The following is a 115,343-nucleotide window of genomic DNA, read 5'->3' as shown; positions in this document are numbered from 1 at the left end:
GCTACTCGCACCCGGACAACGTGCTGCGCGCCTCCATCGTGGCCGACCCGCAGTTCGAGCGCAAGAACACCAAGGACAACACCCCGGCCGTGATCCACATGGAACTGGTGCCCGGCAACACCGTGGACGTGCAGATCGCGGCCAAGGGCGGCGGCTCCGAGAACAAGACCAAATTTGTCATGTTGAACCCTTCCGACAACCTGGTGGACTGGGTCCTCAAAACCGTGCCAACCATGGGTGCCGGCTGGTGCCCGCCGGGCATGCTGGGCATCGGTATCGGCGGCACCGCCGAGAAGGCCATGCTGATGGCCAAGGAAGTGCTGATGGAAGACATCGACATGTACGAGCTCTTGAAGCGCGGCCCGCAGAACAAGACCGAAGAACTGCGTATCGAGCTCTATGAGAAGGTCAACGCACTGGGCATCGGCGCACAGGGCCTGGGCGGCCTGACCACCGTGCTGGATGTGAAGATCATGATGCACCCGACCCATGCCGCCTCCAAGCCCGTGGCCATGATCCCCAACTGTGCCGCGACCCGCCACGGCCACTTCGTGCTGGATGGCTCCGGCCCGGCCTACATGGAACCGCCGTCGCTGTCGGACTGGCCTGAAGTGCACTGGGTAGCCGACACCGAGAAGTCCCAGCGGGTCAATCTGGACACCCTCACCAAGGAAGAAGTCGCCTCCTGGAAGCCGGGCCAGACCCTGCTGTTGAACGGCAAGATGCTGACCGGCCGCGATGCCGCCCACAAGCGCATCCAGGACATGCTGGCCAAGGGCGAGAAGCTGCCGGTGGACTTCACCAACCGCGTGATCTACTACGTCGGCCCGGTCGATCCGGTGCGCGACGAAGTGGTGGGTCCGGCTGGCCCGACCACCGCCACCCGCATGGACAAGTTCACCGACATGATGCTGGAGCAGACCGGCCTGATCTCCATGATCGGCAAGTCCGAGCGCGGCCCGGCTGCCATCGAGGCGATCAAGAAGCACAAGTCGGCCTACCTGATGGCCGTGGGTGGTTCGGCTTACCTGGTCTCCAAGGCGATCAAGTCGGCCAAGGTGCTGGGTTTTGCCGACCTGGGCATGGAAGCGATCTACGAGTTCGACGTCAAGGACATGCCGGTGACGGTGGCCGTGGACGCCAACGGCATCTCGGTGCACAACACCGGGCCGGCCGAATGGAAGGAAAAGATCGCCCAGAGCGTGTCGCTTTCCAAGATCCCCGTCACCACGGCCTGATCAAACTCAGGCAGGCCTCGCAGCAGGAGCGCGCGCAGCACCATGAATGAAGCCGTCAAGCAGGTCAGCGTGCCTTCTGCCGCAGGATCTGACAGCACCACCGCAATGCCGACCGCAGCTGATGCCGCGGTCGGCATTTTCGATTCCGGCATCGGCGGCCTGTCGGTGCTGCGTCACATCCACGCCGCCCTGCCGCGCGAACAATTGCTCTACTTTGCCGACTCCGGCTATGCGCCCTATGGCGACAAGACCGAAGCGCAAATCGTGGAGCGCTCCCTGGCCATCGCCTCCTTCCTGCTGGAGCAAGGCGTGAAGGCCCTGGTGGTGGCCTGCAATACCGCCACCGCCGCCGCCATCCAGGCCATCCGCGCGCACTGGCCGCAACTGATCGTGGTGGGCATCGAGCCCGGCCTCAAACCGGCTGCCCAGCAAACCCGCAGCGGCACCGTCGGCGTGCTGGCCACGCGCAGCACGCTGGCCAGCACGCGCTTTGCCTTGTTGCAGCAGCAGATGCAGGCGCAGTATCAGGTGCGTTACCTGCCCCAGGCCTGCGTGGGCCTGGTGGACCTGATCGAGAAAGGTGAACTGTTCTCGCCTGCGACGGTGCAACTGCTGGAGCGCTATCTGGCGCCCCTCCTGGAGCAGGGTGCCGATACGCTGGTACTGGGCTGCACCCACTACCCCTTCGTGCGCCCGGCCATCGAGAGCGTATGCAAACGCCTGATCGGTGAGGTCCCGGAGATCATCGATACCGGCCAGGCCGTCACCCGGCAACTGCAACGCCTGCTGCAGACCGAGGGCTTGCAGACCCGGGCCGCCACCGGGTCGCTGGCCGGCTTCACCACGGCTAGCGGCACGACGCTGGAACAGGCCTTCCGGGGGCTGCTCAAGCTCGATCCCCCGGTACGGGCCTTGCTGCCACAAGCCGGTGGGTGAAGCAGATCCTGGCTGGGTGAGGAAGGAATTTCAGGGGAATTGCCAATTTGCATGGAAATTGTGTTGCCATTCCCTTCAAGTGTTTGTATAATCTTTTGCTTACTTGATGACGGACGCGAGTCTGTCTGACAGTCGACGGTGGCTGTAGCTCAGTTGGTAGAGTCCAGGATTGTGATTCCTGTCGTCGTGGGTTCGAGTCCCATCAGCCACCCCACAGATTCAAGCAAAAAGCCCGGTCCTGGTGACCGGGCTTTTTGTTTTGGCGGGCCGCGCCGCCTTACCTCCTCTGCGCCCCTCCCCGACAAGGCCGGCACCAATGCGGTGCCGGGCACTTTCCTGCGTCAGTTGATCATCCCCGTCGAATACGCATACTTGATCAGCTCCGCATCCGTACTCAATCCCAGCTTGCGCATGGCATTGTTCTTGTGAGTGCTGATGGTGCTGGGCGTGCGCGAAAGGCGCACGCAGATTTCCCCCAAAGACTGCCCCTCCACGAACAGACGCACCACTTCCAGCTCGCTCTGGGTCAGCTCGCGCACCAGGCCGAAGCCCTCGCCCTGGGCCCAGCTCATCTCCAGCTCGCCGCGCAGCGAGACCGGGAAATACAGCTGCTTGCTGCTCTGGGTGGCCAGGCAGGCATTGATCAGCTCGTCGGTCTTCTCGCGCTTGTTGATGACGGCAAACACGCCCATGCGATACAGGCGCCGGATGACCGCACCATTGTTCATGGCGGTGTAGACGATCACCTTGGTCGACGGATGCTCGGTCTTGAGGCGCTTGACCAGCGCGAAGCCATCAGACTCGTCGCTGTCATCGGCCGGCATGGCGAAGTCGGTGATGACGATCTCGCAGGGCGAACGCTTGAGCGCGTTGATCAGGGCTTCGCCATTCTCGACTTCCAGGTCGATACGGATTTCCGGCAGGCGCGCCAGCTCACCCCGAAGCGCGCCCAACACGATGGGATGATCATCGGCTATGGCAACGTGCAGGACTTTCTTCAAATTCATGCTACCCCCAAATGGTTCAATTGACTGACAGGTGGCGACTCCGCGACATCATTGCCCGCGTTCATCCTCCCATATATCGCCTTTGTATTGCCTCGGCTGGCGCCCTCGATTTGTCTGCATCGATGTCGGCTCCCCATGTCGGGCGATGCCACTACGGCATCGCGAAAACTTCCATCGTTAGGAGATAGAGAAAATCTGAAGAAAATAGAAAGGAAAGTGCGTTATTCCCACAAAAAATCGAATTATTTCGAGGTGTCAATAGAAAATATTCGATCCCGAGCTTTTAGTGAAGATATCTAAAAAATATTTGTGGCCTGGCTCGATATCGTGTGAGGTCCCACGGAATTCTCATCGCTCCTCACCAGCACGCACCATCAAGCCCAGGTACGCCCAAGCTGCATCGCAGCGTCCTGGCTTTGTCCGGCTGACGCCTCAAGGGCTTGCACCGGGGCTCCTCCTGCATCACCAGTAATCCTCGGTCACGAACTGCCCGCCACCGGTACGCCGCAGCGGCGTCATGCCGCGTTCCCGCAGCAACTCGCGCACCTCGGTGACCATGTCCGGATTGCCGCAGGCCATCACGCGGCTGTGCTCGGGGCTCAGGGCCAGGCCGCTGGCCTGTTCCAGCCGGCCGTCCCGGAGCAGAGTCGTGATGCGCCCGCCCAGCCAGCCTGGGGCGACCGGCAGGTCGGCCTCGCGCGTGACGCAGCACAGCCGATGCAGGCGCGCCGGCCAGTCCTGCTCGCGGGCTTGCTGCTGCAAGCGGGCGAAGGTTTCGGCATAGGCCAGTTCCTCGCGCTGGCGTACACCGTGGACCACGATCAAATCCTCGAATCGCTGCCACACCTCGGGCTGCTGCAGGATCGAGACATATGGCCCCAGGCCGGTACCGGTGGCCAGCATCCACAACTGGCGACCATCGGCGAAACGATCGGCAGTCATGAAACCGTAACTGAGCTTTTCGACCCAGACGGCATCGCCCGGCTGAAGCTGGTTCAGGCGTGAAGTGAATTTTCCTTCCGGGACGATGATGGCGTAGTACTCCAGGTAATCATCCCCTTCGGCCGAGGTGATCGAATAGGCACGCGAGACCACCTCGCCATCGATCTCCAGGCCCAGGCGCGCAAACTGCCCGGCCGTGAAACCGTAGCCGGCCGGGCGCGTGGTGCGAAAGCTCAACAGCTTGTCGGTCCAGCGATGCACCCACAACAGGCGCTCGCAAGTCGCCTTTTCCGAATACGCATCAAAGCTCACACTACTGGTACTGCTCACAGGATTCTCCTTCGATGAACTGCCAGATTGCCCGTACGACAACCACTGCCGGGGCATTACAATAGCGGGATGAACAGGCGGGCAGGCCCTCCGGGGCTTGCACCGGCAATACCGCAAGCGGCGTGCATGGCACCGGGTCACAGGATGACATGCAGGGCGAGCCGAAAATGAAGCTTGCGCCGCCTGCACGGCCAGGAACTATCCGCACTGCGCACAGGTCAGGCCTGGGTGGCATGCCGCCAGCCCTCATCCTACCCGACTTGCCTTGCGGCGCGTCAGGCCGCCTCAACCGACAACCGATGATGCAGTGAATCAATGACTTGGACCCGCAGTCTGGCCATCGCCTTCCTCTGGTGCGCCGCCGATACCGCCCACGCCGCCTACAAGGTACAGATCGACGCCCCACGGCCGGTGCAGTCGCTGCTCAAGGATTTCCTGGACCTCTCGCGCTACCAGGACCGCGACGACATCAGCGATGAGCAGCTCAAGTTCATGATGGATACCGCCGCCGACCAGGTGCGTGAGCTGACCTCCACCGAGGGTTACTTCACGCCCGTCACCAAGGTCAGCCAGCAGGACGACGCCGGCGCGGAGGGCAAGAAGGCGGTACGCCGCATCACCATCAGCGTAGACCCCGGTCCGCGCACCGCCATCAGTGCGACCGACATCGGCGTCACCGGCGCGGCCGCGCGCGAGGACCAGGCCACCGTGGCGCGTATCCGCGCAGACTGGGCGCTGCCGGTCGGCCAGCCCTTCCGCCAGGAAGACTGGGACCGCGCCAAGAACGCCGGCCTGGAAAAACTGCAGCAGAAGAAGTACGCCGCTGCCCGCATCGCCAGCTCCGAGGCGCGTATCGATCCCGACGAGCACCAGGCCGAGCTGGCCGTGCGCTATGACAGCGGTCCGGCCTTCACGCTGGGGCCTGTGCAGATCACCGGCACCCGGCGCTATCCGGAAAGCATCATCCGCCACGTCAATCCGCTCATCGTGGGCGAATCCTATGACGTCAACCGCCTGCTGGCCCTGCAACGGCAGATCCAGAACACGCCGTATTTTTCCAATGCCATCGTGGCCATCGATGACGATCCCGCGCATCCCGACCAGACCCCGGTGAAGGTACAGGTCACCGAGTTCCCGACCCAGCGCATCCGTGCCGGCGTGGGCTACAGCACCGATACCGGCGCCCAGGTCGAGGGCCGCTACTCGCACTACAACGTGTTCAACAAGGCCTACGTCTTCGACAGTCAGTTGCGGCTGGAGCAGAAGCGCCAGTACGGCGTGCTGTCGCTGGCCATGCCGCCGGACGACAAGGCCTTCGTCAACAGCCTCAATACCTCCTACGACCGGACCAAGCTGGAAGGCATCGATCTGCGCAGCCAGCAGGTCGGGTTCAAGCGCGCGCGCAACAGCGAGAACTACGACACCACCTACTCGCTGACCTATTACCGCGACGAGCTGAGCCAGGAAGACGGCAGCACCCTGCCCGCCAACACCATCGTCACGCCCGGCAAGCACCGCGCGCTGGTGCCGGGCTTTGCCTGGTCGCGCCGCAACGTGGATGACCCGATCTTCCCGCGCAAGGGCAACCTGCTGACCCTGGAAGCCGGTTTCGCCCTCAAGGGCTTGCTGACCGACCAGAGCTTCTCGCGCCTGTATGGCCGCTTCAAGCAGTTCGTGCCGGTCGGCAAGCGCGACATCGTGGTGCTGCGCGCAGAACTGGGCGGGGTCTTCACGGCGGGCAGTGCCGGAGCGGTGCCGCCCTCGCTGCTGTTTCGCACCGGCGGCAACGATTCGGTGCGCGGCTACAGCTACCAGAGCATCGGCAACGAGCAGAACGGTACCGTCTATCCGACCAAGTACCTGGCCGTGGGCAGCTCGGAGTACCAGCGCTGGTTCAGCGAGAACTGGGGGGCGGCGGTCTTCTATGACGTGGGCGCAGCCGCCGACAACTGGAACAACAAGACCTTCTATCACGGGGTCGGTACCGGTGCGCGCTGGCGCAGCCCGGTCGGCACGCTCAACCTGGACCTGGCCTATGGCATCCAGAAGCACCAGATCCGGCCGCACGTTTCGCTGGGCATCGCGTTCTAGCGCCGGACCGGCAGCGCGCCCACCTCCCGATGAACTGAATTCGAATCACCACCCAGCATGAGCGAACCGCAACACGATCCGCAACAAGCCCCCGCCACACCGCCGCCGCGTCGTCGCGCCCGCAGCGGCCGTCGCATCGCCGCGTGGAGCAGCGGCAGCGTGGCCGCGCTGGTACTGGCCGTTGCCGCTGCCGCCCTGTTGGCCACCCATACCGAAAGCGGTGCGCGGCTGCTCTGGGACACCGCCGTCAAGGCCCTGGACGGCAAGCTTTCCGGCCAGCTGCTGGGCGGCACGGTCGCCGACGGCCTGCGCCTGCGCGACCTGCATTACCAGGATGAGAAGCGCATCCTCGACATCGACAGCGTCGACGCGCGCTGGCACCTGGCGCTGTTGCGCCGCAAGTTCAACCTTGATTACCTGCGCGTGGGCAACGTGCAGTTGAACCAGCAACCCTCGCCCACCGAACCGAGCACCCAGCCGGCCTCGCTGGAGATCCCGCTGGCGCTGGAGATCCACGAGATCAGCGTGGCCAGCCTCAAACTGATCCAGGGGACTTCCACCACCGAACTCGCCAAGCTCAAGCTGCATGGCAACTCCGACGGCGTGCAACATACGCTGGTGCTGGACAGCCTCAGCACCGCCTTCGGCGACGCCACTGCCTTGCTGCACCTGAACGGCAAGCCGCCGTTTGCCATCGGTGGCGGGCTGGAACTGGCCGGGGCCTACCAGTACGGCGAGAACAAGGAGCAATACCAGCTCAACGCGCAATTGTCGGGCTCGCTGCAGGAACTGGGCATCGCGCTCACCGCGGGCGGCGACAAGCTCAAGGGTAATGCCGACATCGTCGCCACGCCCTTTGCCAGTGTCCCGCTCAAGCGTGCCAGGGTGGACCTGCAGCACCTCAATCCGCAAGCCTTCAACGCCGCAGCGCCCGCCGCCGACCTGAACCTGCGCGCCGACCTGGCACCACCTGCCGGGTTGGCCGCCGACGCTCCCTTGCAGGTGGCGGGCCGTGTGGAGATCGACAATGCCCGCCCCGGCAGCCTGGACCAGCAACGCTTGCCGTTGCTCTCGGCCAGCGCCGACCTGAAGCTGGATCTGCAGCAACAAACCCTGTCGCGGCTGGAGATCCGCCTGCCGCAGCACGCACGCATCGAAGGCAGCGGGCAGTTTCGTCCCGGCAGCAGCGAGCCCGGCAAGGCTGAGCCCATGGCGGGACAGTTCAAGCTGCGCGTGAGCGACCTGGACCTGAACCAGCTGCATCACCAGGTGCGACCAACCCGGCTTTCCGGGCCGGTGGATGTCACGCTTGCGCCCGACGCCCAGCAACTCCTGCTGACCCTGCAGGACAGCACCCTGAAGCTGCATGTGGACAGCCTCATCGGCAAGGATCAAGTACAACTGCGCGACGCCTCGCTGAGCGCCGGCAAATCGCGCCTGGAGACCTCCGGTACCCTGCAGACCGCCAATGCAATGGATTACGCCTTCAAGGGCCGGCTGGTGGACTTCGATCCGAGCGCCGTGCTGCAGGCGGTGAGGCCGCCCCCGACCACCTCCGGCAAGGGCCGCAAGCGCGTTGCCGCGACCACCTCCAAGCCCATCCCGGCGCGCATCAACATGGACTTCGACGCCGCCGGTGCGCTCTCTCCGGAACTGAAGCTCAAGCTGGGTTTCCGCATCCACGACAGTACTTACGATGCCCTGCCCATGCGCGGCCAGGGCGACATCAACCTGGCCGGCATGCGCCTGATGCCCAGCCACGCCAATGTGCAGATCGCCGGTAATACGCTGGACCTGGACGGCAGCTTCGGTGCCGCCCGCGACAAGCTCAGGCTCAAGGTCGATGCGCCGCAGCTCGCGCGGCTGGGCTATGGACTGGCCGGCCTGTTGCGGGTGGATGGCATCCTCACCGGCACGCGCGAGCGCCCCAACCTGCTGGCCAGCCTGCAGGCCGAGCAGCTGGCCTTCGGTGCGCACAAGCTGCATCACCTGACCGGTCAGAGCGAATTGCACAGCAACCTGGCTGCCGGTGTGGCCTCGCCCGACAACCGCCTGTCCCTGAGCATCGAAGGCGACGGCTACAGCGGTCCGCACGCCGAACTGGCACGCCTGGCCCTCAAACTGGATGGCACCTATGCCAGCCACACCCTGTCCATGCAGGCCAGGGGCAAGCTGGCCGACCAGCCGCTGGACCTGAACCTGGCCGCGCACGGCAAGCTCACCGAAAAGACCCGTGGCAACTATGGCTGGGCCGGCAGCCTGGACCAGTTCAGCAACCAGGGCCTGCCGCGCATCGCCCTGACCAGCCCGCTCACACTGGACGCGTCGGCCGACGACATCGAGACCGGCAGCACCCGCATCGAGATCGACCACAGCGCGCTGGAACTGAAGCGCCTGTCCTACCACCAGGGCCGACTGGCTTCGGCGGGACAGGTGCGCGCGCTGGATGTGGGCCGGGTACTTGAACTGGTGCAGCAGTTCACCGGGACGCCGCCGCCCGTCAAGACCGACCTGGTGCTGGACAGCGACTGGGACTTCAGCCTGGCCGAGACTGCCAGCGGCTACCTGCAGATCGCGCGCAAGTCGGGCGATCTGCGGGTCACCACCAGCGTGGGCGAAGCGGCGCTGGGCCTGTCCGAACTGCAGCTGCGCGGCCAGTTCCAGGGCGAACGCATGAATGTCACCGGGCGCGTCAACGCCGCGCGCATCGGTACGCTGGAGCTGGGTGGCGAGGTCGGCCTGCGTCGTGTGGAGGCACTGCTGGCCCTTGCGCCCGAATCGCCGCTGAACCTCAAGGCCAGCCTCGATGTACCGGAACTCAAGCGCGTGGGCGACCTGATCGGGCCGCAAGTGAGCCTCAACGGCAAGCTGGCCGCCACCCTCAACGCCGGCGGCACGCTCGCCCAGCCGCGCCTGTCGGGCGCCATCAATGGCGACAACCTGGCCGTGACCGAATTCGACCAGGGTATCCAGTTGAAGGATGGCATCGTGCGTATCGTCATGGACAGCAACGTGATCGAGCTGCGCCAGATCGAGTTCCACGGCGGACGCGGCACCCTGCGCGCCGGTGGCAAGATCCAGCTGGGTGCGGATAATCCCGACCTCAACGCCACCCTCACCGCCGACCATCTGGAACTGTTCGCCAGCCCCGACCGCCAGCTGATGCTCTCCGGCGAAGGCAAGATCAGCAACGTCAACGAACAGTTGCGGGTCGATGGCAAGTTCACCGTCGACCGTGCCCTCTTCGACCTGCCCAAGAGCAGCGCGCCCAAGCTGGGCGATGACGTGGTCATCGTCAGCCGCAGCGGCAAGAACCGCGTCGGTGCAGCCGCCTCGTCACAACAGAAACTGGAAGCGGCCACCGAGAAACCGGCCAGCAAGTTCGCCCCCGTCATCAACCTGGCGCTCGATCTGGGCAACGACTTCCGCTTCCGTGGCAGCGGCGCCGACCTGCGTTTGCGGGGTGATATGAATGTTCGTAGCGAACCGCTCTCCCCGCTGCGCGCCACGGGCACCATCAACGTGGCCGAGGGCAGCTATGAAGCTTTTGGCACCAAACTCAATATCGAGCGCGGCATCATCAACTTCCAGGGCCCGATCGCCAATCCCAACATCAACATCCTGGCCATGCGCCGCAACCAGGATGTCGAAGCCGGGGTCTCGGTGACCGGCAACGTCAACCAGCCACGCGTGCAACTGGTGTCCGAACCCAATGTGCCGGATGACGAAAAACTGTCCTGGATGATGTTCGGTCACGGCACCGACAGTTCCAGCATCGGCCAGCGCACCGCCAGCAGCCAGGCCCTGGCGCTGGTGGGCAACATGGGCGGCAAGCGCATCGCCAAGGATATCGGGCTGGACCAGTTCAGCATCGGTTCCAGCGAATCGGGGCTGACCGATGACCAGGTGGTCAACCTGGGCAAGGCCATCACCCAGAAGATCACGCTGGGCTACGAGCAGAGCCTGCAGGGCGCGGCCAGCGTAGCCAAGGCTACCTGGCAGATCTCGCGACGCTGGTCGGTGGTGGCGCGGGCCGGCACCATCAATGGCCTGAACATCCTGTTCAGCCGCCGCTACGACTGAGGGGTACAGGCAACGGCGGCTCGCCCTTGCATCAGGGGAATCTGTTAATCTCGATACAAGTTCAGGACATCCCTGATAGACGCGCCCAACAGCCTGCACAACAATGCAGACAGGCAACAGGGCGCCGGGGGGTAAAGCCGTTTCCGGGGGAAAGCGACAACATGCCAGAACACAGAATCCAGCGCGCATCCAGAACAGCCAAGCTGTTCGTGGTCGTGGTCTGTCTCATCATCCTGCTGCTGGAGGCGTGGTCGGCCTGGCGTGCCTATGAGGTGGCCACCGACGAGGCCATCCGCAATGCCTCCAACATGGCACTGGCCATGACCCAGCATGCCGACCAGTCCTTCAAGGAAATCGACGTGGTCCTGCAAGGCATCCAGGAGCATATGGAATATGACGGTCCCGGCGTGGCCGGGCGCCAGCGTACCCATGATTTCATGGTGGCCTCGGTGGCGGCCGTACCGCAGTTGGCCAGTCTGATGGTGTATGACGAAACGGGCCTGGCCATCGGTACCTCGCAGGCCACTCTGGAACACCGCTACATCCAGGACGATTACTTCCTGCACCACCAGCGCCTGCGCACCGACCAGGCCTACATCGGCAAGCCCATGCGCAGCCGCACCAACGGCCAGTGGATCGTGACCATGAGCCGGCGCGTGAACCACACCGACGGCAGCTTTGCCGGGGTGGTGGTGGCCGATGTCGACCTCAGCCACTTCCAGCGCTACTACGAACAGTTCGCCATCGGCCGCGACGGCGCCATCCTGTTCGGCCTCAACGAAGGCACCGTGATCTATCGTCAGCCGTTGCTGAGCTATTCCATTGGCCTGGACATCTCCAAGTCCGTGCTAGTGACCCGATACCTCAGCCGGGCCGAAGAAGGCAGCTTCGAGATGCGCTCCCCGCGCGACGATATCGTGCGCCTGACCAGTTTCCAGCATTGCAGCCTGTATCCCCTGTTCGTCGCCGTGGCGCTGGCCAAGGACGACGTCCTGGAAGACTGGACACGGCGCGTGTGGATCCGCGGCATCGCGGTGCTGCTTCTGCTCATCGTCATCGGCTATGGCGGCAACCGCCTGGTGGCGCAGGTGGCCGGGCGCGAAAATGCCGAGCTCGAAGCCATCACCGCCCGGACCGAACTGGAAAGGCTCTATCGCACCCTGGAAGCGCAGTCGCAGAAGGACGGCCTGACCGACGTCTTCAACCGCCGCTACTTCGATGCGGCGCTCACCGCTGAACTGGCGCGACTGAACCGTTCCGGCGAGTCGCTCTCGCTGATCATGGTGGATGTGGACCACTTCAAGCGCTACAACGATACCTATGGTCATGCTGCTGGCGACATCTGTCTCAAGCAGGTGGCGGCAGCCCTCAACAGCGTGGCACGTCGCCAGGGCGACATCGTGGCACGCTATGGCGGCGAGGAATTTGCGCTGATCCTGCCCAACTGCAACGCTGCCAGCGCCCACGCCATTTCCAACCGGCTGGTACAGGCCGTGCGCGCCCTCGATATCCCGCATGAAGGCAGCTCGGTAGGACACGTCACCATCAGCGTAGGAGTCGCCAGCCTGGCCAGCGGCAAGGGTGCACAGGTCGATGCCCGCGAACTGATCGACACCGCCGACGCCGCCCTCTACCGCGCCAAGGAACAGGGTCGCGACCGTGCGATCCAGCACGACTATCCGCGCCTGGCGATGATCCCCGAACACCCTGGGCGGAGGTGAAGATGCGCTGCCTGATCCGCTACCAGCTGCGTGACGAAGCGACCCCGGCCCATCACGAATTCAGCAGCGAGGCGCCCGATGTCGAGCAGGTCATCCAGCACCTCACCGAATTCCTGCATCCGGAAGTGGTCTTCGAATTCCTGCCGATGCGGCCCGGCGGCAAGGACAGCATCACGCAACTGCGCGAGCGCATGGCGCACGCGCGCGATTATCTGGAACAGTATTGCGGCCTGCAGAGCCTGTCCTACATGCTCCTGCCGGAAGGGGCCAGCTCAGCCCAGGGGAAATGGACCAATGTGCTGCTGGGCAGTCAGAAGGAGACGGCTTACCCGCAGCACGACGACGACCGGCAAGGCAGCGCCTGAACATCCCGCCTGCTAGGGCCTGTTCACATTCAATCTGTGAGATGCGTTGCCCCCAGCAGCAGGCGCCGGTCTGCCACGCAGCGCACGATCTGGGCATCATGCGTCACCAGCAGCACGGCGCTACCCGCCTCCCTGGCCTGCTCCACCAGCAGTGCGATGACCTCCTGCTGGGTCAGCGGGTCCAGGCGCGAAGTCGGTTCATCCGCAAAGATCAGGGCCGGACGCATCAGTAGCACGCGCGCCAGCGCAATGCGCTGCAACTCCCCGCCCGAGACCTGGCGCGGCAGGCGCTCCAGCAGACTGGGACAGAGCCGCATGCGCGCCAGCAGATCCTCCAGAGGCTGCCAGTCCAGTCCATGCAGGCGCACCAGATCGCGCAACGACTGACGCAGCGTGACGGTGGGCGCAAAGGCCGCCGCCGGGTCCTGATAGATCTTCTGGAAGGCGGTGCGCGCCAGACCGGCCGCCCGCGTGACCTGTCCGGCATCGGGCCGCAGCAGGCCCAGCACGATATTGCCGAAAGTGGTCTTGCCAACGCCGCTGGGGCCGCTGACGGCGACGATTTCCCCGGCATGCAGACGTGCACTGATGCCGCTGAACAAAGGCTGCTCACCGAAGGACTTGGCCACCTCGCTGAGCTCGACGAGCACGGAGGAGGCCGGAGCCGATGCCGTGGACACGGTCGCCGCCGGTTGCGCCCAGCACGCCGGATCAGCCGCCAGCAGTCGACGCGTGTAGGCGTGCCCGGGCTGCGCCAGCAGTGCTTCAGCCTGGCCGCGCTCGACCATGCGCCCCTCCAGCATCACCGCCAGTTCGCCGCCCAGCGCGCGCGCCAGCCACACATCATGGGTGATGCACAGCAGACTCATGCCCTGCTGCTGCGCCCTCTGCAACAGCGTCAGCACCTCGCCGCGCCGGTCCGCATCCAGCCCCTTGGTCGGCTCATCGATGATCAACAGCGGCGCGCCCGCGGCGTGGGTGGCCAGGAACGCCACGCGCTGGGCCATCCCGCCCGAGATCATGAAGGGGTAATGATCGGCCGCCGCCTCCAGCCCCAGGCTGGCCAGGGCCTGCCCGGCCAGCGTACGGGCCTGGCGGCGCGCGCCGCGCAGGCTCTCGTGGCGGCTGTCGGCGGCGGGATGGCTGACCAGCTCATAGGTCTCGGCCACCTGATGCGCCACCGTCATGGTCGGGTCCAGCGCCAGCCAGGGCTCCTGCGGCAGCAGCGCCACGCGCCGCCCCCAGCCGCGCCGGCGTGACGCGGCATCGGCGGCCTCGGTGGTCGCTCCATCGATCTCGATCCGGCCGCTGGCATGCAGGCTGGCCGGCAGATTGCCCATGATGGCCTGGGCCAGCAGGGACTTGCCCGAACCGCTCTCGCCCAGCAGCGTCATCACCCCACCGCGCGCAATGGAGAAATCGATGCCCTGTACCAGCGCGCTCTGGCCGTGCCAGACCGACAGGTCCTGCACCCGCAATGCCGCATTCGAGGAAAGAATGTTCATTCCTGCTCCTTCTGTCCTGACGACAACAGCAAACCCAGCAAGGTGAGGAACAGCACCAGCACCGGCCCGCCCAGCAGCCAGGGTGCTTCGCGGTAATACGGCAGCAGTTCGATCATCATCACGCCCAGTTCCGCCGTGGGCGGCTGCAGCCCGACGCCGACGAAACCCAAGGCCGACATCGCCAGCACCGCGCCCGCCAGGCCGAAGCGCATCAGCGTCAACAACCGTGGCAGCAGCGCCGGCAGCAGATGGCGGCGCATGATGTAGACGGCCCCGAATCCCAGCAGGCGCGAGGCTTCCACCTGCGGACTGGCCAGCAGGATGCGGCTGGCGGCGCGCACCACGCGGAAATATTCCACCCACAAGGCCAGCGAGATGCCCACATACAAAGGCCAGAAGCCGCCCGGAGCAAAGGCCGCCAGCAGCAACACCAGCAACAGGCCCGGCAGGGCCAGCACGGCATCGGCCAGGGCGGAGAGCACACGCTCGGTCCAGCCGCCGCACCAGGCCGCCAGCAAGCCGATGAGTACCCCGGGGAGCGCCGCCGAGAGCACGCTCAGCAGCGCCAGCGCCAGGGACAGCCGCGCGCCATGCGCCAGTCTTGCCAGCATGTCGCGACCGAGCTGGTCGTAGCCCAGCGGATGGGCCAGGCTGGGCGCTTCAAGAAAGCGCGCCAATTGCTGGCGCGCCGGATCGGCATCGATGAGCAGCGGCCCCAGCCAGGCGAACAGGAAAATCAACAACAGCAGCAACAGGCCCGCGATCTGCGCGGGTCGCCAGCGCCGTGTGCCCGGCTGCAGCGGCCATTCGGAGGTAGACGGATTCATGGTCGGCGGCGCGGATCGATGAAGGCGCAGGCGGCATCGACCAGCGCATTGAAGAGAACGAACAACAGGCCCAGCACCAGCGCCGTGCCCTGGATCATCGGCACGTCCCGTCCGAAGATGGCATGCACCAAGGCGTGACCGATGCCGGGCCAGGCGAAGATGGTCTCCACCAGCACCACCCCTTCGACCAGCATCACCAGTTGCACTCCCAGATAGGCCGTGACCGGTGCGGCCACATTGCGCACGCCATGGCGCAGCAAGGCTTGCCCGGGCGTGAGTCCCTTGGTCAGCGCGAAGGCGAAGTAATCGGAGGCGCGCACCTGCACCATGGCATCGCGCGCCACCCGGCAGGACACTGCCGCCAGCCCCAGTGCCAGCGTCAGCGCCGGCAACACAATGCCACCGTGGTCGGTATGCCCCGCCGCCGGCAAGGCGCCCAGCTGCACCGAGAACAGCAGGACCAGCACCAGGCCCAACAGGAAGGAAGGCAAGGCCCGCAACAACACCGACACTGCCAGCGTGGCGCGATCGATCCAGCCACCCGGATGCAGTCCGGCCAGCACACCGAGGGGCGGGCCGATCAGCAGCGACAGCACCATCGCCAGAAAGGACAGGCGCAGCGTGGGGCCCAGCTGATGCGCGATTTCCACCAGCACCGGCAGCGCCGTCACCTGGGACACCCCCAGGTCCAGGTGCAGCAGACGACTCCACCATTGGCTCAAGGCCATGAACCAGGGTTGGTCCAGGCCCAGTTCGGCGCGCACGGCCAGGGCCGCCTCGGTGGTCACCATGTCGTAGCCGTAACGACCGGCGGCGATGCGATAGGCCATGTCGCCCGGCAGCAGGCGTGTCATGAAGAAACAGAGCGTGCCCACCAGCAAGGCCACCAGGGCGGCTTGCAGCAGGCGCTGGCTCAAGGCGCCGGCCAGTTGCCGGCGCGTGGCCGGTGGCAGCAGCAGAAGGCGGGTCAGGTCCATTGCAGGGAAGCGATGCGATAACTGCGTTCGAAGGGATCGATGCTGGCGCCGCGCAGGCGACGACTGACGGCACAGGTCTGGCGATACCACAGCACCGGGATCACCGGCAACTGCGCCTGCAAGACGGCCACGATGCGCTCGCGCTCGGCTCGCCCGGTGTTGGCGTCGCCGCTCGGGAGCGCCGCCAGCCGGGCCAGCAGGGCCGGGACTTCTCCGTCATGCCAGCCCATGGCGCCCCAGTCGCCCCCTTGCGGGCCGAAGTCCTGCAAGAGGCTGGCCACCGGGTCGGGCAGGTTGCCGTAGTTGCGCGCGGCCAGCGCCATCTGCAACTGGCCGCTGCGATGACCGGCCGGGATGTCGCTGGAATTGCCGATCTGTACGCGCACGGCGATGCCGATTTGGCGCATTTCTTCCTGCAGGGCGGTGGCGATGAGCGGCAGCTCGGGACGATCGACGAAGGTGATCAGGCTCAGTTGCAGCTTCTGGCCATCCTTCCAGCGGGCACCGTCGGTACCGAGGCGCCAGCCGGCTTCTTCCAGCAGGCGGCGCGCCTGCCGGAGATCGGTATGCAGCGGCGGCAGGCGGGCATCATGCCAGCGTGCCAGCGACGGCGGCAGCAGTTGCGTCGCACCGAGGTCGGCATCGCGCAGCAAGGCACGGGCGATGCCCTCGCGCTCGATGCCCAGGGAGATGGCGTGGCGCACCCGCACATCGGCCAGAAAAGGATGGCCGGCGTTGAGCTTGAGGATGGTGGTACGCGGCAGCATGGCCGACAGCAGCACGGCATGCGGACTATTCTGCAGCGCGCGGATGCTGGGCGGATCGAGCGAAAAGGCCAGATCGGCCTGGCCGCTCTGGACCAGCAGCGTACGCGTTTCCGCGCGTGAAACGCTGATGTAGCGCGCACGCCGTACCGCCCTGCCCGCCCCGCCCTCCACCCGCTCGACATCAAACTGCTGCGGCAGGCTGATCGACTTGATGCGGAACGGGCCGCTGCCGAGGATGGCCACTACCTTGCCCCGTGCATCGAAACTGGCCGGCGCCAGGATCTGCGTGGAGTAATGCGTGAGCAGATAAGGCAGCGGGCCGAAGGGCTGGCGCAGAGACACCACCAGATCACTTTGCTGCACAGTCATGGCCGTGATGCCTGCCAGTTGCAGTACACCTGGCAGGACAGCGGCGCGCTGCAGACAGGCCAGGATGCTGGCGGGCGTGACTTCGCTCCCATCGTGGTAGCGCCGTCCGCGGGCCAGCGCAAAGCGCCATTGCAGGCCATCGGCGCTGACCTGCCAGGCCGTCGCCAGCCCCGCCTGCAACTGCCCGGCATCGTCCACCTCCAGCAGGGTCTGCACGACTTCCATGCGGGCGAACATGTACCCGGCGCGGGAGGGATCGAGCCCGGTCAGTTCCCACGGCCCGACCACGGTCAGGACATCGCTGTCGCTCCCGGTGATGGCATGGGCGCTGGCCGCCTCATCGCCATGCGCCCATGCCTGCGGCCACGGGCTGGCGGCCAGCAGTGCCAGCAAGGCGCGCCGACGTGACATCTGAGAATAACGCTTCAAGCAAGGCCTCTTCAGAACTTCACGTTCAGCGCCAGCGTGGCGGTACGTTCCTCGCCCGGCATGATCCACACAGTGCTGTAGGAGCTGCTGTAGTAACGCTTGTTGAAGAGATTGTTCAGGTCCAGCGAGAGCTTCATCTTGGGGGTGAACTGCCAGTAGGCCAGAGCACGCGTCGTCACGTAAGCGGGCAGCTTGAAACTGCCGGCCTGGTCACCGGTACGGTTGCCCACATAGTTCAGGCCACCACCGATACCGTAGGGCCTGCCACTTGCAGACGCATCTTCAAACACTGCCAGTACACTTCCCGATACACGCGGCACGTTGATCAGCCACGAACCGACCGTCAGGGTGTTGTCCTTGCTGACGTAGGCGTCGGTATAGGCCAGGTTGCCGGTCAGCCGCCAGTGGTGGCCCAGGCGCGCATTGGCGTCCAGTTCCACGCCCTTGCTGCGCACTTCACCGGCCGCTATCGAGAAGGATGGATTGGCCGGATCGGTGGTCAGCACGTTTTGCTTGCTGATGTCGAACACGGCCAGGGTGGCGCCGCTGCGCTGGTCTTCGCTCTGGAACTTCAGGCCGACTTCGGCCGCACGCGAGGTTTCGGGGCTGAAGGCATTGCCGCTGGCATCGCTGCCGCTGTTGGGGCGGAAGGACTTGCTGGCGCTGACGTAGGCTGACCAAGCGGGCGTGACGAGGTAGGTCAGGCCCAGGCGTGGCGAATAGGCGCTCTTGTCCTGGCGGGTGGTGGTGCCGGTGCGCCAGTTGTTCAGAGTGGAACGGAAGCCATCGGCACGTATGCCGGCCAGGAGCTTCCAGCGCTCGCTCAGGCTGATCTGGTCCTGCAGATAGAGCGCGGTACTGATCTGGCGTTCGCTGGTATTGGTGTTGGGGGTGGGGGTGGGCTGCGCCTGGCCGTAGACCGGGTCGTAGATGTTGACGGCATAGGGGGCCGCAGCGCTCGGGTTCACGCGCAACATGCGCTGATCCAGCGTGAGCCAGTCCACTTCGGTCCCCACCAGGACCTCATGCTGCAGGCTGCCGGTGTGCAGCTTGCCGCCCAGTTCCGCCTGCAGCGCGGTATCGTGCCAGCTGTAGTCGCGGTAGCGGCGCTGGCGGCGCAGGGTGGTGTTGTCGGCCTGCAGGGCCGAGGCTTCGGTGGAATAGCCATCCAGCGTGCCATCCTTGTGGAACACACCGGTGCGCAGGTGCCAGTTGTCGTCGAGACGATGTTCCAGGGTCAGCAGGTGATTGGTGTTCTGCATCGTCATGTCGCCATCCCCAGGCTCGCCCAGGAAGCGCGAGACCGGCAGCACGCCCGGATTGCCGTTGACGGCGACGATGCCGCGATCCAGCGGCGCCTTCTGGCGCAGGTACTCGCCTTCATAGTTCAGCACGGTACGCTCACTGAGCACCCAGGTGAACGCCGGTGCCAGGAACTGGCGGTCGCTGCTGACGTTGTCGCGGAAGCTGTTTTTGTGCTCGACGGCTGCATTGAGCCGGTAGGCCACTTCGCTGTTGAGCGCCCCGGTGGAGTCCACCGCGCTGCGATAGCCGCCCCGGCTGTCCACCGACAGATCAAGGGAATGGGCCGCCTTGAACTGCGGCTTCTTGGTGACCACGTTGACGGTGCCGCCCGGTTCGCTGTTGCCATAGAGCGCCGCCGCCGGACCCTTGAGGAAATCGATGCTCTCCACGTTGGCGGTATCGCGCGGCGGCGCGTAGCCACGATTGGAGGCGAAACCATTCCAGAGGATGTTCATGCCGCCATTCTCGCTGCCGGAAAACCCGCGGATCGAATAGTTGTCCCACAGCCCGCCGAAGTTGTTCTGCTTGGCCACGCCACTCACGTAGAGCAATACGTCATCCAGGCGCGTGGCCCCGAGGTCGTCCATCAGCTGGCGCGAGACTACCTGCACCGACTGCGGCAATTCCTGCAGGGGCGTTTCGGTACGGGTGGCGCTGGAGGTGGTGCTCTGGCGATACTGCTGGCGCTGGCTGGTACCGGTGACGACCACCTGGCCCAGGCCGCTGTCGGTGCCGGTGATGGCGAGGGCGTCGGCGCTCCAGGCCGGTTGCTGGCCGTAGCCGATGGCGAGCGCGCCCAGCACGGCCGCCCGCAGTGCGGTCATTTTCATCTTTTCCCTTGTGATGTCGTTGTGCTGCGGCTGGGTGCGTGGACTGCCTGGCCGCGATGGAGAGACCGTCTTGCGCGGTCAGGGCGGGATTCTAATGCAACTTTGTTGCAATTATCAAGAGAAATGAATCGCATTTAGAACGCGAGTCCTGCACATGTGGGCAGGATGCACACTCTGCGCGCAGTGCGTGCGCAGTGTAGCGATGCAAACGAGCCTGCGGGTGCGGCATATTGCCGCACCCGCAGGAAGTCTTTACAAGCGAAGCAGGAACGTGCCCCCCGTTAAAGCCACCCCGCCTTGCGCAGCCGCCGCCACAGCAGCGTGCAGGCGGTGACGATGCCGCCCAGTACCAGCGGGAAGCTCCATTGCCAGGACAGTCCCGGCATGTGCGCGAAGTTCATGCCGTAGAGGCTGAAGATCATGGTCGGGATGGCCAGGATGGCACCCCAGCCGGCCAGGGTCTGGACGATCTCGTTCTGATGAATGGTGACCTGGGCCAGGTTGATCTGCACGGCCGACTCCACCATTTCGCGCAGGCGGTCGCCGGTATCGATGAAGCGCACCACGTGGTCGTAGATGTCGCGGAAATAAGCCTTGCCTTCCTTGGTGATGAGCCCTTCATGGAAGCGCAGCAATTGCGTACAGACGTCCAGCAGCGGCGTGGCGGCCGAGCGCAGGCGGATCAGCTGGCGCTTCAACTGGTACAGCTCCTGCAGGTAGGCCTTGCCGCTCAAGGCACCGGGATTGAAGAGCTGTTCCTCATACTGGCTGAACTTGGTTTCAAGGTCGTCCATGATGGGACGATAGTTGTCGACCACGAAGTCCATGATGGAATAGAGCACAAAGCTGGGGCCGCGCATGAGCCGCTCGGGCAGCATCTCGCAGTGCTCGCGCACCTTGGCATAGCTGCGCGAGGCGCCATGCCGCACCGTGACCACGAAGCGCGGACCGGTCAAAATGTGAGTCTCGCCGAAGAGCACTTCGCCGCCGGCCAGCTGGGCCGTGTGCAGCACCACGAAGAGGGTGTCGCCGTATTCCTCGATCTTGGGGCGCTGGTGCGCGGCGTAGGCGTCTTCCACGGCCAGCTCGTGCAGGCAGAATTCTTCCTTGATCTTGTTCATCAGTTCGACATTGGGCTCCAACAGGCCCAGCCAGACGAATGTGCCCTCCTCTTCCAGCACGTCGCTGATGTCGTCGAGGCTGATGTCGCGCAGCTTCTTGCCCTTCTTGTAGACCGTGCAATTGACGATCATGGCGGGATCGATCATGTCTCTTTCCTGTTCTTGTCAGATCAGCCGGTGCGCCAGCGCAGGCGCTGCTTGAAGACCTGGGCCATGATCACGCCGGCCAGCGTGATGAGCCCACCAATGGCGTGGTAGGCGTGCAATTGCTCGCCCAGCGCCAGCACTGCAATGATGACAGTGAAGACCGGCATCAGGTTCACGAAAATGGCACAGCGGCTGGCCCCCAGATACGCCACGCCGCGCATCCACAGGAACTGCGAGAGGATGGAAGCGGCAATCCCCGCATACAGCAGGATGGGCAGGTTATCGCGCGTGATCGGCGAATGATGGCCCAGCACGTAACCGGGAAAGAGCAGCACCACCGCCGTCAGCACCTGCATGTAGAGCAGTTGCCAGGTACGCAGCGGCAGCGCCCAGCGACGCAGCATGACACCGTAGAGGCCATAGGCGATGGTGGCCAGCAGCATGAGCAGGTCACCCGTGACCACGCCCTGGTCGAACAGCGCCAGCGGATGGCCGCGCCCGATCAGCACCGCCAGGCCGAAAAGCGAGAGGATGCCACCGGCCAGGGTGCCGATCGTCGGCGGCTCAGAGAGCAGCTTGATGCTCAGTACCAGCGTGAGCAGCGGCATGAGCGAGGCGATGATGCCCATGCTGGTGGCCGAGGCCGTGGCCGCGGCGAAATACGCCAGACTCTGGAACAACACCATGCCCAGCAGGGCCAGCACCAGGATCTTGCCCAGGTGAGGACGGATCTGCGCACGCGCCGCCCAGGTCGGGCGCGCCAGGAAGGGCGACATCAGCAGCGCCGCCAGCACCCAGCGGTAGAAGGAGATATCCTCCGGCGCAATCACCCCTGCCGACATCTTGCTGATGACGGTATTGCCGGCCCAGATCAGGACCGCGCCCAGCGGAAACCACAGGGACTTGTACGTCATGGGCTGCATGCTTCTCCTCGTTGTGCCGTGGCCGGACGTGGGTGCGTCAGGCCGGCTTGTTGTCCTGCTGGCCCGCCATCTCGGCACCGGCATTCGGCGGCAGCTGGCGCAGCATCAGCAGCGCCAGCGAGGCCACCGCGCCCACCACCAGGAAGGCCGGCCAGAAGTCCTGTGCCACCAGCGTGGCATGGCCCTGGATTTCATTGGACATCTGCAGTGCAAACCCGGCCAGCACCACGCCCATGCCGATGGACAATTGCTGCGCTACGCTGGCCATGCTGGTGGCCTGGCTCAGGCGGACCTTGTCGACATCGGCGTAGGAAATCGCATTGAGACTGGTGAACTGCAACGACCGGAAGCAACCACCGATGAGCAGGATGATCACCATCAGCAGGTAAGGTGTCTGCGGCGTGAAGGTGGCCATGGCCCACAGCCCCAGCACGCCCAGCGCGCCATTGACCAGCAATACGCGGCGAAACCCGTAGCGACGCAGGAAGCGCGCGGCGATGGTCTTCATGAACATCGCACCGGCGGCCGATGCACAGGTCAGCAGGCCCGAATGGAAAGGCGTATAGCCAAAGCCCAGTTGCAGCATCAGCGGCAGCAGGAAGGGAATGGCACCGATGCCCACGCGATAGAGCGAACCGCCGAACACACCGGCACGCAAGGTCGGAATCTTCAGCAATGCCAGATCGATCAGCGGTGCCGTGGTGCGGCGTGCATGCCACACATAGGCACACAGAAACAGAGCCCCCGCCACCACACAGGCCAGCGAGATATCCCCCGCGACCAGATGGCGGCCCGAGGTGGCCAGGCCCATCATCAGCAGCGAGCAGCCCAGCGCCGAGAGGATGAAACCCAGGATGTCCAGGCGGGCTACCTGCTCGGCCTTGAGGTCGGGAATGAAGCGCGTGGCCAGATAGAGTCCGAGAATGCTGATGGGAATGTTGATGAAGAAGATCCAGCGCCAGTGGAAGTACGTGGTGATGAAACCACCCAGCGGCGGCCCCAGCACCGGGCCGAACAAGGCCGGGATGGTGAGATAGGACAAGGCCTTGACCAGGTTCACCTTCTCCACGCTGCGCAGGATCACCAGGCGTCCGACCGGCACCATCATGGCCCCGCCGATGCCCTGCAGGAAGCGGGCGGCGACGAAGTGCGGCAGGGTCGAGGACACCCCGCACAGGACGGAGCCCAGCATGAAGACGCAGATGGCCGCGCGGAAGATGGTGAGCGAACCGAAGCGGTCGGCCATCCACCCGGAAATCGGAATGAAGACCGCCAGCGAGACCAGATAGGAGGTCAGCGCCAGCTTGAGTGAAATCGGATCGACGTGCATGTCCAGCGCCAGCGCCGGCAGCGAGGTCGAGATGACGGTGGAATCCATCTGTTCCATGAACAGCGCACAGGCGACGATCAAGGGAATGATGAAGGTGCGGGGAATGGCCATGAGCAAGAAAGAATGAAGGGGCAGCCGGGCCGCATGCAGCCACAATGACCGGCCTTGCAAGCCGCCCGGCAAGCCTTGCAGTATACCTTTTACGCTATCATGCTGCCGGCGGCCGCCCTGGCCCCTCCCCTCGCTGTCATCGCTGCCCACGCCTCATGAACGAATGTTTCGCCCTCCTCGACGACCACCAAGCCAGCCCGGCCGAACCGCGCTCGCGCCTCTACACCGGGCATGTGCGCACGCTGGCCTGCACCGATGCCGCGCACTTCCCGGCGATGCTGGACGAGATGCAGGCAGCGCTGGCCGAGGGACAGCACGCCGTGGCCTTGTGGCGCTATGAACTGGGCGCGGCGCTGCAGCGCCTGCCGCATCACCCGCTGTCCGGCCCCCTGGCGCGCGTGCTCTTGTTTGCCCACTGCGCGCCTCTGTCTGCTGCCGAAGTGGATGCGTGGCTGTCCACCCAAGTACGCTCCGACAGCGCCGGCATCACCCGTCTGCGCAGCAGCGTCGATGAGACCGCTTTCACTGCGGCCATCGATCGTATCCGCGATTACATCGCAGCCGGTGATACCTACCAGGTCAACTACACCTATCGCCTGCACTTCGAGGTGCTGGGCGACCCCATCACCCTGTACCGCCGCCTGCGTGCACGCCAGCCGGTGCCGTATGGTGCGCTGCTGCGCGATGAGAGCGGTGGCATGGTGCTCTCGTGTTCGCCGGAACTGTTCGTCGCCCATCAGCAGGGAACGCTGAAAGCCAAGCCCATGAAGGGTACCGCGCGGGCCGTACCGGTCGGAGAGGAAGGTGCGGACACGCTCAATGCGCAACGCGCCCTGGCCCTGTCCCACGATGAAAAGAACCGCGCAGAAAACCTGATGATCGTCGACCTGCTGCGCAACGACCTGGGCCGCGTGGCAGTCCCGGGCTCGGTGCAGGTACCGCATCTGTTCGACGTGCGTCGCTACGGCCAGGTGCTGCAGATGACCTCCACCATCCGCGCCCGCCTGCGCGCGGACGTCACCCTGGCCGATGCGATTGCTGCGCTCTACCCTTGCGGCTCGATCACCGGTGCGCCCAAGCGCCGCACCATGGAGATCATCGACGAGCTGGAAACCGAAGCGCGCGGACTCTATACCGGGGCCATCGGCTGGTTCGAGGCGCCGCGCGCGGGCGGGCATGCCATTGGGGATTTCTGCCTCTCGGTGCCGATCCGCACGCTGGAGCTGCAAGCCCCGCAGCAGGGCATGCGCAGCGGCGTGATGGGTGTGGGTGCAGGCATCGTCCACGACAGCGAGGCTGCCTCCGAATTTGCGGAATGCCAGCTGAAATCAGGTTTCCTCACGGAATTGACACAAAGCTTCACGCTCTTCGAAACCATCCATGCCACCCGCAGCGGTTGCCGCCATCTGGCGCTGCATCTGGAACGTCTGAAGCAATCTGCTTCACTGCTGGGCTATCCCTTCGATGCGACGGCCATCCGAGCACAACTCGATGCGCGCTGTGCTGAACTTTCCGACCAGACGGCCTATCGCCTGCGGCTGGCGCTGGATATCCACGGGGGCATCGCGATCCAGCATGCGGTGCTGACCCCGTTGAGTACGCCGGTCAAGGTCTTCCTGGCGGACACGGCCACCGACAGCCATGACCCCTTCCTGCGCCACAAGAGCAGCCAGCGCGCCCGCTACGACGCCGCCTGGCAAGAAGCCGAACGGCGCGGCGGCTTCGACCTGCTGTTCTTCAATGAACGCGATGAACTGACCGAGGGCGGCCGCAGCAATGTCTTCGTCAAGATCGGCGGCCGCTGGTGCACGCCGCCGCTGGCTTGCGGGGTCTTGCCGGGCGTCATGCGGCAGGTGCTGCTGGCCGATCCGCAATGGGATGCCGTGCAAGTCGTCATCACCCGCGCCGACCTGATGGCAGCGCAGGAGATCGTGGTCTGCAATGCCTTGCGCGGGGCGCTGCCGGCGGTACTGGTCACCGCCTGAGCACGCTCCATACGCAACTCGGATCAACGCAGCGCTGCGTTGTCCTTCAGGCCCCTGGCCTTGTCAGCCGTCTGCTGCTGCAGCGGGCCGAGGTCATCCAGGCTATGCCCGTCCCAGCCCCCGCCCAGCGCCTTGGCCAGCAGTACGCTGGCGGCCATGCGGCGGTTGAGGATACTGAGCGAAGTCAGCTCGGCCGACAGCGCAGTGGCCTGGGCCGTGATGACGTTGACGTAGCTCACCGTCCCCGCCTTGTACTGGTTGGTCACCAGCGTAACGGCCTGGCGCGCAGCCTGCAGGGCCTCGCCCTGCACGGCCGCTTCCTGCTCCAGGATGCGCAGCGCGGCGAGGTTGTCTTCCACTTCCTGGAACGCCGTCAGCACCGTCTGCTTGTAGGTGGCCACCGTCCCGTCATAGGTGGCGATGGCCTGATCGGTGGCCGCTGCGCGCGCACCACCATCGAAAATGGTCTGCGCCAGTTGCGGGCCCAGCGACCACACACGTCCCGGCAGCGTGAACCAGTCGGCGAAGGTGGAGCTCTGATAACCGCCCGAGGCCGACAGCGTCAGGCTGGGGAAGTAGGCGGCCTTGGCCACGCCGATCTTGGCATTGGCCGAGGCCACGCGGCGCTCGGCAGCGGCCACATCGGGACGACGCTCCAGCAGCATCGACGGCACCCCCTGCGGCACCGGCGGCGCCACCGCCGTGAGCGGCGCGCGCGGCAGCGAGAACTGGGCCGGCGTCTTGCCCACCAGCAGCGCGATGGCGTGCTCCACCTGCGCCCGTGTGACGCCATTGTCCAGCGCCGACGCCTGGGCCGATTTCAGTTGTGTCTGCGCCTGGATCACGTCGGACTTGGCCACCAGCCCGGCGGCATACTGGTTCTGCGTGACCTGCAGCGAGCGCTGGTAAGCCTGGACCGTGTCTTCCAGCAATTGCTGCTGGGCATCCAGCACGCGCAGTTGCAGATAGTTCTGCGCCAGCTGGGCCTGCGCCGACAGGCGCGCTGCGGCGAGATCGGCTGCACTGGCCTGGGCGCTGGCCTGGCTGGATTCGACGTCGCGCCGCACCTTGCCCCAGATGTCCGCTTCCCACGAGGCCGTCAGCGAGAAGGTATAGGCGTTGCGCACGCTGCCCGATGAACTCGACGAGGTGGACGTGCCGGAGGATGTGGCTGAGGACGAACCGGCAGAGCCGGAGCGCCCGCGCGAGGCACCGGCCGAGGCCGACAGCGTGGGCGCATAGGCCGAGCGCGAACTTTGCACCAGCGCCACGGCGCTGCGGAAATTGGCTTCGGCCAGGGCCAGGTTCTGGTTGGAGATGTCGACCTGATCGGCCAGCGCATTCAATTGCGGATCGCCAAACATTTCCCACCACTTGCCATCGGCCATCAGGTCACGCGGCTGGGCCGGCTTCCAGTGCTGGCCTTCCTTGAAGACGGCCGGGCCGGTGTCCATCTGCGGACGGACATAGTCAGGCCCCACCGAGCAGGCCGCCAGCGCAAGGCTGGCTGCCAGCACCGCCAGCAGCGGCTTGAGTTTGAACAGGTCTTGTTGCGTCATGCGTTTCTCCATGGCGGCAGCCTCAGGCCGCCGAGGTTTCTGTCTTGTTCTTGCGGCCGAAACGGCGGCGGCCCCAGGCGCTCAGGCGTTCCATGTACAGATACACCACCGGGGTCGTGTAGAGCGTGAGCAGCTGGCTCACCACCAGCCCGCCCACAATCGAGATGCCCAGCGGCTGGCGCAGTTCAGCGCCATCGCCGTGGCCGATGGCCAGCGGGATGGCGCCCAGGAGCGCGGCCATGGTGGTCATCATGATGGGGCGGAAGCGCAGCTTGCAGGCCTCGAAGATGGCGTCGCGCGGTGACAGGCCGCGATTGCGTTCGGCATCGATGGCGAAGTCCACCATCATGATGGCGTTCTTCTTGACGATGCCGATCAGGAGGATCACGCCGATCAGCGCGATGAGGCTGAAGTCGGTGCCGGTCACCATCAAGGCCAGCAGCGCCCCCACGCCCGCCGAGGGCAGCGTGGAAATGATGGTGATGGGATGGATCAGGCTTTCGTACAGAATGCCCAGCACGATATAGACCGCCAGCAAGGCCGTCAGGATCAGGATGGGCTGGCTGGAGGTGGAGGCCTGGAAGGCATTGGCCGTGCCCGCGAAAGTGCCCAGCACGCTGGTGGGTACGCCCAGTTGCGCCATGGCGCGGTCAATGGCGGCGGTGGCCTGCGACAGCGAGACCCCCTCGGCCAGGTTGAAGGACAAGGTCGAGGCCACGAACTGGCCCTCATGGCTGACCGACAGCGCCGTGGTGGTGGGCTCGAAGCGTGAGAACGCCGCCAGCGGAATCTGGCGCGAGGCCGCCGTCGAGATGGTCTGCGCCAGCCCGGTATTGGCGTTCAACTTGCCCGAGGCCGACAGCGCCGGCGGGGTCGACAGGCTGGAGGTGGTGGGCGAGAGATTGGAGGAACCGGCCAGGCTGACGTAGGTATCGCGCAGGATCTCCGGGCTCTGCCAGTATTGCGGTGCGGCTTCCATCACCACGTGGTACTGGTTCATGCCGCTGTAGATGGTGGAGATCTGACGCTGGCCGAACAAGTCGGACAAGGTCGAGTCGATCAGCTGCGGCGTGACCCCGGCACGCATGGCCGTCTCGCGGTCGATGGTCAGGGTGGTCTGCAGACCGTTGTCCTGCTGGTCGGTGCTGATGTCTTCGAGCTCCTTCAGGTTGGACAGCGCCAGGCGTATCTTGGGCTCCCAGATGCGCAAGAGGCCCACATCGTCGGACTTGAGCGAATATTCATACTGCGAATCACTCTGGCGCGCACCGATGCGGATGTCCTGTACCGGCACCAGAAACACCCGCGCACCGGCCACTTTGGCGGTCTTGATGCGCAGCCGCGCGACCACCTTGTCGGCACTGTCTTTTCGTTCAGAGAGGGGCTTGAGCGTGACATACATGAAGCCGCCATTGCGCCGCTGTCCACCGGTAAAGGCCACCACATCGGACACATCCGGATCGGCCTTGACGATATCGATGAACTCGTTGAGCTTGGTGCGCATGGCCTGGAAGGAGATGGCCTGGTCGCCACGGATGCCGCCGATCAGGCGCCCGGTATCCTGCTGCGGGAAGAAGCCCTTGGGGATGGCCTTGTAGAGGTAGACATTCAGGGCGATGGTGGCCAGGAGAATGAGCATCATCAGCGGTGCCGCACGGAGCGCCCAGGCCAGGGTGCGCTCGTAGGCCAGCAGCATGTCGGCGAAGATGGCCGCGCTCTGGTCGGCGATCTTCTGCAGCCAGGGATGACGGCGTTTGCGGCGGGCCTCATCGGCCTCCGGATCATGGCGCAGCAGTTGCGCACACATCATCGGCGTGGTGGTCAGCGACACCACCAGCGAGACCAGAATGGCCACCGACAAGGTGATGGCGAACTCGCGGAAGAGCCGCCCGACGATGCCCTCCATCATCAGAATGGGAATGAAGACGGCGATCAGCGAGATGCTCATCGACAGCACCGTGAAGCCCACTTCGCGCGCTCCCAGCAAGGCCGCCTTGTAAGGCTTCATGCCGGCCTCGATGTGGCGCGAGATGTTCTCCAGCACCACGATGGCATCATCGACCACGAAGCCGGTGGCAATGGTCAGCGCCATCAGCGAGAGATTGTCGAGGCTGAAACCGGCCAGGTACATGATGCCGAAGGTGCCGATCAGCGAGACCGGCACGGCCACCGCGGGGATCAACGTGGCCCGCGCATTGCGCAGGAACAGGAACACCACCATGATCACCAGCGCCACCGAGAGCATCAGGGTGAATTCGGTTTCCTTCAAGGAGGCGCGGATGGTGGGAGTGCGGTCCAGCACCACCTTCATGTCGATGGCGGCCGGAATCGATGCCTGCAACTGCGGCAGCAGCGCACGCACGCTATCGACCGTCTCGATGATGTTGGCGCCGGGCTGGCGGTTGATGATGATCAGCACCGAGGGCTTGCCGTTGGAAGAACCGGCATTGCGCACATCGGCCACCGAGTCGCGCACCTCGGCCACGTCCTGCACCCGAACCGGCGTGCCGTTGCGATATGCAACGATCAGCGGGGCATATTCGGCGGCGGTCTTGGCCTGGTCGTTGGCATAGATCTGCCAGTTGCGGCCATCGTCCTCCAGCAAGCCCTTGGGACGGTTGGCATTGGTGGCAGCCACGGCCGTGCGCACATCCGCGCTGCCGATACCGTACTTGTTCAGGGCCGTGGGGTTCAACTCGATGCGCACCGCCGGCTGCGAGCTGCCGCCCACGCTCACCTGCCCCACACCGCGTACCTGCGACAGTTTCTGCGCCACGATGCTGTCGGCGGCGTCGTACATCTGGCCCTGGGTCATGGTGTCCGACGTCATGGCCAGGATCAGGATGGGCGCATCGGCCGGGTTGACCTTGCGATAGGTCGGGTTGCTCGGCATGCCGGTAGGCAGCAGGTTGCGCGCGGCATTGAGCGCGGCCTGCACGTCACGGGCGGCACCGTCGATATCGCGGCTCAGGTCGAACTGCAAGGTGATGCGGGTGGAGTTCTGGGAGCTGGTCGAGGTCATCTCGGTCACACCCGCAATGGCGCCCATGGCGCGTTCCAGTGGCGTGGCCACGGTTGCAGCCATGGTCTCGGGGCTGGCCCCGGGCAGCGAGGCCGAAATCGAGATGGTCGGATAATCCACCTGCGGCAGCGGCGAGACCGGCAGCAGGCGGAAGGCCACCATGCCGGCCAGCGCAATGCCAATGGTCAACAGTGTGGTCGCGATGGGCCGCTTGATGAAGGGAAGCGAAATATTCATGCGCGCATCCGCTTACACCGCAGGCGGCAGGGTGGCCGGTTTGCCGTCATCGTCATCCTCGCCGCCATGGCCCGGTTCGCGCAGTCCGAAGCGCGCGCGCAGGCGGCGGCCCAGGCTGTCGAAGCCGAGATAGATCACCGGCGTGGTGAACAAGGTCAGCACCTGCGACACCAGCAGACCACCCACCATGGTGATGCCCAGCGGCTGGCGCAGCTCGGAACCGACCCCGGTCCCCAGCATCAGCGGCAGCGCCCCCAGGAGCGCTGCCATGGTGGTCATCAGGATGGGGCGGAAGCGCAGCAGGCAAGCCTGGTAGATCGCCTCGCGCGGACTCTTGCCTTCATGCCGTTCGGCTTCCAGGGCGAAGTCGATCATCATGATGGCGTTCTTCTTGACGATGCCGATCAGGAGAATGATGCCGATGATGCCGATGATGCCCAGGTCCGTGCCCGAGATCATCAGCGACAGCAAGGCACCCACGCCCGCCGAGGGCAAGGTGGAGAGGATGGTGATGGGATGGATGTAGCTCTCGTAGAGCACGCCCAGCACGATGTACATGGTGATGATGGCCGCCAGGATCAGCCACAGCGTGTTGGACAGCGAGGCCTGGAAGGCCAGCGCCGCGCCCTGGAAGTTGGTGACGGTGGAGTCGGGCATGCCGATCTCGTCTTCGGCCACCTTGATGGCCTTGACCGCCTCGCCCAGGGAAGCGCCCTTGGCCAGGTTGAAGGAGATGGTCGCCGCCGGGAACTGGCCGATGTGGTTCACCACCAGCGGGGCCGTGCGTTCGGTCACGGTGGCAATCGAGGACAGCGGCACCTGGCCGCCGGCGGAGGTGACCAGGAAGATGCTGTCCAGCGCTTCAGGCCCGCGCTGGAATTCCGGCTTGACCTCCATCACCACGCGATACAGGTTCGATTGCGTGTAGATGGTGGAAATCAAGCGCTGGCCGAAGGCGTTGTAAAGCGCATTGTCGATGGCGGCCGTGGTGATGCCCAGGCGCGAGGCGGCATTGCGGTCGATCTCGATATAGGCCTGCAAGCCCTGGTCCTGCAGGTTGCTGGCCACGTCGGCCAGTTGCGGCACCTGCTGCAGACGCGCGATCAGCTTGGGCACCCAGGTGCTCAGGGTGGTCGGGTCGGCGTCTTCCAGCGTGAACTGGTATTGCGTGCGCGAGACGCTGTCTTCGATGGTCAGATCCTGCACCGGCTGCATGTAAAGCGTCACGCCCGGCACCTCTTGGGTGAGCTTGGGTTGCAGGCGGCGGATCACGTCGGAGGCCGAGACATCACGCTCTTCATGCGGCTTCAGATTGATGAGCATGCGGCCGCTGTTGAGCGTAGCGTTGGTGCCGTCCACTCCGATGAAGGAGGACAGGCTTTCCACCGCCGGATCTTCCAGCACCACCTTGGCCAGCTGCTGCTGCTTCTCGCCCATGGCGCCGAAGGAGATCGATTGCGTGGCCTCCGAGATACCCTGGATGACACCGGTATCCTGCAGCGGGAAGAAACCCTTGGGCACGAACACGTAGAGCAGCACGGTCAGGCCCAGTGTGGCCACTGCCACCAGCAGGGTCAGCTTCTGGCGTTGCAACACCCATTCCAGCATCACGCCATAGCGCGCGATGATGCGGTCGAAGAAAGCCTGGCTCTTGTGATAGAACCAGCCCTGCTGTTGTTCCGGCTGGTGGCGCAAGAGGCGCGCGCACATCATCGGCGTGAGCGTGAGCGAGACCACGGCGGAGATGAGGATGGAGACCGCCAGCGTGACCGCGAATTCATGGAACAGTCGACCGACCACATCACCCATGAAGAGCAATGGAATCAGCACGGCGATGAGCGAGAAGGTCAGCGAGATGATGGTGAAGCCAATCTGCTCGGCGCCCTTGAGTGCGGCCTGCATGGGCTTCATGCCCTCTTCGATGTAACGCGAGATGTTCTCGATCATGACGATGGCGTCATCGACCACGAAGCCGGTGGCAATGGTCAGCGCCATGAGCGTGAGGTTGTTGATCGAAAAGCCCGCCAGGTACATCACCGCGAAGGTGCCCACCAGCGACAGCGGCACCGCCACGCTGGGGATGATGGTGGCGGGCACGTTGCGCAGGAAGACGAAGATCACCATCACCACCAGCGCCACCGAGAGCAGCAGCTCGAACTTCACGTCCGCCACCGAAGCGCGGATGGTGGTGGTGCGGTCGGTCAGGATGTGGACATCGATGGCGCCGGGCAGGCTGGCCTGCAACTGCGGCAGGATCTTCTTGATGCTGTCGACCACGGCGATCACGTTGGCACCGGGCTGGCGCTGGATGTTCACGATCACCGCCGGCTGCTGGTTGGCCCAGGCGCCCAGGCGGACGTTTTCTGCACCGTCGATCACATCGGCCACATCCGAGACGCGGATGGGCGCACCGTTCTTGTAGGCGATGATCAGGTTGCGGTATTCATCGGCCGAGCGCAGCTGGTCGTTGGCGTCAATGGTGGAGGCGCGCGTGGGACCGTCGAAACTGCCCTTGGCCTGGTTGACGTTGGCGTTGCCGATGGCCGTGCGCACGTCATCCAGGTTCAGGCCCAGCGCGGCCACGGCGCGCGGATTGATCTGCATGCGTACGGCCGGACGCTGGCCGCCCGACAGGCTCACCAGACCGACGCCGGACAATTGCGAAATCTTTTGCGCCAGACGGGTATCGATCAGGTCCTGCACCTTGGGTAGCGGAATGGTCCTGGAGGTGACCGCCAGCGTGATGATGGGCGTATCGGCCGGATTGACCTTGCTGTAGACCGGCGGCATCGGCAGATCCGAGGGCAGCAGGTTGCTGCCGGCATTGATGGCGGCCTGCACTTCCTGCTCGGCCACGTCCAGGCTGAGATCAAGATTGAATTGCAGCGTGATCACCGAGGCCCCGCCGGAGCTGGTGGAAGACATCTGCTTCAAGCCCGGCATCTGGCCGAACTGGCGTTCCAGCGGTGCGGTGACGGAGGAGGTCATCACATCCGGGCTGGCACCGGGGTAGAGCGTGACCACCTGGATGGTCGGGTAATCGACTTCGGGCAGGGCCGACAGCGGCAAGAGCCGGTAGGCGACGATGCCCACCAGCAGGATCGCCAGCATCAGCAAGGATGTGGCGACCGGCCGCAGGATGAACTGGCGCGAGGGATTCATGCGTGAGCCTTGTGCAGATTGGGCAAATCGGACTGAGGGTGCTTACTTGGCGCCGTTGGCGTTGCCTGCATTGTTGGCGCCGCCTTCGCGCTGGCGGCGCAGCTCCATCATCTTCTGGCGACGCTGGTCTTCGGGCAGCTTCTTGATTTCTTCGCCGAATTCACCGGCATCGATGCGCTTGTTGAGTTCGGCCCAGCGCTTCTGCCGCTCTTCCGGACTCAGGTTGGCCTCGCCGCCCTGGGCCGCTTGACCGCCCTGCCCCCGCTTGCCATGGCGACGTTCCGGATTCTCGGTGGTGAGCTTGTTGGCCGGATCATCGGCGCCGCCACGCGTGACAGCTTCCACCTTGGCGCCTTCGCGCAGGCGGTCGATGCCATCGATGACCACGGTTTCACCGGCGCTGATGCCATCGGTGATGACGGTCTGGTCATCCTGCACCGGGCCGGTCTTGACCGGGCGCACGGTGACGGTGTTGTCCTGCTTGACCACATACACGAACAAGCCCTTGGCCCCGCGCTGGATGGCGGCCGTGGGGATGACGGTGGCGCCCTTCTCGGTCTTGAGTTGCAGGCGGATGTTGACGAACTGGCTGGGGAAGAGCGCGTAATCGGTATTGGGGAACTGGGCCTTGAGCTTGACCGTGCCGGTGGTGGAGTCGACCACGTTATCGATGGTCAACAACACGCCATCGGCCAGTTTCTTCTTCTGCTCGCGGTCCCAGGCCTGGGCCGGCAGCTTGCGGCCGCTCTGCAGTTGCTGCAAGACCTGGGGGATATTGTCTTCGGGGATGCTGAAGATGGCCGTGATCGGCTGCAACTGGGTGATGATGACCAGCCCATTGGTATCGCTGGTAGTGACGTTGTTGCCCACGTCGGCCTGGCGCAGGCCGAGGCGGCCGCTGATCGGGGCGGTGACGCGGGTGAACGACAATTGCAGACGGGCGCTGGCGACACTGCCTTCATCGGCCTTGACCGTGCCCTCGTATTGCTTGACCAGCGCGGCCTGGGTATCGACCTGCTGGCTGGCAATCGAGTCCTGCGACAGCAGGGTCTGGTAGCGCTTGAGATCCAGCCGGGCCGAGGCGAGCAAGGCGCGATCGCGCGCCAGCTGCCCTTCGGCCTGGGTCAGCGCGGCCTGCAGCGCACGCGGATCGAGCTCGGCCAGCAGCTCACCGGCCTTGACCACCTGGCCTTCCTTGTAATGCAGCTTCATCAGTTGTCCATCCACGCGGGCCCGCACGGTGGCCGTGGCCGTCGGGGTCACCGAACCCAGACCGTTGAGGAACACATCCACGTTCTGCACCTGGGCCGTGGCCACGCCCACCGGCATGGTCTGGCTGCCAAAGGCGCCGGCACCGGGACGCCGCGCACCCGGCCCACCAGGGCCACCGGGACGTCCGCCCGGGCCACCCATGGCCGCCATCTGCTCCTGTTCGGTCTTCTTCTTGGACCACCATTTGGCGCCGCCACCTGCGGCCAGCACCGCTACCAGGACCCAGAACCACCAGCGGCGCAGAATGCTGCCACGGGAAGAGCTGTTGGAGGGAGACGGCTGCCGGGAATTGGGAGTATTTGTCATGTCAGGAAAACCTGTGAACCGATCAAGTCGGCGGGCTGGCACGCAGTGTACCCAGCTATTGCCGCCATTGCACGATGTGCCAACGAGAACAGCCTTGCGGGCAAACGCAAGGCTGTCGGGTGGAACTGCACGCTGCGCCGGTATCAGGCTTGCGCCGGCGCAGCGGCAGGTCATGCCTGCCCCGGTTTAGTTGGCCGGCGGGGCATCCGGAGCCGGCTTGCCGCCATGCGGGGGACCCTTGCGGTCGCCGTGGCGCATGTGTTCCATCTTTTCCCAACGATGGCGCTCCATCTTGGCGTGCTCGGCATCGAAGATCTTCTGCTGCTCCGGCGACAGAGTGGCGTAGAAGTCCTTGGTGGCGGCGATGCGCTGCTCGGCGAAGGCTTCACGCTTGCGCATCATGTCAAGCTGCTTGTCCAGACGTTCCGGGGTGCTCAGCTTGGCCCATTCTGCCTTGTCGGGACGGCCGGCCGGGTCGAACGGGGCCGGTTTGGTCTTGTCGAGGAAGAGCTTCCAGGCGGCTTCCTGGGAGGCGGTGATCTTGAGCTTGTCGTGCAGCTCGGCCTGGTGCTTGGCGCGCATCTGCTCGAACTTGGCGATCTGTTGCGGGCTTGGCGCATGACCTTGCGGGCCGCCCGGGGGCATCTGGGCAAAGGCCGACAGGGTGACGGCGCTGATGCTTACGGCGGCGACGCCGGCCAGGATACGGTTCTTGAATGTCAACATGGCTTGCTCCTTTCAGGGGGTGGTGCTCGTTATGCTTTTGAACAGCGACGTGCTGTCCTGGCATGGTTCCCATTAAACCGGCGGCGTGTATCAAGGATTTTTCCGCTGTGGCGTCATTTGTATCGTTTTGTATATACGCGGGCCGCGCAGGTATCGTTTTATTTCTGCCCTGCTCCTTGTAAAGACCCGATACAAATCCCCCCTGCAGGGACGGACAAGTTCGGCATAATGCGGTCCATGGATACAAATACTCACATCCTCGTCGTCGATGACGACCGCGACATCCGCACCCTGCTGGCCGAATATCTGGACAGCAATGGCCTGCGCACCCTGACCGCCACCAATGGCAGCGAAATGCGCCGGGTACTGGAAGAGTCGCGCGTGGACCTGATCGTGCTGGATCTGACCCTGCCCGGCGAAGACGGCCTGACCATCTGCCGCAACCTGCGCGCCACCTCCTCGGTACCGGTCATCATGCTGACCGCGCGCGGCGAGCCGCTGGACCGCATCCTGGGGCTGGAGATGGGCGCCGATGACTACCTGGCCAAGCCCTTCGAGCCGCGCGAACTGTTTGCCCGCATCCGCAGCGTGCTGCGCCGTACCCAGGCGCTGCCGCCCAACATGGCCCAGCCGGACGTTGCCACCATGCGCTTTGCCGGCTGGACCCTGGATCTCACCGCGCGTCACCTGGTGAGCCGGGAGGGTGTGGTGGTGGCCTTGTCGGGGGCGGAATTCCGGCTGCTGAAGGTGTTCCTCGACCATCCCAACCGCGTGCTCAACCGCGACCAGTTGCTGGAGCTCACGCAAGGCCGCGAATCCGATCCCTTCGACCGTTCGGTGGATATCCAGATCAGCCGCCTGCGCCAGAAGCTGGGCGATGATGCGCGTACCCCCACCATCATCAAGACCGTGCGCAACGAGGGCTACGTGCTGGCCACGACCGTGACGGCCGAAGGGACGGGCCGCCCGGGATGAAGAATTTCCTCGGCTCCATCGGCAACCGCATCTTCTTCCTGCTGCTGGGCGGTATCGTGGTGGCGGTCTTTGCCACCAACTGGCTGGCCGGCAACGAGCGCCGCAATATCTTGCGTGAGCTGCGCTTCCAGCATCTGGCCGACCGCGTCGAGCAGATCGTGCAGGCGGTGGACAACATCCCTCCCGCGCAGCGGCCCATCGTGCTGCAGGCGGCGACCAACTTCGGTTTCGAGGCGCGCATGGTGGACGACATGAACGACGCCATCGGCTCCAATGCCAGCAACAGCAGCAGTCCCCTGATTGAGATGCTGCAGGCGCGCCTGGGCGAGGACCGCAAGATCGCCGTGCAGCGTGAGAGCGAATGCCCGCCGCTGCATGCCGATGACGGGCGTGGACCGCGCCGCGATACCTGTCGCGTCATCTACATCAGCCTGCATGACCAGGCGCTCATGCGCCTGCGCCTGCACCAGCCGGGCGAGCCCCCGGCCCTGCGCGGGCGCGGCGGACCGGGCGGGCCGGCCGGTCTGTTCGGTCTGCAATATATCCTGCTGTTCCTGGTACTCATTGCCATGCTGGCGTGGCTGGTGGCGCGCATGGCCACCCGCCCTATCCGCCAGCTGGCGCAAGCCGCTTCGCGCCTGGGCCGCGACATCGACCACGCCCCGCTGGCCGAAACCGGTCCCACCGAAATCCGCCAGGCGGCCCATGCCTTCAACGCCATGCAGGGACGCATCCGTCGCCAGATCCAGCATCGCACCCACATGCTGGCGGCCATCACGCATGACCTGCAGACACCCCTGACGCGCATGCGGCTGCGACTGGAAAAGGTCAGCGATCCCGGCTTGCAGCAGAAGCTCATCGACGACCTGGGCGTCATGCACGGCATGGTGCGCGAAGGGCTGGACCTGGCGCGCAGCATGGATTCTTCCGAGAAGATCCAGGCTCTGGACATCGATTCCCTGCTCGACAGCGTCTGCGCCGACGCCGCCGATGCCGGCCAGGACGTCACCCTGCAAGGCAGCACCCGCGCCTTCGTGATGGCCCAGCCGGGCGCGCTGCGGCGCTGCCTGACCAACCTCATCGACAATGCCTGCAAGTACGGCAAGTCAGCCCGCGTCAGTATCGCGCTGGAACAGCAGAAGATCGCCATCCGCATCCGCGACCAGGGGCCGGGCATTCCGAAGGCCGAACTGGAGGCCGTGTTCGAACCTTTCTATCGCCTGGAGACCTCGCGCTCGCGCGATACCGGCGGTACCGGGCTGGGCCTGACCATCGCGCTCAACATCGCCGAGAACCATCACGGCCAGCTGCGCCTGCGCAACCTGCCGGAGGGCGGGCTGGAAGTCCTGCTGGAACTGCCGCCGATGACGCCTCCCAAAAATCGGTAAAAACCTTCACGCAGGCATAAAAAAACCGCCGCAAACCCGGATGGGATGCGGCGGTCTTCATATAGCGGGCAAATGTGCCTTAACCGAAGTAGTTCAGGCCCAGGGCGGCATTGACTTCGGCCATGGTCTGCGCGGCCACGGCGCTGGCGCGTTCGGTGCCGCGCTTCAGGATGGCCAGCACTTCGCCGCGATCCTTGGCGAACTCTTCGCGGCGGGTGCGGATGGGTTCCAGCATTTCCTGCAGGATGCCTTCCAGACGGCGCTTGACCACACTGTCTCCCAGGCCACCTCGGGTGTAGCGGGCCTTCAGTTCGGCCACGGCGTCGCGGTCGGGATCAAAGGCATCGAGGAAGGTGAAGACCACATTGCCCTCGACCTGGCCCGGATCGTCCACCCGAAGATGGTTGGGGTCGGTGTACATGCGATGCACGGCCTGCTTGATCTCGGCCGGCGTGGCCCCCAGGGGGATGGAATTGCCGAGCGACTTGCTCATCTTGGCCTTGCCGTCGATGCCGGGCAGGCGGCCGGTTTCGGAGAGCACTTCCTTGCACTCGACCAGCACTTCGCGGTCGACGGTGGCATTGAATTTGCGCACCAGTTCATTGGTCTGCTCGATCATGGGCAACTGGTCACTGCCCACAGGCACCAGCTGGCCCTTGAAGGCGGTGATGTCGGCGGCCTGGCTGACCGGATAGGTCAGAAAACCGGCCGGGATATCGCGCTCGAAGCCGCGCAGGCGGATTTCTTCCTTGATGGTCGGGTTGCGCTCCAGGCGCGAGACCGTCACCAGGTTCAGCAGCACCATCGACAGTTCATACAGCTCGCGCACCTGGGACTGGATGAAGATGGTCGACTTCTCGGGATCGATGCCTACGGCCAGGTAATCCAGCGCCACTTCCAGGACGTTGTCGGTGACCTTCTGGTGGCGGCCGACGTTATCGGTCATGGCCTGGGTATCGGCCAGCAGCAGGAACTGGCGCGAGGTTTCCTGCAGCGCCACGCGCGACTTGAGCGAGCCGATGTAGTGGCCCAGGTGCAGTGGCCCGGTGGGGCGATCGCCGGTGAGGACCACAGGCAAGGCGGAGGAGGTATTGCTCGGTGCGTTCGAAGACATGGTCATTCCTGATCGTTATCTGGAATGCCGCCGGTCCCGAAGCTGAAGAAACAATGCCGCCGGAACCGGCGGCATCATGGTCACATGGTCAATCTGTGTGAAAACGGGCCGCCTCGTTCAGGCGCGCCACCAATGCTGGGTTTTCGCAAGTTGATTTCGGAAAAGCATGGCGGCGAGTATAGCACCGGCAGCGCGCCATGTTGCGCTGCATAAGAAAAAACCGCCTCCGCAGAGACGGTTTTTGTGCGAGCGCTCAATAGGCGCCCGGCGGTGGACCGTAATACACCGGCGGCGGGCCGTAATACCCCGGAGGCGGCGGCGGTGCATAGTAGTAGCGTGGATGATAGGTGTAGACGGTGGTGGTCTGGACCGGCTGCTGGACCTGGTTACCCTTGCTGACCATGCACTGGGTGTAGGTCATGTCGTAGCGCTGCTGCATCGAGTAATTGCCACCTGCTGCCGCATTGCTGCCGGCGGCGCTGCCCACCAGCAAGCCGCCACCGGCGCCGATGGCGGCACCCGCTCCGGCGTTGCCCGAGGCGGCCCCGATCAGTGCGCCGGCCACGGCACCGACGGCGGTACCGACAGCGGCGCTGTTGGCGGCATTGTTCTGGGTCTGCGCGGCCTGCCCGCCGATGGCGTCCTGCGCGTATTGCTGGCATTGCTGCTGGTCGGCGCGGAACTGTTCGTAGGTCTTGTCCTTGCCGGGCATGGCCATGACCGAGGGGCCGGTGGGTACGCTCACGCAGCCGCCCAGCGCCAGCATGGCGCCCAGAGCGGAAACGGTAGCAGCGGTCTTGTAGAGGGGCTTCACGATGTTTCCTTTATCGGGGGGATCGACGACAGACGACGCAGGCGGCTTGACTCACTGCGGTGGCGCGCCACCCGGCACGCCCGGCGTGTTGGGCACCACCTTCATCCACGGACTGGGGCAGTTCTGGACGTAGGGATAATAAGACTTGGTATCTGAGCAGTAATACCAGTACTCCTGACGCTGCGGTTCCACATAGACCGGCGCCGGCACGCGCTCCACGTAGACCGGCGGCGGGTAATACACCGGCGGCGGATAGTAGACCGGGGGCGGCACCCACAGAGGGCCACCGATGACCACGCCACCATAGAAGCGTCCATGCGCATAGGCCGAGGCACTGGCGACCAGGCCGGCGGTTGCCAGCATGCCGCAGAGGCCAATTGCCGCTAGTTTCTTCATATTGTTGCCCTTGGGTGTGTCGCAGAATGTTTGAAATGCCTGGAATATTTGCCAGAGGGCATCACGGGCGCGTTCCCCACGCACTCGTGTGAGCCTGGAATCCTTTCCGGCTGCGGCTTGCAGACGCATCTGGCGCAGGAAAGCAATATACGCGCGGGGCGCGGTGAAATCTTGAGATGTTTCATTTCGTAACCCTAATCAACAGAGATATACACGGGGTTGAAAAGGCTTTGCAATCAGGGGCTTGTCGCGCGCCCGCGAAGCACGATCTCATGCGTGCCGCAAAAAACAAAACGGCCTTCTTCAAGGCCGTTGATGGTCGCAGTCTCCGGTAACGCAACACTTCCGGCGCCCCTGCAACCGGGGCGAGATCGCACTGCTCAACCCGGCCGCGTCATCTGCTCCGGCTTGATCCACTCGGCAAACTGCTCTTCTGTCACATAGCCCAGCGCCAGAGCCGCCTGTTTCAGGGTGGTGCCGTCGTGATGCGCCTCTTTGGCGATCTTGGCAGCCTTGTCGTAACCAATGTGCGGGGCCAGGGCCGTCACCAGCATGAGCGATTTTTCCATCAGCTCGCCGATGCGGCTGTGGTTGGCTTCGATGCCGCGCGCGCAGTGCTCCTCGAAGCTGGCCATGCCATCGCCCAGCAGACGAACGCTCTGCAGGAAGTTGTGAATGATCACCGGCTTGAAGACGTTCAGTTCGAAGTTGCCGCTGGCGCCGCCAATGTTGAGCGCGACATCATTGCCGAAGACCTGGGCGCACAGCATGGTCATGGCTTCGCACTGGGTCGGGTTGACCTTGCCCGGCATGATGGAACTGCCCGGCTCATTCTCGGGAATGGTGATTTCACCCAACCCGGAACGCGGGCCGGAAGCCAGCCAGCGCACGTCGTTGGCGATCTTCATCATGGCCGCCGCCAGGGTCTTGAGTCCGCCGTGCGCGGCCACCAGGGCATCGTGTCCGGCCAGGGCGGCAAACTTGTTGGGCGCCGTCTTGAAGGGGAAACCGAAATACTTGGCCAGCTCGGCCGCCACGCGCTCGCCGAATTCGGGATGGGCATTGAGCCCGGTACCGACGGCCGTGCCACCAGCGGCCAGCTCGGAGATCGCGTTGAGCGTGGCGATGATGGCCGACTCGGCATGATCCAGCTGCGCCACGTAGCCCGAGAACTCCTGGCCCAGCGTCAGCGGCGTGGCGTCCTGCAGGTGGGTGCGGCCGATCTTGACGATGTCGGCGAACTGCGCAGACTTGTCGGCCAGCGTGGCGCGCAGGGTGTGCAGCGACGGAATCAGGTGCGTGGCCACAGCCATGCAGGCCGCCACGTGCATGGCGGTCGGGAAGATGTCGTTGGAGGACTGGCCACGGTTGACGTCGTCATTCGGGTGGATCAGGCGGTCCTCGCCGCGCACGCCGCCCAGCAGTTCGGAGGCGCGGTTGGCCAGCACCTCGTTCATGTTCATGTTGCTCTGGGTGCCGGACCCGGTCTGCCAGACCGACAGCGGAAACTCCAGCGGATGCTTGCCGGCGATGACCTCATCGGCAGCCGCAATGATGGCCTCGGCCTTCTTGCCGTCCAGCTTGCCCAGGTCGCGGTTGACCGTGGCACAGGCGCGCTTGACGGCGGCCAGGGCCACGATCAGCTCGGCCGGCATACGCTCGGTGGAAATGTGGAAGTGGTGCAGCGAACGTTCGGTCTGCGCGCCCCACAGGCGATCGGCCGGGACTTCGATCAGGCCAAAGGTGTCGCGCTCCATGCGGTGGTTCATGATGCTGGTTCTCCGTGATGAGAGGGCCGCAAGCGGCCCGATGATCCCGTGAGACTCTGGCGCAATGACAAGGCTGAGTCACCGACGAGACTGACAATGTGACATCTAGTGTAACTGCTGGCGGGACCGCCCGCAGGAAGCGGCGGCATGAAGCTGGCGAGGGGTTGGCAATGCCGCAGCAAGACCGGCGCGGCAGCGGCAGCGAGGAATCAGCCGGCCTTGTTGTCCTTGGGCGGATCGGGCAGCACACAGGCCTCGACCACTTGCAGGTCGTTGTCCTTGGCGAAGTTGACCACGAAGTGATAGGCCAGTGGTTCCAGCTCGCGCAGGGCTTCGTTGACCACCACCGAGCGCACGCCATCGATGTGGGTAGGCAACACGTAGGGAGAATATTTCAGGTGTGCATTGCGACCGCCGCTGCCTTCAGGACGGAAGCACGACATCACGCCGCACAGGCGCTCCGCCCAGTCGCTGGGGCGGAACTGCCGGCCATCCGAGGTCTTGCCCAGGATGATGAATTCTTTGGCCGGTGCGTTTGCGGGTTTGATGGGATCAGCCATACATGCAGTTCTTCTAAAGCGCTTGCAACCGAATGCCCTTGTCCTGGTGGGACCGGAGCCCTGGAGCGCGCGGTGCCTCGGCGATGCTCTGCCTGGGTGCCTGCGCGGTACTGAGTATTATATCTTATAGAAGACTTGGCTTCTACCGGTCTCCCCGGCTCCTGCATGCCGCTCTGCGGTTGCCGGGGCATGCTGCTGCCAGGCAAGTGGCGATCTTGTGAAGTGAAGCCGGAAGTATACCGGGTTGGCGAGAAATGCGTTCCCAAAAACAAAGCGGGCCTGCGCCCGCTTTTTCATCCATCTTTCCGCCTAGCCCATCCACACCGCCACCGACAGCAGCAGCAACAGGAACATCCACAGCAGCAAGGCGCGCCAGACCAGGCCCACGGTGCTTTGCAGGGTGCGTGGCGAGGGTGTGTCGCCAGGCAGGCCGTCGGTTTCCTCGGGCATGGAATCGACCGTGGCAGCGTCAGCCGGCAGGATGATGCCGGCTGCTGCTTCCTTCTCGGTGCCGAAGCGCACGCCCATGGCACCGCCACCGGCGGCCAGGATGATGCCGGCGGCCTCATCGTCCCAGCGGCGGGCGAAGTTGCGCCAGGCATAGATGGCCTCCTCGAAGTTGCCCACCACGGCAAAGGCGGAGGCGGTCAGACGGGCCGGGATCCAGTCGATCCAGTAGAAGGCCTGGGCGGCAAAGCGACCGAAAGCTTCGAACTTCATGTGATCCGGCTCGTTCCAGGCGCGCGACAGATATTCGGCGACGCGGTACATCACCGCCAGCGCCGGACCCACCGGCATGAGGAACCAGAAGAATACCCCGAACACATGGCGATGCGTAGTGATGAGCGCACGCTCGGAGGCGATGCGCGAGATTTCGCTCACATCCATGCCCGTGGTGTCCTGCCTGGTCCATTCGGCCAGCAGGGTACGCGCGGTCATCTCGTCGCCACTGTTGAGCGCCAGCTGGATGGAAGTGAAGTAATGGCTGTAGTGGCGGAAACCCAGGGTCATGTAGACCACCAGCACGTTCCAGGCGAAGGCGGCCACCAGGCTCACATGCAGCAAGAGCCAGTAGACCAGTGCCACCGGCACCGTCAGGGCACCTACCATCACCACCCAGCCCAGACGCCCGTGATGGGCGTGGCCGGCGTTGAACCAGCCTTCAATCGTGGACGCGAAAGACTTGATCGACGCGTATACCGGATTGTCTGCGCGCAGTGGTTTGAGTTGTTCGATTAACAGCGCAAAGAGAATGGAAAGAAATGTCATCAAGCTGCCTTAGGGGTCTCTATAGCCCGTACGATAGCGCAGTGCAAGAGGGGAATCAAACAATTGATTCACCCAGCAGGATCAAGCGCGCAATGTCACGGATTTTTACTTACTTGAACACTAACAGAGACATAGCGTCGCAGAGGCGCGACATATTGCACTGTCAACTGCGCAGGAAGTGGAACAGGTTGCGCAGCATGCCGGCGGTGGCGCCCCAGATGAAGTAACCTTCATAGGGCATGGTATAGAAGCTGCGTCGACCGACCGGTGCCGGCAGCTCCACCGAACGACGCTGATGGTTCACGCCATCCATCAGGAAAGCCAGCGGAACTTCGAAAATCTCGGCCACTTCGCGCGGATCGCCGATGGTCTCGAACGGCGGCTGGATCAAGCCCGCCACGGGCGTGACGCGATAACCGGTGCCGGTGAAGTAATCGGGCAGCGAACCGATGACTTCGATGTGATGACGCGCCAGGCCGATTTCCTCTTCGGTCTCACGCAGGGCGGTGTCGATGGCCGAGCCGTCGTAGTCTTCGCGGCGACCACCGGGGAAGCTGATCTGTCCGGCATGGTCCTTCAGGTCAGCTGTGCGCTGAGTGAAGAGAACCGTCAAACCTTGCTCGCGCAGCACGATCGGGATCAGCACCGAGGCCAGCCGGAAACGTCCCTTGGACTCGGCCAGCCGGGCCATCTGGTCGCCGCTGTGCTCGGGCTCCCAGCGCGGCGGGTCGGCGAAGCGCTGGCGCAGCCAGTCGGCATTCAGGCGCGCGGCTTCCAGCGCACTTTCGCCGGCGACGGCATCCACCGGCAGATTGAGAGGATCGAAACTGGCCACGTTGTGCTCGCTTGATCGTTAGGTTGGCAGGACTTCCACTTCAACTTCCATTGGGCGTCGGAAACAAAAAAGGGGCGTCGTGAGACACCCCTTTTTCTGACGCATCAACAGGCGACCGATTACTCGGCAGCAGCAGCCTTTGCCGCACGGCTGGGCAGCTTTTCCTTGATACGTGCCGACTTGCCCGAACGTTCGCGCAGGTAGTACAGCTTGGCACGACGCACGTCACCACGACGCTTGACTTCGATCGAGGCGATCAGCGGCGAGTACAGCTGGAAGGTACGCTCCACGCCTTCGCCCGAAGAAATCTTGCGGACGATGAAGTTGGAGTTCAGGCCACGGTTACGGCGGGCGATGACCACGCCTTCGTAAGCCTGAGCGCGCTTGCGGGTACCTTCAACCACGTTCACGTTGACAATCACGGTGTCGCCGGGGGCGAAGTCGGGAATGTTCTTGGCGAGACGCGCGATCTCTTCTTGCTCGAGTTGCTGGATCAGATCCATTTTTTGCTCCTGTAACCATCTTGCCGGCGCCATTGCCACGAGGGCGGATTGTAAAGCCCGGTAGAGGATGGGGTTTCAAACACGGTGACATCGGCCACCGCACGGTGCAGGTCCGTTGCCGGGCCTGCGGTACTGCATTTGCTACAAACCTTCAAGGCTGCGCCAGACTGCCCAGAAACTTTTCATCGGCCTTGCTCAGCAAGCCCTGCTCGCGGGCCCGGACGATGAGGTCGGGACGCTTGGCCTGCGTGGCCTCCAGTGCCCGCTGCCGGCGCCATTTCTGGATCTCGGCATGGTGCCCACCCAGAAGGATGGAGGGCACCGGCTCGCCTTCATAGACTTCCGGACGCGTGTAATGGGGCGAATCCAGCAGTCCGTTGACGAAACTGTCTTCCACTGCCGAGGCACTGTCGTTGAGCGCACCCGGCAAGAGCCGGATCACTGCATCCATCAGCGCCATCGCCGGCAATTCACCGCCGGAGAGGACGAAGTCGCCGATGCTGATTTCCTCGTCCACGCACTTGTCGAGCAGGCGCTGGTCAATCGCTTCATAGCGTCCGCACAGCAACACTGCCCCGCTGTCCTGCGACAGCCGCACCACGCGCTCATGCGTCAGCGGTGCACCTTGCGGTGAAAGATAAATCACACGCGGCCGCGCCAGGCCCAGCGCTTGCTGTCGCTGCTGCGCCGCCTCGATGGCAGCCTGCAGCGGCTTGGCCAGCATCACCATGCCGGGACCGCCGCCATAGGGGCGGTCATCCACGGTGCGGTGATTGTCAGTGGTGAATTCACGTGGATTCCACAACTGCAAGCCCCAGCGCTGCTGCTCAAGCGCCCGGCGGGTAATGCCGGATTGCGTCAGCGCGGCGAACATCTCGGGAAACAGAGTGACGACATCAAACTGCATCACGCCTCCATTTCCTGGGTTCTTTTGAATCTTTTGAATCTGCCGACATCAGCGCCGGAAAAGAAAAAACTGACCTTGAAGGTCAGTAATCCTTGTCCCAGTCGACGATGATCTTCTTTTCGCTCTGCTGCACCGTCTTGACGAACTGGTCGACAAACGGGATCAGCAATTCGGGCAACGCCGCGGATTTCTCCTTGGCACCCTTTTTCGGCTTTGCGTCGGCAGCGGGTTGCGGTTGCAGCGCTGGCGCAGTTTCCTGCACCGGGGCCTTCACCACCAGGATGGGATGGGCGCCGTTGTCCATCATGTCGGACACCACGCCCAGGTGTTCACCCTGGAGATTTTCCACTGCCGAGCCGATCAGATCGACCCAGTAGAATTCATTGTCATCCAGCGCCGGGAAGTGCTTGCGGGAGATGGAGACCACCGTTCCCTTCATGGCTTCGGCCGCATTGCGGTCCGCTACCCCGGTCAGGCGCGCAACGACATCGCCGCTGTGCCCCTTGGACTGCATGACATCGACATCCTGCTTGGGCTGGCCGGATTTCTCCAGCCACCAGGTCTTGGCATTCAACAAGGCATCTGCCTCGGAAGAATAAGGACGCACGCGAATCCAGCCCTGGATTCCGTAGGCTCCGGTCACATGGCCGACGGTCACGAGATCGTCGGGTGCGGAGAACCCCGCCTGGGCTGGATGAGTCATGAGTACACCAGACCTGTTCTTCATCCGGGCGCCAGCAGAACCGGCGCGGAATCAGACAGGAAAACCTGTATTAAGCAGCAGCCTTGGAACCGGCTTCAGCGACCAGGCGAGCAACGGTCGGCGACAGTTGTGCGCCAACGCCTTGCCAGTGAGCCAGACGGTCAGCAGCGATACGTACGGTTTCTTCCTTGCCGGAAGCGACCGGGTTGTAGAAGCCGATGCGTTCGATGAAACGGCCATCGCGACGATTGCGCGAGTCGGTTGCAACGATGTTGTAGAAGGGGCGCTTCTTGGCGCCGCCACGAGCTAAACGAATAACGACCATAATGGTTCCAGTAAGAATACGGACACGGAAAAGCCGCAGATTATAACGGACTTCCGCCCACCCGGGCAAGTTGCTTGGGGCTTTTGTGCCAGAGACCAACGCACAAAAGCCCTGAAACTCCCCAAAACACGGCAAAAGTGATGCCAAAAGACATCACTTTTGCCCCCATCCGGGCAGGACAGCGGGGTTGCCGACTGTCCTGCCGGAAATGCCTGCCCGCCACGGGCTGGGCTATACTGCTCCGACCCATGACGACAAAATGACCGCCGGCTTCACTTGCGTCGGCGTACAACAGAATAAAGAGACAAGCAGCATGCCCCCATCGCCCCGCCACAAGAACAAGACCCTGACGACCTTCCTGGCCACTGTCTTCGGCAGCATCGGTCTGCATCGCTTTTACCTCTACGGAGGCCGCGACCGCTTCGGCTGGCTGCATGTACTGACCATTCCCTTGTCACTGGCCCTGATGGCGGCTCGGCCGGACGCCCCCAAGCTCTTCACGGGACTGCCCTTCGTGCTCTCGGCCCTGACCGCCTGCCTGGAAGCGCTGGTCATCGGCCTCACCCCTGACGAAAAATGGGATGCACGCCACAACGCCGCCAGCGGCCAGTCCTCGGACTCGCACTGGATCCTGGCGCTGATCCTGGTCCTGACCGTAGGGCTGGGTGCCCTGGGCGTGATCGCCCTGCTGGCGCGCAGCTTCGATTTGCTCTTTACGGGCGGCGCCTTCGGCTGACCACTGCCCTGCCCCAATGAACAAGCCCGGCATGCCGCCAATGCAGCATGCCGGGCTTTGCTTGCAGACGCGGATCAGAACTGGTCTTCGGCCAGCGCCATCACCGCAGCACCGCCATCGACGATGGCCGTGCGATAGGCCAGCGCCTGCGGCAGGATCTGCTCGGCATAGAAACGCGCAGTCGCCAGTTTGGCTTCGTAGAACTTGCCGTCGCCCTCGCCGGACTTGAGCTTGCCCGCCGCAATGGCCGCTGCACGCGCCATCTGCCAGCCGCCCAGCACCACGCCAGCCATCTTCAGGTACGGGACACTACCCGCGAAGACAGCCTTGATATCGCTCTTGACATTGGCCACCACATACTCGACCACCTGCTCCAGCGCATCGGCGGCGTCGGCCAGGCGCGCCGCGATGGGCTGCAGTTGCGCATCGCCCTGCAGCTCGGACACGGTCTGGCGCACCTGGGCGATGATGCCCTTGGCAACAGCGCCGCCGTCGCGCACGGTCTTGCGGCCCACCAGGTCATTGGCCTGGATGGCGGTCGTGCCTTCGTAGATCGGCAGGATGCGCGCATCGCGATAATGCTGGGCCGCGCCGGTTTCCTCGATGAAGCCCATGCCGCCATGCACCTGCACGCCGGTGGAAGTCACATCGATAGACATCTCGGTGATCCAGCCCTTGACGATGGGCACCAGGTATTCGTAGAAGGCCTGGTTGGATTTGCGGGTCGCTTCGTCATCGCTGAAGTGCGCCGCGTCCGAGGTAGCTGCGGCCACATAGGACAAGGCCCGCGCCGCCTCGATCTGGGCGCGCATGGACATCAACATGCGACGCACATCGGGCTGGTGGATGATGGCCACCGGACCGGGCGAGCCGGCCAGGTCGCGCGACTGGATGCGGTCGCGGGCATAGGACACCGCCTTCTGGTAGGCACGTTCCGACACCGACAGCCCCTGGATGCCCACGGCGAAGCGTGCCGCATTCATCATGATGAACATGTATTCCAGGCCGCGATTCTCTTCACCGACCAGGGTGCCGATGGCGCCACCATGGTCGCCGAACTGCAGCACGGCGGTCGGGCTGGCCTTGATGCCCAGCTTGTGTTCGATGGAAACGCAGTGCACGTCATTGCGCGCGCCCAGCGAACCGTCGGCGTTGACCAGGAACTTGGGCACGATGAAGAGTGAAATTCCCTTCACGCCTTCAGGCGCATTGGGCGTGCGGGCCAGCACCAGATGGACGATGTTCTCGGCCATGTCGTGCTCGCCATAGGTGATGAAGATCTTGGTCCCGAAGAGCTTGTAGGTCCCGTCGCCCTCCGGCACGGCGCGGGTGCGCACCAGTGCCAGGTCGGAGCCGGCCTGCGGCTCGGTCAGGTTCATGGTGCCGGTCCACTTGCCGGAGATGAAGTTGGCGATGAAGGTTTCCTTCTGCTGCTGGGTGCCGGCCGTCATCAGCGCTTCGATGGTGCCATCGGTCAACAGCGGGCACAGCGCGAAGGAGAGATTGGCCGAGTTCAGCATCTCGATGCAGGGCGTGGCCAGCAGCTTGGGCAGGCCTTGTCCGCCGAACTCCACGGGATGCTGCACGCCTTGCCAGCCGGCCTCACCGAACTGGCGGAAGGCCTCCTTGAAACCGGGGCTGGTGGTGACCTTGCCGTCGGACCAGCTGCTGGGCGCCTTGTCGGCAGAATGGTTCAGCGGGGCGATCACTTCACTGCAGAAACGGGCGTTTTCTTCGAGAATGGCCTCGGCCGTTTCCGGCGTGGCATCCTCGCAGCCGGGCAGCGCATTCACGGCTGCCAGACCGGCCAGTTCGTTCATGACGAACAACATATCCTTCACGGGCGCGGTGTAACTCATCTCCAACCTCCATTGGGAACGCTCTGCCGGCGTTCCTTGGGTACACGAAAACACCCCGGCTTGAGCCGGGGCGGATACTACGGTTCAGACCAGATCAGCCAAGCTGCTTGACCAGCTCGGGCACGACCTCGAAGAGGTCACCCACCAGACCATAGTCAGCCACCGAGAAGATCGGCGCTTCCTCGTCCTTGTTGATGGCGACGATGACCTTGGAGTCCTTCATGCCGGCCAAATGCTGGATCGCGCCGGAGATACCGACGGCGATGTAGAGCTGGGGCGCGACGATCTTGCCGGTCTGGCCGACCTGCCAGTCGTTGGGCACGTAGCCTGCGTCGACAGCGGCACGGGATGCACCCATGGCGGCGTTGAGCTTGTCGGCCAGCGGCTCCAGGATCTTGAAGCTTTCCGCCGAGCCCATGCCACGGCCACCGGAAACGATGATCTTGGCTGCGGTCAGTTCGGGACGATCCGACTTGGCCACTTCACGGCCCACGAAGCTGGACTTGCCCGAATCGGCCACGGCCGGGATGCTTTCCACGGCGGCCGAGCCACCCTGCGCGGCCGGATCGAAACCGGTGGTGCGCACGGTGATGACCTTGATCGGGTCGATCGATTGCACGGTGGCAATGGCGTTGCCGGCGTAGATCGGACGTTCGAAGGTATCGGCCGACTCCACCTTGGTGATGTCGGAAATCTGGCCCACGTCCAGCTTCGCAGCCACGCGCGGCAGGATGTTCTTGCCGTAGGCGGTGGCGGGGGCCAGGATGTGGCTGTAATCCTTGGCGATGGCCAGGACTTGCTCGGCCACGTTCTCGGCCAGGCCATCGGCGAATTGCGGGGCATCAGCCAGCAGCACCTTGGCCACGCCTGCCACTTGGGCGGCAGCGTCAGCGGCGGCCTTGGCGTTGGAGCCGGCCACCAGGACGTGGACGTCACCACCGGCTTGTGCTGCGGCGGTGATGGTGTTGAGGGTGCTGCCCTTGAGGCTGGCGTTGTCGTGTTCAGCAATAACGAGTGCGGTCATGATCAGATCACCTTGGCTTCATTTTTCAGTTTGGCGACCAGGGTCGCGACATCCGGCACCTTCACGCCGGCGCTGCGCTTGGCCGGCTCGGTGACCTTCAGGGTCTTCACGCGCGGGGCGACGTCCACGCCCAGCTCTTCGGGCTTGACGGTATCGAGCTGCTTCTTCTTGGCCTTCATGATGTTGGGCAGCGTGACGTAACGCGGCTCGTTCAAGCGCAGGTCGGTGGTGATGATGGCCGGCAGGGTCAGGGCCAGGGTTTCCAGGCCGCCGTCCACTTCACGGGTCACGGTGACCTTGCCCTCTTCCAGCACGACCTTGGAGGCGAAGGTGGCTTGCGGCCAGCCCAGCAAGGCTGCCAGCATCTGGCCGGTCTGGTTGCAGTCATCGTCGATGGCCTGCTTGCCCAGGATGATCAGCTGCGGCTGTTCCTTCTCGGCCAGGGCCTTGAGGATCTTGGCCACGGCCAGCGGTTGCAGTTCGACATCGGCCGCCACTTCGGCCAGGATGCCGCGATCGGCGCCAATGGCCATGGCGGTGCGCAGGGTTTCCTGGCACTGGGTCACGCCGGCGGAGACGGCGATCACTTCGGTCACCTTCCCGCCTTCTTTCAGGCGCACGGCTTCTTCCACCGCGATTTCGTCAAACGGGTTCATCGACATCTTGACGTTGGCGATATCGACGCCGCTGCCGTCGCTCTTGACGCGCACCTTGACGTTGTAATCCACGACGCGCTTGACTGGTACTAATACTTTCATCGCATGGCCCTTGCAAAAAGGAATTGACGTAAACGTAAACTTCCGCAGGATTATAAAAGCAAAACGGGGTGCCTACCGGTTTTTAGCACGATCGTTCTTTTTAATGTTCGCAGCATACACCAAAGATTCACGTGAGCGGAAGAGGAAATGAAGAGAAGCTGAAAAAAACTTCATGCAGCGGAATTGCAGCGCGGGCTGCCCGCAGGCAATACCGCGCTGTTCAGACCGCCAGGTGGGGTACCGGTTCGCCGCGCAGGCCGGCCAGCAGGTTGGAGACGGCCAGCTCGGCCATGGCCAGCCGGGTTTCATGGGTGGCCGAACCGATGTGGGGCAAGGCCACCACGTTGGGGAGTTGCAGCAAGGGCGATTCGGCGGGCAGCGGCTCGACTTCGAACACATCCAGGCCGGCGCCATAAATGGTCTTGTCCTGCAAGGCCGTGATCAAGGCTGCCTCATCGACGATGCGCCCGCGCGAGGCATTGATGAAGATGGCGCTGCGCTTCATCAGCGTGAATTCGCGTGCGCCGATCAGGCGTTCGGTCGCGGCGTTCAGGGGCAGCATCACGCAGACGAAGTCCGCCTGCGCCAGCAATTCGTCCTGGCTGACGTAGCGCGCATCGAGTTCGCGCTCGGCCTCGGGATCGGGGCGACGGTTGTGATACAGGATGGGCATGCCGAAACCATGATGCGCCCGCCGTGCCACCGCAGAGCCGATGCGGCCCATCCCGATCAGGCCCAGCGTCTTGCCGTGCACGTTCACGCCGAACTGGGATTGGCCGATGCTGCCCTTCCAGCGTCCGGCCTTGACGTACTCGGCCAGTTCCACCACGCGGCGCGCAGTGGAGAGGATCAAGGCAAAGATGGTGTCGGCAGTGGCTTCGGTGAGCACGCCGGGCGTATGCGCCAGCATCAGCCCGCGCCGACGAAAATAATCCAGGTCGAAATTGTCCACGCCCACCGAGATGGTGGAGGCGATCTTGAGTAGCGGCGCGCCCTCCAGCATGTCGTTGGTGATCGGCAGGCTTGCGCCGATCATGCCATGGGCGGTCTTCAGGGCCGCGAGGAAATCGGCGCGGTTGTCTTGCGTAATACGGTCAAAGAGCGTGACCTCACATTCCGCCTGCAGGCGCTGCAGCAGATGCTCGGGCAATTTTTTGTAGACGACTACGTGCGGCTTCATGGCGATTCCTGTAAGAGTCAAATCAGGCCGAGGCCGCCTCCAGCTCGGCCCGGGTAGGCAAGCCTTCCATGTCGCCCACCACCTGGATGGCAAACGCTCCGATGCGATTGCCGCGCATGACAGCCTCGGGCACCGACAAACCTTCCAGCATCGCGCTGATGACGCCGACCGCAAAGCCGTCACCGGCCCCCACGGTATCGACCACTTCCTTCACCGGCACGCCAGCCACCCTGCCCTCGCCTTCACCATTGCGCCAGTAAGCGCCCTCGGCGCCCAGCTTGATGACCACCATCTTCACACCGCGCTCCAGGTAGTAGCCGGCAATGGCGCGCGGATCTTCATATCCGGTCAGAAGCGTGCCTTCCGACAGCCCCGGCAGCACCCAGTCGGCCTTGCAGGCCAGCGCATTCAACTGCTGCGCCATGACCTCGCGCGACGGCCACAGCATGGGGCGCAGGTTGGGATCGAAGGAAATCGTCTTGCCCTGCGCCCGCATGAAATCCATGGCGTGATGGGCGAAAGCCATCGTGGTCGGCGACAAGGCCGGCGCGATGCCGGTGGCGTGCAAGTGCCGCGCCGCGCCGAAATACGCCGGGTCGAAATCCTCCAGCGACAGGTGGCTGGCCGCCGAGCCCTTGCGGTAATACTCGATGGCCGGGTCTGCCCCATCGACTGCCTTGGCCTTCAACTGGATGGCCGTGCGAAATTCCATGTCGGTGAGTACGCGGCTGACGTCCACACCTTCCTGCGCCACCCGCTTGCGGATGAAACGACCAAAGGCATCATTGCCCACGCGACTGGCCCAACCCACTTTCAAGCCCAGTCGCGCCAGACCGATGGCCACATTGGTCTCGGCACCGGCCAGGCGGCGCGTATATTTTTCCACTTCCTCGAAGGGGCCGACTTCATCGGCCACCAAGAGTGCCAGGGCTTCCCCCCAGGTCACCACATCCAGCTGCATCGTCATTGTGCTTGTCCTCAGACCGTCGCCAGCATCGCCACGTGGCGGCGCGTCGTTTCTTCCAGATCGGTGCCCACCAACGGGAATTCGATGGCGCGCAAGATGCCCGTGGGGAAATGCCCCAACATGGCCGGCCAGTGATGGTCCTGTGCCTGCAAGGGCACCGCCTTGAGCTTGCCCTGGTCCTCCTGCACGCCCTTGCAATGTACGTAGCGCACGTGCGGCGCCAGAGAGCGCGCGGCAGTCTCGGGGTCGACGCCCTGCCAGTGCCAGTTGCCCATGTCAAAGGTCATGCCGAAGGCATAGCCATTGCCGGTACAGAGCGCCAGAAAACTGACGATGGGCTCCAGCCTTCCCCCTTGCGGAGTCTGGTCGTTTTCCAGCAAGACTTCGACGGGGGCCTGCGAGAGAAAACGCAGCAGCGATTGCAGATCGCTGCCCGCCGAAAAGTGCCCGAGCGAGACCTTCAGGAAGCGCGCTCCGATCTCTTCGGCCTCGCTCATCGCCAGACTGATCTGCTCACGGTCGAAACGTCCCTCGGTAGCAAACAACTCAAACGGTGCGGAATACACCGAAAACAGCTTGTGCTGCTCCAGCAGTGCGCGCAAGGCAGGCAGGTCCTGCGGCCCATCGAACAGCTCGCGCCGAATTTCAAGGCCTGCGGCCCCGGCCGCCGCCACCATGGGGATGAGGTCAGCATGACCAACCCGCCGCACCAGATCGGCCCCATAGGCCGAGGCGGCGACCAGGACCGGGCTCATTTGATCGACCCTGCGCCGATGAACTGCTTGGCTTCCGGTGTCTGCGGATCGGCGAAAAACTCCTCCGAAGGACGTGCTTCCCACACCTTGCCCTGGTGCATGAAAACTGTCAGATCCGCCACCCGACGCGCAAACTCCATCTCGTGCGTCACCAGCAGCATGGTCATGCCGCCGCGCGCCAGCTCTTCCATGACCTTCAGCACTTCGGCGGTCAGCTCCGGGTCCAGCGCCGAGGTCACTTCATCGAACAGCATCACCTGCGGCTCCATGGCCAGCGAGCGGGCAATCGCCACGCGTTGCTGCTGGCCACCGGAGAGCTGCTCGGGATAGGCGTCGCGCTTGTGGTCCAGGCCGACCTGCTTCAAGACCTTCATGGCGGTCTCGCGGGCAGTCTCGGTGGCGGTCTTCTTGACGATGCGGGGTGACAGCATGATGTTCTCCTCCACGGTCAGGTGCGGAAAGAGATTGTAATGCTGGAACACCATGCCCACATCCTTGCGCAATTCGATCAGGTGTTCGTGCTTGTGGGTCAGCTTGTGACCGGCCACGGTGATGCTGCCGCCATCGATGGTTTCCAGGCCGTTGATGCAGCGGAGCATGGTGCTCTTGCCGGACCCGGAGCGCCCGATGACGGCCACCACCTGGCCGCGCTCGACCGACAGTGAAATGCCGTTCAAGACCTGGTTGCTGCCGAAGCGCTTGGTGATGTTGTCAATCTCAACGATGGGCATGGTATTTCCTTTCCAGGATAAAGGCGAAGCGCGACAGCGGATAGCAGAAAACGAAGTAAATACCGGCCACGATGGGGAAGACCAGGAAGGGCTGGAAGGTCGCATTGCTGACCAGCTTGCCGGCCTGCGCCAGTTCCACCAGGCCGATGATGGAGGCAATCGAAGTGTTCTTGACGATCTGCACCAGGAAGCCCACGGTCGGCGGCAGCGAAATCCGCACCGCCTGCGGCAGGATCACGTAGCGCAACTGCTGCCAGCGCGTCATGGCCAGGGCGGTCGAGGCTTCCCACTGCGGCACCGGCACGGCTTCGATACAACCGCGCCAGATTTCGCCGAGATAGGCGCTGGAATAGATCGTCATGGCGATGGTGGCGGCCACCATGGGCGGGAGCTTGTAGCCGAAGATCGCCAGTCCGTAGAAGGACAGGAACAGCAGGATCAGCACCGGCGTACCCTGGATGATCTGTATATACACTGCCGAGAGCAGCCGCAGCGGGGCAAGATGCGAGGTCCGCATCAGGGCCACCAGGAAGCCGGCGATGCCGCCGCCGACGAAAGCCAGGGCCGACAAGAGCAGCGTCCAGCGCGCCGCTTCCAGCAGGAACAGGAAATTGTCCCAAGAAAAATCAGCAAGCATCACATTCTCCTCGGACGGGCCACGCCCAGGCGGCGACGGCGTTTGAAGACCACCAGTCCGATCAGCCAGAAGGCCAGGCGGAACAGCAGGGCCAGCAGGATGTAGAGCACCATCACCACCAGGTAGATCTCGAAGCTGCGGAAGGTCTCGGCATCAAGCAGGTTGGCCGTGGCAGTGAGCTCTTCAGCCGAGATCGCCGAGACGATGCTGGAAGCCAGCATCATCAGCGTGAACTGGCTGGCCAGGGCCGGATAGACTTTTTCCAGCGCAGGCGTGAGGACCACATGCCGGATCACCTGCCAGCGCGTCAAGGCCAGCGCCTGCGCCGCTTCGATCTGCGAGGGGTGGATGGCCATCATGCCGGCTCGCACGATCTCGGTGGAATAGGCGCCGAGATTGACCGTCATCGCCACCAGCGCGGCAATGTTGGCATTGACCTGCACGCCGATCGACGGCAGGCCGAAGAAGATGATGAACAACTGCACCAGGAAAGGCGTACTGCGGATCAGCTCGACATAGGAGGTGACCACCAGGCGCGCCGGCCTGCTGCCGTGGATGGAAATGATGGCGCCGAAAATGCCGACGGCCAAACCGCAGATCATCGACAGCGCGCTCAGCCGTATGGTGAGCAGTGCGCCGACCAGCAACTGATCCAGATGCTGGAAGATGAACGCAAACTGAAAATCGTATTGCATCGTGTGCTCCTCCGACAAATCCGCGCCGCCCGTTCATCCCCTGAGCGGCGCGTGATCTGTTCTTTTCAGGCTGCGCAGGTCATGCCTGCGCAGTCGCTTCTGCAAGACAGGTTCCGTATGTCGGAATCAGAACACCGGCAGGTTGGGCAGCGGACCGGCCCACTTGCGCGAGATCGCATCCAGTTCGCCGTTGAGCTTGACGTAGTAGATGAAGTTGTTGAGCCACTGCTGCAGCTCGTAGGAACCCTTGCGCACGGTCATCGAATTGGGTTGCACCGAGTACGGGAACTTGACTTCGATCTTGCCCTGGCCGCGGCTCTTGACGATCTCATTGGCCATGGTGTTGGGAATCGAGATGGCATCGACCTGGTTCGACAGCAGCGCCTGAGTCACCGTGGAGTCATCCTCGAAGCGCACCAGCACCGTGCCCGGAGGCGCCAGGCGGGTCAGCGCGGTGTCGTTGGTGGAACCGCGCGAGACGCCCACTTTCTTCTTCACCAGGTCATCCAGCTTCTTGTAGCTGGTGCCGACCGGGCCGACGATGGAGAGCTCGAAGCCGCTGTAGGGAATCGTGAACAGCACCGACTTGGCACGCTCGGGTGTGGGCGCCAGCGTGGCGGCCAGCATGTCGACCTTGCCCGACTCCAGCGCCGGGATGCGCGCCGGCGGCACCAGCGGCACGATCTCCACCGGCAGGCCGAGATACTTGCCGATCAGATTGGCCACATCGACGTCATAGCCGATGGGCGTACCCTTGGCGTCAACCGAACCAAAGGGTGGCGTGCCGCTGACCACACCAATGGTGATCTTGCCCTTCTTGGTCAGCTCGGCGATGCTCTGCGCGCTGGCACTGGCGGTGGCCGCCACTGCGCAGGCGGCAGCCAGCGTCAGTGCGACGAATTTTGCGTTGAAAATTTTCTTGATGCTCATCCTGGTCTCCTGATCAATCAATGCCGTGTGGACGGCAGTCCGTTGAGTGCGACAGGCGCCCAATCCCGCCGCCCGCTATCGCAGGTGGCTGCGTGGATTCTGGTGCCCCTCTTTGTTGCTGCCTGCTTTGCTTCCCGCGTGCAGGTCTGTGATACGGCCCGAGGGCCGGAATGCGATTGCGTGGTACGGTTGCGTGATGCGATTGCGAACTGCTCTGGCCGTGCTGCTCTTCCGTCCTGTTACAAGGTCTTACCAGTGAGGCGAACCCTGGCCTTCTTTGCTTTACCCTTTGGTACCGGTTCCAGCGCCCGGCTCAGGTACAGCGCATGGCGGCGACCGGCGCCGGACTGATCTTGGCGGCGATGCTGCGTGCCAGTGCCCGTTGCGGATGCCCCTCCACGCTGGCGGTCGAGCCGCGACAGATGAGACGGGGATCCAGCAGCATTTCCATGCGCACCGAACGTTCGCCGTGGATGCGCACCAGCAGGCGTTCGATGGCGGTAAAACCGATGTCGTAGGTCGGTTGCTCGATGGTGCTGATGCCACTGCCCACCAGAGGCGACCAGGCCAGCTCATCGAAGCACAGCAAGCCCACGTCATCCGGAAAGCGCAGCGTCATGCTCTGCAAGGCCAGCGCGATCTGCAGCGACACCATGCCGTTGCCGGCCAGCAGGGCCAGCCGCCCGCCGCCGGCTGCCGCCCGGCGCAGGAAGAATTCGCGCAGCATCGTGGCCACATGGCCGGGCTGATCCACGTCCACTTCCAGCGTCTGGCCGTAGCAATCGGGGCGCTGCGCCATCGCCTGCAAGAAACCGGCCTGTCGCCCTTGTCGCGAACTCACGCCCAGCAGCGGCTGCACCACCAGCGCGATATCGGTATAGCCTTGCGCCAGCAGATGCCGTGTGGCCAGTTGCGCGGCCTTGACGTTGTCGAGTCCCACCAGGTCGAAATCGCAGCCCTCCACATGGCGATCCAGCAGAACCACCGGAAAGGCCGCCTGTCCCAGCTCGCGCAGTGGCGTCACGTTGCGGCCCTGGGTATTGAACAGAAGCCCTTCGACGCTGTAGGAATGCAGAGCCGCCAGCGACTGCTTCTCGCGCGCCTCGTCATTGCCGGTGTTGCACAGCATGAGCGTATAGCCATGCTTCTGGCAGGCCGCTTCCGCACCATGCAGCACGGCCACCGAATAGGGATTGAGAATGTCAGCCACCAGCATGCCGATGAGCCGCGTACGGCCACCCTTGAGACCGCGCGCCATCTGGCTGGGCTGATAGCCCAGGCGCGCGATGGTCTTGCCGATCTGATCGCGCAGCGGTGCCGAGAGCGCGTCGAACTCGCCGCCCAGGTACCGCGATACGCTCGTCTTGGACACCCCGGCCTCCCGCGCAACCTGCGCAATGGTGACCCGGTCGGTGCCGGTCTTGGTGTGTTGTCTCACTATTGCCCGCCAAATCGTTGAACTGCGTCGAGTGATTTGCCTGAAGGTTCTGGGCTGATCATTTATATGAATCTTTTGGAACCGGTTCCAAGATAGCAGCGGGATTCTGGCGGGTCAAACTTATTTCAGATGAAAAATTTGAACAGATGCCATGAATGGTGCGCTCATGTTCTCGCTCGGCAATATGAAAGGATCAGCTGGTGAGACGGGTGCTTTCGGGCGATTGCGTCATTCCCGCCGTCCAAGGTATGAAACCCGGCTCCTGATTGACGCAACGCGCCAAACTCAATGCACCAGCGCCAGGCGACAAGATGCAAACGATCAGTAAAAATTTGTTGCCAGGCACAAGAATGCGATATCATGAATAGTAATTATTCTCATTATTATCTGATTCATGCCCTCGCTCACTCCCGGCGCTCTCGCCGTTCTGCTCGCCTTCTCCGTATTGCCCGCTTCCACCGTCCTGGCGCAGACTGCCAGCAGCACGGACAACAGCACGGCCACGACCCAGTTGCCCACCGTCGATGTGGTTGCCGATGGCGTCAACGACACCAAGTTCAAGGCCACCCAAAGCCAGGTCAACAAATCCGATACCCCGCTGTCGCAGACGCCGCAATCGGTCTCGGTGGTGACGCGCTCCATGCTGGACAGCCAGCAAGCCGTTTCTCTGGCCGATGCGCTGGAGAACGTGCCTGGGGTGGTCGCGCAGCAATACGGACGGCGCGGCTGGGATGACCTGATCATCCGCGGCCAGGTCGCCTCGGATTCGCTGTATCTGGATGGCCTGCGCACGACGGCCAGCTCGCGCGTGGCCGAGCAGTTGTTCGGCCTGCAGCAGGTGGAAGTACTCAAGGGACCAGGCTCGCTCTTGTATGGACTGGTCCTGCCGGGTGGCCTGGTCAACATGGTGAGCAAGCGCCCGCAGGGAACCGACTTTGCCAACGTCGACGTGACCGTGGGCAGCCACGACTTCTACCAGACTACCGTGGACATGAACAAATCCCTGTCCGAAAACGGCAAGCAGGCCTTCCGCATCAATGGCCTCATTTCCAATTCGGACGACGCCACCGACAATGTCTGGTTCAAGAACCGCTACATCGCGCCCTCGCTGTCGCTGGACCTCGGTGCGCGCACCGACTTCACCATTCTGACCAGCTACCAGGAACGCAACTACGTGCGCCAGCAGGGTCTGCCGCTATCGGGCTCGATCAACAGCAACGTCAACGGTGCGCTACCGCGCAGCCTCTTCATCGGCGAACCGGGCGCGCGCCCGTATGCCGCCAACGAGACCCGCATCGGCTATGCGCTGACGCACCGCTTCGATGATGGCTGGACGCTCAACAACAATGTGCGTTACCAGCAGTTCGGGATGAGTGGACAACTGGTGGCCAACAATGCCCTCTCCCGCACCGGCAGCAGCCTCACCCGCACTGGTACGGATCAGACCTATGACGGACAGACCTTCAGCATCGACACCAATGTCCAGCGCAGCTTCAGGACGGCCTTCGGCAAGCACGAGATCACGCTGGGCACCGACTACCTCAACTCGCGCGAAGATACGCGCTCCTATACCTGTACGGTAGCCGCGCTCAACGTCTACAACCCCGTGTATGGCGCACGTTTGAATTGCCCCACCACGCCCACGACCTATACTTCGACCAGCATTCGCGATACCGGCTTGTATGCGCGCGACAAGATCAGCTTCGGCGAACGCTGGCAATTGCTGACGGGCTTGCGCTACGACAATGCCTCGACCTACTCGACCAATCTGCGTACCGGCGTGCATACCGACAATCCGGCCAGCGCCACGACGGGCTCGGCAGCATTGATGTATGAATTGCTTCGCGGGGTACGTCCATACATCAGTTATGCGACCTCGTTCTATCCGAACAGCGGCACCGATGTGAGTGGCGGCACCTTCAAACCAGAGACCGGCAAGCAATGGGAAGCCGGCGTGAAATTCGACCTCGACGAAGGCCGTACCAGCCTCAACGTGGCCGTGTTCGACCTGCGCCGCCGCAACGTGCTGGTGAGCGATCCCAACAACACCGGCTTCAGCGTTGCAGTGGGTGAGCAACGTTCGCAAGGTGGCGAGATCAGCGTGACCTCCGACTTGCGCAATGGCCTCAGTCTCAACGCGGGCTACTCCTACACGGCGGCCATCGTGACCGACGACGGCGGCCAGCGCACCACTACCGTGGGCCAGTGGCTGGACAACGTGCCGCGCCACAACTTCACCACCAGCGCGCGCTATCGCTTCAAGGGCCAACTGGCCGGTTGGGAGTGGAATGGTGGCGTGCATGGGCAGAGCATGATGCGCACCAATGGCTATACCCTGCCCGGCTACGTGCTGGTCGATACCGGTGTGGCCTACAACGCCGAGCGCTGGCGCGCTGCACTGAACGTGAAGAACATCTTCAACACGCATTACTATGCGGGCGGTCTGGCCAAGGCGGTGGCTCTGGGGGATGACCGGACCATTTTGCTGACGTTGGGGTATCGTTACTGATCCAGCAGCAGCTTCATCAATAAAAATCGGCCCCATCGAGGGCCGATTTTTTTCACTGGAAAGCAGAAAAGAAAAATGGCGGACTCCCAAAGAAGTCCGCCCGAAATGAAGGCCAGAAGGAGCCTATGACGAAACTGAACAGTGTTCCTTTCAATCTCGGCCTTCATGGTAGTGAGCCCTTGCGATCCATGGCAAATCGGTACCACCGATAAGCCGCATCCATACTGCAAATACTCCTCCTCACTGGGTAACGTCCCTCTCGCGTTTGGTGCATATCCGCGCCAAACCCGCTTCCCGCGCGACTTTCACGCATCATGCAGGTGCACCACGCACAAGTCTGCGCGCAATCACGGAGCGGCCTAATCATTATTACTAATATTCATCCGGCCAATTCCTAAATAGAATTTGACCCTGCTTTGACCCCGGACGACACTCAGCTACCTTCTTTCAACCAAAGTGGTGTGCCATGAATTCGATCACGCTCGATGTTTATCCCGTCCAGAAAAAAGTCGTCACCGCCGTCTCCCCGCATGCGGACTCTCCCGAAATGGATGCGCTCATCGCGGAAGTGATCGCTCGCCGCGACGAGTTCGACCAGCTCGGCCACGTCCCCCGCGATCTGGTGGCCACGATGAAGAAAGCCGGTATCTTCCGCAGCGGCACACCCCGCAAGTTCGGCGGCGAAGCACTGGCTCCCGCGGCCTTCCTGGCGATGGTCGAACGCATCTCCAAGGCCGATGGATCGGCCGGCTGGGTCGCCGCCTTCGGTTCGGCCAATACCTATCTCGCCGCACTGCCCGTCGAGACGCAACGCAAGATCTACGCAAGCGGTCCCGACCAGGTCTACGCCGGTGGACTCTATCCGCTGCAGGAAGCCAAGGCCGTCCCCGGTGGCTGGGAAATCTCCGGACGCTGGCACTTCGCCAGCGGTTGCAAGGGCGCGGACTGGATCGGCGTGGGCATCAAGGACAGCAGCAGCGCAGATGATGACGCACCCAAACCCGCCCTCATGGCCGTGATGCCGGCCGCGGAAATCGAGATCATCGACAACTGGAACGTGGTCGGCATGCAGGGCACGGGCAGCCACGATACGCGTCTGAAAGACAAGTTCATCGCCCACGAATGGACCTGCGCACGCGGTGCCGCCGGACTCATCGACGAGCCGCTGTATCGCTATCCCGCACTGGCCTACCAGGCTGAAGTGCATGCCGCCGTCAACATCGGCCTGGCCCGCGCCGCCCTGGATATCGTCACCGACATGGCCGCTGGCGCCAAGATCATGCCGGGTGCACTGCGACTGGCCGATCGTGCCTACTACAAGATCAAGCTCGGCCTGTCCGAAGCCAAATGGCGCAGCGCCCGCATGTTCTTCTACGATGCCTGCGAACAGGCATGGGAACAGATCGTGGCCGGCAACCCCGTCACCGAGGAGATCGACATGATGCTCAAACTCTCGGCCACCTACGCGGCACGCGTCTCGATGGACGTCGTCAACGACGCCTACCAGGCCGCCGGGATGGCCGCCATCCAGCGCACGCACCGCCTGCAGCGCATCGTGCGCGATGCGATGGTGGTTACGCAGCACGCCGCGCTGTCGGAACTGAATTACGAAAGCGCTGGTGCGCTTTTTGCAAAGCTGGGGATCAGGCGCTGAGTCGCCTTCCCCGCTGACGCCTTGCCTGCATCGTCACCGACGCTGCACGCGCAAGCACTCCTTGCGATTTGCCTTTGTTACTGCCGTGCCTGCCAACTCCACTGGCGCTTCACCAACTTTACAAAGAGGACCCAGCCCGTGACCCACTCCACCGTCTCGCCACACCGCCGCAAGCTGCTGCTCGGCGCCGCCTCCATGCTCGCCGCAGGCGCTGCACCTGCCCTGCCAGCCCTGGCCCAGGATACCCCCGTCGTCATCGGCGTCGGTGCCGATCCCGTCTTCACGGCCTTCTTCGTGGCCGCCAACGAAAAGCTCTTTGCCAAGCATGGAGCGCCCAACGTCACCGTGCAGTCCTACACCGATGGCGGCGAAGCGCTCAATGCGCTGGTGGCCAACCAGGTACAGATGGGCTGCGCCGGCGAGCCCACGCACATCGTGCGCCTGTCACGCGCGGAACTGCGCCCGCTGGCCGTTACCTACCAGTCGAAAACCTACGTCAAGCTGGTGGCGCGCAAAGCCATCGCCTCGGCCGACAAGATCAGGAAATTCGGCATCGTTGCCGGCTCGGTCTCGGAGTACGTCACCGGCCTGACCTTGAAGACCCTCAACATCGATGCCACCAAGGTCGAGATGGTGCGCTCCGGTCCGCCGGAACTGCCCGCCCTGCTGGCGCGCGGTGACATCGATGCCTACTTCGTCTGGGAACCCTGGCCTACGCTGGGCGTGCAGCAAGGCGGCCACATCCTGATGACCTCGGGGGACGTCGGCTACACCAGCACCCTGTGGCTCTCGGCCACCGCTCCCTGGCTGGCCGCCAACAAGGCAGTGGCCGGCAACATCCTCAAAGCTCTGGCCGAAGCCTCCGAGATCACCCGCAAGGACCCGCCGCGTGCGGCGCAGTCGGTGCAGGCCATCACCCGCATCCCGGTGCCGCAGACCTTGAATTCGCTCAAGGACATGGAACCCATCGTGCGCGACTTCACCGAGACCGACGTCAAGACCGCCAATGCCATCGGCGACTTCCTGCTGTCCAAACAGGCCATCAAGGCGCCGGTGGACATGAGCAAGATCTTGCAGCGCGGCTTCTACAAGGGGTAAGCCATGGGACACGGATCTGCAGTTTCCATCAAGCGTGTGGGACTTGCCATCGGCAAGAACGAGATCATGGCGGGCATCGACCTCGATATCCGCGCCGGCGAATTCATCTGCCTGCTGGGGCCCTCGGGCTGCGGCAAGTCCACGCTCCTCAATGCGATTGCGGGCTTCCAGGAGGTGGCAGGAGAGATCACCGTGGCGGGCAAGCGCGTCAGCGGTCCGGGACTGGATCGTGGCGTGGTGTTCCAGTCCTCGGAGGCGCTCTTCCCCTGGTTGTCAGTGCGCGAGAACGTCGAGTATGGCCTCAAGCTGCGCGGTATTGCCGGGCCCGAACGCCGCTCGGCGGCCGAGCGCTACGTATCGCTGGTGGGCCTGAAGCACGCCATCGACAAGTTTCCCGCCGAGCTCTCGGGCGGCATGCGCCAGCGTGCGCAGATTGCCCGGGTGCTGGTCAATGAACCATCGGTGGTATTGATGGACGAGCCCTTCGGTGCCCTCGACGCGCAGACCCGCGAAGTGCTGCAAAGCGAGCTGGATCGCATCTGGAAAAGCACCGGCTGCACCATCGTCTTCGTCACCCACGACATCTGGGAAGCCATCCTCCTGGCCGACCGCGTGGTGACGATGACGGCCGGTCCGCGTGCCCACATCAAGACCATCGAAGAGGTCGACCTGCCGCATCCACGCGATCCGGCCGACCCCGCCTGCATGGCGCTGTATGCCCGCATCCGCGACGACATCGGCGCCGAAGTCACGCGCGTGCTGCGCGCCCAAGGTTTGATTGAAGAGGAATCCCTGCAATGACGCAGCTCACACAGACAGCCACCCCGAGCGCTCCCGCCTCGGCCATGCCATCCAGCCTGGGGCGCCGCATGAAATCGGTCCGTCCTTTCCTCATTTCCGTCATCGCCATCGTCGGTGGCCTGGTGCTGTGGCAACTGGTCTCGATGACCACCTCGCCACTGTTCCTGCCCTCGGTCCCGATGACCTGGGCCGCCGCACTGGAACTCATCGGTGACGGTACCCTGCAGCAATCCGTGCTGGCCTCTTCCGGACGCATCCTGGCCGGCTGGGGCGCCGGGGTCGCCATCGGGGTGCCGCTGGGCATCTTCATGGGCCGCTTCGATCTGGTGCGGCAGCTGCTCGATCCCTATATCGAGTTCTTCCGCTTCATTCCGCCGATTGCCTTCGTCACCCTGGCGGTGATCTGGCTGGGCCCGGGCGAGCTTTCCAAGATCGCGCTGATTTTCTACACCACCGTCTTCATCGTCACGCTCAACACCATCGCCGGTGTGCAGGCGGTGAACCCGCTGCGACTGCGTGCGGCGGCTTCGCTGGGGGCGGGACAATGGAAGATCCTCACCACCGTGATCCTGCCCTCGACCGTTCCCTTCATGGTCACCGGCGCCCGCATCGCGATGGGCAATTCCTTCCTGACCGTGGTGTCGGCCGAGATCGTGTCGGCGCGTGAAGGGCTGGGCGCCCTGATCTGGACGGCGCGCAACTTCAGCCGTACCGAATGGGTATTCGTGGGCATCATCACCCTGGGCCTGCTGGGCTACCTGTTCGACCGCGTGCTGCGCATCGCCACCCGCAAGCTGCTGGCGCGCTACCTGTAAGCCCTGCGCGGCGACGCACTGGTCGCCGCCGCCAATCGTGCATGTACGCACGATTGGCTTTTTCCCTTTCACACAAGATGACAAGCGAGAAGACACCATGACCGACTTCACCCAGGAAATCCAGCAACTCAAGCGCCGCCTCGACATCCTCGACGCCGAGGCCGACATCCGCCGCATTCAGGCGCGCTACATGTTCCTGTGCGACACGCCCTGCCCCGAACCGGTCGCCGACGACGCCGAACGCATCGAGAAGATCCTCGACCTCTATGCCGAAGACGCCATCTGGGAAGGCGTGGGCTCCTACTACGAGGGCCAGTTCGGCCAGGCCGTCGGCAAGGATGCGATCGGCCGGCACTTCCAGGCATTCTGGGGGCAGAAGAAGGATCCGGAACTGCTGTTGAACGTGCACTACCTGACCTCGGAACAGATCCACGTCCATGCCGACTGCACGCACGCCGATGGCCAGTGGGTGCACTGCCAGCCGTGGATCTTCGCCGACGGCTCGTCGTTGCTGCGTTCCAGCCGGCTCAACAACCTGTTCAAGAAAGTCGACGGAGTGTGGAAGATCGCGCGCACCCGTACCGAGAATGTGTTCGTGGCACCGCTGGCTTCCGGCTGGGCCAACAATGTGCCGACCTATTCGGTGCTGATGAAGTAACGAAGCGCTGAAATCTCAAAACGATACAAATCATTCATATCATTTTGTATTGCACGCTGCTATTCGTTGTTGATGATATGACCGGGAAGAGGCTGCGGCCTCTTCACCGTGTCGGAGAGCCATTCTCATGTCCCCTGCCCTTCGCGTCCTCGTACGCCAGTTCATCCCCACCAGCGCTGGCCCGCTGCACGTAGCCAGCATGGGCGAAGGATTGCCGGTGCTGCTGCTGCACCAAACCCCGCGTTCCTGGGACGAATTCCGCGACGTGCTGCCGCTGCTGGCGCGGCGCTACCGGCCCATCGCCATCGACACGCTTGGCTTTGGCGACTCCTGCAAGCCGCCGCCGGCTGAGCACAGCATCGAGCGCTGGGCCAGCCTCGCCTTGGAAGTGATGGACCAGCTGGGGATCGGCCAAGCGGCCGTGGCCGGCCACCATACCGGCGCCGTCACGGCCATGGAAATCGCGGCGTCGGCTCCTGAGCGGGTAGCGGCGCTGGTGCTGTCATCCTGCCCGTATAACGATGCCGCGCGGCGCAGCGCCCACGCGGGCAAACGCACCGTGGACGATGTGGAGGTCCGACCCGATGGCACTCACCTGCAGGAGCTGTGGCAGCGCCGCCAGCCCTTCTATCCGGAAGGCGACACCGACCTGCTGACGCGCTTCATGGTCGACGCCCTCAAGGCCGGGACCATGGCCTCGCATGGCCATATCGTGGTCCGCAACTATCACATGGAAGATCGCATCGGCCTGGTACGCGCACCCACGCTGGTGTTGCGGGCGGGACGCGATCCGCATGCGGCGCCCTACAGCGAACGCATCGCCCTGGCCATCGCAGGCAGCCAGCTGCTGACGCTGGAGGAAGGCATGGTGCCCATGCCGGACCAGATGCCGGCCGCGTTTGCACAAGCGGTGATGGATTTCCTGCAGCGCAGTTGCTAGGGCTCAATCGCGGGTAAAGGCCCCGGCACTCAGCATCAGGCAACCTCCGCCTCGCGTCCGAACATCTCGATCAACAGGCTGCGCAGCCACTGAATGCCCGAGTCCGCCGAGAACCGTGTATGAGTGTAGAGGCTCACCGGGATGCGCGGCATGTCCAGCGGCAAGTCCAGCAGCACACACGCCTCATCGAGGTTGTGGCGCTCGGCGATGCTGCGCGGCAGGAACAGGGCCAGGTCGGTATTGCGCACGATCTGCGGTGCCACCGTGAAATGCGGCATGCGCAGCGCGAAATCGCGCTTCACGCCCGCATTGCGCAGCACGTCCTCGGCCAGCTGGTGGCCGGTGGTATTGGTGCTGGCGTAGACGTAGCGCAGCTGCAGCAGGTTCTCCATGGTCAGCGGCTGCCCTGCCAGGGCATGGGTCCTGCGCAGCATGCAGACGTAATCGTCGTAGAGCACCAGCTGGCTCTGGCAATCCTCGGGCAGCCCCGGCAGGTAGCCGAAGGCCAGATCGATGTCGCCATTGCGCATGGCCGCACCGAGGTTTTCCATGGCCATCTGCTGCACTTCAATGGAGACGTGCGGTGCGGCGTGCGCCAGTTCTTCCATCAGCATCGGCAGCACATGGCTGCAGGACATGTCCGACATCACCAGATGAAAGGTGCGCGTGGCCGTGGCCGGGTCGAAACTGGCGTGGCTGTGCAGGGCTTCATGGAGGATGCCGAGCGCGCGCGAGATCGGCTCGTGCAGGCGGATCGCGGTTTCGGTGGGCACCATGGCAGTGGTACTGCGCACGAAGAGCGGATCATCGAACATCTCGCGCAGGCGCCGCAACGCGTGACTTACGGCCGGCTGGGTCAGGTGCAGGCGATCAGCGGCGGCGGTGAGGCTGCGCAGCTCCCAGATGACGATGAAGGTCTTGAGCAGGTTCAAGTCCACTGCGCCGATATTCATTTGCTTCATGCGGAACATTCCAGACAATCATTTGACCCGTCAATTGTGCAGGGTCTATTGTTCATCCCAGGACGCAGGCTTTTTCAAGCGATGCGTTCTCCCTCTCACCTGCTGATCGACATCCGCCTGACGGCGCCGCAGACGACCTTGCTGATGGCGCAAAGGATACGAAGCCTTGTGCCGGATGTCATCTCTTTTTTGGATGGACCTACCATGAAGCAAGATTTTCGCGACGCCATGGCGCGTCTCTCGGCTGCGGTCAACATCATCACCACCGATGGTCCCGCAGGACGCGCGGCCATGACGGTCTCCGCCGTCAGTTCGGTCTCCGACGACCCGGCCACGGTGCTGGTGTGCATCAACCTCAAGAGCGCGGCCCATCCCATCCTGATTGGCAACGGACGCCTGTGCATCAACATCCTGGCAGGACATCACGAAGACGTGGCGCGCATGATTGCCGGCATGACCGGGCTGGCCGCCGAGGAACGTATGGCGCAGGTAGGCTGGGAAACCGGTGACTACGGCCAGCCGGTGTTGCCCGATGCGCTGGCGGTGCTGGAGGGCGACATCGTATTGCAGCAGCAGGCGGGCACGCACAGCGTGCTGTTCGTGGAGATCCGGCATATTCGCCTGGCCGCGTCGCAAGCCGATGGGCTGGCTTATTTTGGACGGCGTTTTCACCGGATTGCGGCGGAGGTGGCGTTGGCGGCGTGAGGCGAGCGCTGCAAGCCCGCTCCGCCATGAAAAAAACCGCCCAGCAAGCTGAGCGGTTTCACCAAAATCACAATAAGACAGCAGCCCTACACCGCCAACTGCTGCATATGCCGGTTCACCGCCTCCAGCACGATGGCATCCAGGCCCTCGCCCTGCGTCTTCTCGATATGTTCCAGGAAGGCCTTGCGCATGCGTGGCTCCCAGAATCGCTTCAGATGCGTAGCCAGGTCGGCAATGGCCTGGTCGCGGTCCGGCATGGTGGAAAAGAAACTGCCAATCTGGTTGGCCATCTTGACCAGGTGTTCGGTGTTCATGAGTGTTCTCCTCCTGCTCCGTTCGTCAATTGTCCGTCCCTTGTCCGCGCGCCTGCGGCTCAGCGCAGGCGATGCGGTCGGGCATACACCACGTGGCCCTGCTTGCGCACGAAGCCCAGCAAGGTCACATCCGTCTCTTCGGCCAGCCGGATCGCCAGCGCCGTCGGTGCCGAGACGGCAGCGATGAAACCAATGCCGACCGTGGCCGCCTTCTGCACCATCTCGTAACTGGCACGGCTGGTGATGATGGCCGCGCCTTGCGAGAAATCCGCCTCCTCTTCGGCCAGCGCGCCAATGAGCTTGTCCAGCGCGTTGTGACGGCCCACGTCTTCGCGCACCAGCACGATGCTTCCTGACGCATCCATCCACGCGGCGGCGTGCGTGGCACCGGTGGCTTGCTGCAATTGCTGTGCGGCCTGCATCTGCTCGAAGGCCGCATGCAGCTGGTCCACCGAGAACGACGCACCGCCCTGCACCGCCTGCGGATGACGTACCGCCTGCTCCAAGGTCTCGGCACCACACAGCCCGCAGCCGGTACGACCAGTCAGGTTGCGGCGCCTTTCCTTCAACGCCACGAAACGCTCGGTGGCGATGCGCATCTGTACTTGCACGCCTTCGCAGCCCGGCACGATCTCGCACTCATACAACTCGCCCGGATCGCCCAGGATGCCTTCGGTGAGCGAAAAACCCAGCGCAAAATCTTCCAGATCGCTGGGCGTAGCCATCATCACGGCATGCGAAATGCCGTTGTATTCCAGCGCGATGGGGACCTCTTCGGCAACCACATCCTCCACCGTCTCGCGTTGTCCATCTCGCCAGCGATCCACTTGCACGCGGGCGAAGGTGGCGTAGTCGCCGGTGGTGTCGTCAATGTGGAGGCTGTTGCGCTTGCTTGTGTTCATGCTGTCCTGCTTGATGCGGCTTGATGTGATTGGGTCGGTCGGGCTCATGTCTGCGGAAATCATCGAAGCACGAGCCCGACGGGCCCGTGCCGCTTACTTCGTCACCAGAGGCTCGTTCTGCACCTCGCCCTTGAGCAGATCCAGCTGGGTACGGTTGAAGCGCTCGTAATGCTGCTGCCATTGCGAAGGCTGCGTCACCGGCATGACCTGCACCGCCGTCACCTTGTACTCGGGGCAGTTGGTGGCCCAGTCGGAGTTGTCGGTGGTGATCACGTTGGCGCCCGATTCCGGGAAGTGGAAGGTGGTGTAGACCACGCCCGGCTGCACCTTCTCTGTCACGGTTGCACGCAGCACGGTCTGGCCTGCACGCGACTCCACGCCCACCCAGTCACCCTCGCGGATGCCACGGTCCTCGGCATCGTGCGGATGGATCTCCAGCCGGTCTTCGCTATGCCATTGCGAGTTCTCGGTGCGGCGGGTCTGCGCGCCCACGTTGTACTGCGACAGGATGCGGCCGGTAGTCAGGATCAGCGGGTAGCGCTGCGTCACCTTCTCGTCGGTGGCGAAGTATTGCGTGTTGATGAACTTGCCCTTGCCCCGGATGAAGCTGCCCACGTGCATGATGGGCGTGCCTTCCGGTGCTGCTTCGTTGCAGGGCCACTGGATGCTGCCGAGCTTTTCCAGCTTCTCGTAGCTCACGCCGTGGAAGCTGGGTGTCAGGGCGGCAATCTCGTCCATGATTTCCGAGGGGTGATTGTACGGCATCGGGTAACCCAGCGCTTCGGCCAGGGCTACCGTGACCTCCCAGTCGGACTTGCCGGCCTTGGGCGGCATCACCTTGCGCACGCGCGAGATGCGGCGTTCGGCGTTGGTGAAGGTGCCATCCTTTTCCAGGAAGGACGAACCGGGCAGGAAGACGTGCGCATACTTGGCCGTCTCATTCAAGAACAGGTCCTGCACCACGATACATTCCATGGCCTGCAGGGCGGCTGCGACGTGCTGGGTGTTGGGGTCCGATTGCACGATGTCCTCACCCTCGCAGTACAGGCCCTTGAAGCTGCCATCGAGCGCCGCATCAAACATGTTGGGAATGCGCAGGCCCGGCTCGGGATTCAAGGTCACGCCCCACGCCTGCTCGAACTGGCCGCGCACGGTGGAGTCGGAAATGTGCCGATAACCCGGCAGCTCATGCGGGAAGGAACCCATGTCGCAGGAACCCTGCACGTTGTTCTGACCCCGCAGCGGGTTCACGCCCACACCTTCGCGACCGACGTTGCCGGTGCACATGGCCAGGTTGGCGATGCCCATCACGGTGGTCGACCCTTGCGCATGTTCGGTCACGCCCAGGCCGTAATAGATCGCCGCATTGCCGCCGGTGGCGTACAGGCGGGCAGCACCACGGATGATCTCGGCGGGTACGCCGGTGATGGCGGCCATGGCTTCGGGGGAATTGTCTTCGCGCAGGACGAACTGCTTCCAGTCCTGGTACGACTGCAGGTCGCAGCGTTCCTGGATGTAGGCTTCGTTCTGCAGACCCTCCGAGAGGATCACGTGAGCCAGCGCGGTGATGATGGCGGTGTTGGTACCGGGGCGCAGCTTCAGGTGATAGTCGGCCTGCAGGTGCGGCGACTTGACCATCTCGGTGGTACGCGGGTCGATCACGATGAGCTTGGCGCCCTGGCGCACGCGGCGCTTGATCTGCGAGGCAAACACCGGATGGCCGGCCGCCGGATTGGCGCCCATGATGAGGATCACGTCCGACTTCATCACCGATTCAAAGGTCTGCGTACCCGCCGATTCGCCCAGGGTCTGCTTGAGACCATAGCCGGTCGGCGAATGGCACACGCGCGCGCAGGTATCGACATTGTTGTTGCCGAAGGCGGCGCGCACCAGCTTTTGCACCAGATAGGTCTCTTCATTGGTGCAGCGGGACGAGGTAATGCCGCCGATGGAATCCTTGCCATGCTTGGCCTGGATGCGGCGGAATTCGCTGGCGGCGTAGGACAGCGCTTCTTCCCACGACACTTCGCGCCAGGGGTCGTTGATGCTCTTGCGGATCATGGGGTTCAGGATGCGGTCCTTGTGGGTCGCATAGCCCCAGGCAAAACGCCCCTTGACGCAGGAGTGGCCCTGGTTGGCTTTGCCATCCTTGTACGGCACCATGCGCACCACTTCATTGCCCTTCATCTCGGCCTTGAAGGAGCAGCCCACACCGCAATAGGCGCAGGTGGTGACCTTGCTGTGCTCGGCCTGGCCCAGCATGATGACGGTCTTCTCGGTCAGTGTCGCGGTCGGGCAAGCCTCGACGCAGGCGCCGCAGGAGACGCATTCGGATTCCATGAAGGCTTCCATCTGCCCGGCCGAGACGCGCGATTCGAAACCGCGCCCGTTGATCGTCAGCGCGAACGTGCCCTGGGTTTCTTCACAGGCGCGCACGCAGCGATTGCAGACGATGCACTTGGAAGGGTCATAGGTGAAGTAGGGATTGGATTCATCCTTCTTCATCTTGGTATGGTTCTCGCCCTCGTAGCCATAGCGCACTTCGCGCAGGCCCACCACACCGGCCATGTCCTGCAGTTCGCAGTTGCCGTTGGTGGGGCAGGTCAGGCAATCCAGCGGGTGGTCGGAGATATAGAGCTCCATCACGCCACGGCGGATCTCGGCCAGCTTCGGGGTCTGCGTCTGCACCTTCATGCCTGGCTCGCAGGGCGTAGTACAGGAGGCCGGATAGCCCTTCATCTTGCGGCCATCCTTTTCGATTTCCACCAGGCACAGGCGGCAGGAGCCGAAGGGTTCCAGGCTGTCGGTGGCGCACAGTTTGGGGACATTGATACCGGCCTCGACCGAGGCGCGCATCACCGACGTGCCGGCCGGGACCGTCACTGCCACGCCGTCGATTTCCAGCGTGACCAGGTTTTCCGAGGCACGTGCGGGGGTGCCGTAATCCGTTTCATTGAGCTGATTCATGGTGCAACTCCTTGCATTCGGTAATGGGATCAGGCCGCCTGTTCGCCGGGCGCGCCGAAGTCTTCCGGGAAATGGTTCAGGGCCGACAGCACCGGGAACGGTGTCATGCCCCCCATGGCACACAGCGAGCCGTTGACCATGGTGTCGCACAGACTCTTCAACAGATGGATCTGTTGCGGCCGGTCATCGTTGGCGATGATCTTGTCGATCACCTCCACGCCCCGGGTGGAACCGATGCGGCAAGGGGTGCACTTGCCACAGGACTCGACTGCACAGAACTGCATGGCGTAGCGGGCCTGACGGGCCATATCGACACGATCGTCAAATGCCACCAGTCCGCCATGCCCGATCATGGCGCCGATGGCGGCGAAAGCTTCATAATCGAGCGGCGTATCGAATTGCGAGGGTGGCAGATACGCGCCCAGCGGCCCACCCATCTGCACCGCGCGAATCGGACGGCCCGAGGCGCTGCCGCCACCGAAGTCTTCCAGCAGCTCACGCAGCGTCAGGCCGAAGGCCTTCTCCACCAGGCCACCCTGCCTGATGTTGCCAGCCAGTTGGAAAGGCAGCGTGCCGTGCGAACGGCCCACACCAAAGTTCTTGTAGAAGTCCGCACCGCGCGCCAGGATCACCGGCACCGAAGCCAGCGAGATCAGGTTGTTGATCACGGTCGGCTTGCCGAACAGACCCTCGATGGCCGGCAGGGGCGGCTTGGCGCGCACCACGCCGCGCTTGCCTTCCAGGCTTTCCAGCATGGCGGTTTCTTCGCCGCAGATGTAGGCACCTGCGCCCTTGCGCACTTCCAGCCGGAAGGACTTGCCGGAACCGAGGATGTCCTTGCCCAGATAGCCGCGCTCGGTGGCGATGGCGATGGCTTCGTTCATCGTCGCGATCGCATGCGGATATTCGGAGCGCACGTAAATGTAGCCCTCGGTCGCGCCCACTGCGACTGCGGCGATGGTCATGCCTTCGATCAGCGTGAAGGGATCGTCTTCCATGATCATGCGGTCCGAGAAGGTACCGGAATCCCCCTCATCGGCATTGCAGACCACATACTTCTGCGCCGACTGCGCACGCAGTACGGTCTGCCACTTGATGCCGGTCGGGAAGGCCGCACCACCCCGGCCCCGCAGGCCGGAGTCGATCATCTGCTGGACGATGGCCTCGGGCGTCTTGGCCAGGGCATTCTTCAATCCGACATAACCTTCATGGGCCAGATAATCCTCCAGCGAGAGCGGATCGATGATGCCCACCCGCGCGAAGGTCAGACGTTCCTGGTTCTTGAGGAAGTCCATTTCTTCAGTCAGCCCCAGATGCAGCCTGTGCTGGCCACCTGCAAGCAGCCCTGCATCGAAGAGTCCGGGGACATCCTCGGGCGTCACCGGTCCGTAGGCGATGCGGCCGGCTGCGGTAGAGACTTCCACCAGCGGCTCCAGCCAGAACATGCCGCGCGATCCATTGCGCACCAGCCTGATGGACTGGCCGCGTTGTTGCGCCTGGGCAGCGATGGCGGCGGCCACTTCGTCAGCGCCCAGTGCCAGCGCGGTGGAGTCGCGCGGGACGTAGATGGTCACGATATCGGGTGCGCTCATCATGCCTCCCGCTTGGCCTGGATTAGGCGCTTGAATTTATCGGCATCGACACGGGCATGCAGCTCGTCATCGAGGGTGAGATTGGGGCCGATGGCACACTGGCCCAGGCAATACACCGGCTCCAGCGTGAACTGGCCATCTGCGCTGGTTTCATGAAAGCCGCAGCCCAGCACGTTCTGCGCGTGCTCGGCCAGAGCTTCGCTGCCACGTGCCTGGCAGGCTTCGGCACGGCAGACCTGCACCACGTGGCGGCCTGCCGGTTCCTGGCGGAAAAAGTGATAGAACGAAATCACGCCATGCACCTCGGCGCGCGAGACGTTCAACTCGCCCGCGATCATCGGGACCGCATCGGCCGGGATATAGCCGACCTTGTCCTGGATGCCGTGCAGGATGGGGAGCATGGCACCGGCCATGTCCTTGCGCTCGGCGATGATGCCGCGCACCGCCGCCACGTCGAAAACCTGTTGCCTCTTCATTGTTGCCTCCTGTGTTGCTTCGATGCGGACCGTGTCCTTCTCCCGGAGGATCTTCTGTGGACCGCGCAAATGACGAATGAAAGGAAATGGACCGCCCTAGGGAGGAGCGGCCTGCGGAAAGCAGATCAGGGGATGGGAAGAACAATGCGGCGGCATGACGCCACCCCGGTAAAGGGTGCGCACGGCCGTGCGTGATGAACCAGCTGGTCTCCGTTGCTGCATGTTCTCCCTGCCTTGGGGGTTGGTGTGAACACTGCGGATGCTGGCCTGCGCTTACCCTCAAGGCAAGGGCCGACCATGCTCCTGTTTTTTGATAGTCGCTGACACAAGCCGCCCCGGTTCACGGGGCCATGGCGGCTTGTGTCAGCGGCTTTCGCCGCTGGGGTCCTGCGAGCAGGCCGGGTGGAGCCGGCCTGCCGATGAAGCGAAACTACGAACGACTCAACTGCGCGATCAGCGGAACAGCACGGCCGATTTCTGCAACACCAGGGTGATGCCCCAGATCAGCGGAATGCCCACGGCCGCCCATGCCAGACCGATCATCAGCGGATTGCCGCCGGTACCGATCTGAGCCAAGTCGCCCGAACCTGCACTCGCGACGGCATCGGCTGCCGACTTTTCGTGGGCCAGCTGCTTTTCACGGGCCAGTTCTTCCGGCGTCATGAAGTGCTTGGCCGCGACCGGACGGATCAGCAGGTTGCAGATCAGACCCAGCACCAGCATGCCCGCCAGGATGTACATGGTGGTGTTGTAGACCTGGCTCTTGGGCATGCCCAGGGAGAGCTGATACTCACGCATGTAGTTCACCACCACCGGGCCCAGGATGCCGGCGGTTGCCCACGCGGTCAGCAGGCGACCGTGGATGGCGCCCACCATCTGGGTGCCGAACAGGTCGGCCAGGTAAGCCGGCACGGTCGCAAAACCGCCACCGTACATCGACAGGATGATGCAGACTGCGCCCACGAACAGCGGGATATTGCCGGCCTTGGCCGACCACGGCAGGCTCACGTACAGCACGAAGCCCAGCACGAAGAAGATGGCATAGGTCATCTTGCGGCCGAAGAAGTCCGAGCAGAACGCCCAGGCGAAACGACCACCGATGTTGAACAGCGAAATCAGACCGGTGAAACCGGCCGCCAGTGCGGCGATGGCTGCCTTCTGCTCGACCGACAGATCATTGAAGCCGATGTTCAGACCCAGCAGCTTGCCGCCGAAGACTTCCTGCAGCATCGGCGAGGCGATGCCGATGACGCCGATGCCCGCCGACACGTTCAGGCAGAGCACCAGCCACACCAGCCAGAACTGGGGAATGCCCCAGACCTTGGAGACGTGCACGTGGTTCTGGGTGATCATGGTCGCCGAGGACTTGGCCACCGGCGGGGTCCAGCCAGCCGGCTTCCAGCCGGTGGGCGGTACGCGGTAACCGAAGGCACCGGCCATCATGAAGACAAAGTAGATGATGGCCATGACCACGAAGGTTTCCCACACGCCCACGGAAGTGGGGGAAGCGAATTTCTTCATCAGCGCATCGGCCAGCGGCGTGCCGACCAGAGCACCACCGCCGAAGCCCATGATGGCCATACCGGTGGCCATGCCGCGACGGTCAGGGAACCACTTGATCAAGGTCGACACCGGCGAGATGTACCCCAGGCCGAGGCCGACACCACCGATGACGCCGGAGCCCAGCCACATCAGCCAGATCTGGTGCGTCTTCACGCCCAGGGCCGAGATCAGCAGGCCGCCGCACCAGCAGATGGCAGCGACCACGCCGGCCTTGCGGGGACCGGCGTGTTCCAGCCAGCCACCCCACAGTGCAGCGGAGATGCCCAGCAGGACGAAGAACATGGTGTACATCCAGCCCAGCATGGAAATCTTCCAGTCACAGGTGGACGAGAAGACTTGCGCGAAGAAGCCGATGTCAGCGCCGCAGGCGATGGGCGCGGTCACGCCCAGTGCCTTGGACAAGGGCAGCCAGAATACGGAAAAACCGTAAGCCATGCCGATGCACAGGTGGATTGCGAGCGCCGCCGGCGGGACCAGCCAGCGATTGAAGCCAGGCTTGGCGACTGTGTGTTCCTTCTTCAGGAAATCGAAAGCCATTATTCCTCCGAATATTTTATGAGTGTGATGTGGGCAAATCGAAGGAAGGATTGCATCGCAAAGCCGGTAGGGCCGGATCGTGACACCGACCCATCTTTGCAACGATATCCTTCTCTTATCGTTGATTTATTTATGTACAACACCGCATATATTTTCTATCATTTATGCAGAGTGACGCGAAATTATCACCGATAAACGGCCGTATCAATATGCTTTATTTCACATAAATGTTCAAAGTCCACATCAAACCTCACTGGGAAATCGCCTACGACAACGAGGCGGCGCTGGACACGGCCAATCTGTTGACGCTGCTCACCGCAATCCAGCAAAGCGGCTCGATTGCACGTGCCGCGCAATTGACGCGCTATTCCTATCGTCATGCCTGGGGTCTGTTGCGCGAGGCCGAGCGTCTGTTCGGCAACGCCCTGATCGAAAGCGGGCGTGGTCGCGGCACCACACTGACCGATTTCGCCAGCAAGCTGTTGTGGGCCGATCGCCTGGTGACGGCACGCCTGTCGCCCACCCTGGACAGCCTGGCCTCGGAACTGGAAGTGGAGCTGGGAAAAACGGTCGAAGGCAAATCGGAGAAGGTGCGCATCAACGCCAGTCACGGCTTTGCAGTGGCCGCACTGCTGGGCAAGATCAACGAAGGCCGCCTGCCGGTGGAGGTGCGCTATCGCCACAGCACCGATGCCGTGGCCGCGCTGTCGCGCCAGGAATGCGACCTGGCGGGCTTTCATGTTCCGCTGGGCGAATTCGAGAAACCCGCCATCGCCACCTATGCCAAATGGCTCAACAAGCGCAGCGACTGCCTGATCCACCTGGCCATCCGCAACCAGGGTCTGTTCGTCGAGCCGGACAATCCCAAGGGCTTGCGCGGCCTGGCCGACCTCACCCGCACCGACCTGCGCTTCGTCAACCGCGAGGCCGGTTCGGGTACGCGCATGTTGCTGGAACTGATGCTCCATGGGGCCGGCATCACCCACAAGAAGATCAACGGTTTCGAGAACACCGAGTTCACGCACTCGGCGGTGGCCGCCTTCATCGCCAGCGGCATGGCCGATGTCGGTTTCGGGGTGCAGACCGCCGCGCATCGCTTCGGTCTGGGCTTCATTCCGCTGGTGCGCGAGCGTTACTTCTTCGCGCTGCCGGCGGCCTCCCTGCAGGATCCGCTGATCCGCGCGGTGATCGACATCCTGCAATCGGATGCCTTCCGCAAGGTGGTCAACAATCTGGCCGGCTACGACGCCACTGACATGGGCAAGATCCAGACCATCAAGGAAGCCTTCGGCTAAGCCGCAACGCGCCCCCCGCGCCCCCTGCCCCAAACGGCGCTTGTGGGCGCCCGGCGAAGCGGCTACACTCGCGCCCCTGGCCTGCTGCCGTCCTGGCGGCAGGCCTTGTCACTTTCGCTGCCACTGCCTCACTGCGCCATGAATTCCGCTGCCAGTCCTGCCCCTGTGTTCTCCCCTGCCCTGCCCGCACTGACCGCAATGGATGCGCGCCTGCTACGCCTGCTCGACGCCGTCCTCGATGAAGTCCATCTGGCGCGCGCCGCAGCGCGAGTCGGCCTGCCGCTACCGGCGGCAGCCAGTGCGCTGGAGCGCTGCCGCCAGCTGCTGCGCGATCCGCTGCTGGAAGACGGCGGTACGCAGATGCGACTGACGGCCACCGCACAAGCCCTGCGCGAACCCCTGCGCCTGGCGCTGGCCGGGGGCACCGAGGCAGCACAGGCGACCGTGACCCAGCGCGTACGCATCCTCATGCCGGATTATCCGGCCCAAGTGGTAGCACATGCGCTGTATCAGGCGCTGGCCGCCGACGCGCCGTCGCCGGACCTGGAGTTCCAGACCTGGCTGGGTGATGCCGATGCCGTGGCTCGGCTGGAACGCGGACAGACCGACCTGGTGCTGGGCAGTGCTGCACCGACCGGCCAGGTGCGCGGGCGCGAAGTGCTGCAGGAACGCTGCGTGGCCGTCATGCGGCGCGACCATCCGGCTGCGCACGCACTGACTCTTGCGCGCTGGCTCTCGTATCCACATCTGCAGATCGCCTGCCACGACACCCTCAACCGCATGATCGACGAGCAGATTGCCATGCAGGGTCTGCGCCGCCGCATCGGCATGGTGGTTCCCAATTTCCTGATGGTGCCGGCGCTGTTGCAGGGCTCGGACCTGATCGCCGTCATGCCCATGCACTGCGTGCCGGCGGCTACCGCCGCGCATCCGGTGGCGCTGGCCTGTCTGCGCCCGCCGCTGCCGCTGGAGGCACCCCCACTGCGGCTGCTGCAACATCGCCGTCATGCGGAGGATGCCTCGGTGACGCTGGTGGCGCAGGTGCTGGAACGTATCGTGCGGCAGCGATTCGACGGACGTTGAACGCGTGTCTCGCCTGCTTACACCGTGGCCGATGATGCGGTCACATCCAGATGCTTTTGCAGGAAGCGCACGCATTCGCGCACCTTGGCTGAATTCTTCAGCTGCACGGGATAGACCGCGCACAGGTCGGCCTCCTGAGCATACTGCGGCAGTACCCGTACCAGCCGTCCGCGCTTGAGACTGTCGGTCACATCCCAGATCGAGCGCAGGATGATGCCGTGCCCGTCCACGGCCCACTGGTGGATGACCTCGCCGTGATTGGAGGCCAGAGCGCCCGAGACCTTGACCGTTTCCTGCCCCTTGGGCCCCATCATGCGCCAGATGCCGAAGGACTGGTTGCGCTCACGGATCACCAGGCACTGGTGCTGGCGCAGCGCGGCCAGATCAGCCGGTGCGCCGTGCTTCTTGAGATAGGCGGGACTGGCGCACAGCACACGCTGGCTGGGCAGGATGCGCCTGGAAAACAGATGCGGCTCATGACCCGCGCCCACGCGGATATCGAGGTCGATTCCCTCATTGACCAGATCGATCTGCCGGTCCACCAGCTCCAGTTGTATCTTCAGTTCCGGATGTTCGGTGGCAAAACGCGACAGCAAGGGCGACACCACCTTGCGCCCCAGTCCGAAGCTGGTACTGATCTTGAGCAGCCCGCGCGGCACGCGCTTGGCACTGCTGACGGTTTCCATCATCTGCTCCACATCGTCGAGGATCTTGCGCGCCCATTCATGGACGTTGCCGCCATCCTCGGTCATGACCACGCTGCGCGTGGTGCGGTGGAACAGCCGCACACCCAGCGCCTGCTCCAGCAGCGCGATGCGCTTGCTGATGAAGGCCGGGGAGGCACCCACTTCGCGCGCCGATTCGGCAAAATTGCTGTGGCGCGCCACCACGCAGAACAGGCGCAGGTCTTCCAGCAGGGGAGAATTGTTCACGATATGTAGCCGATGAAGTCCACGATTCGTGGATTATAGTCCTGACCCCGTCTCCGCTCGCATCACAACGAGACGCAGCGCATCGCCTGCCCGCGCGCCCGATCTCCCGCAAAGGCCCGAAATGTGGCAGTCTTGCACCATCGCAACGAATTCTCTTGGAGTGTCCGGCATGAGCCTCATCGAAGAACAGGAAGTCCCGCCCGATCTTCCGCATATCCAGCGCATCGAAGTCAACCAGCTGCAATGTCTGCGCGTGCAGACTGCGCGCGCTGAACTGCTGATCGCCGAGCAAGGCGCGCAGGTGCTGCGCTACCAGGTGCACGGTCAGGAACCGGTGATCTGGATGAGCGAGGAAGCCGCCTTCGAAGCCGGCAATTCGGTGCGCGGCGGCATTCCGGTGTGCTGGCCGTGGTTCGGCGACCTCATGCGCAATCCACCGCAGGTGCAGGCCCTGCACGCGGGCGGGCGCCTGCCTGCGCACGGCCTGGTGCGCGGCATCCCCTGGCTGCTGATGGAGAACGCCATCGAAGGCGATACCGTGCGTCTGGTACTGGCCATCCCGCCCACCAGCGAATCACCGGCGCTACGCCACCTGCCCCCGGGGATCGAACTGCGCCTGGAAATCCTGCTGGACGACCGCCTGCATCTCAAGCTCACCACCCGCAACGGCAGCGAAGAGCACCTCGCCCTGACCCAGGCGCTGCACAGCTACTTTGCGGTCAGCAGCATCCACAACGTGAGCGTCGATGGACTGGAAGGCCGACGTTACATCGAAACCCTGGAAGGCTGGGCCGAGCGCGAACAGAAGCGTGCGCTGGTGGTCAGCGGCGAAACCGACCGCATCTACCTCGACCTGCCGCCGCACCTGACCATCCGCGACGAGGGCTGGAACCGCCGCATCCACATCCAGGCCAGCGGCTCGACCTCGGCCGTGGTCTGGAACCCCTGGGTGAGCAAGGCACGCCGCCTGTCGCAGTTCGCCGATGATGCCTGGCAGCGCATGCTGTGCATCGAGACGGCCAACGTGATGGACGATCTGGTGGAACTGGAGCCCGGCGCCGAGCATACCCTGGGCGTGACACTGTGGGGCGAGACCGCAGGCAGCTGAGGCGCAGCCATGTCGCGGGCAGGCCGCAGAACAGGCAGTGTCGGGATGACCGCACTGCCTTTTTTCATGGCTGACGCTTTCTGCACTGTTCACGAATCGTGTTTTATTACATCACCAGTTCGTAGATGATCCATCGCGTGAAGCGATTTATGATGAGGGCATGTTTTCATTGCCCGGTCACCTCGGGCAGCCCGTCGACCAGTCAACCAGTCAACCAGTCATTCAGAGGAGCAGCAACGATGAGCAAGACCCACAGAATCGCCGTCATCGCCGGCGACGGCATTGGCCAGGAAGTGATGCCCGAAGGGCTGCGCGCGGTCGAGGCCGCCAGCAGGAAGTTCGGCATCGACATCGAATTCACCCATTTCGACTGGGCGCACTGCGGTTATTACGCCAAGCATGGCCAGATGATGCCCGATGACTGGTTCGATCAGTTGAAGGGATTTGAAGCCATCTTCTTCGGCGCGGTCGGCTGGCCGGCCACGGTGCCGGATCACGTTTCGCTGTGGGGTTCGCTGCTGAAGTTCCGCCGCGACTTCGACCTTTACGTCAACCTGCGACCGGTGCGCCTGATGCCGGGCGTACCCTGCCCGCTGGCCAACCGCAAGCCGGGCGACATCGACTTCTACGTGGTGCGCGAGAATACCGAAGGCGAATATTCGGCCATCGGCGGCCGCATGTTTGAGGGAACCGAGCGCGAGACCGTGATCCAGGAATCGGTATTCAGCCGCAAGGGCACCGACCGCATCCTCAAGTTCGCCTTCGAGCTGGCACAGAGCCGTCCCAAGAAGCACCTGACCTCGGCCACCAAGTCCAACGGCATCGCCATCACCATGCCCTACTGGGATGAGCGCGTCGAGGCCATGGGCGCGAACTACCCGGAGGTGCGCCGCGACAAGTACCACATCGACATTCTGACGGCGCACTTCGTGCTGAACCCGGATCGTTTCGACGTGGTGGTGGCATCCAACCTGTTTGGCGACATCCTCTCCGACCTTGGCCCGGCCTGTGCCGGCACGATCGGGATTGCGCCTTCGGCCAACATCAATCCGACGCGCGAGCTGCCCTCGCTGTTCGAGCCGGTGCATGGTTCGGCACCGGACATCTTTGGCAAGAACATCGCCAATCCGGTGGCCACCATCTGGTCCGGCGCGATGATGCTGGACTTCCTCGGCGATGGCCAGGGCAAGTATCGCCAGGCGCACGACGCCATGCTGGCTGCCATCGAAAACGTGCTGGTCAATGGACCGACCACGCCGGACCTGGGTGGCAAGAGCAACACCACGGAAGTGGGCAAGGCGATTGCGGCGGCGATCTGATCGGTCCGCGTCATTGCTGCAGCAGAAAGTGGCTCGCCCTGGTGCGGGCCATTTTCATGTCGGGGGTCATGTCCATTCGTAAAGGGCATGTTAGGATGGCCGCACTTTCATTTTTCGCAATCGATGAGTTGGACATGGCTGCAAGCCTGCGCATGACGCTGACAGGACACCGCGTGCTGGCGGAACTGATCTTCTGGAGCATCACCCTGGTGCTGTTGCTGGAGGACGATGTCGCCATGCTGGCCATGATGCTGACCTGACGCGACGCCCTGCCCGACATGGATCAACGCTCTTCTTCTCCCTCCCCTGCGCCGCGCCTGGCACTGCTACTGGCGGCGGCACTGACGATGACCTGTGTGTCGGCCCATGCCGAGTGGATGCCACTGGGGGAGAACAACATTGGCAGCTTCTTCATCGACAAGAGCAGCATTGTCACCACCCGCAGCGTGCGGCAGGCGCAGATCCTGCTGAACTGGAACCGTCCGCAACTGCTGATGGGCCAGGGCAGCAAGACCTATTACCTGTCGGAGATCTCCACCGCCTACTTCGACTGCAGCGCGCGCCAGCTTGGCTTTGGCAGCCGCAAGATGTATGCGCAGGCCGATGGCAAAGGGCAGTTGCTGCTGGCGCCGCAGCTGGCGTATTCGGATGTAAAGCTTCAGGATCCGATTCCGGGCTCGACGGGGGAACGGGCCATTGAGGCGGTGTGCGGTAAATAATTTTCACATCGGCTGTCTGCCGTAGCTATCGGGGCTTGCTCGGAGCAACGAAATCGGTAATAATCGCTGGCTCGCGTCGCCGGGATGGCGGAATAGGTAGACGCACGGGACTCAAAATCCCGCGCCGCAAGGCGTGCCGGTTCGATTCCGGCTCCCGGCACCAACCAGTTATTCAACGAAGTCCAAAGATGTTCTAAAGCCCGCGTGTCTGCTGACACAGCGGGCTTTTTCTTGTCCGCGTCCGTCCAAGGACGTAGCATTACATCCACGATTAATACCGTCATTTTTGACGGTATCTCCTCCCTACCCAATTCCAGATACCGTCAAACACGCTATGTCTCTGACCGATACCTTTGTGAAGCAAGTAAAGCCCATCAAACCCAATGGCGATAAATACGCCGATGGCGGCGGCATGTATCTTCTCGTGAAGGCAACGGGAAAATACTGGCGGATGGATTATCGACACTTAAACAAACGCAAGACCTTGGCCTTGGGTGTCTATCCCGAAATTTCTCTCGCTAAAGCGAGAAAGCGCCGGGAGGAAGCCCGCGAATTACTGGCAGATGGCATTGATCCCGCCCAAAGCAAGCGGGAAATGAAGCAGGCTCAGATTATCGCGGCAGAAAACACCTTTGAGATTGTCGCCCGTCAATGGCTTTCCAAGACGGCGGCAAATCGCGCTGCCACCACACAGGAGAAAATCACGAACTGGTTGGAGAGCAACGTGTTCCCGATCATCGGCAAACAAGCCATTTCCACCATCGGACCGCGCGACGTGCTCACCGCTGTCCGCAGAATGGAGGCCAGAGGTGCAATCGACTCGGCGCATCGAGTTAAGCAGATATGCGGTCAGGTTTTCAGGTTCGCAGTCGCCGAGGGCACTGCGGAACGCGACGTGACCACGGACCTGCGCGGCGCGCTGGCCGCCGTCCCCAAGGGACACTTTGCAGCCATCACGGAACCCAAGCAGGTAGCGGAACTGCTGCGCGCTATCTACGGATATACAGGACACCCATACACCGTAGCGGCGCTCAAGCTGTCTCCAATGGTTTTCGTCCGACCGGGCGAGCTACGCGCCGCCGAGTGGTCGGAGTTTGACCTTGACACCGCCGAATGGCGTATTCCTGCAACCAAGATGAAAATGGGGGTAGAGCATTTAGTCCCTTTGCCTACTCAAGCGGTAGAGGTGCTGCGCGGCCTCCATGCCCTTAGCGGACATGGGCGTTACGTCTTCCCCAGTATCCGAACTGGCGAACGCTGCATGAGCGAGAACACGGTCAATGCAGCACTGCGAGGTATGGGCTATTCCAAGGAGGTAATGACGGCTCACGGCTTCCGAGCGATGGCGCGCACTATTCTGGATGAAGTTCTTGGCGAGCGCCCCGATCTCATTGAGCATCAATTAGCGCACGCCGTCCGCGACCCTAACGGCCGAGCTTATAACCGCACATCCCATTTACCTGAACGCAAACGGATGATGCAACGATGGGCGGATTATTTGGATAACTTGCGCAAAGGTGCTGATGTGATCCGATTAAGACCTCAAGCAGAAGCTCTACCCTGAAGCAAACGAAAGCGGTCGCAACATAAATCAACCGAACAGTGCACGAACGGCATGGCGGCAAAAAAGGGAGGGCTGGGTATCCCAGCCCTCCCTATAGTTTTCTACAAATTAGACCAGATTATCCTCAAGGAATAATAAAAGCAGTGGAATCTCCTGCGATGAAATGATCAATAAGCAGCTCGGCCTCATGTGCTATCGATTGCTCCAACTCATCAGCCTTATCTCTGGCTATAGATGAGCTCTCCATTAGGTCAGCAATAGCATTCTCAACTACTGAACTCAGGCGAGGTATTCCCAATGTAGCAACATCGGCTGCGGAGATTTCCGGCACACTTGATCCAAACGCAAATCTGACAATCTGAGGTCGGCCAAGTGAGGGATGCCCCATTACGCACTGCAAATACCCACCGCGAATCCTGTCATTAGGGCAAACCCTAAGAATATGATTGGTAAATACCTTACCTACGTGCCATTCAGTCGCCATTACGGTATGTCCGATATTGCCATACACCTGCCCTGAGCACGGTATCAGCAACCAACCTGGCTCAACATGATAATCCAGCTGCTCTTCCTCACTCAGCGACAACACAAACTTCACAATGTCGGGGTTAACTTCCAGAATATCTGCACTATCGAGATACGGCATCCCTCCATCACCATAAATGTGCTTAAACCGCCCGGGCACAAATACGCGGCTCGTCACCCGAGAGAGCGGGTCAATCCGTTCAGCGTGCTTGGAATATGCCAACATAATTTGCTCAGTCTTCGGCACAAAACAACTTGCATCAAGTCGACGTCTCCGGTCAAACATTTGACTTGCCCGAACTGAAAAACCGAGAGAAACGTCTCCATCAAAAGCAAGGGAGGGGAAGCACGATGCAAAAATATCTTCCGCCTCTTGCAATTGCTCAAAAGACTTTGTTCTCAATTCCAAAATCTGGTCGGCTGCAATCTGGAATTTCTTCAGCAGATCGTTTCGCAACATTGGAACAGGTAGAGCATCGAGATGACTTGTTTCAAGGTGTTTAATCACGTGACCATATTGCGCCGCGCCCATCATCGCGCGCCCTTGTGGACTACGCAAAAATGCGTAAACCCACCCCCAATGAGCTTCATCCTTAGGAGAAACACGAAGCAGATCGTGGGAAATCAAGGTGTTCAAATGGGCACTGTGCGAGAGGGTGGCCCGGCCGACACTTCCTGAACACGTCACCAATATTGTTCCAGCTTTAACCATCCGATTTTCAACGTTATCGGTTCGGTCAAGCGAGAGAAATTTGCGAGGAGTAGGCCGCAGGTCAAACACCTGCGTAGCCGCTAGAAAGGGCGTACCGTACTCTCTACTTACTTGAATACCCTTCAAACGGGATGGCTGCCACACGCGAGCTAAGTCGCCAAGAGACGCACGCCCAGTAGTGCGAGCGCTCATCGCAAGTCGGATACCATATCCACTAGCCAAATAATTCTCGGCCTCCATCCGTCGATCTTGTCCCCAGATGATCGAAGCAGGAATAGAGCTCCATTTGGCTTCGTGCCATTTCCAATCAGTCGCGTCCTGCCTCGGCGCGCTCAGTCCTGCTCGTTTAGCCATTTCCGGAACGCCTGTGCAATTTGTAAAGTGTTGTCATCAACAACCTTGCGCTGGGTGCGCTGCTTCTTGTACACGGGGTTTCCGTTCTCGTATTCCTTAACGGTTTCCTCAACCTCTTCAACAATCTCATTACCTTTTTTATCTCTTACATAGGTTCTATTTCCGCGCTTATCATGTCCGATGTGATTTGCCACCGCCATAAAGACGCTATAGTCACTCAGCTTTCTTGCAGCTTTTTCCAAAGCGATCAGCTCGTCAGTTTTACGTTCCAATATAAGGACACTAGTTTGTACGCTTACGTTTGGCTGGAAAGTCTCAGGATGAAGGTCTATAGATGCGAGGACCTTAGTATTAGCTAAAATCCATTGCCGCACATAACCAAGCCCAGGCGAGCCGAGAATCCCATCAGGAAGCACCATCGCTACGCGGCCAGTTCCAGGCTTCAAAAACTTAACGCATCTCTCGATGAAGAGAATTTCAGGCGGCTGAGACTTCTGAATACCTCCTTGCATGACCCATTCATCTGCACTCTTATCGTAAGTCCACGCATGACCCAGATCGAACTTTTCCAATATAGCTGGCTCGTCTACTGGGATTTTTGAACCAAATGGCGGATTCGTGAAAATCAAATCTACCTTGCCGAGCAGTTCTCTTTCCCGTAATTCTTCATCCCAAGTAGCAGGACTTGCAAGGGAGTTAGCCTGAAATAAGCCACCTGCACCGTCATTATTCATGACCATATTCATCTTGGTGGCTTTAACTAGCTCAGGATTGAAGTCCAAACCAACAATATAGTTACGAGCGAACTTAGCAATTCGTGCAGTAATTTTCGGTTCAGCACGTTTAACATCACCCTTCCACTTTTCCAACTCAGCCACTCGGATTTTCTCAATCACCCGATTCATCGCGGATATTAAAAATCCGCCGGTACCACAAGCTGGATCAAGGATCAGTTGCCCCTCTTCAGGGTCGAGCATTGCCGCGACCATATTGCACACATTCCTAGGGGTAAAAAATTCACCTCTGTCACCTCGAAGATTGGAGCCGACAATTTCCTCGTAAGCGTGCCCTTTAACATCCACATCACTTTCGAGCAGAGAATACATTTGCAACTGGGATACGATATATGCCAGGACTTGGGCATTCAAAGCGACAACATCGCTTTCTTGAAAGATCGCTGGATAGTCAGCCTTCACGGACTCAAACAAAGCATCAATTCTCTTTTTTACTTTGAGTTGACCATTCATACCGCTACGCTCAGTAGAAGCGGCATAAAACTCCACCTCACTACTCTCACGTTCGTCATGAATCTTGCAAAAAATCAGCTTCAAAAGCTCCCAGAAAGCCTGGGGTTTTTGCAAGCCCTGATTTCCGGCAATATAGTTGTGACACCGCCTAAATGCAAAGAGAAGTGCGTCAGATGAAGCTGGTTTTAACTGGTCGAATTGAGGCCTCTCCGCATCATCCTCCGACTTGCCAAATCCTGGGATATCAGGGATTTCGTCAAAACTGAATTTACCCTTGACTTCAACTTTACGGTAGCAGAAGCGCTCTAACCCGTTAGTCCACATTCCATACGTGGCATTCGGACACGCCGCCATATAGCTTTGCAGTTGGCCAACGCCCTCTTTTTTATCAGAAGCTTTGATGCCGCGCTCTTTGCACTCGACAATAACGTACGCGTTCGCTTGATCAGGCTCCGCTCCATCATGAAAGATCACCAGATCGGCGCGCGGTTTGCGAGACCCTAATCGAAGCGTAAACTCGACTGCGATGGACTTTTTGGGATATCCATACTCACGCACCAAAGATTTTGCTATCTCCTGGCGCACATATTCTTCAGGAGTTTCAGCACGCTGCGTCAACCCGTCAATAAAATCAAGGACTTTACCTTGTTGGACGATTACCGCCGTTGGCGCAACCCCGGTACCGAGGTCTAAACTGAGTGTCATTGGTATCCAGAAAAAGCAATTTCAAATTAGCAAGGATACCAGAGACTGCCAGGCAGTCCCAAGCGAGGTATCTCATTTGATATGAGATTCGCTCAGCTTGCAGAATTGGCCTGCAAGCCAAGTTCCCGACGACAAATCATTGCCAGAACGTTAGGTGATTCGCATCGAAGTCTGACCAACTACGTTTCAAAGTAATTTCAAGGACATATCACTCCCCTGAGTTGGCATTGTTGCCACTCTGTCCACCAAGCGTGGCATTGCTAATCTAAGGAGTTCCTATATGTCATTAATACATCATTGCCCTCATTGCAATTCCCGTAAAGTCAACATCCGCCATTACGGCCGCAAGATTGGAGGAGCCCTGGGCGCTACCGCTGGTGCGTTAGGCAGCGCCGCCGCCGTGTTGTCCTGCGCTGAAACCGGTGCCGCGCTGGGACTGGCCGTCGGGCCGGTTGGTTCCGCTGTAGGCGGATTGGTAGGAGCGCTTATGGGGGCACTATTAAGTGGCGCGACTGGCTGCGCGGCCGGAGCCGCTGCCGGCGAAGTCATTGACAACAATGTACTTGATAACTACGAATGTCAGGAATGCGGGCGCAACTTTAGCGCCCCGTAATTTGCGCATCAGAATTTGAATGCCCACAGCTCTATAGAGCGCGCTGCGGGCATCTTTTTTGAGTGATCAAGAGACGATCATCAGACAATAACAAACTGGGAATGGGCACTTCATCACTTATTGGCCCACACCTCGCCATCCAAAGCGAATTGTTCCACTACACCCAGAACCAACAAACGCCGCGCCTCGGGCATAGCTCGCAGACGTTTCAAATGGAGAATCTCTTCCTCTGTTGGCTGGAACGGTTCATCCTGCATCTGCGTCAGATTCCCAGTATACGGCCGAGCCTTGTCAGCAACCCCATGTCGCAACCACATAGGTGACACGTCTAACCATTCCGCCAATGTTTCGATTTTGTCAGCGGTGGGACGAGCTTTTCCCGTCAGCCACTTCTGCGCTGCCTGCGGAGTGATAGGCGCCTCGGGATGGCGCAAGCTGAACTGCACCGACAATTCCGTCGCTGTTTCAATTTTCCTTGGGCTACGTTTCAACGCTTGCCGCAGCCGTGTTGAAAACGCCTGCTTCTCATCCACTGTTTTCATAAACAGATTGTGAGAACCCGGCGAGATTTTTGATAACCAATTGGTTGTAAAAACAAACTGATTGGTTTATATTTCACTGATACGGGAACTCGTTTTCCCCGTGTGGTATGCCAGCATGGAATAGCTAGCAACCTTTGCCGCGCTGTTGGAGAAGAAATCCACAGCCGATTTTTTTGTCTACGTGGAGATCAACATGTCCGATGGTTTTGAAGGTAGTCCTGAATACGATGATTGGATCGAATCCGGCGGTCGAGATGAAGATCGCAGCTACTATTATCAGAAGTGGCAACGTCGGGTGCGTAGCAGCTAAGGCAGCCATCAGGGTAACTTGACCGGCGTCGCTTGCCTCATCTATCACCGGCTACAGCGCAACCTGTAGCCGGTTTTGTTATGGGCTTTTCACTCGATACCTGCTATTTCATTCAACATCTAGAAAGATGATAGTTATGAAAACAAAAATTCTGAGCATTCTTCTTTTTGCCCTTAGTATTCCTGTTTTAGCTGCCCAAGGACGTTGGACAGAAGGCTATGGCCAGGGCAACTTGGAATATTTCGCGGATAGCCAAGGTTACCGCCTTTACATCGGTTGCCCGACGAAAGACGGTAGCGCCGATGCTTATTCCTCGGTAATGCTAAATCAAACCAAGAACAACGCCGCTATCAAGCAGTTCACCATCAGCGTGAACGGACATACATTCGATGGCCCCTTTGAAGCTGACAGCCGAGTAGGAACTCAGAATTTCGTGACACTCATCGACGACCTGCGTAAGGCAGATGCGGTGGTCAAGTTTGCAGGAAAGAGCGTTAACTTCGGCAAGAACAATGCTGCTAAAGTTTTGCCCATACAGAAGAAGATGGAGTGCAATCTTCTATAATTTTTTAGTAACGACGAAAGCAACTCGCAATCCCTGTAAAGCCCGGTTGAAGAATTCAACCGGGCTTTATGCTGTATATCTGCCGCTGTTGAGTTAATGTACTAAGATACATATTCCGAATGTCCGCAACCGACCAAAAATCGACGTCTATAGTTTGGTCTGTTTTAAGCGACGAGGGCATTGATCCGCTCAGGCTCGCTTAAATAGGACATGCAAGAGGGCTGATGGGGGCCAGAGAAAGTGGCAAATTCTTTAGCGGGAGAGGAGGATAATGGAAGAGAACAATTTAGAGCAGGACCTCCAGACGGTCTATATCCTTACAAACCCGGCAATGCCGGGCATCGTTAAGATTGGAATGACACGGGCGTCAGATGCGGGTGAGCGCATTGCCGCCCTTGGAAAAAGCAGCGCAGTTCCGCTTCCGTTCGATTGTGTCTTTGCATGCAATGTTCCGGACGCGAGAAGGGTTGAGCAGGCGCTTCACCTTGCATTTGCTCCCGACCGCATAAATCCTTCTCGCGAGTTTTTTAGAACAAAACCCAGTCAAGTCGTGGCTATTCTGGAATTACTGCATCAGAGCAAGGTGGTTACAGAGTTGGTTGAAGCCCAGGCGGAAGCCAAAACCGACCTTGAAGCACTTGAGTCTGCCGCAAAAGACAAGCGCAAGATGCGTCCGAAAATCGATTATTTAGAAATTGGGTTGAAGGTGGGCGACGTCATCACCTTCAGGGACGGCGTGACAACGGCAACGATTACCGGGGCGCACACGGTCAGCTTCAGGGGCGAAGAATCTTCATTGCAACACGTCTCGCTCCAGCTCATGCCTGAAATTGTTGGGCGGGGCATAGCTTCAAAGCTGTACTGGTCATTCAATGGAAAATCCCTGGCAGATCTATACGAAGAATTTCACGGGGACGAAGAATAGCCCTTGATAGTCAGCGAACCAAATGATGATCGGCAAGCGATAGAACGCCTACAGACCTTCGTCGTCGAGTGACTATCTCTTGCGGCAAACGGCCAGGAGCTGTCTTTGACGACGTATATGCTCCACAAAAGAAAAGCGGCGAGCATTTGGCTCGCCGCTTTTCTATCTGGAAGTGCCCGACTCAATCGTCTAAACGACGCCGCTGAAGATTGCCCCCGCCTTCAGAGAACCAGATGCGCGAGTACGCGGACGGCCCAAGTTGCCTTTCTCTTTGACGATCGACGTTTGGAAAACCCGATGCCTTGAACTCGGCTTCACCCGGACGTACTGCTCCGCCTTCGTCAAATAGCACGCGGCCTCAATCACCTTCTGCCTTTTCTCTTCGTCCCAATGGTTCAAGATGCCCGTCCCGATATGCTTGTATTGGTTTTTATTGACCTGACAGTTATTGACAAAACCGCGCCCACCAGTCACCGCTTCCCAGCGCTCACCGATGTTCTTGGCAATCAGGTAGTCGTTTTGAACCTTCGAGCCATTGTAGAACAGCACCAGATGGAAATGGTAACCAGACCACGGACTCCACTCCATCTTCCAAGCATAGCCCACCATAGCCTCAAAGGCGGGGGCCTTGCGCATGTTAGCCAAGAAAGCGTTCAGATCAGCCTTGGCAACACCAACATCAATGCGCGCCATGTTGTCGCTCTTATCCTCGGCCTTTCCGGTCAGCCAGTTACGCTGATCGCGCAACTGTTGGCTGAGCAAACGTTGGTTAGCCTCCGCACGCGCCTGACCGGTTTCGATCGATGCTGAACGATAGAGCAAATCCAAGCGTACCACCACCAAGCGTGCGTAACGCTCCGTCAGAACGTTGATCACTTTAACGAGACGCTTACGGTTCTTGGACGAATTCCGTGCACGATCGGCCATCTTCTTGCGCGTGCCTTCAGCAGCCGCACCCTTCCGAAGCTTTTCGATAAAGTCATTAAAGGCGTCCGCGACAATCCGATTTCCTACTCCCGACAAAATATGAGGATTCTTCACGGTAATGTTTTCCAGCATTTCCTCATGCTGACGCAGAACCGAGAAGAAGAGAGCCAATTCCGGGCTGAAGTCGAACCTGCTCGAATAGACCTCCAGCATTGAATCCATGTGAACTAAGAATTTCCCCAAGGGGAACTCCTTGGCTGTCGTCCTGCCGGAGGGAGTATCAACAACCGAAAACGCCTGCTTCTTGGTCGTCGACACCAACCGCATGAAAGGAACCAGTTGACGCAGGCCACTCATGTCCTGCCCGATCAAATTGGTCGCTCCCTTCTGGGAGACGACACCGCTGATTCTTAAGTCCGAGGTGGAGAGCACCTGCTGCTCCACTTTAGACTCCAAGTCATTTTTCTTGCCCATTTCTTACCCTTGAAGGTCTCGATGCCATGCACTGCCTTGACTGGCAGAGCATGTGCACTGAGAATAATTTTTAATCGTTCTGGACTCATCATGAGGAGCAAGAGAACAACCTCCAAATACGAGTAATAGAGAAATCTCTTAATCTCACTAAAATCCAGAACTCCAGAAGTTCACACTTGCCTGCTGGCGCGAGATTTCTGATCGTCGATCCTCCGCGTGGCCGGAGCAAACGCGGAAGATGACGTTTACCGAGTTATGCCGATCAAGGGCATCAAAAAAGCAGTTACCTCCATCCCGCCAACGTCGTAGTTGGTCGGTAATGAAGCGTCCTTTGCATCGGGCTGATGCAGAACCCTCATCCCACGGAAATGCCCAGCGGATGGGCATCGGAACTAAGATTTCTAGGGCTTGAACTAACTTTTCACGCATCTGGAGGTTCATTCCGACCTCCAGATGACGGCATATCAGCCCCGCAGCCGCATGAAGCATGCAGCCGACGAGGGATCAATTGATGTCGCAGGAAAACTCGGCCCGCAGGCTTAAGTGCTCATCGCCAATCTGCTCGCCTGTACTGCTCTACTGCTTCGTAGGTCTTGCGCAACTGCACGATGAAAGACGAGTTAAAGATATGGGTTTCTGTCAATCTCGAAAAACCAACTCCTTTATGCCGGCTTCCTGCTGGCAAGCCAGACATCCACATCCGCTTCGATCCAACCGACCGAAGCGGGGCCTAGTCGGACCGGCTTCGGAAAGTCACTATCGAAATATTTGCTGTTCGGGTTGAGCTTGTTATAAACGGTGCTACGCGAGATTCCCGTCTTTTCCTGGAGTCGGTTGAGCCGGATGATCTGGTTGCGGACTAAGGGCGGATCGCTCATCAATACACTCCTTGAGTTGTGTTGAGTGGTGGTTGGAACTGATGAACGCAGTTTAGAAATTTTCAGCGGGGCAAACTACACCGTCTACCGGCAGACGGTGAACTTTATTTAAGACATAAAAAAAGCCGAGCATGGCTCGGCTTAGTGCAATGGCCCAGAGGCTATTTATTGCCCCCATTTCCAAATTGAAATATTTGTTTGGCATCCGGCATTTCTGACAACCACTTGGCCAATGTACGATGCACCTCATTCTCACTTTCATTCTTCGGCTCTGGTTTCTTTAACGGGTAACCGACCTGTGCAGAGTATGCAATGACATCATCTTGAACGGCTAAAACAGCATGACTCATGGCCTGCCAACCTCCCGGACGCATGCGCTTTCTTACTTCATCAAAGGCAAATTTCTTGACGAGTTCCCTTTTCTCGTTTTTGCTGCGAGCACCTGCTTGTCCCAGCATCCTTGTCGCAGAGCTATAGGCTTCCGCACTGGCCCTACTGAAAGCGTCGGAAATTGCCTTCTCCAACCCAAGTGAGCCTCGTGCGACGCCGCACCAATAACTCCCCTCTCTCAAATAGGACGACGCCAGGACAAGAAACCCTTTATCACCTGCAAATAATGCTCTCCGGCAATAAACTGTCCCGATAATGATCGGACCCAAGAGTGAAAGATTGAGCATCTCGTCATCTCTCCCGCGATCTTCTTCCGTAAGGTAATGCCTGAAAATCTCAATGGGATCGTCGACATTCACATCATTTTTCATATCGATGGGAACAATGACGTCTTGCAAAAAATCAAGAGAATCTGCACCATCTTTATAAAAGCGATAGCAAGCGGTCAAGTCAGCCAACAATTTGGCGCACTGTAGCTTGAACGGCGCATACCGATGGGCGAGAGGCTCTGGGATAGGAAATACTGTCTGAAGCATTTGGAAATCATTAGGCGGTTAGCTTTTAGAGAAAATGCAATCTAAGATAGGCTACCAAAAGCAAGTTCTTAAAGGCAACGCCTTTGAAGGATAGCTGTGGTTTTACGCATCTTCAGATTTGTCGGTACTTTTGACGGTATATTCGATCGCGACCAACAACAAACATTGATGCTCAGAGGCTTTTAAAGCACTTTTCGATTCCGGCTCCCGCACCAGATGATTACTCAATGAAGTCGCTAGATGTTTTAAAGCCCGCGTGTCTGATGACATGGCGGGCTTTTTGTTTTGTGGTCCGCGTCCGTACAGGGGCATCGCATGACATCCACGATTGATACCGTCATTTTTGACAGTATCTCTTCCCCACCCAATGTACGAAGCCGGCGCTCCTTTCGTTCGTGAAGATCCGCCCCCTGCCCAACGGAAAATAATTTTCTCAATCGAGCAGTATCATTTTTCCGCCCATGGCTATATAATCGCCCCCTCTTCGAAAAAAGACCGCTGCAGCAGCGTCCCTCGTCATAGCGCAGGAAGCCATTTTTCGACGAGCTGCGGGAATCGCAAAACGGCATCAGACACAGCCGGAATGGCAAAGAACATCCACAAAAAGGCCCTCGCTTGCGAGGGCCTTTTTTATGGCCAACAGTTTTGCAAATAATTTGCGCAACCTCCCCAGAAACCGCGCCAGCGCTGGAAACTTATCCCCGTTTTATGTGCATAAACTTGTGGATAAGCTCCTTTCACCCCACGCAAGTGCCGTCCCCGCCTGCCCTCCCAATAAACCGCACAAAATTTAGGCAAGCTGCAGAGCCCGGAAATCATTTCCGGCCCTTGCCGGCCATGGCTTCCCGCAAGGCTTGCGCCAGCGTTGCCGCAGCCGGTTTCAGCACGCGCCCCTTCAAGGTAATGAGCCCCATCGCGCGGCTCAACACCGGGCTGGTGACGGGGCGCGCCACGATGCCCTTGTACGGCGCATTGCGAATGGCCAGCTCCGGCAGCAGCGCCACGCCCAGACCGGCAGCCACCAGGCTGATGGCACCGGCCACGTGATTGGTCTCGTACTGGATCACCGGCCGCTGCGGCACCCGCGCAAAGGCATTGTCGATCAGGCTGCGGTTGCCGCTGCTGGAGGACACCGACACCAGCTTCTCCCCCGCCAACGATTTCCAGTGCAAAGTACTCTGCGCGGCCAGCGGATGATGGGCCGGCATCACGGCCAGGTAGCGCTCGCGCGTCAATTCCTCGAAATCGATCTCGGCTTGCTGCGCACCGATGAAATTCACGCCGAAATCAGCCTCGCCCTTGCGTACGCTCTCCAGTACGTCCGCCGCACTTTCATCAATGATGCGCACCCGCACCTTGGCATGGCTGCGCGCATACGGCTTCAAGACCTGCGGCAGCAGATTGTTGGCCACCGAGGGGACGCAGGCCACCGTCACGTGTTCGCGCCGATGCGCCATACCCTGCTCGACGCTCTTGACGGCCAACTCGAGCTCTTCCATCACGGCCTGGGCATGCACCAGGAACAGCTCGCCCGCAGGCGTGAGCGAGACACGCCGCGTGGTGCGGTCGAACAGTCTTTCCTGCAAGGCCTGCTCCAGATTCTCGATGCGACGGCTCAGCGCCGGCGCCGTGATGAACAGACCCTCGGCCGCCGCGCGAAAGCTCGACTGCCGCGCCACGGCGAGGAAGGCCTGTAATTCCGCTGTCTCGATATTGATGCGCATTTTTTATCAATCCCAAGATTAATTGCAATTAACTTTTCAAAGGATACTACGCAAACTGCCGGGTCTCGCTCCCCATTACAGCAAGATAAAACACTCACAGGAGATCCGCATGATCCGTTTGAAGCACCCTGCGCGCAGCTTGCGCACGTCTCTTTTCCACCGCAGCGTGCTGACGCTGGCCCTGGGCGCAGTCAGCACGCTGGCTGCCGCCGCCGATATCCACGTGGTCAGCTCGGGCGGTTTCGCGGCGGCCTACAAGGCGCTGGCGCCGGTCTTCGAAAAGAAGACCGGCCACAAGCTCATCTCCGGCTGGGGGCCCTCCATGGGACAGACGCCGCAGGCCATCCCCAACCGCCTGCAGCGCGGCGAACACATCGATGTGGTGATCATGGTGGGCGACGCGCTGGACAAGCTGGTGGCAGAGGGCAAGGTCTCCAGGTCCGAGCACAAGCTGCTGGCGCTCTCGCGCATCGGCCTGGCGGTCAAGGCTGGCACCCCCAGGCCGGATATTTCCACCCTTGACGCCTTCAAACGCACCTTGCTCACCGCGCACTCGGTGGTCTATTCGGACAGCGCCAGTGGCGTGTTCCTCTCCACCAGGCTCTTCAAGCGTCTGGGTATCGACCAGCAGATGGCCTACAAGGGTCGCATGATCCCGGCCGAACCGGTCGGTGAAGTGGTCGCCCGGGGCGAGGCCGAAGTCGGTCTGCAGCAGATCTCCGAATTGAAGCCGGTCAAGGGCATCGACATCATCGGCCCCATCCCCGAGAGCGCCCAGCAGATCACCCCCTTCTCCGCCGGTGTCGTGGTCGGCACGCAGGAGGCCAAGGCGGCCCGGGAACTGCTGGACTTCCTCGCCTCACCCGAGGCTGTCGATGCGATCAAGGCGTCGGGCCTGGATCCGGCCGCGCACTGACAAAAGTGAAGGAACGCGCTCAACAACTGCGCCAGAGAGAGAAAGAGAGACACCGACATGAACATAACAACCAAAAACGCCAAGCACTCCAAGCTGTCCACCGTCCTGCGCGTGACCAGCGGCAACTTCCTGGAGATGTTCGACTTCTTCCTGTATGGCTTCTATGCCAGCTACATCTCCAGGACCTTCTTCCCGTCGGATAACGAGTTCGTCTCGCTGATCCTGACCTTCGGTACCTTCGGTGCGGGCTTCCTGATGCGTCCCCTGGGCGCCATCATCCTGGGCAGCTACATCGATCGCGTGGGTCGCCGCCAGGGGCTCATCGTGACGCTGGCCATCATGGCCCTCGGCACCCTGCTGATCGCCTTCGTGCCCGGCTATGCCACCATCGGCGTGGCCGCCCCGATCCTGGTGCTGACGGGGCGCCTGCTGCAGGGCTTCTCGGCGGGAGTGGAACTGGGAGGAGTGTCGGTCTACCTGGCCGAGATGGCCACACCCGGCAACAAGGGCTTTTACGTGAGCTGGCAGTCGGCCAGCCAGCAGGCCGCCATCATGGCTTCGGCGCTGATCGGCTATCTGGTCAGCCAGTGGCTGTCGCCCGCGCAGATCAGCCAATGGGGCTGGCGCATCCCCTTCATCATCGGCTGCATGATCGTGCCGGCCATCTTCGTCATCCGCCGTTCGCTGCAGGAGACCGAGGAATTCCTGGCGCGCAAGCGTCATCCCGGCTTCGGCGAGATCATGCACTCCATCGCGCAGAACTGGAAGATCGTGGTGGCCGGCATGATGATGGTGGTGATGACCACCGTGTCGTTCTACCTCATCACGGTGTACACGCCGACCTTCGGCAAGAACGTGCTCAAGTTGTCGGCCGCCGACAGTCTTGTCGTGACCTTCTGCGTGGGTCTGTCCAACTTCTGCTGGCTGCCGGTCATGGGCGCGCTCTCCGATCGGGTGGGACGCCGTCCGGTGCTGGTGGCCTTTACGCTGCTGACCTTGCTGACGGCCTATCCGGTGATGTCCTGGCTGGTGTCGGATATCAGCTTCAAGCACCTCCTGATCACCGAGCTGTGGCTGTCCTTCCTCTACGCCAGCTACAACGGCGCGGCGGTCGTGGCGTTGACCGAAGTGATGCCGGCGCACGTGCGCACGGTCGGCTTCTCGCTGGCCTACAGCCTGGCTACCGCGATTTTCGGCGGCTTCACGCCGCTGGTCTCGACCTGGCTGATCCAGACCTCCGGTGACAAGGCCGCGCCCGGTTACTGGATGAGCTTTGCCGCCATCTGCGGGCTGATCGCCACGCTGGTACTGTATCGCGGCAAGACAGCGAGCGCGCCTGCCAGTTCGGTTGCCTGAGTAGCTGCCTGCGGCTGCGCCCCGGATAGCCGGAACACGCCCACCAGTTCGCGCAGCCGCTGCGACTGATCCTGCAAGGATTGCGCAGCGGCGGCCACCTGCTCCACCAGCGCGGCATTCTGCTGGGTGGTTTCATCCATGTGCGTGATGGCCTGGTTGACCTGCTCGATGCCGGTCCGCTGTTCCTGCGTGGCCTCGCTGATCTCGCCGACGATGTGCGAGACCCGCCGCACGCTGCCCACCACTTCTTCCATCGTTGATCCCGCCTGCTCCACCAAGCGTGCGCCGGCATCGACCTGCGTCACGGAGTCATCGATGAGCGCCTTGATTTCTTTGGCGGCGCCGGCTGAACGCTGGGCCAGCGAACGCACCTCGGAGGCGACCACCGCAAATCCCCGGCCCTGCTCACCGGCACGTGCCGCTTCCACTGCGGCATTGAGGGCGAGGATGTTGGTCTGGAAGGCAATGCCATCGATCACGCCGATGATGTCCACGATACGGCGCGAGGCCAGGCTGATGCCGGCCATGGTCGCCACGACCTGCTGCACCACCGCGCCACTGCGTGAAGCCACTGCCGAGGCTTCCGCCGCGAGCTCGTTGGCGGCCCGGGCGTTGTCGGCGTTCTGGCGCACGGTGGAGGTGAGCTCTTCCATTGCCGCAGCCGTCTCCTCCAGCGATCCTGCCTGCTGCTCGGTGCGCGCGGAGAGGTCAAGATTGCCGCCGGCAATTTCGGACGAAGCGGTGGCAATGGTCTCGGCACCATGACGCAGCTCTCCGACGATATCGGTCAGGCTCCCGTTCATCTGCCGCAGCGCCTCCAGCAACTGGCCGATCTCGTCGCTCTTGCCCGGTTCGATAGGACTGGCCAGGTTGCCGCAGGCCACCTGCTGCGCGACCTCGACCGCGTGTCGTACCGGGCGCGTGATGGAACGCGTGATCCACCAGGCAAACCCGCCGCCGACAAGCACTGCCAGCAGGGCGATGCCCAGCATGATGCGGGTCTTCTGGTGATATTGCGCAGCGGCTTCTTCACCGCTGCGCTCCATCATCCGGGTGCCGACGGCGATATAGCCCTTCAGGCGCGCAATAGTGTTCTCCTGATCCTGGCGCAAGGTGGTCAGCAGCAATTCGGAGGCGTCCATGGTGGCACCGGTGGAGGCCAGTTGCAGGAAGCGCTGCTGCCCCTGCTGATACTTGCCACGCAAGGCCACGATCTCGGCAAAGGACTTGCGCCCCTGCTCGCTGGACAGGCGCGCCTGCAGCTGGTCCAGCGTGGCCGTGATGGCCGCTTCGCCGCTGGCGATGCGCGCAATCTCCTCGGTCAGTTTCTGATGGTCATCCAGCAGCAGCAGGTTGCGCATGGCGCTGGCGTTTTCGCTGATGCGCAGGAGCACGTCATTGGCCAGCAGGACCTGCGGATACCGGTCCTCGACGATCCGGCGCGTATCCTGGTGCAAGGTGGACAGACTGGCGATGGCCAGGGCCGTGATGCCCGCCAGCAGCGCCAGCACCAGGCCGAAGCCCAGCGCCAGGCGCGCGCCCAGTTTCAGTTGTGCAATCATGAAGTTTCTCCGCAACGCAAGAATGCCGGCGGACCTGCAAGGATGCCGCCCGGCAATGAATTCGGTCTGGACAAAAAAAGGCGGAGAAGAGCACTTCCCCGCCCAAGGCACTACGAAGCGCCCATCCGCTCCAGAATGGGCGCACGCAAGACAAGACTGTTCACAGAAGGTAAAGCTGGCCCTCGCAAGAGGACCTCATGCGAACCTCAGATCCTCAGATCTTCAGAACGAGTGGTGCATGCCGATGGTGGTCACCAGCTGACTGCGCCCACCGGAGACGCCGGTGGCGCCACCTGCACCGGTACCGTTCATGACGGCAAAGCGCGCATCGCCGCCGGCACGCTGGTAAGCCGCCTGCACATACCACTGGGTACGCTTGGAGAACTCATGCACGTGCGACAGGCTCAAGGTGTTCCAGCGCGCGCCTTCCAGCTTGGAGAGTCCGTAGCCGAAGTTGATGGTGTCGAGCGTCGCATAGCGCCAGGCCGCCCCCAGATCCAGGTTCTTCTGCTTGGGCGTGGCACCGCTGGGCAGGGCCAGCTTGACCTGGGTGTAGGACGTGTTCAGGCGGACGCTGCCGATGGTGTAGCCCAGGCCGGCGGCCGTCGTGGTCAGACTGTTGAAGACCGTCGCCGCATTGCCCAGCCCCACGCTGGTGAGGAAGGTCCCGGCAAAACCGGCAGCGCGGTTGTTCAGCTTGGAATAGGCCAGCGCCGCGCGCAACGGACCATTGGTGTAGGTGCCGCCGGCACTGACATTGCGACCATTGCTGCTGTCACCCGCCACTTCGCCAAAGCCGTACATCAGGCTTCCCTGGAATCCGCCCAGGGTCGGCGAGGTATAGCGCACCGCATTGTCGAACTGGTAGGTGTTGGCCAGGCTATCCAGATTGCCCGGATGGAACAGGTACCAGTTGGTCAGCTGGAAACCGTTGGAGAGCTTGCCCACATAGTCGAATACCACGTCGGGCATGTGGCCCAGGGTCACCGCGCCAAAGTCACCGGACAGGCCGATGGTGCTGTAGCGGTTGAACAGCTTGGACGAATTGGGCGTGGCACCGGTATCGGTGTAGAAGCCCGCTTCGAGCTGGAAGATGGCCTTCAGGTTGCCACCCAGATCCTCGGTCCCGCGAAAACCGATGCGGTCCGGCTGCATGGTGCCCTGGTCCAGGCGCGATACCGAGCCGCCATTGAGGTTGTTGATATAGGCTACGCCAGCATCAAGGCTGCCGTAGATGGTCACGCTGCTCTGCGCAAAGGCACCTGCCGACAGGCAGGAAGCCACTGCGGCCATCATTAACTTCTTCATCAAACTCCCCTTCAACGAATAAAGTCCAAACACGCGGCCAGGCCGCATTCACTCACTGCTCCCCTGTGCCCCGTGCGCAGGAAAGGTGACTTCTGCCGGCAAGGCCGCCGCTGCATGGTCAGCGGGCGGCGCAGGCTTGCCGGGTGGTCCGGGTCCGGTGATATTTGTTTTACCTATGGATCGCCGTTCCAAAAATTTTTCAGGCTCAAAAAAATGCCCGGTGCCTGGGCACGGGCATGGTCTTGCGCGAAAACGGCTAGAGATCCAGCACCAGGCGCTGTCCCTTGCAGCCGGAGACGCACACCATCATGGTCTTGCCGGCGGCGCGTTCGGCCTTGCTGAGCACGCCGTCGCGATGATCCAGTTCCCCCTCCAGTACGCGCGTCTCGCAGGCACCGCACACGCCTTCGCGGCAGCTGTGATCGACCGCGATGCCGGCATCGAGCAGGGCATCGAGCAGCGATTTGCCGGCCGGGATGGTGAGGCTGGATTTGCTGCGCGCCAGTTCGGCCACATAGCTGCCGCTCTGCACGGGTGCCAGCTTCTCGGCGGCGAAGCGCTCGATGTGCACATTGGGCAAACCCAGTTCTTCGCAGAGGCTTTCAAAGGCATTGAGCATGGGGGTCGGACCGCAGCAATAGAAATGCGCCTGCTTCGGATAGGCCGCGAGCACTGCACGCAGGTCCGGCGGTGCACCGGCCTCGTCGTCGAAATGGCTGCTCACGCCGGGCTGTCCCAGCAACTGCGTGGTGAAGGCAGCTTCCTTGCGCGAGCGGGCGCAGTAGTGCAACACTGCCTCCCTTCCCTGGGCGCGCAGGTGGTGATACATGCAGGAGATCGGCGTGATGCCGATGCCTCCCGCAATCAGCACCGACAGGCTCGCCGATGCGTCCAGTGGAAAATTGTTGCGCGGTGCCGAGATCGACAACGTGCTACCGACCCGCAATTGTTCATGTACGTAGCGCGATCCGCCACGACTGCTGCGGTCGTTGAGTACGCCCACCACGTAACGATGACGCTCGAGCGGTGAGTTCGACAGCGAATAGCTGCGCACCAGCCCATTGCCCAGATGCAGGTCGATGTGCGCGCCCGCCTCGAAGGCCGGCAACTCGCCGCCGTCGGGCAGGCACAGTTCCACGCTCACGACACCCTGCGCCTCCCAGCGCATGGCCTGTACACGGACGGAAAGAAGAGGACTGCTCATGAATGCACCACCATCAAATCAGATTCGTTCAAACAAGCTCATGCGGTCACGCGGTCATGCGCTCTGCGCGCCGCAGATCCACACCCAGACGGGCATACGCATCGATCTCCACCGTCAGTTCCGGAAACACCAGGGCGCTGACTTCCACCAGCGTGGAGCAGGGATACGGACCGTGCTCACCGAAGAAGTCACGGCGCGCACGTCCAACCTCGTCCTTGTGCGCGATATCGGTCAGGTAGATCACCAGCTTGGTGATGCTGCCCGGCGTACCGCCGGCAGCGCGCACCAGGTCGGCGATCTTGCCCAGCACCACCAGAGTCTGCCGGTAGGTGTCCAAGGTCTGCTGGCGTGTGGCCGGATGCGCCGTCATGCCGGACATCATGATGTCCTCGCCGATCACCAGGCAGTTGGACCAGGTAGCCGATGCCAACTCCGGCACACTGGCGCACTGCACATGGCGCACGACGGGCGCGTGGGTGGCGTCGTTCATGCCGCGCGGACCGGAGCCTTGGCTGCGGCCAGTTCTTCCTCGCGTGCCAGCTGGGCCTTGGCCAGCCCGCGCAGATGACGACGCAGGCGCACGATGCCCATGTCATGCTGGTACAGCATCTCGCGCTGGTTGGCATCGGGCTCCATCAGTTCCAGCACCACACGATCCTGCTCCAGCACGTTCCAGTGGCGTGCTTCCAGGCGGTTGCGATAGAGGAAGCGCCAGGTGTCGCGCTGCCAGCCCGAGAGCTTGCGGCAGCGCCAGTGGAAGACGGCGGCGATGTTGTCCACGATGGGCGTGTAGCTGCCGATGATGACGAAGCTGCCGCCGGGGCCACCGGTCTTGGGATAGGGAATGGCCAGGCGCATCCAGTGCAGGCCGGTATCGCCCCATTCGGTCCAGTCAAAGTTGACGTCGCGCTGGCCTTCCTTCTCGAAGACGAAACCGATGTCAGTCTCGCGGATGCCGAAGCTGGCGGTATTGTCGCCCTCGGCCATGGAGTGCGACTGCTTGTGCAGGAAGGTGCCGTGCATCGGGTCCATGACGTTGTCCAGCACGTAGCGGTAGTCGCCCTTCCATTCGGTGTAGCAGAGGAAGTTGGAATACTCGGGGCTGGTCAGTTCTTCCGGCAGGCGCAGCGGCGGCGGTGTATCGACATCCTCCAGGCTGTTGTAGAGGAAGATGGCACCGGCCGCTTCGGTCACGTGGAAGCGCCGTGTTGCCTTGGCTCCTTCCAGCTTGCAGCCGGGGCTGCCGGGCACACTGGTGACCACGCCGTCGAAGCGCACCTGCACGCCGTGATAACCACAGGCGATACGGTCGCCCATGGGAATGCCCATGGACAGCGGCGCACCGCGATGCGGGCAGTGGTCTTCCAGCGCATGCAGCTTGCCCGAGGGCTCGCGCCAGAACACGAATTTCTTGCCCAGGCGGCGCAGCGAGACCGGCTTTTCAGCCACGAACTCGGACGGGCAGATCGGATACCACAGGTCTTTCAGGCCGACGGCCAGGACGGCATCGACGGGATCATGGGCGGCAGTTCTCATTTCGGGTCTCTCCTGTTAGGGCTGGCAGGCTGGCGATGGACGATGGTCCTCAGGCGGCCAGGCGGGCGATCTCTTCCTGGTAGTTGGCTTCGGTCCAGATACCGGCGTTGTAGGGGCAGCTCGGGCCGGTACGATTGAGATGCGCCACCAGCGCACTCAATTCATGGATACCGGCGGCGTAGGCGCGCTCGATGGAGTCGCCCAGCAGGTCCTCGAACTGGGTCGGCGGGCGGCGGCGCGCCTGGTGCGGGTTGAGATAGATATCGGTAACAGTTGCAACCATCATTGGCCTCCATTTCTGACGCGCTCGCGGATGCGTTCGCGCACGGGAACAAAATCGTAAGTGGGATAGCACTCGGTACGGAACACGCCCCAGGCCGAGCGCTCAAGTTCGACATTGACTTGCGGCAGCAGCGCCGGCGGCAACGCCAGCGTGACGATCTGGCCCAGGCCCATGGCCACGGTCCAGGACACCACGCGGGTCCCTTCAACGGGAAAACGCTCCCACCAGTCCACCTGTTTCATGTGCGCCTGGATCTGCTCGAGATTCATGGACTGGTCATGCTTGAGGACGATGGTCAGCAGCATGGTGTCGGCGGAGGTTTCCGGATTCACTGGCGCTCCTTGTTTCATGCAGTGACGACTTCAGCTTGCGGCTGCAGCGGCACCTGCCAGGCATCGTAGCCATACACCCAGTCGGCATTGCCGCCTTCACGCAGCCAGTTGTTGCCACGTGATCCGATCTGGATGGTCGAGGCGCGCTCCATGCGCAGTTGCGCGTAGCGATGCAAGGCTGCAGGCACGTCGCCCAGCGCAGCGACGCTGGCCAGGCAACGCGCCAGCACCACCGCGTCTTCGATGGCCATGCCAGCCCCCTGTGCCATGAAGGGCATCATGGGATGGCAGGCATCGCCCAGCAGAACCATATTGCCCTTGGCCCAGGCCGGCAGCGGATCGCGTTCGTAGAGGGCGGTCTTGAGCACCTCATCGCAGGCGTCCAGCAGGGCTGTGGCATCCGGATGGAAGCCCGCATAGCTGTCGCGCAGTTCCTGCACGTTGCCCGGCGTGGTCCACGATTCCAGATGCCAGCTTTCCTGAGCGGTGGTGGCAAAGATGAAGATGTCCTGGCCGCGATTCAACGGGAAGGTAACGATCTGGCTTTCCGGATTCGGTCCCCACCATTTGGTAAAGGCCTGCAGGTTGGGCACAGCGGCCACCTTCGCTGCCGGGATCACGGCGCGGAAAGCCACCACCCCGGTGAAGCGCGGACTTTCCGCGCCGAACATGGCAGTGCGTACGGCGGAGTGAATGCCGTCGCCGCCGATGAGGACATCGACACGATCCTCGCTGCCATCGGTGAAGTGCAGGACAATGCCATCGCCCTCCTCCCGGATCGTTTCAGCACGCTTGGCAAAGCGCACCTGCTCCAGCGGGAACACGTCGGCCAACGCGGCCAGCAGATCGGCACGATGGATGGTCAGCTGCGGCGCACCGTATTTCTGTTCGGCGGTATCGCCCATGGCCAGGCGCGAGGTTTCCTCGCCGGTATTCCAGGTGCGGCTGATGCGATGGGTGGGACGCGCGGCGGTCCGGCGCACGGCCTCGCCGATGCCCAGGCCATCCAGTGCGCGCACTGCATTGGGGGTCAGGTTGATGTCTGCCCCCACGCGCAGGAATTGGCGCGACTGTTCATACACCACTACCTCATGTCCGGCGCGCTGCAGGGCGATGGCTGCCGTGAGGCCGCCAATGCCGGCACCGAGGATTCCGATCTTGAAGGACATCTGGATTTCCTTTCGTGAAATGTCTTACTTGCCGGCCGGCGCGCGGTCGGTCAGAAATTTGCCGCTCGGCCCCTGGGCGTTTTTCTGGCGCCGGGTGTTGCCGTCGATGCCGCCATCGATGGCCCATTCGGCAAACACGGTCGGGCCGGGTTCGAAGTCGCGCGGCTCCCAGTGGGCATCGAGCTGGTCTTCGTCGGCGTAATACTCGATGAGGCCACCGGCCGGATTCTTGAAGTACCAGAAATAGGCCGAGGAAATCGGATGGCGGCCCGGCCCCAGTTGCGTATCCCAGCCCTGACGCGACATGTGCATGCCGCCACCGAAGACCTCATGGATATCGCGCACCGTGAAGGCCACGTGATTGAGGCCCGCGCGTGCTTCCGGCGGTTGCAGCAGGAAGATGTCGTGATGGCCGCCGACGTCGGCGCAACGCAGGAAGGCGCCGCGTTCCGGATAGCGGTCGGAAGGGACGAAGCCGAAATGCTCGCAATAGAATTTTTCACAAGCCTTCACATCCTTGACGAAGAACACCACGTGCCCCACTTCGATGGGCGCAGCGCGTTCATAGATGGGGCTGCGCTGGTTGATGCGATTCTTCTCGTTCCAGGTGTTCATACGGGCGCATTGCACCTCCACCTCACGCTTGACCGAGACCTGGAAGCGCACCGCCAGTCCGTTGGGATCGGTGCAGCCCACGCGCTGACCATCGTTGACGAAGCCAGGCAAACCACTGATGCGACTGGCGAACTTGTCCAGCACCGCCGCCGAAGAGACGCCCCAGACCACTTCGCGCAGGGTCGGACCGGCTTCGATGGCCGGGGGCAGGCTGGGGTCGGCGCTGTCGCGCACGATGACACGGCAGCCGTTGTGCGATTCAAAGACCAGCCCGGCGGCACTCTCCTCTACCAGCGCCATGCCCCAGTCGAGGAAGAACCGGCGGCAGGTCGGCAGGTCGTCTGCGCCGTAGATGATTTCGTCGATACCCAATACGTCCATGTGACTCTCCAATCCGTGTTCAGCCCGCCCAGGGCAGCGGCTGTTCGTTCAGGCCCCAGTACATGGCCTTCTGCTCCATGTACTGCAGGATGCCCAATCGCCCCTTCTCGCGTCCCAGGCCGCTGTCACGCCAGCCGCCGAAGGGAGTCGAGATCGAGAACTGCTTGTAGGTGTTGATCCAGACATTGCCGGCTTGTACCGCACGGCCCACGCGCCAGGCGCGCTTGTAGTCGCGCGTCCAGATACCGGCGGCCAGGGCGTAGACGCTGTCATTGGCCTGCCGGATCAGATCCTCTTCATCGTCGAAGGGCATGGCGACCAGCACCGGGCCGAAGATCTCTTCCTGGCAGATGCGCTGATCATTGCGCAGTCCCTCGATGATGGTTGGCGTATAGAAGTAGCCACGCTCGAAGGCTGCGCCCTTGGGGCGCACGCCACCGGTGCGGATGCGGCCGCCGTCGGTGACGCCCATGTCGACGTAGCGCTCGATGCCCTCGCGATGACGGGCGGTGATCAGCGGTCCCATCTGGGTGCGTTCGTCGGCCGGATCGCCCACCCGCAGGGCGGCCGCACCGGCGGCCAGGCGCTCCATGAACGCTTCATGCAAGGAGCGCGCCACGAACAGGCGTGAACCGGCGATGCAGGATTCACCGGAGCTGCTGAAGATGCCGTAGAGCACACCGGCGACGGCATGATCGATATCGGCATCCTCGAACACCATGGTCGGCGACTTGCCGCCCAGTTCCAGCGATACCGGCATCATCTTGTCGGCGGCAATGTGGGCGATGTGTTTGCCGGTCGTGGTGCCGCCGGTGAAGGAGACGCGCTTGACCAGGGGATGCAGGGTGATGGCATCACCGATGACCGAGCCCTTGCCCGGCAGTACGCTGATGAGGCCCGCAGGTACGCCGGCCTCGATGCACAGACGCGCCAGCGCCAGCGCGGCCAGCGGCGTGACTTCCGCAGGCTTGACCACCACCGCGTTGCCGGCCGCCAGCGCCGGTGCCATCTTCTGTGCCTCGCTGGCAATGGGCGAATTCCACGGCGTGATGGCGGCCACCACTCCCATGGGCTCATGCACGCTCATGGTGAGATTGTCGCCGCGCATGGGGGTGAGCGTTTCTTCCAGGGTCTCGCAGGCAGCGGCAAAGAACTGGAAGGTGGCAGCGGCACTGGCTACCAGATTGCGCGTCTCGCTGATGGGCTTGCCGTTGTCCAGGCGCTGCAGTTGCGCCAGCGCCTCACCGTTCTCGCGGATCAGTTGCGCCACGCGATAGAGCACGGCAGCGCGTTCATGCGCTTTCTTCTGCGCCCAGCCGCTGGTACGAAACGCCCGGTCAGCACCGCTGATGGCTTCCTCCACGTCGGCTACGCTGGCTGCGTGCAGGCTCGCCACGGCTTCGCCGGTGGCCGGATAGAGCGTGGCATACCGATCCCCGCCCCCCAGGCGCCATTGACCGGCGATGCAGATGGGCTGGATATCGTTCAGATTCAACATGGTTCTTTTCTCCTGCCCCGGTTCAGATCGAGAGCGCATGGGCACGATTGCCCAGGGCGCGCACGACGCTGTAGACGGTCAGCGCCGATGTCTTGGGATTGGCCGCCAGCGGCTTGCCGCGCATGGTCAGCTCAAAGCCGCCAAAGGCACCGCTGGCCTCCACGTGGTGGATGTTCTCGCTCACGCCGGGGTCGGCGTAGAGCCGTACCCGGGTCTGGTCCAGGCCCAGCCCGGCCAGCGACAGCGTGGCCGCGACATTGGCATTCTTGGGATACAGGCGCGCGGCCTCGCGGGCACTGCCTTCAAAGATCACGGTCGCTTCCTGCAAGGCATCCAGATCGAAGGCCGTCTCCGCCGGCGTGTCTTTCCAGGCGCGCGGTGGCTTGCGCCCGGTGTAGACCACCGCGTCCAGACCGCCGACCTTGGCCGCCGCCAGGGCATCGATGGCACCGATCGCACCGGAGAGCAGTTGCACCTGGGTGCGGCCGGCACGGGCAGCGGCTTCCAGCTTGTCGACCAGGCCGGGCTCGGACAGGGCACCGATGGAAACCACCATGCAGGGGATACCGCGCTCCAGTGCCGGGATGATGTGTTCGCCGATGGCCTGGTGGCCCGCGCATTCGATGAGCAGGTCGGGACGTTCCTCCCCCAGGCGCGAGACCACCCGCGCCGAAGGGGCCAGCGTGGAGACGGCGCTGCGGGCGCGGTCCATGTGGGCCTCGGGCACCACCACCATGTCGAAGGCGACCTCGGGATCGCTTTTGAGGATTTCCATGACGCCCACTCCAATGGCGCCGCATCCGATCATCGATACGTGCAACATGCGCTTCTCCTTATGCCGTGGCCGCAGTGGCCGCAGCGGCAACCACGGCAGCAGCGGCGGCAGCGGCCTTTTCCTTCTCGTTGACCGGCGGTCCGGCAAAGGCAGTCTTGAAACTGCCGATGGCCAGCATGTCGATCTCCAGCAGGAAGGGGCCCGGTGCAGACGAGGCCTCCTTCAGTGCAGCCGCCACCTCGCCCAGGTTGCCCACGCGCTGGTGCCGCAGCTTGAGCGCCGAAGACAACTGGGCATAATCGGGCGTGTGCAGATCGACGTAGTGGCGGCGACCACCGTATTGCGCATCCTGAATGTTCTTGATGACGCCGTAACCCTTGTCATTCATCAGCACGATCACCATGTCGGCCTGTTCCTGCACCGCCGTGGCCAGCTCACCCAGATTGAGGATGAAGCCGCCGTCACCGGCCAGGGTGAAGGTCTTCTTGCCCGACCGCGTGACCGCCGCGCCGATGGCCGCACCGATGCCCATGGCCAGCCCCTGACCAATGCCGCCACCCAGGGCGTGCACGCCGGCGCGCGGATCGAAGATGCGCAGATAGCGATTGCCCCAGGTACTGTTGGAGACGGTCACGTCACGCACCCAGTTGAATTGACGACCGGCGCTCTGCTGCAACTGCTCCACCAGGGCACTGTAGGGGCCGAGCCCATCGACCAGTCCATGCACGGCCATCTCGCGCGCCTTGCCCAGATCGCCCATGAAGGCCGGATCGACCTTCAGCGCCGCCAGACGGTCCGCCAGCCCGGCCAGCACCAGCGCCGAATCTCCGCAGACGAAGTAGTCGCTGGTATAGCAGCGGCCTTCGGCCGCCGGGTCAGCATCGACCCGGTACAGCGGGCGCGGCAGCTTGAGTTCATATTTGAGGGTTTCATTGCCGCGCAGGCGCGAACCGACCACGAGCATGGCATCGCAGCTCTGGTAGAACTGCTCCACCGGCTTGTGCAGGTTGAATGCGCCCAGCGAGCGTGGGTCATCCTCGGGCACGATGCCGCGCCCTTGGGTACTGGTCACCACGCCAAAGCCCAGATCCAGCAGGCGCTGTACTTGTGCGCCGGCATGGCGGGCACCGCCGCCCAGCCACAGCAGAGGACGCTTGGCCTTCATCAGACGCTCGGCCAGTTCATCCAGCGCGCGCGCCGACGGTACGCTCTGCGGGATAGCCAGCGGTTGCAGGTTGATCGGCATGGGGATCATGGCCGCCTGGATGTCGATGGGAATCTCCACCGAGACCGGGCCCATGGGCGGCGTCAGCGCCGTCTGCACGGCCAGCTTGATGGTACTGATGGCAGTCTCGACGCTGCGGATGCGGAAGGCCGCCTTGGAGATGGCCTTGAGCATGCTCAACTGGTCCGGTGCTTCATGGATGTAGGCCAGGCTCTGGTCCAGATAGGGTGTTTCGATCTGGCCGGTCAGGTGCAGCAGGGGCGTACCGGCGGTGAGTGCCTCGACCATGGCACCGGCGGCGTTGCCGGCGGCGGTGCCGGTAGAGGTCAGGCAAACGCCCAGGCCAGCGGTGGTACGGGCGTAGGCATCGGCCATGTTGGCGCCGCCGGCTTCGCCACGCGCCGGAATGAATCGGATCTTGCCGCGCTCGCCGAAGGCATCGAGGATGGGCATGTTGTGGATCGAGATCACACCGAAGGCAGCCTTCACGCCGCACTGCTCGAGGAAAGCCGCAATGGCGCAGCCGACGGTGACTTGGGGTTGGGTATTAGGCATGGCGGGAAAGTCCTCCTGAAACATCGATATGGCTGCCTGTGGTGTACGAGGAAAGCGGCGTGGCGAGGAACATGATCGCCTGCGCGGCTTCCCGGGGAAGGCCGAGACGGCCGAGTTGGATCTGTTTTCTGGCGGCCAGCGCAGCGGTCCATTGGGCCCAGCTCTGATCCTGCTGCTCCGGGCCACGGGCAGCGTAGCGGCGGCGCCATTGGCCCGACTCCACCAGGCCGATGAGGATGCCGTTGACGCGTACGCGTGCGGCTTCGCCGCCGGCCAGTTCGGTGGCCAGCGAACGCACCAGGTTGTGTACTCCGGCGCGGGCCGCCGAGGTCGCCACCATGTGCGGCTCGGGTTGCGTGGCCAGCAGCGAGTTGACGCAGACGATGGCGGCATCGCCATCTCGCGCACTCATGGCCTGCAGCTGCGGCAAGAAAGCGCGGGTGGGGTAGATCACCGAAAAGAATTTCAGACGCAGCTCTTCGCTCCAGGCCTCATCGGCCGTGTCGGCAAAGGTCGAGACGCGTCCCTGTCCGGCGTTGTTGACCAGCATGGAGACCGGGCCCAGCGTGCTTTCCACCGAGGCTGCAAAGGCTTGCACCTGCTCCTGCGCCAGCACGTCACAGGGCGCGCTGTAGAGTCGGGCTTGGGGATAGCGTTCACGCAGCGCGGCCTCAGCCTGCTTCAGGCGCTCGCCATCGCGGCCGCAGAAGGCCACCGCCGCACCGGCTTCCAGCAAGAGTTCCACGGTGGCCAGGCCGATGCCGGAGGAACCACCGGTCACCACGGCCACCCTGCCCTGAAGAGAAGTCATGGGCATCTCAGCCTCGCCACATGTTGACGACCTTGGCACCACGCTCGGGCGCATGGTCCAGCAGGCGCGAGAGTTCGGCGGCGGTCTCGCGGACCCGGGCCACGATCACGTCCAGCTGGCTGGCATCGATGTGTGGTGAGGGAATGGTCGCACCCAGCGCCGCCACCACATTGCCGGAATGATCGCGCACCGGGGCGGCGACGGTGGAAATGCTGGTTTCGAAGAAGCCTTCCTGCAAGACGAAGCCGCGCTCCTTGTCGGCCTGCACCATGTCGAACAGCTCGACCACGGTCTTGGGCGTGTTGCTGGAGAATACTTCCAGGTGTTCTTCCGGATACAGAGTGCGCAGTTGCGGCAGGGTCAGGTCTTCCAGCAGCACGCGGCCCAGCACGGTGGCATGCGCGGGCAGACGGGTACCGACGTTGACGTGGCTGGTGAAGGCGGTCTGGGTGACCGACTTGGCGACGTAGACGATGGAACGGCCATCGCGCACCACCAGGTTGCAGGAGTAGCCGATCTCGTCGCGCAGGCGTTCCAGCAGCGGGCGGCCGATCTCGGTCAGCTCCAGCGAGGCCAGATATTCAAAGCCCAGGCGCAGTACCGACATGCCCAGACGATAATCACGCCCGCCATCGGCGCGCTCGACGAAGCCCATGCGTTCCAGCGTGGCCAAGAGACGGAACACGGTGGAGCGCGGAATGTCCAGGCGGCGCGCCAGCTCGGGAGCGGAGAGGGTCTTGTCCTGGCGGCTGAATTCGCACAGCAGGCGCAGGCCACGTTCCAGGCCGGGGACGGAGTACTTGTCTTGCGACTCTTCTTCTGGCATCACTGGTTTGTTCATGATGATTATCTGTTCTGGTTGGTTGAGGTGAACTGCGCGCGCACCAGCGCGGCAAAGGACGACGGCTGCTCGATATAGCAGGCATGGCCGGCGCCGTCCACCAATTGAAAGGGAAGTTCAAACTGCCGGGCCAGCCCTTCACTGGCCTGCGGGGTGGTGACGATATCTTCTGCACCGCAGGCCACCGACACCCCCCGTCGTGGCGCTGCCTGCAGATAAGTCGCGATATCATCACCGCACAACAAGTGCACCGCCTGGGTATAGCCCTGCGCATCGAGCCGCTGCATGTTCCAGCGTACCCAGGCGTGCTGTTCTTCACTGGCCTGTGCCGACAGCAGGCGCGTGCGCTGCAAGGCCAGACCAGCCACACCCAGCCGCTGCAAGGCGTCCAGGCGCTCCCGGCGCACCTGCGCAGACCGTTCTTGCTGACCGGCAGCGCCATAGCCCTGGGCCGGGTCGGCCAGCAGGGTGCAGCGTGCGCGACCATCACCGTGGGCCAGGTAGGCGGCCGCCATCAAGGCGCCCAGCGAGTGACCGACCAGCACGCACTGCGTGATCTCCAGCGCCGCCAGCATCTGCTGCAGACGCCGGGCATAATCGTCCGCCTTGGGCACGTCCATCGGCAGTGGCGTGGAGCTGCCATAGCCGGGCGCATTCCAGGCGATCACGCGGGCATCGGCGGCCAGCGCCAACGCCGTATTGAGCCAGGAGGCCGCGCCCGAGCTGATGCCATGCAGCAGGACCACGACCCGCTCGTTGTCGCTGCGCCCGCCGACGCGATAGCTGACCTGCCCGCCTGGCACGGCAACGTGCTGCTCGGGAAAATGACGGGCCAGCAGTGCCAGCCAGGCATGCAGGCTGTCATCCGATCCGGCGGGCAACGTGGCGTTCATGGTCGGTCTCTCGGTCTTCAGCGCTTGATCGAGGCCAGTGGATGCTCGGGCGGATAGGTCGGCGTGATGGGCTTCTTGGCGCCCAGCATCACGCACATCAGTGCATCCTCGTCACCGATGTTGATTTCCTCGCGATACACCCCTGGCGGCACCGACACCACGTCGCGGTCGGTGAGGATGGTTTCGAAACGTTCGCCATCCTTCTCAAGTACCAGCTTGAGTTTGCCGCGCAGGACAAAGAAGACTTCCTCGACATCGATGTGCAGATGCGAGGGACCTTCGTGGCCGGCCGGGATGATCATGGTCGAGAAGGTGAAGTGTTCGGACGGAATCACGTTGGCATCTTGCGCCACCCCGGTTCCGCCGGTACCGATGTAGCGCATCTGGGCGCGGCGATACTTGGGGTCGTAGTCGGCCTGGAACTTCAGCGCATTCCAGTCGTACGTGCGGGTCGACAGGCGCGCCACGCGCGACTCCATCCAGTCGGCAAAGCTGGCGCCGGCCGGGCGGTCCCAGCTGCGGCCCATGTTTTCCTGTTCGGACATATCGGTCATGCTTTTCTCCTTGAATTGATTCTGAATTGATCCGGGTCCAGCACCTGCCCTGCAGGCAGCTTCAGTGCATCACGAATCCGCCATTGACGGCCATTACCTGGCCGGTAAAGAAACGCGCCAGATCCGACAGGGCGAACACCACGGCACCGCACACATCCTCCGGCAACTGATCTCGTTGCAGGGCGCGGCCATCGAGGTAATGTTGATGACGCGCCTGCGGCACGTACTCGGTCGCCTCCACCAGGGTCAGGCCGGGTGCCACGGCATTGACCGTGATATTGTCGCCGCCCAGTTCGCGCGCCAGCGAGCGGGTCATGCCGATGACCGCACTCTTGCTGGCGACATAGGCCAGCAGATTGGGCGCGCCCCACAATGGCGTGTCCGAAGAAAGATTGACGATGGCGCCACGCCCCGAGGCGCGCAAGGCCGGCAGGCAGGCATTGGTCATGAGCCAGGTACCGCGCACGTTGACGTCCATGACGCGGTCCCACATCTCCAGCGCCAGTTGCTCGCTGCTCCTGCCACCGGAATTGGTGATGGCGGCGTTGTTGATCAGCCCGTCAAGTCCCCCCAGCCATGCGATGGCGGCCTGCGCAGAGGATTGCACCGATGCCGGATCCGCCAGGTCCAGCGTGAAACCCTCGACGGCCAGACCGCGTTGCTGCAACGTGCAGACCGCAGCCGCCAGGGTGTCCTGC

Annotated in this window: 98 protein-coding genes and 2 tRNA genes (2 of these 100 running past the window's edge); 31 read left to right on the top strand and 69 right to left on the bottom strand. The window is 62.4% G+C overall.

Annotated features, from left to right (window positions below):
* The 3 genes from GWL_RS04765 to GWL_RS04755 form a co-directional block, all read left to right on the top strand.
* Positions 1-1,238, top strand: partial view of a fumarate hydratase gene (locus GWL_RS04765; protein WP_008327295.1) — the 3' portion only. Its footprint begins 304 nt before the window's first position; the window shows 1,238 of its 1,542 coding nt (coding positions 305-1,542); its start codon lies off the left edge, out of view; the stop codon is at positions 1,236-1,238.
* Between the two features lie 42 nt (positions 1,239-1,280).
* The gene (gene murI, locus GWL_RS04760) at positions 1,281-2,174 is read left to right on the top strand and encodes a glutamate racemase (protein WP_008327294.1); all 894 of its coding nucleotides are present in this window, start codon (positions 1,281-1,283) and stop codon (positions 2,172-2,174) included.
* A 138-nt stretch (positions 2,175-2,312) separates the two neighbouring features.
* Positions 2,313-2,388, top strand: a tRNA-His gene (locus GWL_RS04755).
* Positions 2,389-2,515: 127 nt separating this feature from the next.
* Here GWL_RS04755 and GWL_RS04750 read toward each other — a convergent pair.
* Both GWL_RS04750 and GWL_RS04745 read right to left on the bottom strand, forming a co-directional pair.
* Positions 2,516-3,181: a response regulator transcription factor gene (locus GWL_RS04750; protein ID WP_008327293.1), complete on the bottom strand. Its 666-nt coding sequence runs from the start codon at positions 3,179-3,181 to the stop codon at positions 2,516-2,518.
* A gap of 462 nt (positions 3,182-3,643) precedes the next feature.
* The gene (locus GWL_RS04745) at positions 3,644-4,453 is read right to left on the bottom strand and encodes a ferredoxin--NADP reductase (protein WP_008327292.1); all 810 of its coding nucleotides are present in this window, start codon (positions 4,451-4,453) and stop codon (positions 3,644-3,646) included.
* A 315-nt stretch (positions 4,454-4,768) separates the two neighbouring features.
* On the opposite strand from GWL_RS04745, the gene GWL_RS04740 reads away from it, so the two are divergent.
* From GWL_RS04740 to GWL_RS04725, 4 genes are all read left to right on the top strand, one after another.
* Positions 4,769-6,544: an autotransporter assembly complex family protein gene (locus GWL_RS04740; RefSeq protein WP_008327291.1), complete on the top strand. Its 1,776-nt coding sequence runs from the start codon at positions 4,769-4,771 to the stop codon at positions 6,542-6,544.
* Positions 6,545-6,601: 57 nt separating this feature from the next.
* Positions 6,602-10,627, top strand: coding sequence for a translocation/assembly module TamB domain-containing protein (locus GWL_RS04735; RefSeq protein ID WP_008327289.1), 4,026 nt, complete (start codon positions 6,602-6,604; stop codon positions 10,625-10,627).
* Between the two features lie 161 nt (positions 10,628-10,788).
* On the top strand, positions 10,789-12,348 hold the full coding sequence (locus GWL_RS04730) for a sensor domain-containing diguanylate cyclase (RefSeq protein ID WP_008327287.1): 1,560 nt from the start codon (positions 10,789-10,791) through the stop codon (positions 12,346-12,348).
* Positions 12,349-12,350: 2 nt separating this feature from the next.
* Positions 12,351-12,713: a hypothetical protein gene (locus GWL_RS04725; protein WP_008327286.1), complete on the top strand. Its 363-nt coding sequence runs from the start codon at positions 12,351-12,353 to the stop codon at positions 12,711-12,713.
* A 29-nt stretch (positions 12,714-12,742) separates the two neighbouring features.
* Here GWL_RS04725 and GWL_RS04720 read toward each other — a convergent pair whose 3' ends face one another.
* The 8 genes from GWL_RS04720 to GWL_RS04685 all read right to left on the bottom strand — a co-directional run bounded on the left by GWL_RS04720 (position 12,743) and on the right by GWL_RS04685 (position 23,354).
* Complete coding sequence (locus GWL_RS04720) at positions 12,743-14,218, bottom strand: ABC transporter ATP-binding protein (protein WP_008327285.1); 1,476 nt, start codon at positions 14,216-14,218, stop codon at positions 12,743-12,745.
* Complete coding sequence (locus tag GWL_RS04715; protein WP_008327284.1) at positions 14,215-15,045, bottom strand: ABC transporter permease; 831 nt, start codon at positions 15,043-15,045, stop codon at positions 14,215-14,217. Before GWL_RS04715 ends, GWL_RS04720 begins: the two co-directional genes overlap by 4 nt.
* Positions 15,042-16,022, bottom strand: a complete 981-nt coding sequence (locus GWL_RS04710) for an ABC transporter permease (protein WP_008327283.1) — start codon at positions 16,020-16,022, stop codon at positions 15,042-15,044. Before GWL_RS04710 ends, GWL_RS04715 begins: the two co-directional genes overlap by 4 nt.
* The gene (locus GWL_RS04705) at positions 16,013-17,569 is read right to left on the bottom strand and encodes an ABC transporter substrate-binding protein (RefSeq protein ID WP_008327276.1); all 1,557 of its coding nucleotides are present in this window, start codon (positions 17,567-17,569) and stop codon (positions 16,013-16,015) included. The genes GWL_RS04710 and GWL_RS04705 overlap by 10 nt, the downstream gene beginning before the upstream one ends.
* A 29-nt stretch (positions 17,570-17,598) precedes the next feature.
* Complete coding sequence (locus GWL_RS04700) at positions 17,599-19,722, bottom strand: TonB-dependent siderophore receptor (protein WP_034350091.1); 2,124 nt, start codon at positions 19,720-19,722, stop codon at positions 17,599-17,601.
* Positions 19,723-20,003: 281 nt separating this feature from the next.
* The gene (locus GWL_RS04695) at positions 20,004-20,990 is read right to left on the bottom strand and encodes a magnesium and cobalt transport protein CorA (protein ID WP_008327273.1); all 987 of its coding nucleotides are present in this window, start codon (positions 20,988-20,990) and stop codon (positions 20,004-20,006) included.
* A 23-nt stretch (positions 20,991-21,013) separates the two neighbouring features.
* Positions 21,014-21,904 carry a DMT family transporter gene (locus tag GWL_RS04690; protein WP_034350523.1) on the bottom strand — a complete coding sequence of 297 codons (891 nt, stop codon included), beginning with the start codon at positions 21,902-21,904 and terminating at the stop codon, positions 21,014-21,016.
* 46 nt (positions 21,905-21,950) lie between these two features.
* Entirely contained in the window at positions 21,951-23,354 is a 1,404-nt protein-coding gene (locus tag GWL_RS04685) for a DHA2 family efflux MFS transporter permease subunit (RefSeq protein WP_034350089.1), read from the bottom strand.
* 155 nt (positions 23,355-23,509) lie between these two features.
* Here GWL_RS04685 and GWL_RS04680 point away from each other — a divergent pair, with 155 nt between their 5' ends.
* On the top strand, positions 23,510-25,339 hold the full coding sequence (locus GWL_RS04680; protein WP_034350087.1) for a chorismate-binding protein: 1,830 nt from the start codon (positions 23,510-23,512) through the stop codon (positions 25,337-25,339).
* Between the two features lie 23 nt (positions 25,340-25,362).
* On the opposite strand, the gene GWL_RS04675 is transcribed toward GWL_RS04680, so the two are convergent.
* The 5 genes from GWL_RS04675 to GWL_RS04655 all read right to left on the bottom strand — a co-directional run bounded on the left by GWL_RS04675 (position 25,363) and on the right by GWL_RS04655 (position 35,623).
* Positions 25,363-26,898: an efflux transporter outer membrane subunit gene (locus GWL_RS04675; protein ID WP_034350086.1), complete on the bottom strand. Its 1,536-nt coding sequence runs from the start codon at positions 26,896-26,898 to the stop codon at positions 25,363-25,365.
* Between the two features lie 22 nt (positions 26,899-26,920).
* Positions 26,921-30,157 carry an efflux RND transporter permease subunit gene (locus tag GWL_RS04670; RefSeq protein ID WP_008327260.1) on the bottom strand — a complete coding sequence of 1,079 codons (3,237 nt, stop codon included), beginning with the start codon at positions 30,155-30,157 and terminating at the stop codon, positions 26,921-26,923.
* Positions 30,158-30,169: 12 nt separating this feature from the next.
* Positions 30,170-33,319 (bottom strand): MdtB/MuxB family multidrug efflux RND transporter permease subunit, encoded by a 3,150-nt coding sequence (locus GWL_RS04665; RefSeq protein WP_008327259.1) that lies wholly within the window; start codon positions 33,317-33,319, stop codon positions 30,170-30,172.
* A 42-nt stretch (positions 33,320-33,361) separates the two neighbouring features.
* Positions 33,362-34,897 carry an MdtA/MuxA family multidrug efflux RND transporter periplasmic adaptor subunit gene (locus GWL_RS04660; protein WP_008327258.1) on the bottom strand — a complete coding sequence of 512 codons (1,536 nt, stop codon included), beginning with the start codon at positions 34,895-34,897 and terminating at the stop codon, positions 33,362-33,364.
* Between the two features lie 186 nt (positions 34,898-35,083).
* Positions 35,084-35,623, bottom strand: a complete 540-nt coding sequence (locus GWL_RS04655; RefSeq protein ID WP_008327257.1) for a Spy/CpxP family protein refolding chaperone — start codon at positions 35,621-35,623, stop codon at positions 35,084-35,086.
* A gap of 237 nt (positions 35,624-35,860) precedes the next feature.
* On the opposite strand from GWL_RS04655, the gene GWL_RS04650 reads away from it, so the two are divergent.
* Together GWL_RS04650 and GWL_RS04645 are read left to right on the top strand one after the other, a co-directional pair.
* The gene (locus tag GWL_RS04650; RefSeq protein ID WP_008327256.1) at positions 35,861-36,598 is read left to right on the top strand and encodes a response regulator; all 738 of its coding nucleotides are present in this window, start codon (positions 35,861-35,863) and stop codon (positions 36,596-36,598) included.
* Positions 36,595-37,986: an ATP-binding protein gene (locus GWL_RS04645; RefSeq protein ID WP_008327254.1), complete on the top strand. Its 1,392-nt coding sequence runs from the start codon at positions 36,595-36,597 to the stop codon at positions 37,984-37,986. The genes GWL_RS04650 and GWL_RS04645 overlap by 4 nt, the downstream gene beginning before the upstream one ends.
* Before the next feature lie 79 nt (positions 37,987-38,065).
* On the opposite strand, the gene trpS is transcribed toward GWL_RS04645, so the two are convergent.
* From trpS to rpsP, 11 genes are all read right to left on the bottom strand, one after another.
* Complete coding sequence (gene trpS, locus GWL_RS04640; RefSeq protein ID WP_008327251.1) at positions 38,066-39,100, bottom strand: tryptophan--tRNA ligase; 1,035 nt, start codon at positions 39,098-39,100, stop codon at positions 38,066-38,068.
* A 253-nt stretch (positions 39,101-39,353) separates the two neighbouring features.
* Positions 39,354-39,914 (bottom strand): glycine zipper family protein, encoded by a 561-nt coding sequence (locus tag GWL_RS04635; protein WP_008327250.1) that lies wholly within the window; start codon positions 39,912-39,914, stop codon positions 39,354-39,356.
* Positions 39,915-39,965: 51 nt separating this feature from the next.
* Complete coding sequence (locus GWL_RS04630; RefSeq protein ID WP_008327249.1) at positions 39,966-40,310, bottom strand: hypothetical protein; 345 nt, start codon at positions 40,308-40,310, stop codon at positions 39,966-39,968.
* Positions 40,311-40,690: 380 nt separating this feature from the next.
* Positions 40,691-42,079, bottom strand: a complete 1,389-nt coding sequence (gene fumC, locus GWL_RS04625) for a class II fumarate hydratase (protein ID WP_008327248.1) — start codon at positions 42,077-42,079, stop codon at positions 40,691-40,693.
* A 209-nt stretch (positions 42,080-42,288) separates the two neighbouring features.
* Positions 42,289-42,639: a DUF3579 domain-containing protein gene (locus tag GWL_RS04620; RefSeq protein WP_008327247.1), complete on the bottom strand. Its 351-nt coding sequence runs from the start codon at positions 42,637-42,639 to the stop codon at positions 42,289-42,291.
* A gap of 309 nt (positions 42,640-42,948) precedes the next feature.
* Positions 42,949-43,908, bottom strand: coding sequence for a CobD/CbiB family protein (locus GWL_RS04610; protein WP_008327246.1), 960 nt, complete (start codon positions 43,906-43,908; stop codon positions 42,949-42,951).
* Positions 43,909-44,071: 163 nt separating this feature from the next.
* A complete protein-coding gene (locus tag GWL_RS04605) occupies positions 44,072-44,743 on the bottom strand; it encodes a CoA pyrophosphatase (RefSeq protein ID WP_008327245.1) in 672 nt (223 codons plus the stop codon).
* A gap of 119 nt (positions 44,744-44,862) precedes the next feature.
* Positions 44,863-45,246, bottom strand: coding sequence for a 50S ribosomal protein L19 (rplS, locus tag GWL_RS04600; protein ID WP_008327243.1), 384 nt, complete (start codon positions 45,244-45,246; stop codon positions 44,863-44,865).
* Between the two features lie 151 nt (positions 45,247-45,397).
* The gene (gene trmD, locus GWL_RS04595) at positions 45,398-46,153 is read right to left on the bottom strand and encodes a tRNA (guanosine(37)-N1)-methyltransferase TrmD (protein WP_034350083.1); all 756 of its coding nucleotides are present in this window, start codon (positions 46,151-46,153) and stop codon (positions 45,398-45,400) included.
* 82 nt (positions 46,154-46,235) lie between these two features.
* Complete coding sequence (gene rimM / locus GWL_RS04590) at positions 46,236-46,856, bottom strand: ribosome maturation factor RimM (RefSeq protein ID WP_034350082.1); 621 nt, start codon at positions 46,854-46,856, stop codon at positions 46,236-46,238.
* A 70-nt stretch (positions 46,857-46,926) separates the two neighbouring features.
* Positions 46,927-47,181, bottom strand: coding sequence for a 30S ribosomal protein S16 (gene rpsP, locus GWL_RS04585; protein WP_008327198.1), 255 nt, complete (start codon positions 47,179-47,181; stop codon positions 46,927-46,929).
* A gap of 313 nt (positions 47,182-47,494) precedes the next feature.
* On the opposite strand from rpsP, the gene GWL_RS04580 reads away from it, so the two are divergent.
* Positions 47,495-47,917 (top strand): NINE protein, encoded by a 423-nt coding sequence (locus tag GWL_RS04580; RefSeq protein WP_008327196.1) that lies wholly within the window; start codon positions 47,495-47,497, stop codon positions 47,915-47,917.
* A 74-nt stretch (positions 47,918-47,991) separates the two neighbouring features.
* Here the strand turns inward: GWL_RS04580 and GWL_RS04575 are convergent, their stop codons facing one another.
* The 11 genes from GWL_RS04575 to GWL_RS04525 form a co-directional block, all read right to left on the bottom strand.
* On the bottom strand, positions 47,992-49,776 hold the full coding sequence (locus tag GWL_RS04575; RefSeq protein WP_008327194.1) for an acyl-CoA dehydrogenase: 1,785 nt from the start codon (positions 49,774-49,776) through the stop codon (positions 47,992-47,994).
* A gap of 94 nt (positions 49,777-49,870) precedes the next feature.
* Entirely contained in the window at positions 49,871-50,800 is a 930-nt protein-coding gene (locus tag GWL_RS04570) for an electron transfer flavoprotein subunit alpha/FixB family protein (RefSeq protein WP_008327189.1), read from the bottom strand.
* A gap of 2 nt (positions 50,801-50,802) precedes the next feature.
* Positions 50,803-51,558 (bottom strand): electron transfer flavoprotein subunit beta/FixA family protein, encoded by a 756-nt coding sequence (locus GWL_RS04565; protein WP_034350081.1) that lies wholly within the window; start codon positions 51,556-51,558, stop codon positions 50,803-50,805.
* Positions 51,559-51,778: 220 nt separating this feature from the next.
* Positions 51,779-52,738, bottom strand: coding sequence for a D-glycerate dehydrogenase (locus GWL_RS04560; protein WP_008327187.1), 960 nt, complete (start codon positions 52,736-52,738; stop codon positions 51,779-51,781).
* 22 nt (positions 52,739-52,760) lie between these two features.
* Positions 52,761-53,705 carry a sugar kinase gene (locus GWL_RS04555; protein ID WP_008327186.1) on the bottom strand — a complete coding sequence of 315 codons (945 nt, stop codon included), beginning with the start codon at positions 53,703-53,705 and terminating at the stop codon, positions 52,761-52,763.
* An 11-nt stretch (positions 53,706-53,716) separates the two neighbouring features.
* Positions 53,717-54,460, bottom strand: coding sequence for a sugar phosphate isomerase/epimerase (locus tag GWL_RS04550; RefSeq protein WP_008327185.1), 744 nt, complete (start codon positions 54,458-54,460; stop codon positions 53,717-53,719).
* Positions 54,457-55,191, bottom strand: a complete 735-nt coding sequence (locus tag GWL_RS04545; RefSeq protein ID WP_008327183.1) for an amino acid ABC transporter ATP-binding protein — start codon at positions 55,189-55,191, stop codon at positions 54,457-54,459. The genes GWL_RS04550 and GWL_RS04545 overlap by 4 nt, the downstream gene beginning before the upstream one ends.
* Positions 55,178-55,828, bottom strand: coding sequence for an amino acid ABC transporter permease (locus GWL_RS04540; RefSeq protein ID WP_008327181.1), 651 nt, complete (start codon positions 55,826-55,828; stop codon positions 55,178-55,180). Before GWL_RS04540 ends, GWL_RS04545 begins: the two co-directional genes overlap by 14 nt.
* Positions 55,828-56,523 carry an amino acid ABC transporter permease gene (locus GWL_RS04535; protein ID WP_008327177.1) on the bottom strand — a complete coding sequence of 232 codons (696 nt, stop codon included), beginning with the start codon at positions 56,521-56,523 and terminating at the stop codon, positions 55,828-55,830. Before GWL_RS04535 ends, GWL_RS04540 begins: the two co-directional genes overlap by 1 nt.
* 126 nt (positions 56,524-56,649) lie before the next feature.
* The gene (locus tag GWL_RS04530; RefSeq protein ID WP_008327168.1) at positions 56,650-57,453 is read right to left on the bottom strand and encodes a transporter substrate-binding domain-containing protein; all 804 of its coding nucleotides are present in this window, start codon (positions 57,451-57,453) and stop codon (positions 56,650-56,652) included.
* A 313-nt stretch (positions 57,454-57,766) separates the two neighbouring features.
* Complete coding sequence (locus GWL_RS04525; protein WP_008327163.1) at positions 57,767-58,891, bottom strand: LacI family DNA-binding transcriptional regulator; 1,125 nt, start codon at positions 58,889-58,891, stop codon at positions 57,767-57,769.
* A 394-nt stretch (positions 58,892-59,285) separates the two neighbouring features.
* Here GWL_RS04525 and GWL_RS04520 point away from each other — a divergent pair, with 394 nt between their 5' ends.
* The 7 genes from GWL_RS04520 (at position 59,286) to GWL_RS04490 (ending at position 67,366) form a co-directional block, all read left to right on the top strand.
* On the top strand, positions 59,286-61,400 hold the full coding sequence (locus tag GWL_RS04520; RefSeq protein ID WP_008327162.1) for a TonB-dependent siderophore receptor: 2,115 nt from the start codon (positions 59,286-59,288) through the stop codon (positions 61,398-61,400).
* A gap of 466 nt (positions 61,401-61,866) precedes the next feature.
* A complete protein-coding gene (locus GWL_RS04515; protein WP_008327160.1) occupies positions 61,867-63,054 on the top strand; it encodes an acyl-CoA dehydrogenase family protein in 1,188 nt (395 codons plus the stop codon).
* 138 nt (positions 63,055-63,192) lie between these two features.
* On the top strand, positions 63,193-64,152 hold the full coding sequence (locus tag GWL_RS04510; protein WP_008327159.1) for an ABC transporter substrate-binding protein: 960 nt from the start codon (positions 63,193-63,195) through the stop codon (positions 64,150-64,152).
* A gap of 3 nt (positions 64,153-64,155) precedes the next feature.
* On the top strand, positions 64,156-64,953 hold the full coding sequence (locus GWL_RS04505) for an ABC transporter ATP-binding protein (RefSeq protein WP_008327158.1): 798 nt from the start codon (positions 64,156-64,158) through the stop codon (positions 64,951-64,953).
* Positions 64,950-65,768 (top strand): ABC transporter permease, encoded by an 819-nt coding sequence (locus tag GWL_RS04500; RefSeq protein ID WP_008327157.1) that lies wholly within the window; start codon positions 64,950-64,952, stop codon positions 65,766-65,768. The genes GWL_RS04505 and GWL_RS04500 overlap by 4 nt, the downstream gene beginning before the upstream one ends.
* Positions 65,769-65,865: 97 nt before the next feature.
* Positions 65,866-66,426: a nuclear transport factor 2 family protein gene (locus tag GWL_RS04495; RefSeq protein ID WP_008327151.1), complete on the top strand. Its 561-nt coding sequence runs from the start codon at positions 65,866-65,868 to the stop codon at positions 66,424-66,426.
* 127 nt (positions 66,427-66,553) lie between these two features.
* The gene (locus GWL_RS04490; RefSeq protein ID WP_008327150.1) at positions 66,554-67,366 is read left to right on the top strand and encodes an alpha/beta fold hydrolase; all 813 of its coding nucleotides are present in this window, start codon (positions 66,554-66,556) and stop codon (positions 67,364-67,366) included.
* 35 nt (positions 67,367-67,401) lie between these two features.
* Here GWL_RS04490 and GWL_RS04485 read toward each other — a convergent pair whose 3' ends face one another.
* The gene (locus tag GWL_RS04485; RefSeq protein ID WP_034350080.1) at positions 67,402-68,328 is read right to left on the bottom strand and encodes a LysR family transcriptional regulator; all 927 of its coding nucleotides are present in this window, start codon (positions 68,326-68,328) and stop codon (positions 67,402-67,404) included.
* A gap of 204 nt (positions 68,329-68,532) precedes the next feature.
* On the opposite strand from GWL_RS04485, the gene GWL_RS04480 reads away from it, so the two are divergent.
* Positions 68,533-69,033 (top strand): flavin reductase, encoded by a 501-nt coding sequence (locus tag GWL_RS04480; protein ID WP_034350079.1) that lies wholly within the window; start codon positions 68,533-68,535, stop codon positions 69,031-69,033.
* A gap of 86 nt (positions 69,034-69,119) precedes the next feature.
* On the opposite strand, the gene GWL_RS04475 is transcribed toward GWL_RS04480, so the two are convergent.
* The 6 genes from GWL_RS04475 to GWL_RS04450 all read right to left on the bottom strand — a co-directional run bounded on the left by GWL_RS04475 (position 69,120) and on the right by GWL_RS04450 (position 77,384).
* Positions 69,120-69,347 carry a formate dehydrogenase subunit delta gene (locus GWL_RS04475; protein WP_008327146.1) on the bottom strand — a complete coding sequence of 76 codons (228 nt, stop codon included), beginning with the start codon at positions 69,345-69,347 and terminating at the stop codon, positions 69,120-69,122.
* A gap of 59 nt (positions 69,348-69,406) precedes the next feature.
* Positions 69,407-70,249: a formate dehydrogenase accessory sulfurtransferase FdhD gene (fdhD, locus tag GWL_RS04470; protein ID WP_034350078.1), complete on the bottom strand. Its 843-nt coding sequence runs from the start codon at positions 70,247-70,249 to the stop codon at positions 69,407-69,409.
* A 93-nt stretch (positions 70,250-70,342) separates the two neighbouring features.
* Positions 70,343-73,216, bottom strand: coding sequence for a formate dehydrogenase subunit alpha (gene fdhF, locus GWL_RS04465; RefSeq protein ID WP_008327142.1), 2,874 nt, complete (start codon positions 73,214-73,216; stop codon positions 70,343-70,345).
* A 29-nt stretch (positions 73,217-73,245) separates the two neighbouring features.
* Positions 73,246-74,808, bottom strand: coding sequence for an NADH-quinone oxidoreductase subunit NuoF (locus GWL_RS04460; RefSeq protein ID WP_008327139.1), 1,563 nt, complete (start codon positions 74,806-74,808; stop codon positions 73,246-73,248).
* A complete protein-coding gene (locus tag GWL_RS04455; protein ID WP_008327136.1) occupies positions 74,808-75,284 on the bottom strand; it encodes a formate dehydrogenase subunit gamma in 477 nt (158 codons plus the stop codon). Before GWL_RS04455 ends, GWL_RS04460 begins: the two co-directional genes overlap by 1 nt.
* A 453-nt stretch (positions 75,285-75,737) precedes the next feature.
* On the bottom strand, positions 75,738-77,384 hold the full coding sequence (locus GWL_RS04450; protein ID WP_008327131.1) for an OFA family MFS transporter: 1,647 nt from the start codon (positions 77,382-77,384) through the stop codon (positions 75,738-75,740).
* A gap of 227 nt (positions 77,385-77,611) precedes the next feature.
* Between GWL_RS04450 and GWL_RS04445 the strand changes: the two genes are divergently transcribed.
* Both GWL_RS04445 and GWL_RS04440 read left to right on the top strand, forming a co-directional pair.
* On the top strand, positions 77,612-78,679 hold the full coding sequence (locus tag GWL_RS04445) for a substrate-binding domain-containing protein (RefSeq protein WP_008327124.1): 1,068 nt from the start codon (positions 77,612-77,614) through the stop codon (positions 78,677-78,679).
* Between the two features lie 138 nt (positions 78,680-78,817).
* On the top strand, positions 78,818-79,762 hold the full coding sequence (locus GWL_RS04440) for a LysR family transcriptional regulator (RefSeq protein ID WP_034350076.1): 945 nt from the start codon (positions 78,818-78,820) through the stop codon (positions 79,760-79,762).
* A gap of 17 nt (positions 79,763-79,779) precedes the next feature.
* Here the strand turns inward: GWL_RS04440 and GWL_RS04435 are convergent, their stop codons facing one another.
* Positions 79,780-80,694 carry a LysR family transcriptional regulator gene (locus GWL_RS04435; RefSeq protein ID WP_008327103.1) on the bottom strand — a complete coding sequence of 305 codons (915 nt, stop codon included), beginning with the start codon at positions 80,692-80,694 and terminating at the stop codon, positions 79,780-79,782.
* A 169-nt stretch (positions 80,695-80,863) separates the two neighbouring features.
* Between GWL_RS04435 and GWL_RS04430 the strand changes: the two genes are divergently transcribed.
* From GWL_RS04430 to GWL_RS04405, 6 genes are all read left to right on the top strand, one after another.
* Entirely contained in the window at positions 80,864-81,802 is a 939-nt protein-coding gene (locus GWL_RS04430; protein ID WP_034350074.1) for a D-hexose-6-phosphate mutarotase, read from the top strand.
* Positions 81,803-82,041: 239 nt separating this feature from the next.
* Positions 82,042-83,121, top strand: a complete 1,080-nt coding sequence (locus GWL_RS04425) for a tartrate dehydrogenase (RefSeq protein ID WP_008327101.1) — start codon at positions 82,042-82,044, stop codon at positions 83,119-83,121.
* 134 nt (positions 83,122-83,255) lie between these two features.
* A complete protein-coding gene (locus GWL_RS24000) occupies positions 83,256-83,381 on the top strand; it encodes a hypothetical protein (protein WP_008327100.1) in 126 nt (41 codons plus the stop codon).
* 18 nt (positions 83,382-83,399) lie between these two features.
* A complete protein-coding gene (locus GWL_RS04415) occupies positions 83,400-83,840 on the top strand; it encodes a surface-adhesin E family protein (protein ID WP_008327099.1) in 441 nt (146 codons plus the stop codon).
* A 78-nt stretch (positions 83,841-83,918) separates the two neighbouring features.
* Positions 83,919-84,003: transfer RNA gene (locus GWL_RS04410), tRNA-Leu, on the top strand.
* Between the two features lie 171 nt (positions 84,004-84,174).
* On the top strand, positions 84,175-85,404 hold the full coding sequence (locus GWL_RS04405) for an integrase arm-type DNA-binding domain-containing protein (protein ID WP_034350073.1): 1,230 nt from the start codon (positions 84,175-84,177) through the stop codon (positions 85,402-85,404).
* 124 nt (positions 85,405-85,528) lie between these two features.
* Here GWL_RS04405 and GWL_RS23265 read toward each other — a convergent pair whose 3' ends face one another.
* The 3 genes from GWL_RS23265 to GWL_RS04390 all read right to left on the bottom strand — a co-directional run bounded on the left by GWL_RS23265 (position 85,529) and on the right by GWL_RS04390 (position 90,102).
* Positions 85,529-86,995: a hypothetical protein gene (locus GWL_RS23265; protein ID WP_008327098.1), complete on the bottom strand. Its 1,467-nt coding sequence runs from the start codon at positions 86,993-86,995 to the stop codon at positions 85,529-85,531.
* Positions 86,974-88,947, bottom strand: coding sequence for an N-6 DNA methylase (locus tag GWL_RS04395; RefSeq protein ID WP_008327097.1), 1,974 nt, complete (start codon positions 88,945-88,947; stop codon positions 86,974-86,976). Before GWL_RS04395 ends, GWL_RS23265 begins: the two co-directional genes overlap by 22 nt.
* Positions 88,948-89,673: 726 nt before the next feature.
* Positions 89,674-90,102: a transcriptional regulator gene (locus GWL_RS04390; RefSeq protein ID WP_034350068.1), complete on the bottom strand. Its 429-nt coding sequence runs from the start codon at positions 90,100-90,102 to the stop codon at positions 89,674-89,676.
* Positions 90,103-90,548: 446 nt separating this feature from the next.
* Between GWL_RS04390 and GWL_RS04385 the strand changes: the two genes are divergently transcribed.
* Together GWL_RS04385 and GWL_RS04380 are read left to right on the top strand one after the other, a co-directional pair.
* Positions 90,549-90,977, top strand: coding sequence for a hypothetical protein (locus GWL_RS04385; RefSeq protein WP_157174195.1), 429 nt, complete (start codon positions 90,549-90,551; stop codon positions 90,975-90,977).
* Positions 90,978-91,248: 271 nt separating this feature from the next.
* Positions 91,249-91,902 (top strand): GIY-YIG nuclease family protein, encoded by a 654-nt coding sequence (locus GWL_RS04380; RefSeq protein ID WP_034350064.1) that lies wholly within the window; start codon positions 91,249-91,251, stop codon positions 91,900-91,902.
* A 189-nt stretch (positions 91,903-92,091) separates the two neighbouring features.
* On the opposite strand, the gene GWL_RS04375 is transcribed toward GWL_RS04380, so the two are convergent.
* The 4 genes from GWL_RS04375 to GWL_RS04360 form a co-directional block, all read right to left on the bottom strand.
* Positions 92,092-93,303 carry an inovirus-type Gp2 protein gene (locus GWL_RS04375; RefSeq protein ID WP_034350062.1) on the bottom strand — a complete coding sequence of 404 codons (1,212 nt, stop codon included), beginning with the start codon at positions 93,301-93,303 and terminating at the stop codon, positions 92,092-92,094.
* A gap of 662 nt (positions 93,304-93,965) precedes the next feature.
* The gene (locus tag GWL_RS04370) at positions 93,966-94,181 is read right to left on the bottom strand and encodes an AlpA family transcriptional regulator (protein WP_034350060.1); all 216 of its coding nucleotides are present in this window, start codon (positions 94,179-94,181) and stop codon (positions 93,966-93,968) included.
* A 161-nt stretch (positions 94,182-94,342) separates the two neighbouring features.
* Positions 94,343-95,107, bottom strand: a complete 765-nt coding sequence (locus GWL_RS04365; protein WP_034350058.1) for a hypothetical protein — start codon at positions 95,105-95,107, stop codon at positions 94,343-94,345.
* 815 nt (positions 95,108-95,922) lie between these two features.
* Positions 95,923-96,831 carry a LysR family transcriptional regulator gene (locus GWL_RS04360; RefSeq protein WP_008327080.1) on the bottom strand — a complete coding sequence of 303 codons (909 nt, stop codon included), beginning with the start codon at positions 96,829-96,831 and terminating at the stop codon, positions 95,923-95,925.
* Between the two features lie 109 nt (positions 96,832-96,940).
* Between GWL_RS04360 and GWL_RS04355 the strand changes: the two genes are divergently transcribed.
* On the top strand, positions 96,941-97,747 hold the full coding sequence (locus GWL_RS04355; RefSeq protein ID WP_008327079.1) for a substrate-binding domain-containing protein: 807 nt from the start codon (positions 96,941-96,943) through the stop codon (positions 97,745-97,747).
* A 57-nt stretch (positions 97,748-97,804) separates the two neighbouring features.
* Positions 97,805-99,103: an MFS transporter gene (locus GWL_RS22880; RefSeq protein ID WP_157174194.1), complete on the top strand. Its 1,299-nt coding sequence runs from the start codon at positions 97,805-97,807 to the stop codon at positions 99,101-99,103.
* On the opposite strand, the gene GWL_RS04345 is transcribed toward GWL_RS22880, so the two are convergent.
* The 17 genes from GWL_RS04345 to GWL_RS04265 all read right to left on the bottom strand — a co-directional run.
* On the bottom strand, positions 99,007-100,665 hold the full coding sequence (locus GWL_RS04345; RefSeq protein ID WP_008327078.1) for a methyl-accepting chemotaxis protein: 1,659 nt from the start codon (positions 100,663-100,665) through the stop codon (positions 99,007-99,009). The two genes, GWL_RS22880 and GWL_RS04345, sit on opposite strands and share 97 nt — an antisense overlap.
* Before the next feature lie 222 nt (positions 100,666-100,887).
* Positions 100,888-101,961, bottom strand: coding sequence for a porin (locus tag GWL_RS04340; RefSeq protein ID WP_008327077.1), 1,074 nt, complete (start codon positions 101,959-101,961; stop codon positions 100,888-100,890).
* Between the two features lie 268 nt (positions 101,962-102,229).
* Positions 102,230-103,177 carry a PDR/VanB family oxidoreductase gene (locus GWL_RS04335; RefSeq protein WP_034350053.1) on the bottom strand — a complete coding sequence of 316 codons (948 nt, stop codon included), beginning with the start codon at positions 103,175-103,177 and terminating at the stop codon, positions 102,230-102,232.
* Positions 103,178-103,223: 46 nt separating this feature from the next.
* A complete protein-coding gene (locus GWL_RS04330) occupies positions 103,224-103,667 on the bottom strand; it encodes a RidA family protein (protein ID WP_008327075.1) in 444 nt (147 codons plus the stop codon).
* Entirely contained in the window at positions 103,664-104,713 is a 1,050-nt protein-coding gene (locus tag GWL_RS04325; RefSeq protein ID WP_008327074.1) for an aromatic ring-hydroxylating dioxygenase subunit alpha, read from the bottom strand. Before GWL_RS04325 ends, GWL_RS04330 begins: the two co-directional genes overlap by 4 nt.
* A 49-nt stretch (positions 104,714-104,762) precedes the next feature.
* Entirely contained in the window at positions 104,763-104,996 is a 234-nt protein-coding gene (locus GWL_RS04320) for a recombinase-like helix-turn-helix domain-containing protein (protein WP_034350517.1), read from the bottom strand.
* On the bottom strand, positions 104,996-105,346 hold the full coding sequence (locus GWL_RS04315) for a hypothetical protein (protein ID WP_085943555.1): 351 nt from the start codon (positions 105,344-105,346) through the stop codon (positions 104,996-104,998). The genes GWL_RS04320 and GWL_RS04315 overlap by 1 nt, the downstream gene beginning before the upstream one ends.
* Positions 105,343-106,497, bottom strand: coding sequence for an FAD-dependent monooxygenase (locus GWL_RS04310; RefSeq protein ID WP_008327067.1), 1,155 nt, complete (start codon positions 106,495-106,497; stop codon positions 105,343-105,345). The genes GWL_RS04315 and GWL_RS04310 overlap by 4 nt, the downstream gene beginning before the upstream one ends.
* 24 nt (positions 106,498-106,521) lie before the next feature.
* Positions 106,522-107,493, bottom strand: a complete 972-nt coding sequence (locus tag GWL_RS04305) for a VOC family protein (RefSeq protein ID WP_008327066.1) — start codon at positions 107,491-107,493, stop codon at positions 106,522-106,524.
* Positions 107,494-107,512: 19 nt separating this feature from the next.
* A complete protein-coding gene (locus GWL_RS04300; protein WP_008327064.1) occupies positions 107,513-108,991 on the bottom strand; it encodes an aldehyde dehydrogenase in 1,479 nt (492 codons plus the stop codon).
* A 22-nt stretch (positions 108,992-109,013) separates the two neighbouring features.
* Positions 109,014-109,814, bottom strand: coding sequence for an aspartate dehydrogenase (locus tag GWL_RS04295; protein ID WP_008327063.1), 801 nt, complete (start codon positions 109,812-109,814; stop codon positions 109,014-109,016).
* 10 nt (positions 109,815-109,824) lie between these two features.
* The gene (locus tag GWL_RS04290; protein ID WP_034350049.1) at positions 109,825-111,546 is read right to left on the bottom strand and encodes a thiamine pyrophosphate-binding protein; all 1,722 of its coding nucleotides are present in this window, start codon (positions 111,544-111,546) and stop codon (positions 109,825-109,827) included.
* A complete protein-coding gene (locus GWL_RS04285; protein ID WP_034350046.1) occupies positions 111,539-112,363 on the bottom strand; it encodes an SDR family oxidoreductase in 825 nt (274 codons plus the stop codon). The genes GWL_RS04290 and GWL_RS04285 overlap by 8 nt, the downstream gene beginning before the upstream one ends.
* Before the next feature lies 1 nt (position 112,364).
* The gene (locus GWL_RS04280; protein WP_034350045.1) at positions 112,365-113,198 is read right to left on the bottom strand and encodes an IclR family transcriptional regulator; all 834 of its coding nucleotides are present in this window, start codon (positions 113,196-113,198) and stop codon (positions 112,365-112,367) included.
* Positions 113,199-113,203: 5 nt separating this feature from the next.
* Positions 113,204-114,091: an alpha/beta fold hydrolase gene (locus GWL_RS04275; RefSeq protein WP_008327055.1), complete on the bottom strand. Its 888-nt coding sequence runs from the start codon at positions 114,089-114,091 to the stop codon at positions 113,204-113,206.
* Positions 114,092-114,108: 17 nt separating this feature from the next.
* Entirely contained in the window at positions 114,109-114,645 is a 537-nt protein-coding gene (locus GWL_RS04270; RefSeq protein ID WP_008327053.1) for a cupin domain-containing protein, read from the bottom strand.
* Between the two features lie 61 nt (positions 114,646-114,706).
* Positions 114,707-115,343: the 3' portion of an SDR family oxidoreductase gene (locus GWL_RS04265; RefSeq protein WP_008327050.1), read on the bottom strand. 134 nt of this gene lie beyond the right edge of the window; 637 of the gene's 771 nt are visible here — the last part of the coding sequence; the start codon falls outside the window, past its right edge — the gene reads right to left on this strand; it ends in the stop codon at positions 114,707-114,709.

The sequence above is a fragment of the Herbaspirillum sp. GW103 genome (assembly GCF_000261365.1).
GTDB lineage: Bacteria > Pseudomonadota > Gammaproteobacteria > Burkholderiales > Burkholderiaceae_D > Herbaspirillum.
This window is presented reverse-complemented; position numbering and strand designations above follow the sequence as displayed.

Excerpts from the sequence above, each read along its gene's own strand:
- GWL_RS04450 (WP_008327131.1), bottom strand. The coding sequence starts at position 77,384 with ATGGCTTTCGATTTCCTGAAGAAGGAACACACAGTCGCCAAGCCTGGC.
- GWL_RS04425 (WP_008327101.1), top strand. The coding sequence starts at position 82,042 with ATGAGCAAGACCCACAGAATCGCCGTCATCGCCGGCGACGGCATTGGC.
- trmD (WP_034350083.1), bottom strand. The coding sequence starts at position 46,153 with ATGCAGTTTGATGTCGTCACTCTGTTTCCCGAGATGTTCGCCGCGCTG.
- GWL_RS04520 (WP_008327162.1), top strand. The coding sequence starts at position 59,286 with ATGCCCTCGCTCACTCCCGGCGCTCTCGCCGTTCTGCTCGCCTTCTCC.
- GWL_RS04655 (WP_008327257.1), bottom strand. The coding sequence starts at position 35,623 with ATGTTGACATTCAAGAACCGTATCCTGGCCGGCGTCGCCGCCGTAAGC.
- GWL_RS04720 (WP_008327285.1), bottom strand. The coding sequence starts at position 14,218 with ATGAACATTCTTTCCTCGAATGCGGCATTGCGGGTGCAGGACCTGTCG.
- GWL_RS04690 (WP_034350523.1), bottom strand. The coding sequence starts at position 21,904 with ATGACGTACAAGTCCCTGTGGTTTCCGCTGGGCGCGGTCCTGATCTGG.
- GWL_RS04485 (WP_034350080.1), bottom strand. The coding sequence starts at position 68,328 with ATGAAGCAAATGAATATCGGCGCAGTGGACTTGAACCTGCTCAAGACC.
- GWL_RS04705 (WP_008327276.1), bottom strand. The coding sequence starts at position 17,569 with ATGTCACGTCGGCGCGCCTTGCTGGCACTGCTGGCCGCCAGCCCGTGG.
- GWL_RS04515 (WP_008327160.1), top strand. The coding sequence starts at position 61,867 with ATGAATTCGATCACGCTCGATGTTTATCCCGTCCAGAAAAAAGTCGTC.
- trpS (WP_008327251.1), bottom strand. The coding sequence starts at position 39,100 with ATGTCTTCGAACGCACCGAGCAATACCTCCTCCGCCTTGCCTGTGGTC.
- GWL_RS24000 (WP_008327100.1), top strand. The coding sequence starts at position 83,256 with ATGGCTGCAAGCCTGCGCATGACGCTGACAGGACACCGCGTGCTGGCG.
- GWL_RS04660 (WP_008327258.1), bottom strand. The coding sequence starts at position 34,897 with ATGACAAATACTCCCAATTCCCGGCAGCCGTCTCCCTCCAACAGCTCT.
- GWL_RS04675 (WP_034350086.1), bottom strand. The coding sequence starts at position 26,898 with ATGACGCAACAAGACCTGTTCAAACTCAAGCCGCTGCTGGCGGTGCTG.
- GWL_RS04750 (WP_008327293.1), bottom strand. The coding sequence starts at position 3,181 with ATGAATTTGAAGAAAGTCCTGCACGTTGCCATAGCCGATGATCATCCC.
- GWL_RS04440 (WP_034350076.1), top strand. The coding sequence starts at position 78,818 with ATGAATTCCGCTGCCAGTCCTGCCCCTGTGTTCTCCCCTGCCCTGCCC.
- GWL_RS04370 (WP_034350060.1), bottom strand. The coding sequence starts at position 94,181 with ATGAGCGATCCGCCCTTAGTCCGCAACCAGATCATCCGGCTCAACCGA.
- GWL_RS04695 (WP_008327273.1), bottom strand. The coding sequence starts at position 20,990 with ATGATCGATCCCGCCATGATCGTCAATTGCACGGTCTACAAGAAGGGC.
- GWL_RS04710 (WP_008327283.1), bottom strand. The coding sequence starts at position 16,022 with ATGGACCTGACCCGCCTTCTGCTGCTGCCACCGGCCACGCGCCGGCAA.
- GWL_RS04540 (WP_008327181.1), bottom strand. The coding sequence starts at position 55,828 with ATGCTTGCTGATTTTTCTTGGGACAATTTCCTGTTCCTGCTGGAAGCG.
- fdhF (WP_008327142.1), bottom strand. The coding sequence starts at position 73,216 with ATGAATCAGCTCAATGAAACGGATTACGGCACCCCCGCACGTGCCTCG.
- GWL_RS22880 (WP_157174194.1), top strand. The coding sequence starts at position 97,805 with ATGAACATAACAACCAAAAACGCCAAGCACTCCAAGCTGTCCACCGTC.
- GWL_RS04365 (WP_034350058.1), bottom strand. The coding sequence starts at position 95,107 with ATGCTTCAGACAGTATTTCCTATCCCAGAGCCTCTCGCCCATCGGTAT.
- GWL_RS04460 (WP_008327139.1), bottom strand. The coding sequence starts at position 74,808 with ATGAGCGCACCCGATATCGTGACCATCTACGTCCCGCGCGACTCCACC.
- GWL_RS04580 (WP_008327196.1), top strand. The coding sequence starts at position 47,495 with ATGCCCCCATCGCCCCGCCACAAGAACAAGACCCTGACGACCTTCCTG.
- GWL_RS04270 (WP_008327053.1), bottom strand. The coding sequence starts at position 114,645 with ATGACCGATATGTCCGAACAGGAAAACATGGGCCGCAGCTGGGACCGC.
- GWL_RS04505 (WP_008327158.1), top strand. The coding sequence starts at position 64,156 with ATGGGACACGGATCTGCAGTTTCCATCAAGCGTGTGGGACTTGCCATC.
- GWL_RS04335 (WP_034350053.1), bottom strand. The coding sequence starts at position 103,177 with ATGAGCAGTCCTCTTCTTTCCGTCCGTGTACAGGCCATGCGCTGGGAG.
- GWL_RS04565 (WP_034350081.1), bottom strand. The coding sequence starts at position 51,558 with ATGAAAGTATTAGTACCAGTCAAGCGCGTCGTGGATTACAACGTCAAG.
- GWL_RS04725 (WP_008327286.1), top strand. The coding sequence starts at position 12,351 with ATGCGCTGCCTGATCCGCTACCAGCTGCGTGACGAAGCGACCCCGGCC.
- GWL_RS04650 (WP_008327256.1), top strand. The coding sequence starts at position 35,861 with ATGGATACAAATACTCACATCCTCGTCGTCGATGACGACCGCGACATC.
- GWL_RS04415 (WP_008327099.1), top strand. The coding sequence starts at position 83,400 with ATGGATCAACGCTCTTCTTCTCCCTCCCCTGCGCCGCGCCTGGCACTG.
- GWL_RS04300 (WP_008327064.1), bottom strand. The coding sequence starts at position 108,991 with ATGTTGAATCTGAACGATATCCAGCCCATCTGCATCGCCGGTCAATGG.
- GWL_RS04575 (WP_008327194.1), bottom strand. The coding sequence starts at position 49,776 with ATGAGTTACACCGCGCCCGTGAAGGATATGTTGTTCGTCATGAACGAA.
- GWL_RS04700 (WP_034350091.1), bottom strand. The coding sequence starts at position 19,722 with ATGAAAATGACCGCACTGCGGGCGGCCGTGCTGGGCGCGCTCGCCATC.
- GWL_RS04430 (WP_034350074.1), top strand. The coding sequence starts at position 80,864 with ATGAGCCTCATCGAAGAACAGGAAGTCCCGCCCGATCTTCCGCATATC.
- GWL_RS04530 (WP_008327168.1), bottom strand. The coding sequence starts at position 57,453 with ATGAGCATCAAGAAAATTTTCAACGCAAAATTCGTCGCACTGACGCTG.
- GWL_RS04320 (WP_034350517.1), bottom strand. The coding sequence starts at position 104,996 with ATGGTTGCAACTGTTACCGATATCTATCTCAACCCGCACCAGGCGCGC.
- GWL_RS04610 (WP_008327246.1), bottom strand. The coding sequence starts at position 43,908 with ATGACATTTCTTTCCATTCTCTTTGCGCTGTTAATCGAACAACTCAAA.
- GWL_RS04390 (WP_034350068.1), bottom strand. The coding sequence starts at position 90,102 with ATGAAAACAGTGGATGAGAAGCAGGCGTTTTCAACACGGCTGCGGCAA.
- GWL_RS04360 (WP_008327080.1), bottom strand. The coding sequence starts at position 96,831 with ATGCGCATCAATATCGAGACAGCGGAATTACAGGCCTTCCTCGCCGTG.
- GWL_RS04475 (WP_008327146.1), bottom strand. The coding sequence starts at position 69,347 with ATGAACACCGAACACCTGGTCAAGATGGCCAACCAGATTGGCAGTTTC.
- GWL_RS04310 (WP_008327067.1), bottom strand. The coding sequence starts at position 106,497 with ATGTCCTTCAAGATCGGAATCCTCGGTGCCGGCATTGGCGGCCTCACG.
- GWL_RS04555 (WP_008327186.1), bottom strand. The coding sequence starts at position 53,705 with ATGACGATGCAGCTGGATGTGGTGACCTGGGGGGAAGCCCTGGCACTC.
- GWL_RS04395 (WP_008327097.1), bottom strand. The coding sequence starts at position 88,947 with ATGACACTCAGTTTAGACCTCGGTACCGGGGTTGCGCCAACGGCGGTA.
- GWL_RS04730 (WP_008327287.1), top strand. The coding sequence starts at position 10,789 with ATGCCAGAACACAGAATCCAGCGCGCATCCAGAACAGCCAAGCTGTTC.
- GWL_RS04340 (WP_008327077.1), bottom strand. The coding sequence starts at position 101,961 with ATGATGGCCGCAGTGGCTTCCTGCCTGTCGGCAGGTGCCTTTGCGCAG.
- GWL_RS04315 (WP_085943555.1), bottom strand. The coding sequence starts at position 105,346 with ATGAAACAAGGAGCGCCAGTGAATCCGGAAACCTCCGCCGACACCATG.
- GWL_RS04405 (WP_034350073.1), top strand. The coding sequence starts at position 84,175 with ATGTCTCTGACCGATACCTTTGTGAAGCAAGTAAAGCCCATCAAACCC.
- GWL_RS04645 (WP_008327254.1), top strand. The coding sequence starts at position 36,595 with ATGAAGAATTTCCTCGGCTCCATCGGCAACCGCATCTTCTTCCTGCTG.
- GWL_RS04355 (WP_008327079.1), top strand. The coding sequence starts at position 96,941 with ATGATCCGTTTGAAGCACCCTGCGCGCAGCTTGCGCACGTCTCTTTTC.
- GWL_RS04545 (WP_008327183.1), bottom strand. The coding sequence starts at position 55,191 with ATGCCCATCGTTGAGATTGACAACATCACCAAGCGCTTCGGCAGCAAC.
- GWL_RS04495 (WP_008327151.1), top strand. The coding sequence starts at position 65,866 with ATGACCGACTTCACCCAGGAAATCCAGCAACTCAAGCGCCGCCTCGAC.
- GWL_RS04560 (WP_008327187.1), bottom strand. The coding sequence starts at position 52,738 with ATGAAGCCGCACGTAGTCGTCTACAAAAAATTGCCCGAGCATCTGCTG.
- GWL_RS04740 (WP_008327291.1), top strand. The coding sequence starts at position 4,769 with ATGACTTGGACCCGCAGTCTGGCCATCGCCTTCCTCTGGTGCGCCGCC.
- GWL_RS04345 (WP_008327078.1), bottom strand. The coding sequence starts at position 100,665 with ATGATTGCACAACTGAAACTGGGCGCGCGCCTGGCGCTGGGCTTCGGC.
- GWL_RS04685 (WP_034350089.1), bottom strand. The coding sequence starts at position 23,354 with ATGGCCATTCCCCGCACCTTCATCATTCCCTTGATCGTCGCCTGTGCG.
- GWL_RS04290 (WP_034350049.1), bottom strand. The coding sequence starts at position 111,546 with ATGCCTAATACCCAACCCCAAGTCACCGTCGGCTGCGCCATTGCGGCT.
- GWL_RS04630 (WP_008327249.1), bottom strand. The coding sequence starts at position 40,310 with ATGAAGAAACTAGCGGCAATTGGCCTCTGCGGCATGCTGGCAACCGCC.
- GWL_RS04490 (WP_008327150.1), top strand. The coding sequence starts at position 66,554 with ATGTCCCCTGCCCTTCGCGTCCTCGTACGCCAGTTCATCCCCACCAGC.
- GWL_RS04550 (WP_008327185.1), bottom strand. The coding sequence starts at position 54,460 with ATGAGCCCGGTCCTGGTCGCCGCCTCGGCCTATGGGGCCGATCTGGTG.
- GWL_RS04480 (WP_034350079.1), top strand. The coding sequence starts at position 68,533 with ATGAAGCAAGATTTTCGCGACGCCATGGCGCGTCTCTCGGCTGCGGTC.
- GWL_RS04330 (WP_008327075.1), bottom strand. The coding sequence starts at position 103,667 with ATGAACGACGCCACCCACGCGCCCGTCGTGCGCCATGTGCAGTGCGCC.
- fdhD (WP_034350078.1), bottom strand. The coding sequence starts at position 70,249 with ATGAACACAAGCAAGCGCAACAGCCTCCACATTGACGACACCACCGGC.
- GWL_RS04445 (WP_008327124.1), top strand. The coding sequence starts at position 77,612 with ATGTTCAAAGTCCACATCAAACCTCACTGGGAAATCGCCTACGACAAC.
- GWL_RS04620 (WP_008327247.1), bottom strand. The coding sequence starts at position 42,639 with ATGGCTGATCCCATCAAACCCGCAAACGCACCGGCCAAAGAATTCATC.
- GWL_RS04680 (WP_034350087.1), top strand. The coding sequence starts at position 23,510 with ATGAACGAATGTTTCGCCCTCCTCGACGACCACCAAGCCAGCCCGGCC.
- fumC (WP_008327248.1), bottom strand. The coding sequence starts at position 42,079 with ATGAACCACCGCATGGAGCGCGACACCTTTGGCCTGATCGAAGTCCCG.
- GWL_RS04500 (WP_008327157.1), top strand. The coding sequence starts at position 64,950 with ATGACGCAGCTCACACAGACAGCCACCCCGAGCGCTCCCGCCTCGGCC.
- GWL_RS04715 (WP_008327284.1), bottom strand. The coding sequence starts at position 15,045 with ATGAATCCGTCTACCTCCGAATGGCCGCTGCAGCCGGGCACACGGCGC.
- rplS (WP_008327243.1), bottom strand. The coding sequence starts at position 45,246 with ATGGATCTGATCCAGCAACTCGAGCAAGAAGAGATCGCGCGTCTCGCC.
- GWL_RS04280 (WP_034350045.1), bottom strand. The coding sequence starts at position 113,198 with ATGAACAAACCAGTGATGCCAGAAGAAGAGTCGCAAGACAAGTACTCC.
- GWL_RS23265 (WP_008327098.1), bottom strand. The coding sequence starts at position 86,995 with ATGGCTAAACGAGCAGGACTGAGCGCGCCGAGGCAGGACGCGACTGAT.
- GWL_RS04735 (WP_008327289.1), top strand. The coding sequence starts at position 6,602 with ATGAGCGAACCGCAACACGATCCGCAACAAGCCCCCGCCACACCGCCG.
- GWL_RS04305 (WP_008327066.1), bottom strand. The coding sequence starts at position 107,493 with ATGGACGTATTGGGTATCGACGAAATCATCTACGGCGCAGACGACCTG.
- murI (WP_008327294.1), top strand. The coding sequence starts at position 1,281 with ATGAATGAAGCCGTCAAGCAGGTCAGCGTGCCTTCTGCCGCAGGATCT.
- GWL_RS04375 (WP_034350062.1), bottom strand. The coding sequence starts at position 93,303 with ATGGGCAAGAAAAATGACTTGGAGTCTAAAGTGGAGCAGCAGGTGCTC.
- GWL_RS04570 (WP_008327189.1), bottom strand. The coding sequence starts at position 50,800 with ATGACCGCACTCGTTATTGCTGAACACGACAACGCCAGCCTCAAGGGC.
- GWL_RS04455 (WP_008327136.1), bottom strand. The coding sequence starts at position 75,284 with ATGAAGAGGCAACAGGTTTTCGACGTGGCGGCGGTGCGCGGCATCATC.
- GWL_RS04665 (WP_008327259.1), bottom strand. The coding sequence starts at position 33,319 with ATGAATCCCTCGCGCCAGTTCATCCTGCGGCCGGTCGCCACATCCTTG.
- GWL_RS04275 (WP_008327055.1), bottom strand. The coding sequence starts at position 114,091 with ATGAACGCCACGTTGCCCGCCGGATCGGATGACAGCCTGCATGCCTGG.
- rimM (WP_034350082.1), bottom strand. The coding sequence starts at position 46,856 with ATGACTCATCCAGCCCAGGCGGGGTTCTCCGCACCCGACGATCTCGTG.
- GWL_RS04295 (WP_008327063.1), bottom strand. The coding sequence starts at position 109,814 with ATGTTGCACGTATCGATGATCGGATGCGGCGCCATTGGAGTGGGCGTC.
- GWL_RS04535 (WP_008327177.1), bottom strand. The coding sequence starts at position 56,523 with ATGCAATACGATTTTCAGTTTGCGTTCATCTTCCAGCATCTGGATCAG.
- GWL_RS04380 (WP_034350064.1), top strand. The coding sequence starts at position 91,249 with ATGGAAGAGAACAATTTAGAGCAGGACCTCCAGACGGTCTATATCCTT.
- GWL_RS04285 (WP_034350046.1), bottom strand. The coding sequence starts at position 112,363 with ATGCCCATGACTTCTCTTCAGGGCAGGGTGGCCGTGGTGACCGGTGGT.
- GWL_RS04670 (WP_008327260.1), bottom strand. The coding sequence starts at position 30,157 with ATGAATATTTCGCTTCCCTTCATCAAGCGGCCCATCGCGACCACACTG.
- GWL_RS04385 (WP_157174195.1), top strand. The coding sequence starts at position 90,549 with ATGAAAACAAAAATTCTGAGCATTCTTCTTTTTGCCCTTAGTATTCCT.
- GWL_RS04325 (WP_008327074.1), bottom strand. The coding sequence starts at position 104,713 with ATGAGAACTGCCGCCCATGATCCCGTCGATGCCGTCCTGGCCGTCGGC.
- rpsP (WP_008327198.1), bottom strand. The coding sequence starts at position 47,181 with ATGGTCGTTATTCGTTTAGCTCGTGGCGGCGCCAAGAAGCGCCCCTTC.